This is a genomic window from Stenotrophomonas sp. ATs4 (assembly GCF_051861585.1).
GTDB lineage: Bacteria > Pseudomonadota > Gammaproteobacteria > Xanthomonadales > Xanthomonadaceae > Stenotrophomonas > Stenotrophomonas maltophilia_AS.
Map to the genome: position 1 here is coordinate 1 of NZ_JBLYPK010000007.1, position 115,343 is coordinate 115,343.

Below are 115,343 nucleotides of genomic sequence, written 5' to 3' on the forward strand. Positions count from 1 at the left end.
CCTCCGTCCCCTTTTGAGGGATTCACCACTGTGAATAGGGGTGATTGGCGAGAGCCACGTTGTAGTAGCGGGCGTCATCGGTCACTTCGGTGCCGATCCAGTCCGGCAGGTCGATGTCCTGGTCGGCGCTGTCCAGCTCGACTTCGGCTACCACCAGGCCGGCGTTGTCGCCGAGGAACTCGTCCACTTCCCAGGTCAGGCCAGCGAACTCAACCAGATGGCGGCGCTTGTCGATCAGGCCGCCCACGCACAGCGCCAGCAACGCGCGCGCATCCTCCACCGGAATCGGGTAGTCGAACTCCTGGCGGGTGTGGCCGATGGTGCGCGATTTCAGGTTCAGCGCCGCGTGCTCGCCTTCAATGCGTACGCGAACCGATGCGTTCTGGGTGCCGCGATCCAGCGCACCGAGGTCGTTGATGTACCCCTGCGCCATCGGGATGACCCGATGCGCGGCGGCGCGCCAGCCATCGCGGCTGACGAGGAATTTACGTTCGATTTCGATGCCCATCGCGCCATTATGCGCGATGGGCATGACAGTCGTTCAGCGCTTTTCGAACACCGCGATGCTTTCCACGTGCGCGGTGTGCGGGAACATGTCCATGGCACCGGCGCTGACCAGAGTAAAGCCCTGTTCGTTGACCAGATAGCCGGCATCGCGGGCCAGCGAGCCCGGGTGGCAACTGACGTAGACGATGCGCTTGAACTGCTTCAACGGCAGCTGCTGCAGCACTTCGATCGCACCCGAACGCGGCGGGTCCAGCAGCAGCTTGTCGAAGCCCTGGCGCATCCACGGCGTGCTGCGCTGGTCCTGGGTCAGGTCGGCGCTGAAGAACTGGGCGTTGCCCAGGCCGTTGCGTTCGGCGTTCTCACGGGCACGCGCCACCAGGCCTGCGTCGCCTTCCACACCGACCACTTCGCGCACGCGGCGGGCCAGCGGCAGGGTGAAATTGCCCAGGCCGCAGAACAGGTCCAGCACGCGCTCATCCTCACCCGGCTCCAGCAGATCCAGGGCATGGGCGATCATCTTTTCGTTGAGCTTGGCGTTGACCTGGATGAAGTCCAACGGACGGAACGCCAGCTCCACGTCCCACGGCGCCAGCCGGAACGACAGCGATACGCCCTGCCCGTCCAGAGGCTGCACGGTATCCACGCCGCCGGACTGCAGGTAGATCACGAAGCCATGCTGCTGGCCAAAGGTGGCCCAGGCGGCACGGTCGGCATCGCTGAGCGGCTGCAGGTGGCGCACGGTCAGGACCACGGCCTGGTCACCGGCGATGAATTCGATCTGCGGGATGTCGCGCTTGCCATCCAGCGATTCGACGAAGGTCGACAAGGCCTCGACCTTGGTGCCGATCTCCGGGATCACGGTCAGGCACTGGCTGAGATCGGCGACGAAGCGCGGATCCTGTTCACGGAAGCCGACCAGGGTCTTGTCCTTCTTCTCGACCCGGCGCACCGAGAAGCGGCCCTTGCGGCGGTAGCCCCAGCTCTCGCCGACCAGCGGCGCCAGCACGGTGCCCGGCTTTACGTGGCCGATCCGCTCCAGGTTGTCCATCAGCACGCGCTGCTTGGCGACAATCTGCTGGTCTTCATCCAGATGTTGCAGCACGCAGCCAGCGCAGGTGCCGAAGTGCGGACACTTCGGGGTGACCCGCTGCGGCGAGGCCTGCAGCACTTCCACCGTGCGGGCCTCGTCGAAATGGCGGCTGCGGGCGGTCTGTTCAGCCAGGACCACCTCGCCCGGCAGGGCGCCGCTGACGAAAGTGACCTTGCCGCCTTCACCTTCACGGCGGGCAACGCCGCGACCGTCATGGCTGAGGTCGAGGATTTCGGTCTGGAACGGGGTACGGTCGATGCGGGAACGGGATCGGGCCACGTGGCGACAGGCTGCGGGCAAAAATGGGCACGTATTGTCGCAGATCCTGACCGGCAGGGTCCGGACCCGCTTGCGCCCGCCGCCGCCGTGCTTGATGATTGCAACAGCTGACATGGAGGCAGCCCTGATGCAGATGACCCCGCGGGCCAGCCGGCCCCGCTTCCTGCTTGTCGAGGACGACATCATCAGCCGCGGTTTTTTCAAAGCGGCGTTGGAAACGTTACCGGCAGACGTGGACACCGCAGACTCACTGGCCAGTGCCCTGGCCAGCGCCGAGCCCGGCGCCCATGACCTGTGGCTGATCGACGTCAACCTGCCGGATGGCAACGGCGCGCAGCTGCTGCGCCAACTGCGCCGCTCACACCCCGATACTCCGGCGTTGGCGCATACCGCCGACGGCGATACCTCCATTCATGCCAGCCTGCGCGAGGCCGGGTTCAGCGACACCCTGGTCAAGCCCTTGGGCCGCGACCAGTTGCTGAAGGCCGTGCGCCGCGCCCTGGTCAACAGCCCGGCCGGGATCGTCATGGCCCAGGCGCCGGCAGCGGTCGAGCTGCAGGTACAGGACTGGGACGAGACGGCGGCGCTGGCGGCACTCAATGGCCAGCGCAACCACCTGATTGCCCTGCGCGAGCTGTTCCTGGCCGAGTTGCCGGGCGTGCGAGACGCGGTCGAACAGGCGGTGGACCAGCACGACGAGCGCCAGCTACGCAGCCAGTTGCATCGGTTGCAGGCCAGCTGCGGCTTCGTTGGCGCGGCACGCCTGGCCCGTGCGGTGCGCCAGCTGCATCATGCGCCGGAGTCCGGGCAGGCCCAGGCGGGGTTCCGCGACGCGGTGGCGGCCCTGCTGCATTGAGGTTTGCTCGGCAGGGCTGCGCCCTGCACCTGCAGAGGCTTCAAGCCAAGGCAACGGCAACAGCAAAAGCGGGCATTCCGTGGGTTGGCGGGGCGGTGTCGGAGTGCGGGGACGCCGCAAGTACGTCCGTGTAGGCTTGGCAGCCGCATCCATGCGGCTGACACCCCGCACTCCGACACCACCCCACCTCTGACAGTTTTCCGCGATCGGGTAGATCCACGCCATGCGTGGATGAATTCCTGTCAGATATCGAAATCAATCTGGGGTCGGATCCGTTTTCCTGCGGAAAACGGATCCGACCCCATGCCGTTCCGACAGCTCGCAAGAATCTGTCGAAGGCGGGGTGGGTCCGGTTGCGGGAGTGTCCGCGGCATGGATGCCGCGGCCAAGCCCCCATGGGTGAGGGCCCTTTGCTTGCGAAGCACTGCTTCGCAAGCGCCCGAACGCACAGCCGCCAGCGGCTGGGCCGGCCTGGGGGTTTACGGCGTCTCCCGCAACCGGACCCACCCCGCCATCCCACGGAATGCATGCTGTTGCTGTTGCTGTTGCTGTTGCTGTTGCTGTTGCTGTCGCTTTGGCCTCGGCAGGTGCAGGGCGCAGCCCTGCCGAACACCCCCTACCGTCGGGGGGCCAGCTGCTCCAGCAGTTCCCAGGACTTCAGGCCGCGCGGACCGAGGTGATGGGCCAGCACCCGTCGCATCGGCAGGCGTAGGCTGGCCAGGTCGGCTGCATCAGGTTCCTCGTCAGCGGCCAACGCCAACAGCGCCGAGCCAGTCGCAGCCGCGCGGCGTTCGCCACCGCGCTCGCTGAGCAGACGTTGCGCGCCCTCCTGTGGATCCAGCTCGTAGCGCGCGGCCGGGTCGATCGGCTGACCGTCGCTGGCGCTGTCCAACTCGAAACCCAGCCCCAATGCGGACAACAGTTCACGCTCGAAGCGGCGTAGGGTCCAGGCCAGGCCGGCGCCCACTCCCAGCCGCGCACGCGCTTCGCCGTAGGCCAGGTACAACTCAGGCAACGGGTCCTGGCGCGGGGCCAGGCGCAGGGTCAGCTCGCTCAGGTAGAAGCCGGCCAGCATCGCCTGGCCGACCAGGCGTGGTGCAGCGTCCAGCGCCTCGGCGCCACGCAACTGGGCCAGTTCGCCACGCTGCAATGCACTGAAGCGTATCCACTGCAGCGGCTGCAGGGCAGCGCGCAGCACCTGGCCCTTGGCGGTGGAGACGCCGCGCGCGAGCAGGCCGATCCGACCATGCTGCGCGCTCAGCACTTCGACCAGCAGGCTGGTCTCGCGGTAGGCCCGTGCATGCAGCACGAAGCCAGTGTCGTCCTCGATCAGCATCGAAGCGACCGCGACCGCTTATTCGTAACCGAAGGCCTTCAGTGCGGCCTCGTCGTCGGACCAGCCTTCACGCACGCGCACCCAGGTTTCCAGGAAGACCTTGGCCCCGAACAGCCGCTCCATCTGCAGGCGGGATTTGGCTCCGATCTCCTTCAGGCGAGTGCCTCCCTTGCCGATCACGATCGCCTTCTGGCCCTCGCGCTCGACCCAGATCACCGCACCGATGCGCAGCAGGTTGCCGTCCTCGGTGAAGCGCTCGATCTCCACCGTGGTGGCGTACGGCAGCTCTTCGCCCAACTGGCGCATCAGCTGTTCACGCACCAGCTCGCCGGCCAGGAAGCGCTGGCTGCGGTCGGTGATCTCGTCTTCGCCGAACATCGGCGGCGCTTCCGGCAGCAGTGCCAGCACGTCGCGCACCAGCGCCTCCAGACCGTTGCGCTTCTGCGCCGAGATCGGATGCACGGAGGAGAAGTCGCGGCCCGCAGTGACTTCCTGCAGGAACGGCAGCAGCGCGCCTTTGTCCTTCAGCCGGTCGATCTTGTTGACCACCAGCACCACCGGGATACCGGCGTCGCGCAGCACGTTGAAGGCCAGGCTGTCTTCTTCGTCCCAGCGGCCGGCTTCGATCACCAGCAGGCCGGCGTCGACGCCCTCCAGCGAGCCGCGCGCAGCGCGGTTCATCACCCGGTTCATCGCCCGCTTCTGCACCTTGTGCAGGCCGGGGGTGTCGACCAGCACCAGCTGGCCTTCCGGATAGGTGGCAATGCCCAGCAGGCGATGGCGCGTGGTCTGCGGACGGTTGGAAACGATGCTGACCTTGGCACCGACCAGGGCATTGGTCAGGGTCGATTTGCCCACGTTCGGGCGGCCGATGACGGCCACGCTGCCGCAATGATGGGAAGTTTGTTCGCTCACTTGGAATCCAGTTGTTCTAGGACGGCCGCAGCCGCCTGTTGTTCGGCAAGCCGCCGCGAGGCGCCTTCGCCTTCGGTGCTGGCGGCCGGGTCAGCTACATTGCAGCGTACCCGGAAATGTTTGGCGTGGTCGTCACCGGATTCTGACACCAGTTCGTACTGCGGCAACGCCTTCTGTCGGGCCTGCAGCCATTCCTGCAGGCGGGTCTTGGGGTCCTTCTCGGGCCGGCCGGAGGCCGGCAGTGCCTCGATCGAAGCGCTGAACCAGGGCAGTACCACCGCCCGGCAGGCCTCGAAGCCGGCATCCAGATAGATCGCGGCCACCACGGCTTCCACCGCGTCGGCCAGGATCGAGTCGCGGCGATGACCGCCGGACTTCATTTCACCCGGGCCCAGGGTCAGTCGCTCGCCCAGTTCCAGGGTGCGCCCGATCACCGCCAGCGCGCCTTCACGCACCAGCTCGGCGCGGGCACGGGTCATCGCCCCTTCGTCAGCCTTGGGCCAGCGCTGGTACAGCGCCTCGGCCGCCATCATGTTGACGATGCTGTCGCCGAGGAATTCCAGGCGCTCGTTGTGCGGCGCGCCGGCACTGCGATGCGTCAGCGCCTGCTTGAGCAGGGCCGCGTCGCTGAAGGCATGACCGATCAGGTCGCCACGTTGGATGAATTTACTGGGCACCGCTTCGTATCAGGTCCTGGGAAGAATCGAATTTGCCAACCACATCGAGGTTGCCGACCAGCGGACGGCGCACTTCGTAGTTGACCTTGAGGGTCCAGCCATTGTCACGACGATCGAACTTGACGTTGGCCGGCTTCACATTGTCCGAGTAGTTGATGTACAGGCGCTTGAAGAACAGGTCCTGGATCCGCGCCGGCTCCATGCTGCCCACGCCTGGCTCGTTGGCCAGGCTCTTCATCGCCGAGCGCACCGCGTAGTACTCCTGGTACATCGGGAACAGCTTCATGCCGATGTAGAGGAAGAAACCGACCACGATCAGGACCGCCAGGAACGAGGTCAGGGTCATGCCGCGCTGCGTGTTCATCGCCTTCATTGCGTTCTCCCCAGATACGCGTTGGATGTGAAAATACTCAGTTGATGCCCGATCAGTTGATGCTCGAACCGATCCGCGACGGCTCGAAGCCATCCTTGCAGAACCAGCCCTGGCAGTTGAGCCAGATCAGGAACGCCTTGCCGCGCAGGTTCTCTTCCGGCAGCAGGCCCCAGAAACGGCCATCGTCGCTGTTGTCGCGGTTGTCACCCATCACCAGGTACTTGCCGGCGGGAACGGTCCACTGGCCCTGGCCACGCGGGTAGTCGGTCTCCAGCACCGTGTGGGTGCGGCCCGGCAGGTGCTCGACCAGCAGGTTGGCGCCTTCGCCCTGGCCCTTGTGGCCGGCGTAGATGCCCTTGTTGTCGTACTTCAGCGGCTCGCCGTTGAGGATCACGCCGTCGCCTTCGAAGACCACGGTGTCACCTGGCACGCCGATCACGCGCTTGATGAAGTTCTCGCCCTTGGCCGGATCCTGGTCGCTGTGCCCCGGGAAGTGGAACACCACCACGTCGCCGCGCGACGGCTCGCCAACCGGCACGAACTTGGTGTTGCTGATCGGCAGGCGCAGGCCATAGGAGAACTTGTTGACCAGGATGAAGTCGCCGATCAGCAGGTTCGGCATCATCGAGCTGGACGGGATCTTGTACGGTTCGGCGATGAAGCTGCGCACGATCAGCACGATCGCCAACACCGGGAAAAACGCACGCGAGTAGTCCACCAGCACCGGCTCGGAATCGAGCAGGCCCGCGCGCTGGGCGCGGCGCTTGGCGAGGTACAGCTTGTCCGCGAGCAGGATCAGGCCCGAAGACAGGGTCAGCACGACCAGGAGGATCTCAAACAGTTTCATTCAGGGTCCTTTGCAACGTCACCAGACGACCGGCCCCTCAGGGCCGGTGCGGGTTTACTTGTTGTCCATCTGCAGCACGGCCAGGAACGCTTCCTGCGGGATCTCCACGCGGCCGACCTGCTTCATGCGCTTCTTGCCTTCCTTCTGCTTTTCCAGAAGCTTCTTCTTGCGCGAAACGTCGCCACCATAGCACTTGGCCAGCACGTTCTTGCGCATGGCCTTGACCGTGGTGCGCGAGATGATCTGCGAGCCGACGGCGGCCTGGATGGCCACGTCGAACTGCTGACGGGGGATCAGGTCCTTCATCTTCTCGCACAGCTCGCGGCCGCGACGATCGGCATGGCTGCGGTGCACGATCAACGACAGTGCGTCGACCTTGTCACCGTTGATCAGCACGTCCACTCGCACGAATGGGCCCGCATCGAAGCGCACGAAGTGATAGTCCAGCGACGCATAGCCGCGGCTGACCGACTTCAGCTTGTCGAAGAAATCCAGCACCACTTCGGCCATCGGCAGCTCGTAGCTGATCTGCACCTGGCTGCCCAGGTAGTTGATGCCGATCTGGCTGCCGCGCTTTTCTTCGCACAGCTTGATGATGTTGCCGATGTACTCCTCGGGGGTGAGCACGTTGGCGCGGATGATCGGCTCGCGGATCTCCTCGACATGGTTCACCGGCGGCAGCTTGGCCGGGTTGTCCATGTTGATGATGGTGCCGTCGGTCTTCAGTACCTCATACACCACCGTCGGCGCGGTGCTGATCAGGTCCAGGTTGTATTCGCGTTCCAGGCGCTCCTGCACGATCTCCATGTGCAGCATGCCAAGGAAGCCGCAGCGGAAACCGAAGCCCATGGCTTCGGAGCTTTCCGGCTCGAAGCGCAGCGCGGCATCGTTCAGGCGCAGCTTGTCCAGCGCCTCGCGCAGGTCCGGGTAGTCTTCGGCATCGACCGGGAACAGGCCGGCGAACACGCGCGGCTGCATCTCCTGGAAGCCCGGCAGCGGCTTCGGCGCAGGGTCGGCGGCCAGAGTCAGGGTGTCACCGACCGGCGCACCATGCACGTCCTTGATGCTGGCTGTGACCCAACCCACTTCACCGGCACGCAGCGCCGGCATCACCTTGCGCTTGGGGGTGAACACGCCGACGTTGTCGACCTGGTGGTTGCGGCCGGTGGACATCACCTGCAGCTTGTCACCGGCCTTGATCTCGCCCTGCATCACGCGCACCAGCGAGACCACGCCCAGGTAGTTGTCGAACCAGGAATCGATGATCAGCGCCTGCAGCTTGTCGGTATCACGCGGCTTCGGCGGCGGAATGCGGTGCACGATGGCTTCCAGCACGTCCTGCACGTTCAGGCCGGTTTTGGCACTGACCGGCACGGCGTCGGCGGCATCGATACCAATCACGGCCTCGATCTCGGCCTTGGCGCGCTCGATGTCGGCGGTGGGCAGGTCGATCTTGTTGATCACCGGCACCACTTCCAGGCCCTGCTCCACAGCCGTGTAGCAGTTGGCCACCGACTGCGCCTCCACGCCCTGGGCGGCGTCGACCACCAGCAGCGCGCCTTCGCAGGCGGCCAGCGAGCGGCTGACTTCATAGGAGAAGTCGACGTGGCCCGGGGTGTCGATGAAGTTCAGGTGGTAGGTCTGCCCATCCTTGGCCAGGTACGGCAGCGACACCGACTGCGCCTTGATGGTGATGCCACGCTCACGCTCGATCGGGTTGGAATCGAGCACCTGCGCTTCCATCTCGCGGGCCTGGAGGCCGCCGCAGAGCTGGATGATGCGGTCGGCCAGCGTGGACTTGCCGTGGTCGACGTGGGCGATGATGGAGAAGTTGCGGATGTTCCGCATCGAATCAGAAGACATAGGTGGCGGCGGCGCGCGGCGTCGTCAGGGTAACGGTGGATTATCGCATGCCCGGGGCCCTGCCGCGAAAACCGCCTCATCGGGCCGGGTCCAGAATGGCCGAAGCCCCGCCAGAGCGGGGCTTCGGGGGGGAACAGCAATGACCGCCAGGGCGGCCCCGGCAGGCCTTACTGGCCCGCCTTGACCGCCACGAAGGCGCTGTTGCCGTTGCCGGTACGTACCAGCAGCATCACCACATCGTCCTTCTTGTAGCTGGACAGCGCGCGGTTCAGGGCATCCACGCTGCCGACCGTGGTACGGCCGACCTGCAGGATCACCATGCCTGGGGACAGGCCTGCATCACGTGCTGCCTGGCCCTTGACCCCGGTGATACGCACACCCTCGTTGCCGTCCAGGCCGAACTGCTTGCGCTGCGGCGCGGTCAGATCGCTGACATCCAGACCGAGCAGCGCATTGGCACCGGCCTGCGGCGCCGCATCAGGCTTGGGGCCTGCGGCCGTGCGGGCATTGCCCTGGCCCTCCTCGCTCAACGCGGTGAGCGTGGCACTGAGGTCACGCGGCTTGCCGTCGCGGATCACACCGAGCGTGACCCGGCTGCCCGGCGCCATCGCACCGATCAGCGGCGGCAGGTCCGACCAGCTGTTGACCGGGCTGCCATTGACCGAGCGCACCACATCGCCGATCTGCACGCCGGCCTTTTCCGCAGCACTGCCCGCCACGATCTGGTTGACAAGCGCGCCACGACTGTCCGGCAGGCCCAGCCCCTGTGCCTTCAGCGAATCGATCGGTTCGACCACCGCGCCGAGCTGGCCTCGGGTGACCTTGCCGCTCTTCTTGATCTGTTCGACCGCACTCATCGCCAGGTCGATCGGAATCGCGAAGCTGATGCCCATGTAGCCGCCGGAAGCAGAGAAGATCTGCGAGTTGATGCCGACCACTTCGCCGCGGGTATTCAGCAGCGGACCGCCGGAATTGCCCTGGTTGATCGCCACATCGGTCTGGATGAACGGCACATAGCGCTGATCGGCGCCACCGGTGCTGCGGCCCAGCGCGCTGACGATGCCAGCGGTAACCGAATGGTCCAGGCCGAACGGCGAGCCGATCGCTACAACCCACTGGCCCGGCTTGAGGGTATTGGAATCGCCCACGCGTACGGTCGGCAGGTTCTTGCCGTCGATCTTCAGCAGGGCCACGTCGTACTGCTGGTCACTGCCCACCACCTTTGCGTTGAATTCGCGGCTGTCACCCAGTTTGACCTTCACCTCGCTGGCATCGGCCACCACGTGGTAGTTGGTCAGTACATAGCCGTCGGGCGAAATGATGAAGCCCGAGCCCATGCCACGGCCCTTGATGCTGGGGCCACCGTCCTGACCGCCCGGCCCCTGCCCCGGCATCGGGAAGTCCGGGCCGAAGAAGCGGCGGAAGAACTCCGGCATGTCATCGTCGCCGCCCATCGGGCCACGAGAGGCCTGGCGATTGTTGCGGACGATGGTGGTGTCAACGTTGACCACGCCGGGCCCGACCTGCTCGACCAGGTGGGTGAAATCTGGCAGGCCGCTGACCAGCGGCTGCGCCGGCGCACGCGGGGCTGCCGCAGCAGCAGCCTGGGACTGGGCGGCAGGCGGCGCAGGCTGGGCGCAGGCCACCAGCGGCAGGGTCAGTGCGAACAGGCCCATGGCCTGCGTGCGGAGTCGGGGAGTCATCGGACGGCAACCTCCGGATCGGATGGAAAGAGGAATACGGGCCCCGCCGACGGCGGGGCGTGAAAGCGCCCGGCTCAGTCGCGCGGGCGCGGCGGCACCGGCAGGTCGTCCTGCAGGCGCGGCTCGAACGGGTAGAACGCAGCGCCACCAGCGTGGGCCGGGAAGCTGGCATTGAGCGCGCCACCGGCGGCAGGCGCCATGCTGGAGCGCGGCCACGGTCGTGCCTGCAGGCTGCCGACTTCACCGAATGGCAGGTTGCGGCTGGCATTGGCCGGCACGGTCGGGGTCAACGGCGCCTGCGCGGCAGCCACGGCACGCTGTGGAGCATCGTCGCGCTGGGCGGCACGCGCAGCCTGTTGGCTGCGGGTAGCACTGGCACGGCGGGTGTCCTGGCGGCGGCCGGCAGCAGCCATCGCCACGGCCGGCGCAGCAACCACGGCCATCGCAGCGGCATCCACCGACGCTTCGGTGACCGGAGCCGGGCCGGCCGGTGCCGGCGCCAGTTCAGCCTGGCTGGCGATCACCTGCGGCGCCAGCGACTCGCCCGGAGTGGCCTCCTGCAGCTTCTCACCCCCCATGAACAGGGCCACGGCAGCCACCGAGGCGGCCAGTGCGGCACCACCGCCCCACGCTCGCCATCCGGTACGACGCACCTGGCGGCGCGGCGCGGCCTGTGGCGCGGGTTCGGCGGCGATGGCGGCGGCCACGGCGGCACTGAAGCCAGCGGGCGCCAGCAGCGAGGCCTGGCCACGCATCACGTCGCCGAGCAGTTGCCAGCGTTCCTGGCAGCCTGCCAGCTCCGGATCATGTTCCATGCGGCGCAGCAGGAAGCGCGCCTCATCGGCGCCCAGCTCGCTATCGACCAGGGCCGACAGCTGTTCGCGATGGCGCTGGTCCAGGCGTTGCCCGGCGGGCGATTGATGGTTCTGCGATTCGTTCAACGGGTGACTGGTCATACGCGGCTCTTCTCACGGGTGGCGCTGCCGATGTCCAACAGCGGCCGGAGTTCGGTGTCGATCGCCTCGCGCGCCCGGAAGATCCGTGAACGCACGGTGCCGATCGGGCACCCCATTTTCTGCGCGATTTCGTCGTAGCTCAGGCCTTCCACCTCGCGCAGGGTGATCGCCAACCGGAGTTCTTCCGGCAGCGCGTTGACGGCCTTCATCACCGTCTGTTCCAGCTCCTGGCGCATCAACTCGCGTTCGGGCGTGTCGGTGTCGCGCAGACGCGTACCGCTGTCGAACTGTTCGGCATCGCCGATGTCGATGTCATCGGTCGGCGGGCGGCGATTGTGTGAAGCCAGGTAGTTTTTGGCGGTATTCACGGCGATTCGATGCAACCAGGTTGAGAACTGGGCATCGCCACGGAAACTTCCGATCGCGCGGTAGGCACGGATGAAAGTGTCCTGGGCGACGTCCTGACATTCGCTCCAGTCGGCGATGTAGCGACCGACCAGGGCCACGACCCGATGCTGGTACTTGCGTACCAGGACATCGAAGGCGGCACTCTCGCCGTGCTGCACGCGCCGGACCAGTTCCAGATCCAGCTCCTGAGGTGTATCAACATCGGCCATGAGGGGCCGCACTCCTGTCAGCCCAACCGACGTCGGGCAATGAGACTGCCAATCCCGGGAAAAGTTCAGTCGCCGATCACCTGGCGCCGCACCAGCTTTTAACCACCGTTCCGTTAGCGTCCCTGTCCAAGGCTCTGGATCCGGGGGCATCACCCCCTGCTATTGGGATTTGACGCGGGGGAAACAACCTCTGGATCATAGCCGCTTCTCCATACACAACCGGATGGAACGTCCATGCTCTCAGGCTTCGATGGTCTCCGCTTCAGCCACTGGCACCCCGAGATCCGCGACGACGGCGTGGTGGTCCTCTCCCTGGATCGTCAGGACAGCAGTGTCAACGCGATGTCGCAGGACGTGCTGCTGGAGCTGGGCGACCTGCTGGAACGCATCGCGATGGACCCGCCCAAGGGCGTGGTGATCCAGTCGCTGAAGAAGGCCGGCTTCATCGCCGGTGCCGATCTGAAGGAGTTCCAGGAGTTCGACCGCCGCGGCACCGTGAACGATGCCATCCGCCGCGGCCAGTCCACCTACCAGAAGCTGGCCGAGCTGCCCTGCCCGACCGTGGCGGCGATCCATGGCCACTGCCTGGGCGGCGGCACCGAGCTGGCACTGGCCTGCCGCTACCGCGTGGCCTCCAATGACAGCAGCACCCGCATCGGCCTGCCGGAGACCCAGCTTGGCATCTTCCCGGGCTGGGGCGGCAGCGCGCGACTGCCGCAGCTGGTGGGCGCACCGGCGGCGATGGACATGATGCTGACCGGTCGCACCCTGTCGGCCTCGGCCGCACGCGGCATCGGCCTGGTCGACAAGGTGGTGGCACCGGCAGTGGTGCTCGACACCGCAGTAGCGCTGGCCCTGTCCGGCACCACCCGCCCGTTCAAGCAGCGCGCGACGGCATGGGCCACCAACACGTGGCTGGCACGCACGCTGCTGGCGCCGCAGATGGTCAAGCAGGTCGCACGCAAGGCCAAGAAAGATCAGTACCCGGCACCGTACGCACTGATCAGCACGTGGCAGCGAACCGGCGGCAAGCCGGTCCAGGCGCGCCTGGATGCCGAGCGTCGCGCCGTGGTGAAACTGGCCAGTACGCCCACTGCGCGCAACCTGATCCGCATTTTCTTCCTCACCGAGCGCCTCAAGGGTCTCGGTGGTGGTGACTCCGGCATCCGCCACGTGCACGTGGTCGGCGCCGGCGTGATGGGCGGCGATATTGCGGCCTGGGCCGCCTACAAGGGCTTCGACGTGACCCTGCAGGACCGCGAGCAGCGCTTCATCGACCCGGCCATGGAGCGCGCGCAGGCGCTGTTCGCCAAGAAGGTGCGCGACGAGAGCAAGCGGCCTGCTGTGGCCGCGCGCCTGCGTGCCGACCTGGAAGGCAATGGCGTGGCCGAGGCCGACCTGGTGATCGAAGCGATCATCGAGAACCCGGAAGCCAAGCGTGCGCTGTACCAGACGCTGGAACCGAAGATGAAGCTGGACGCACTGCTGACCACCAATACTTCGTCAATTCCACTGGTGGAACTGCGCGACCACATCCAGCGCCCAGCACAGTTCGCTGGCCTGCATTACTTCAACCCGGTCGCGCAGATGCCGTTGGTGGAAATCATCCACCACGACGGCATGGCGCCGGAGACAGAACGCCGCCTGGCCGCGTTCTGCAAGGCGCTGGGCAAGTTCCCGGTGCCGGTGGCCGGCAGCCCGGGCTTCCTGGTCAACCGCGTGCTGTTCCCGTACATGCTGGAAGCCGCCACCGCGTATGCCGAGGGCATTCCGGGCCCGGTGATCGACAAGGCCGCGGTGAAGTTCGGCATGCCGATGGGCCCGATCGAACTGATCGATACCGTCGGCCTGGACGTGGCCGCAGGCGTCGGCCGCGAACTGGCGCCGTTCCTGGGCCTGCAGATTCCGGCCGCATTGCAGACGGTAGAGCCGGACAAGCGCGGCAAGAAGGATGGCCAGGGCATCTATACGTGGGAAAACGGCAAGCCGAAGAAGCCGGACGTGGCCAGCGATTACCAGGCCCCGGCCGATCTGGAGGACCGCCTGATCCTGCCGCTGTTGAACGAGGCGGTGGCCTGCCTGCACGAAGGCGTGGTGGCTGATGCGGACCTGCTGGATGCCGGCGTGATCTTCGGTACCGGTTTCGCCCCATTCCGCGGTGGTCCGATCCAGCACATCCGTGCGGTGGGTGCCGATGCGATCGTCGAGCGGTTGAAGGCGCTGCAGCAGCGCCACGGCGACCGTTTCGCCCCGCGCCCGGGCTGGGACAACCCCGCCCTGCGCGAACCGGTGATTTGATCGGCCGGGCCTGCGGCCCGGCACCCGCTCAATCAACGGCGACAGCCAGAGCAAGAGCAGAAGCCAGAGCCAAAGCGGCTCTGGCTTTTCTGTTTGTTGGGCAGGGCGGTGTCGGGTTGCGGGGACGCCGTAAACCCGTCCCTGGGGGCTTGGCTGCGGCATCCATGCCGCGGACACCCCGCAACCCGACGCCGCCCCACCCCTGACAGTTTCCCGGTGACGGTGGGTGAACTCCGCTTCCGGTAGGTGTCGACCTTGGTCGACACGTTTGGTCCACGCTTGCGTGGATGCGAGCGCAGCGACCGGCGTTTGATTTTGATTTTCTTTCTTCTTTTCCGTGGCTGGCACGCCCGGAAACTGTCAGGGGCCGGGCGGGTGGGTTGCGCAGGGGCGTGAGCCGCATGGATGCGGCGACCGAGCTTACATGGACGTACTTGCAGCGTCCCCTGCGCAACCCACCCGCCCGGCCAAGTGCGGCTTTTGCTTTACGCGGCCAAGCAACCAGCCACGAGGGGCTGCGCCGTTGGCTGGAACAACCTGTTACCCATACGGGGCATGTGCCCGTCACAGCTGCATGCGATGCTGACCACCTGATCCCTGCCAGCGAGAACGCCCGCATGACCACCATCATCGCCCCGCGCGTGCACGACATCGGCGGCCTCGAAGTCCGTCGCGCCGTCCCTACCCTGCAGGCGCGCAGCATCGGCTCGTTCGTATTCGTCGACCAGATGGGCCCGGCACTCATGCACCCCGGCACCGCCATCGACGTGCGTCCGCATCCGCATATCGGCCTGGCTACCGTCACCTATCTGTGGTCGGGTGCCATCGGCCACCGCGATACGCTGGGCTCGGACCAGGTGATCCGCCCCGGTGACGTGAACTGGATGACCGCCGGCCGGGGCATCGCTCATTCCGAGCGCACGCCGACCCCGGACCGCGACCATGACAACCCGATCCACGGCATGCAGACCTGGGTCGCGCTGCCGAAATCGCATGAGGAAATCGAACCGGCGTTCTACCACCACGCCGCCGCCACCCTGCCCGAGCAGCGTCGCAATGGCGCATGGCTGCGCGTCATCGCCGGCCGTGCGTATGGCGAGGAGTCGCCGGTAAAGGTGTTTGCCGACACCCTCAACGTGGCGATCGACCTCGACCCGGATGCGGAGATCGACATCGACGACGGCCACCGCGAGCGTGCGTTGTACATCCTCGAGGGCGAGGCGCAGCTGGACGGCGTGGACATCCCCGCCCAGCACCTGGTGATCCCCGAAGCCGGTGCGCGTGGCCGCCTGCGCGCGAAGACGCCGGTGAAGGCGATGCTGTTCGGTGGTGAGCCGCTGGATGGCCCGCGCCACCTGTGGTGGAACTTCGTCTCCAGCTCGAAGGAGCGCATCGAGCAGGCCAAGCATGACTGGGAAGCCGGTCGTTTCGGCACCATCCCCGGCGACGACAAGGAATTCATCCCGCTGCCGCAGTACTGAACATCGCGTGTTGCACACATCCAAAGGTGTATCCCTGCACCCGGCGTTGACACTACAGTCACCCGCTGATCACTGAAATGTGACATAAATCACACTTTAGACCGTCAAAGGAGTGCAACACATGAGCATGGGTAAACGCTTGTCCGCCGAATTCCTCGGCACGTTCTGGCTGGTTCTGGGGGGTTGCGGCAGTGCGGTGCTGGCCGCCAAGTTCGGTGGCGACGGCAATCCGCTGGGTATCGGTTTCCTCGGCGTAGCGCTCGCCTTCGGCCTGACCGTGGTGACCGGCGCCTATGCGTTCGGTCACATCTCGGGGGCGCACTTCAATCCGGCGGTGAGCGTCGGCCTGTGGGCCGGCGGTCGGTTCCCGACCAAGGACCTGATCCCGTACATCATCGCCCAGGTGGCTGGCGGCCTGCTGGCCGGCTTCATCCTGCTGCAGATCGCCTCCGGTGCCAGCGGCTTCGCCATTGATGGCAGCCAGGCAGGCGCATTCGCCAGCAACGGCTATGGCGCACTGTCTCCGGGCGGTTACAGCGTGGCCGCAGCCTTCCTGTGCGAGGTCGTGCTGACGGCGGTGTTCCTGATCGTGATCATGGGCGCCACCCACGGCAAGGCACCGGCCGGCTTCGCGCCGCTGGCGATCGGCCTGTCGCTGACATTGATCCACCTGATCAGCATCCCGGTCACCAACACCTCGGTGAACCCGGCCCGCTCCACTGCGGTGGCCTTCTTTGCCGGCAGCGGCGCGGTCAGCCAGCTGTGGCTGTTCTGGGTCGCCCCGCTGCTGGGCGGTGCGATCGGCGGCATCATCTACAAGTGGATCGGCAACGACCGCTGAGGCCTGTGCGGACCATTGCGGCCGACCTTCGGTCGCAATGGTTACGCTTGTAACCGCGATTTGTGCGATCGCTCACGTTCCGTTAAGGTTGATTTGACCGTCCGTGCACATGCCGGACGGGGCGGCATCCGGGGATGGGATGCCACGGCCGCCGCCCCTGTGGCGGAGCCAAACGACACATCACCTTGGGGGATGCATGAAGTTCGCGCCTGTAGTGTTGTCGAGCCTGCTGTTTGCTGTGGTCCACGCCGCCGCTGCACAGACTCCCACCGAATGCCCTTCGCTGCCGGCCAGCAGTGGCCTGCAATGGCAGCAACAAGTGCAGACCGATTTCCTGATCTGCCGCGCCAGCACCGGCGATGGTCGTGAAGTGCTGAGTCTGATGCTCAGCGCGCGTGACCCGTCCATTCCGCTGAACCGTTCGCTGCGCCAGGAAAAGGGCAGCTTCGGCGGTGAATCACTCTACTGGTACCAGCCTGATCTCGGTGGCCAGCAGCCGCCGGGCTATGCCGAGCGACGGATCAGTGTGGTCAAGCTCGACAAAGGGCGTTACGCACAGATTTCGCTGTATCCGGATGGCCCGCAGGAACTGGGTTCGCTGCAGCAGCTGGCGCAGGGCATGAGCCTGACCCCGTCGGCCGTGGCCGCCGGGCGCTGACCGTGACGGGGATGACTGCCTTGCAGCATCCCCGCAATGCGACCCGATCCGACGGTAGTGCCGGCCGCTGGCCGGCAAACGCCTCGATCCCGATCAAAAGAGGTTGCCGGCCAGCGGCCGGCACTACCTCAGAACTTGCCTTCCTGGAAATCGACGAAGGCCTGCATCAGTTCCTGCCGTGTGTTCATCACGAACGGGCCGTGCCGCATCACCGGCTCATGCAGCGGACGACCCGCAACCAGGATCAGACGTGCACCTTCGCTGCCGGCCGAGATATGCAGCTGTTCGCCACCGCCCAGCACCGCCAGTTCCTGGCGCGCAACGTCGCGTGCCGCATCCTGCTCACCCACCGTCATCGCCCCTTCGAACACGTAGGCGAACGCGTTGTGGCCTTCCGGCAGCGTGTAAGTCCAGGCGCGATCCGGCGCCAACGAGATGTCGAGATAGAGCGGATCGGTGGCCGGTTGCACGATCGGGCCATCGGTGCCATCGACACGGCCGGCGATCACCTTTACCTCCACGCCAGCTTCCGGCTGCACCACGGGAATGCGCTCGGGCGCGAATTCCTGGTACTTCGGGTCGGTCATCTTGTCCTTCGCCGGCAGGTTCACCCACAGCTGGAAACCGCGCATCTGCCCGCTTTCCTGCTCGGGCATCTCCGAATGCACCAGGCCGCGGCCGGCGGTCATCCACTGCACACTGCCCGGGGTCAGCAGGCCTTCGTTGCCGTGGTTGTCGCGGTGCCGCATGCGCCCGTCGAGCATGTAGGTAACGGTCTCGAAGCCGCGGTGCGGGTGTTCCGGGAAGCCAGCAATGTAGTCCTCGGCACGGTCGGTGCCGAACTCATCGAGCAGCAGGAACGGATCCAGGTCAGGCAGCGTCGGGCCGCCGATGACGCGGGTCAGGCGCACGCCGGCACCGTCGGAGGTGGGCATGCCACGGATGGTCCGCAGCACGCGGACCGGTTCGGGAAAGCTCATGGCGACTCCTGTTGGATGGATGCCAGTGAAGATGGACGCCACACCGCCGCACGCCAATGGATGGCTCCGCAACCGATTGTTCCATCCTTGATGTTCGCTGCATGTCAGCGACCCTGCCGTACGACCAAAGTACTAACGCTGATTCGTCCTGTGCCAATTGACCCTGTCGAGGGCACGCGGGACTCTTTGTCTGTCTTTCCGGGAGAGAGCACCTCATGAAAGGGTTTTCCAAAATAGGCTGGGCGGCCCTCGCCCTGCTCGGCGCATTCTGTCTGGGCACCGTGGCCCTGCGCCGCGGTGAACACATCAATGCATTGTGGATCGTGGTCGCGGCGGTATCGCTGTATCTGGTGGCTTACCGCTTCTACAGCCTGTTCATCGCCAACAAGGTGATGCAGCTGGATCCGACCCGGGCCACTCCGGCGGTGATCAACAACGATGGTCTGGACTACGTGCCGACCAACAAGCACGTGCTGTTCGGCCACCACTTCGCCGCCATCGCCGGCGCCGGCCCGCTGGTCGGCCCGGTACTTGCCGCACAGATGGGCTACCTGCCCGGCCTGCTGTGGCTGGTGGTCGGCGTGGTGCTGGCCGGCGCGGTGCAGGACTTCGTGGTCCTGTTCCTGTCCAGCCGCCGCAACGGCCGTTCACTGGGTGATCTGGTGCGCGAGGAAATGGGCCAGGTCCCCGGCACCATCGCGCTGTTCGGTGCCTTCCTGATCATGATCATCATCCTGGCGGTGCTGGCGATGGTGGTGGTCAAGGCACTGGCAGAGAGTCCGTGGGGCATGTTCACGGTCATCGCAACGATGCCCATCGCGCTCCTGATGGGCGTGTACATGCGTTACATCCGCCCCGGCAAGATCGGCGAGATCTCGGTGGTCGGCCTGATCCTGCTGCTGGCCGCGATCTGGTACGGCGGCAAGGTTGCCGCTGACCCGGTGTGGGGCCCTGCCTTCACCTTCACCGGCACCCAGATCACCTGGATGCTGATCGGCTACGGCTTCGTCGCCTCGGTGCTGCCGGTGTGGCTGCTGCTGGCGCCGCGTGACTACCTGTCCACCTTCCTCAAGATCGGCACCATCATCGCGCTGGCCATCGGCATCCTGGTGGTCATGCCGGAACTGAAGATGCCGGCACTGACCCAGTTCGCCGCCAGCGGCGACGGCCCGGTGTGGAAGGGCGGCATGTTCCCGTTCCTGTTCATCACCATCGCCTGCGGTGCGGTATCCGGCTTCCACGCGCTGATTTCCTCCGGCACCACCCCGAAGCTGCTGGCCAATGAAGCGCACATGCGCTACATCGGCTACGGCGGCATGCTGATGGAATCGTTCGTGGCGGTGATGGCACTGGTAGCCGCATCGATCATCGATCCGGGCATCTACTTCGCAATGAACAGCCCGGCCGCCGTGATCGGTGCCGATGCAGCCTCGGCGGCGCACTACATCACCAACACCTGGGGCTTCACCATCACGCCCGAGCAGCTGACCGCAACCGCGGCGGCCATCGGTGAACCCACCATCCTGCATCGCGCCGGTGGTGCGCCAACACTGGCAGTCGGCATCGCGCAGATCCTGCACGAAGCCATTCCCAGCAGCAGCGACGCGATGATGGCGTTCTGGTACCACTTTGCGATCCTGTTCGAAGCACTGTTCATCCTGACCGCGGTTGACGCCGGTACCCGTGCCGGTCGCTTCATGCTGCAGGACCTGCTGGGCAACTTCGTGCCGGCGCTGAAGAAGACAGAGTCGTGGACCGCCAACATCATCGGTACCGCCGGCTGCGTCGCGCTATGGGGCTACCTGCTCTACACCGGCGTGGTCGATCCGTTCGGCGGCATCCAGACGTTGTGGCCGCTGTTCGGCATCTCCAACCAGATGCTGGCCGGCATCGCGCTGATGCTGGGCACGGTGGTGCTGTTCAAGATGAAGCGTGACCGCTATGCCTGGGTCACCGCGGTACCGGCGCTGTGGCTGCTGATCTGCACCACCTATGCCGGCTTCATCAAGATCTTCGACAGCAACCCGGCGCAGGGTTTCCTGGCGCAGGCACACAAGTTCCAGGCCGCCATTGCCAGTGACACCATCACCGCCCCGGCCAAGTCGGTGGCACAGATGAAGCAGATCGTGGTCAACGCCTACGTCAACACCAGCCTGACCGCGTTGTTCCTGCTGGTGGTCGGTGCGGTGCTGGTGTATTCGATCAAGACCATCCTGGCGGCGCGCCGCAATCCGCAGCGTAGCGACCGCGAGACCCCGTACGTGGCGCTGAAGCCGCATGAAATGGTGGATCTGTGATGAGCACCCAACTGGTTCCTGCCGGTCAGTACCAGGCGCACCGCCGCATCTGGCGGCGTCTGGTGCAGACCGCCCGCCTGTGCTGCGGCATTCCTGATTACGACAACTACGTCCGGCACATGCTGGAAAAGCATCCGGACCAGCAGCCGATGGACTACAAGACGTTCTTCCGCGAACGTCAGGAAGCGCGTTACGGCGGACGCAACGGTGGTCGCTGCTGCTGAAGTTCGAGGTGGTGCCGGGCTTGCAGCCCGGCGCCCCATCGCGGGCAGCACACTGGTGATGTCCGGTAGAGCCACGCCATGCGTGGAAGAGATCTGTCAGATACCGAATCGAAAAAGGGGGCAGATTCTTACTTGAATCTGCCCCCTTTGTTGTTCATGCGTGCCGATGCATTTCATCCACGCATGGCGTGGATCTACCGTGTCGCCCCAGGTCGACACCTGCCAACGGCAGCGCGAAGACGCCCGGCCCGCAACCCTCAGGCACCGGCCATCCACTTCAGGATCAGGCCGGTGACATAGGCCAGTCCGGTGCCGGTGGCATAACCCACCGTCCCCAGCAGCACGCCCACGGGCGCCAGCGTCGGATGGAACGCCGCTGCCACCACCGGGGCAGATGCCGCCGCACCGATGTTGCCCTGCGAACCAATCGCAAAGAAGAACAACGGCGCGCGCAGCAGCTTGGCCACCACCCACAGCACCAGCACGTGGGTTGCCATCCAGATCGCGCCAAGCAGGAACAGCCACGGCCGATCCAGCAGCGACAGCAGATTCATCTGCATGCCGATGCAGGCGATCAGGAAGTACAGGAACACCGTGCCCAGCCGCGAGGCGCCCGCTGCTTCCAGCCGGCGTGCACGGGTGAAGCTGAGCGTCAGGCCCATCGCGGTGGACAGCAGGATCACCCACACGAACTGGCTGTCCAGGCTGAACTGGCTGGCCCAGCTGACATTGGCCTTGAACCAGCCCGACAACGGCGCAGCGATCGCATGGGCCAGGCCGACACCACCCAGCGCCACGCCGACGATCACCATCAGGTCGGTCATGCTGGGAATGCGTGCGTTCTGTGCCTCGTAGGCACTGATGCGTGCCTTCATCTCGTCGATGGCACGAGTGTCGGCACCGTTGCGGGTATCGATCTGCTGCGCGCGATTGGCCATGAACAGCAGGATGGCCATCCACAGGCTGGCGCAGGCCACATCGACCACGGCGAACTGGCCGAAGGTGGTGGCATCGGTACCGAACACTTCGCGCATGGCGACCATGTTGGCGCCGCCACCGATCCAGCTGCCGGCCAGTGCAGCCATGCCGGCCCAGGTATCACCGGCCACCGTCTCCGGATGGATCAACTTCATCAGCTGGAACGAGACGATGGCACCGAGCATGATGCCGGCGGTACCGGCGCAGAACACGATCAGCAGCTTCGGGCCGAGCTTGGCGATGCCCTTCAGGTCGATCGACAGGGTCAGCAGGACCAGCGCGGCCGGCAGCAGCACGTCGCGCGCGACCGGGTTGTACAGCGACGTGTTGTGGCCATCGATGACACCGGCGGTGTTGTAGATGGCGGGGATGAAGTAGCACAGCAGCAGTGCCGGCACCCAGGCGAAGATCTTCTTCAGCAAGGGCGTCGGTCCACTGGCAGCCCAGAAGATCAGGGCCAGGGTGGCGGCAATCAGGCCCAGGCCAACGATATCGTTGCTGATCAGGGCAGTAGCGGGTTCGGTCGGCATGGGATCCTCTGTCGATCGAAAGAGCGGAGAAAAAAAAGCGCCGCATAAAGCGGCGCAGGTCGAGATTAACATTGTCTTCACGCCGGGTCATGCTGCAGTGCTGACCACACCCTCATTCCCTCAGGGAGCGCTCTCATGCAGCTTGGCGCCTTTTCGGTCAGCCTCTCGGTGAAGGATCTTGCGGTTTCCCGTGCGTTCTACGAGGCGCTCGGGTTTTCGGTCACCGGCGGTGACCCGGCGCAGAACTGGCTGGTGATGCGCAGCAACGGCACCGTGATCGGCCTGTTCCAGGGCATGTTCGAGGGCAATCTGTTGACCTTCAACCCCGGTTGGGACCAGCACAAGCAGGAACTGCCCCGGTTCCAGGACGTGCGTGAGCTGCAGTCCGAGCTGGATGCCAGGGGCATCGAGCTGGCGGTCCGTACCGATCCTGATGGCCAGGGTACCGGCTACCTGCAGCTGGCCGATCCCGATGGCAACGTGATCCTGATCGACCAGCACGTTGAGCGGCCGAACGGGCGGTAATGCGGACGGCCATTGCGTGGGTAGGCGTCGACCTTGGTCGACGGACAGCATGCCAACCAAGGTTGGCATCTACCAGGACGGCCGGTTCAGGCCGGACGCGAGGCACCGAAGTCCAGGGTGACACGCGTTCCGCGCGGCTCGCAGGGCTGCAGCTGCAGGGTCCAGCCCAGGTGCTCGCACAGCCGCGCGATCAGGTCCAGCCCGATGCCGCCGCGATCGGTTCGCTCCCCCCGCGCCATCCGCGCATGGATCGCTGCGATCTCCTCGGGGCTCATGCCATGTCCCGGGTCCTGCAGGGTCAGCACCGCAGAAGAGCTCAGCCGCAGCTCGATATGGCCACGCCCACTGTTCTCGATGGCATTGCGCAGCAGATTGCCGATCGCCGCCTGCACCACCGCCAGCGGCGCAACAATGTCCACCGGTGCCGCTTGGATACCGATGCTCAGGTCCTTGTCGCCCAGCAGGTGTCGATGATCGTCAACGATCTCCGGCAGCAGCTGGTCCAGCGCGATGCGTTCGGCACGCGAGGCCAGGCGAACCGGATCCCGGGCCAGTACCAGCAGCAGCTCGATCAGCTGCTCCACACCCTGTGCCGTACGCAACACGCGCTGCATCTGCTGGCGCGCACGTTCGGGCAGGCCAGGCTGCTCCAGCGCCAGTTCGGCGGCACCGGTCATCACCGCGATCGGCGTGCGCAGTTCATGGCTGGCCGTGCTGATGAACACCCGCTCGCGTTCGACGAACTGCTCGTTGCGGTCCAGATAATCGTTCAGTGCACCGGCAATCGTGTGCAGCTCGGAGCTGCCGCGTGGGTCGACGTCGATGCGTTGACCCTGCGCCCCGGGACGCAAGGCGGCAATGTGCTGTGCCAGCAGGCTCAGCGGGCGCACCATCCGCTCCATGCCGAACGAGGCCATCAGCACAGTTACGAAGATCATGATCACGCCCGCCAGCATCACCCAGCGCGTGGCGAATTGCTCCAGATCGTGGAAGTCGGAGATGTCCAGCGCCAGCGCCACCCGCCCCATCGATTGAGTCTCGCGCACCATCACCGCCATCTCGCGGCCCTTCACCATTACTCCGTCATGCAGCCCGGGATGCAGGATACGCAGGCTGTCGGGCAGGTTGACCGCATCGAAGCGATAGAGGCTGAGCGTGTCCGAATCCTGCCAGCGGTAATGCGGCTCGTGTTCGACATGCTCGACGATGCTGTCCAGTTCGGAATTGAGCAGCGCGCGCCAGGCAGCGTGCTCGGCATGCTCATGCACGTAATTGCCGACGCTGAACACTGCCAGTGACAGCAGGGCCAGATACCCCAGCAACCACCACAGCACGCGCCGGTACAGCGGCCCGGGCTTACGCGCCTTCATCAGGATCCTTGCCGGCGTCGCTGCCGGTGGTCACAGCCAACCGATAGCCGACCCGCGGCAGGGTATGGATCAGCTTTTCGCCGAATGGCCCATCGACGCTGCGGCGCAGTTCGTAGACATGCGAGCGCAACAGATCACCATCCGGCGGCTCGTCGCCCCACAGGGCGAACTCCAACTGCTGTCGGGTAACCGCACCCGGGCTGGCCCGCATCAGCACTTCCAGCAGCTTGCGGCAGGCCGGGTACAGGTGCAGCACCTGGCCGTCACGCTGGGCCTCCAGCGTCGCCAGATCCAGCACCAGGTCGCCAACCTGCAGCCGTTTGCGCGGATTGCGCCCCTGCGCACGCAGCAGCAGGGCCTCCAGCCTCACCTCCAGCTCCGGCAGGGCAAATGGCTTGGTCAGGTAGTCATCGGCACCGGCGCGGAAGCCGGCGATCTTGTCGGGCAGCTCATCGCGCGCGGTCAGCATGATCACAGGCACCTCCGAGGCATGCTCCGCGCGCAGCCGGCGCAGCACCTCCGGCCCCTCCATGCGCGGCAGCATCCAGTCCAGGATCACTGCATCGTAGGGGTGGCTGCCGGCCAGATGCAGGCCGGTGATGCCGTCCGGGGCCACGTCGAGCACGTGCCCGCGCGACTCGAAATAGTCGAACAGGTTGGCCACCAGTTGGCGGTTGTCCTCGATCACCAACAGACGCATGCACGAAACATCCACGGAAGTTCGTAGCATGGTAACGCTGCCCATGTCGGAATGCGGTCGCCCTGCCCCGTTCTGACGCTTTTTCCACCTTTGCCACCCCAGAGTGGCTGTTTTGCTCCCGGAGCCTGCCGTGCCCGTAGCCCTTCCCCGCCAATGGCGCCTGCCCCTGTTGTGGCTGCTGATCATCGCTGCACTGGCAGCGGGCATCGGCCTCAGGCAGCCACAGCCACCGGACGAGCCACGTTTCGTGCTGGCGGCCAGGACCATGGTCGAAAGCGGGCAATGGCTGTTGCCGCACCGGGGCGGCGAGCTCTATGCGGAGAAGCCGCCGGTGTTCATGTGGCTGCAGGCGGTCGCCTACGAGGTGGTCGGCAGCTGGCAGTGGTCGTTCCTGTTGCCATCACTGCTGGGCGCCCTGCTCAGCCTGTGGCTGGTGTCAGATCTGGCACGGCGATTGTGGTCACCGCGGCATTCCGTCTATGCCTTGGCCGCGCTGTTCTGCACCCTGCAATTCGGGTTGATGGCCAAGCGCGCGCAGATCGACATGGCGCTGGTGGGCATGACCACCGTGGCCCTGTGGGGGCTGATGCGCCATCTGTGCGAACGCCGCAATCTGCCTGCGCTTTGGCTGGCCGGCTTTGCTGCCGGGCTGGGTACGGTGACCAAGGGTGTGGGCTTCCTGCCGCTGCTGATGGTGCTGCCCTGGTTCGGCTGGTGGCTGTACCAGCGCCGTCGCGGGCACCGTGTGGAGGGTTCACATCCTGCCACCCTGCTGTGGCTGATTCCCGCGTTCCTGCTGGGCGTGGGCGTTTGGCTGGCGCCGCTTGGCTGGGCCCTGCTGCATTCACCCAGTGCCGAGCTGCAGGCCTATGCACATGAACTGTTGTTCAAGCAGACCGGCACCCGCTACGCCAATGCGTGGCACCACCGGCAGCCGGTCTGGTACTACCTGCAGGTGATCCTCACGCTGTGGCTGCCCGGTAGCCTGCTGCTGCCGATACTGTTCAACCCCTGGTGGCGCCGCCTGCGCCGTGGCGACCTCCGGCAGTGGCTGCTGCTGGGCTGGGCCCTGCTGGTACTGGTGTTCTTCAGCGCCAGCCCGGGCAAGCGCGAGGTCTATCTGCTGCCGATGCTGCCGGCAATGGCATTGGCCGTAGCACCACTGCTGCCGGGCCTGCTGCGTCGGTTGTGCGTGCGCCGCTACCTGTTCGGCTACAGCCTGATGCTGATGCTGGCCACCGGCGTGCTCGGCGTGATGTTGATGACCGAACATCCTTGGGCGGTGGCACAGCTGGAACGCCGGGCCATGCCCGACACCCTGCTGCCGGTGCTGGGCGACGGTCTGCTGACCTTTGCCATTGCCTTGGCCACGCTGATCGTGTGGCTGCGGGTGCGTCGTGCCGCAACGCTGGTGCTGCTTACCCACGGCATGCTGTGGATGCTCTACGGCCTGGTGCTGATCCCGGCGCTGGATCCGTATGCCTCGGCCTCCGCACTGATGCGCCGGGTCGGTGCACGGATCGGCCCCGACGCCGAACTGGCCCTGGTCGCCTGGCGCGAACAGAACCTGTTGCAGGCCGACCGGCCAGTGCGCGAGTTCGGTTTCAAGCGGCCCTGGGCCGAGCAATGGCATGACGCCGGCCCGTGGCTGGCCGAGGCGCCGGACAAGCGCTGGCTGCTGGTGCTGGATGATGCGATGAGCCCGTGCGTGGACCTAGGCAAGGTGATCGATATCGGTGTTGCCAACAGGAATCGTTGGCAACTGCTTCCAGGTACGGCGTGGGACCCTCAGTGCCATGCCGAACGAACCGGGTCGACCGCCGAAGAAGACTGAACGTTGGCACGCGCCGGGCAGACATTAACCCGGCACGAACGAGCGTCCGACCCTTCTCCGACATCCAGGTGACGAGCATGACCGCGGATTCCCGAACCGCACTTTCCCAGCATGCCCGTCCGTCCCCTTGATTCGGTAGCGCCGCTTGCGACATCGCCACTGGCGTCACGATTTGCCGTAACCCACTTCTGGCTGCCTGTCGCAATTGGTCTGCCCCTGTTTACGCTGCTGATGGGATTCGGCGGCGATCAATGGGTGGCCGATCACCTGTTCCGCCTTGAGGGTGGCCATTGGGCACTGCAGGACGCGTGGATCACCCGCTCACTTGTGCACAAGGCTGGCAAATGGCTGAGCACGGCAGCAGCGCTTGTGGCGATTCTGCTGTGCTTCCACCACTGGCGTAAGGGTCGCGATCGCACCCTGCGGTGGGCGCTGCTTTATGTCGTAATTGCCATGGCGCTGGGGACCGGCGTGATCTCTCTGCTGAAATCACTGGTGCCGATGGAATGCCCCTGGGACCTGCTGCGCTATGGCGGCAACCAGCCCTTCATCGGGCTTTTGACCGTGCGCCCGACCGGCATGTCGCCCCAGGCCTGCTTCCCGGCGGGCCACGCCAGCGCCGGTTACGCCTGGCTCTGCCTGTACTTCTTCGCGCTGCTGTGGCGTCCTGCCTGGCGCTGGGCCGGGTTGTGGATCGGCCTCGGCGCCGGCCTGGTGTTCGGCATCAGCCAGCAGCTGCGCGGCGCCCACTTCCTCTCCCATGACATGGCCACTGCAATGATCTGCTGGCTGCTTTCGCTGGGCCTGTACCTGATCGTCAAACGCGTCCTGATCCGCCGTCAGCTGGACCGTCCCAACCGCCAGGAGGCAAACGCATGAGTGCATCGGTCCAACGCCCCGCGCGCCTTCCTGCGTTGGCAAGTCTTCGTCGCTGGCGTCCGCAGCTTTCCACCGAAGCATTGATCACGCTGACCAGCCTGTTCTTCGCGGTAGCCGGCAACGGCCTGTTCTGGCACAGCGCGATGGCCAGCCATCCGGGCAGCCTGCGCTACGCGCTTTCGCTGCTGCTGCTGCTGCTGGGCGCACACGGCCTGCTGCTGGGCATCCTGGTCTGGCGCTGGAACGCGAAGGTGGTGATCAGCGTGCTGCTGCTGGTGACCGCGTTCGCCGCGCATTACATGAGCCGCTACCACATCTATCTGGATGCGGACATGCTGCGCAACGTGCTGGCGACCGACCCGAAGGAAAGCCGCGAGCTGATGACCGTGTCGCTGCTGTGGCCGGTGCTGCTGCTGGCGGTGCTGCCGATGATCGTACTGTGGCGCGTGCAGCTGCGTCGCCGCAGCTGGGGCCGCAGCCTGCTCTGGCGCATCGCCTTCCTTGTGGTAGCGGCAGTGACCGCCGTGGGCGGCGCGCTGATCTCGTTCCAGGATGTTTCGGCGCTGATGCGCAACCAGCGTGAAGTGCGCTACCTGGCCACCCCGGCCAATGTGCTGCTGGGCATGCCGCGTGCACTGCGCGGAGACAATCCGGTGCAGCGCGCACCCAAGTTGCCGATCGGTGCCGACGCCAAGGCGACGCCACGCGCCCCGGCCAGCAAGCCGCGCCTGCTGGTGATCGTCATGGGCGAGACCGTGCGCGCGCAGAACTGGGGCCTCAACGGCGGCCGCAACACCACCCCGGAACTGGCCCAGGCCAGCGTGGTCAACTTCCCTGACATGCATTCGTGCGGCACCAGCACCGAGGTTTCGTTGCCGTGCCTGTTCTCGCCGTGGGGCCGCCATGACTACGACGAAAAGAAGATCCGCGCGCACCAGTCGCTGCTGCACGTATTGAACCGCGCCGGCATCGCGCCGTTGTGGCGTGACAACCAGTCCGGCTGCAAGGGCGTGTGCGAGGGGCTGGACTTCCAGTCGCTGTCCGATGCCACCACGCCGGGCCTGTGCGCCGATGGCCGCTGCATGGATGAAATCCTGCTGCAGGACCTGGCCACCCAGGTACGTGCGAAACCTGGCGACCGCGTGGTGGTGCTGCACCAGCTGGGCAACCACGGCCCGGCTTACTTCGAGCGCTACCCACCTGCATTCCGTCGTTTCACCCCGACCTGCGACACCCGTGACATCGGCCGCTGCTCGCGCGAAGAGATCACCAACAGTTACGACAATGCCGTGCTGTACACCGATCACTTCCTGACCAAGACCATCGGCACGCTGCAGGGCATGCAGGACTACGACACGGCGATGATCTACCTGTCCGACCACGGTGAGTCGCTGGGCGAGAAGGGCCTGTTCCTGCACGGCGTGCCCTACGCGATTGCCCCGGCCGAGCAGACCCGGGTGCCGATGACGATGTGGTTCTCGCAGGGCTTCGCCAGCAGCCGCGGGCTGGACCTGCAGTGCGTGCGCAAGCGTTCGGCGGCGTATACCGACCACGACAACCTGTTCCCGTCGGTGCTGGGCCTGATGCAGGTGAAGACCTCGCTGTACGAGCGTGATCGCGACGTGTTCGCCAACTGCGAAGGCTGAGGGTTGTTCGGCAGGGCTGCGCCCTGCACCCGCCGAGGCCACTGCACAAGCAACGGCAACAGCAGAAGCAGGCATTCCGTGGTTTGGCGGGGCGGTGTCGGAATGCGGGGACGCCGCAAGTACGTCCATGTAGGCTTGGCAGCCGCATCCATGCGGCTGACACCCCGCACTCCGACACCGCCCCACCTCTGACAGTTTTCCGGTGTCTGGTAGATCCACGCCATGCGTGGATGCTCTTCGAATTCAATCCGAGATATTCGATTTCGATGAAGATTGATCCACGCATGGCGTGGATTTCCAACAGGTCGCGGTCAATTGTCGAAGGCGGGGTGGGTCCGGTTGCGGGGGCGTGAGCGCCATGGATGGCGCGACCGAGCCTCCATGGACGGATTTACGGCGTCCCCCGCAACCGGACACGCCCCGCCAAACCACGGATAGTCCGCTGTTGCTGTTGCTTCGGCTTTGCCGTTGCTTGAAGGCCTCTGCGGGTGCCGGGCGCCGCCCGGCCGACTTCCGCCACTTGCGGTGGCAGCGACGGCCCACTAGCCTTCGGCCGTCGTTCACCACCCAAGGACCGCCCGTGAAACACCGTCATCTCCTGCTGGCCTCGGCAATCGCCGCCGCCACGCTGGCCCTGGCCGCCTGCAAGAAGGAAGCTGCCCCAGGCACCGACACCGCCAGCAGCAGCGCGCCGGCCGGCGAAACCGCCGACCAGTTCGTCGCCCGCATCAATGCCGAATTCAAGGCGGCCTACCCGGAGATGACCTCGGCGCAGTGGCTGTCCTCCACCTACATCAATAGCGATTCAGAACGCATCGCAGCCAAGGCCAACGAGCGCTCGCTGACCCAGCTCAACAGCTGGATCGAACAGGCCGCCAAGTTCGACGGCAAGCCGATGAGCGAAGACAGCAAGCGCGCGATCCACCTGCTGAAGCTGATGTCGTCGATGCCGGCACCGCGCGATCCAGCCAAGCTGGCCGAACTGACCCAGATCGCCACCCGCATGGAAGGCAGCTACGGTGCTGGCAAGTACTGCACCGACGCCAACGATCCGAACTCCTGCCGCCAGCTGGGCGAACTGGAGCAGGTGCTGGCGCGCAGCCGCGATTACGACAAGCAGCTCGACGCCTGGCAGGGCTGGCACAGCACCACCAAGAGCATGCGCGGCGACTACCAGAAGTTCGTCGGCCTGGTGAACGAAGGTGCCAAGGGCATGGGCTTCACCGATGCCGGCCAGATGTGGCGCAGCGGCTACGACATGCCGCCGGAGCAGATCGGCCCGGAAACCGACCGTCTGTGGGAACAGGTCAAGCCGATGTACGAGCAGCTGCACTGCTACGCACGCGGCAAGCTGGACAAGACCTACGGCAAGGACAAGGCCGAAGTGGGCAACGGCCTGATCGCCGCGCACCTGCTGGGCAACATGTGGCAGCAGGACTGGTCCAACCTGTGGGACCAGCTGGAACCGTATCCGGGTGCCGGCAGCCTGGACATCACCGCTGCGCTTGAGAAGCAGTACCAGACCAACCTGAGCGCAGCGCTGGCCAAGGCCGGCAAGGACGCCAACGTGGCCGCGCAGTACAAGGCCCAGCGTGAGGCCGAGCTGCGTACCGCCAAGCAGATGACCGAGCGCGCGCAGGACTTCTACGTGTCGCTGGGCATGCCGTCCCTGCCGCAGTCCTATTGGGAAAAAACCCAGTTCATCAAGCCTGACGACCGCGACGTGGTCTGCCACGCCAGCGCCTGGGACATGAACATGGAAGGCGATGTGCGCACCAAGATGTGCATCAAGCCGAACGAAGAGAACTTCACCACCATCTACCACGAGCTGGGCCACATCTATTACGACCTGGCCTACAACCCGCTGCCGCCGCTGTTCCAGGGCGGTGCCAACGATGGCTTCCATGAAGCGATCGGCGACACCATCGTGCTGGCGATGACGCCCAAGTACCTCAGCTCGATCGGCCTGGTCGACGCACCGACCGAAAGCCGCGAGGCGGTCATCAACAACCAGATGCGCATGGCCCTGTCGGGCGTGTCGTTCCTGCCGTTCGGGCTGATGATCGACCGTTGGCGCTGGGGCGTGTTCGATGGTTCCATCACCGCCGACAACTACAACAAGGCGTGGTGGGACCTGAAGGCCAAGTACCAGGGCGTGGCTCCGGCCAGCACCCGCGGTGAAGAGTTCTTCGATCCGGGTGCGAAGTACCACGTGCCAGGCAACACCCCGTACACCCGCTACTTCCTGGCGCGCATCCTGCAGTTCCAATTCTACAAGGGCCTGTGCGATGCCTCCGGCTACAAGGGGCCGCTGCATGAGTGCACCTTCTACGGCAACAAGGAAGCCGGCCAGAAGTACTGGGCGATGCTGAGCAAGGGTGCCAGCCAGCCGTGGCAGGCTACGCTGAAGGAACTGACCGGTACCGACAAGCTCGATGCCGGCCCGATGATCGAGTATTTCAGCCCGGTCAACGCGTGGCTGAAGCAGCAGAACGAAGGCCAGATGTGCGGTTGGCAGGCCAACGCGGCTCCCGCGGCGAAATGAGAAAAGGGGCGGATCCGCGAGGATCCGCCCCTTTCTGGTAGTGCCGGCCGCTGGCCGGCAACTGCACGGTGGAAATCCAACGGGCAGCCGGCCAGCGGCCGGCTCTATCGCAACAGCGATCAGCTGTTCTTCTTCGCGGCCATCGCCGCAGCCAGTGCGGCCTTGAATTCCTCGAAGGTCTGGCCCTTTTCCTTCGCTTCGGCCTGAGCCGCATCGCGCAATGCATCGGAGTACACAAGACGTACTGGCGTACCCTTGCGTTCGTGCAGTTCGCCGGCCTGCATGATCAGGGCAAGCACCTGGGCAGCGCTCTCGCTCTGGCCCGCGATGCGGCCATCCATGCCCAGCACCCATTCGCCATCTCTACGCACGACACCGGCCAGCAGGGTGCGCTGCGCGTCGCGCAGTTCGGCATGCGGCTCCACCGGCGAGGCCTGCGCGGCAGCCTTGTTGGCGGCCTGCTTTTCCTGGCGACGGCGCTGGTCGCGGCGGATCTTGGAGCTGGTGGACATGGTGCGGTACCGCTGCGAGGGGGGCGCAAGGATAACGCACCCCGCCCGCAGCGCCGCTTCACGCTCCCACTCAGTCCAGCACCTTGCCGTGCCGCCAGTAGCCCATGAAGGTGATGGCGCGACGGTCCAGCCCGCAGTCACGCACCAGGTGACGGCGGATCGCCATCACCGCTCCTGCTTCGCCCGCCACCCACGCATACAGCGGCCCGGCCACGCTGGCGTCGGCCTGCTCCCACAGGATCTGCGCATCGACGTCGATTTCCTCCAGCGCATCGCCATCGACCACGCTTGAGGCCGCTGCCAGCCGCGCCTGTACTGCCCGCAGCAATGGCTGGCCGTAGGCCGCCTGCCCACGCGGCAGCCACACCAGCTCGGCGGTGGCAGGTGCCTTCAGTGGCACCGCGTCGCCGCCCTGGGCAACTTCCAGCAGGGCCAGCGTGCGCGGCGGCTCAATCATGTCAGCCAGCTCCTCAAGGATGCCTGCCACCGCAGGCAATGCTGTTTCATCAGCCACCAGCAGCACCTGGCCGACACCGGCCGGCGGCTTCCATTCCCAGCCTTCGCTGCTCTCGGCGCAGTCGGCGTCCGGGGCCAGCAGCACGACGCGGTCACCCGGGCGGGCGTGGATGGCCCAGCGCGAGGCGGGGCCGGTTTCGCCATGGATGACGAAATCGACATCGACCTCGCCCTGCTCGGCGCGCAGCTGGCGGATGGTGTAGGTGCGCATCGGCGGCCGTTGATCGTCAGGCAACGCCCGGTATCGCCGATACCAATCTTCGCCGCTGGGTACCTGCGGCAGGTCCTGGCGGGGCAAGGGGAAGAACACCTTGATCCGCTGGTCCGGGCCTTCGGTCTTCATCCGCGCCACGTCGGCGCCGGTGAACACCATGCGGTCCAGGGAAGGGGAAAGAACACGGCGCTCTTTCAGCGCCACCTCGAACAGGCGGTAGGTCTGCTGCGCAGCCATGGGGGTACCTCGTGCAACGACATCGGAATGGCTGGCTGTCGTGCATCCACGCACCGGCTGGCTGGAGTGCCCAGCCTAGTCCGGCCGTTCCCTGTCGCAAGGGTTGCGGGCCTCACGGCCCGCCCTACCCCTGCGCGCTGCTCAATGGCCCGTGCAGGCCGCCTGTGCCGCGCGTTCACGCTGGTGTTCCCAGTACCAGAACACGAAGCCGGCGCCGAAGAAGGCCGCCTGGCCCAGTGCCAGGTGCAGCGGGCTGGCGCTCAGCAGCGGCGACACCACGCCAGCCACCACGGTGCTGATCATCAGCTGCACGAAGGCCTGCAACGACGACGCCAGGCCACGCTGGTGCGGATACATGTCCAGCACCGCCAGCGCCAGGATCGGGAAAATCAGCGCCATGCCCATGCCGCCCAGGAAGATCGGCAGCACCGCCCACGGCAGCACGAACTGTGGAGACAGCGCCACGTAGCCGACGTTCAACAGCGCCGAAAGCGCACACAAGCTGAAGCCGATTGCCACCTGGCGGGTGGGCGTGGTGTGCCCGGCCATGCGTCCGGACAGGAACGAACCGGTGGTCATGCCGCCAATGGTGGGAATGAACAGCCAGGCGAAACCGCCTTCGCCCAGATGCAGGTGCTGCATCACGAACACCGGCGCCGAAGAGATGTACAGGAAGATGCCGCCGAAGCCGATGCTGCCGGCCAGGGCCAGGCGCAGGAAGCGCGGGTTGAAGCCGATGCGCACGTAATCACGCATCAACGTGCGCGGCGACAGCCCCACCCGTGCCTCGACCGGATGGGTCTCCGGCAGGTAGCGTGCGGTAGCGGCCAGCAGGACCAGCGCGAACACCACCAGGAACCAGAAGATCAGCGGCCAGCCGGCGCCACTGAGCAGGATCCAGCCACCGATGATCGGTGCGATCGCCGGGGCGATGCCGAACAGCATCGACACCTGGCTCATCAGGCGCTGCGCGTCGTGGCCGTGGTACAGGTCGCGGATCACCGCGCGGCCGACGATCATGCCCACGCCCGCCGACAGGCCCTGCAGCGCGCGGAACGCCAGCAGCGTGGTCAGATCGGTGGACAGCGCGCAGCCCACCGAGGCGCCGACAAAGATCACCAGGCCACCGAGGATGACCCGCTTGCGGCCCCAGGCATCGGACAGCGGGCCATGCGCCAGGCTCATCAGGCCATAGAACAACAGGTACACGCTGACCGTCTGCTGCACCGCCACCTCATCCACCGCCAGGCGCTGGGCCAGCTGCGGGAACGCCGGGAAGATGGTGTCGATCGAGAACGGACCGAACATGGCCAGGCCAGCGAGCAGCAGGGCCATGCGGCGGGTGGAAGGAGCAACAGCGGCGGTCATGGGAAAGGCGTCCGGCAGGGCCATGCGCGGCACGCACGGCGGGCGCCGGTCCCCTTCTGCAGGGACAGCGCCAGATGAATTCGGGTATCCGCCCATCATAGGTGTGGATTGCGCCGGGCGCCATGCAGGGATGCACAAAACGCACGACCGGGCCATCGGCCATTCAGCCGCGGCAGGCGCCCGGGGAAGCGGTCCGCGGGCCCGCAACGGGCTATAATCGGCCGGCAACACGGTGGGAGAAGCGGAACACCGCTGCCGAAGGCGCAACGCCCGTAATCGCTCAGGCCCGATACCACCCGTAACAGAACTCTGGAGAGACCGGTTCGATCCGGCGCCGAAGGGGCACGAAGCTGCGGTCCGCCGCGCTTTTAAACTCTCAGGCAAAAGGACAGAGGGGCGCCCCGCAGACCGCCGACCGGCGGCTTGTGCCCGTGCGTGTGCCCTTTCCTGACGGATCCTTCGCCATGTCCCAGAACACCCCTTCCCTGCGTGAGCTCGAGCACCATTCCGCGTTCGTCGAGCGTCATATCGGCCCCAACGATGCCGAGATCGCGCAGATGCTCGGCGTCATCGGCCACGCATCGCTGGATGCGATGACCGATGCCATCGTCCCGGCCAAGATCAAGTCGCCGGCACCGCTGGCACTGCCGGAGTCGATCACCGAAGTGCAGGCGCTGGCGAAGATCCGTGCGATCGCCGACAAGAACACCGTGCTGCGCAGTTTCATCGGCCAGGGTTACTACGGCACCCACACGCCGAACGTGATCCTGCGCAACATCCTGGAAAACCCGGCCTGGTACACCGCCTACACCCCGTACCAGGCGGAAATCTCGCAGGGCCGCATGGAAGCGCTGATCAACTTCCAGACCCTGTGCGCCGACCTCACCGGCATGGAAATCGCCAACGCCTCGCTGCTGGACGAAGCCACCGCCGCCGCTGAAGCGATGACCCTGGCCAAGCGTTCGGCCAAGTCGAAGTCGGACACCTTCTTCGTGCATGACGCGGTGCACCCGCAGACGCTGGAACTGCTGCGCACCCGCGCCGAGCCCATGGGCATCGTGCTGCGCGTGGGCACCCCGGCCGAAGCGCTGGAAGCGGACAGCTTCGGTCTGCTGCTGCAGTACCCGGACACCTTCGGCCAGGTGGGCGACTACAAGGCGCTGGTCGATGCCGTGCACGCACGCGGCGGTCTGGTGGCCGTGGCCACCGACCTGCTGGCCCTGACCCTGCTGGCGGCACCCGGTGAATGGGGCGCGGACATCGTGGTCGGCAACAGCCAGCGTTTCGGCGTGCCGTTCGGCTTCGGTGGCCCGCACGCCGCGTTCATGGCCTGCCGTGACGCCTACAAGCGCTCGATGCCGGGCCGCCTGATCGGCGTCTCGATCGACGCGCAGGGTAACCCGGCCTACCGCCTGACCCTGCAGACCCGCGAGCAGCACATCCGTCGCGAGAAGGCCACCTCCAACATCTGTACCGCACAGGTGCTGCTGGCGGTGATGGCGTCCATGTACGCCGTCTACCACGGCCCGGAAGGCCTGACCCGTATCGCCCGCCGCACCCATCGCCTGGCCTCGATCCTGGCCAGCGCGCTGCGCGGTGCCGGCGTACAGGTCGGTGGCGACTTCTTCGACACCCTGCATGTCACCGGCGTACACGCCGATGAGATCCACGCCAAGGCACGCGCTGCCGGCTACAACCTGCGGGCGATCGACAGCGACTCGGTCGGCATCAGCCTGGACGAAACCACCACCCGCGCCGACATCGTTGCCGTGGCGGCGGTGTTCGGTGCAGCGCTGGATGTGGACGCACTGGATGCCAGCACCGCCGACGCACTGCCGGCCGGCCTGCTGCGCCAGTCCGCGTTCCTCACCCATCCGGTGTTCAACACGCACCACAGCGAGCACGAACTGCTGCGCTACCTGCGTTCGCTGGCCGACAAGGACCTGGCGATGGACCGCACGATGATCCCGCTGGGCTCGTGCACCATGAAGCTCAACGCCACCGCCGAGATGATCCCGGTGACCTGGCCGGAGTTCTCGCAGATCCATCCGTTGGTCCCGGCTGACCAGGCGCTGGGCTACAAGGAACTGATCGACTCGCTGGAAGCGATGCTGGTGGAATGCACCGGCTATGATGCGGTGAGCCTGCAGCCGAACTCCGGTGCGCAGGGCGAATACGCCGGCCTGCTGGCGATCCGCGCCTATCACCGTTCGCGCGGCGAAGATCATCGCGACATCTGCCTGATTCCGGATTCGGCGCACGGCACCAACCCGGCCTCGGCGCAGATGTGCGGCATGAAGGTGGTGGTGACCAAGACCGACGCCAACGGCAATGTCGATGTGGAAGACATCCGCCTCAACGCCGAGAAGTACAGCGACCGCCTGGCCGCGATCATGATGACCTACCCGTCCACGCACGGCGTGTTCGAGGAGGAAGTGGTGGAGATCTGCGAGATCATCCACAAGCAGGGCGGCCAGGTGTACACCGACGGCGCCAACATGAACGCCCTGGTCGGCGTGGCCAAGCCGGGCAAGTGGGGTTCGGATGTTTCGCACCTGAACCTGCACAAGACCTTCTGCATCCCGCACGGCGGCGGTGGCCCGGGCGTTGGCCCGTGCGCGGTCAAGGAACACCTGGCTCCGTTCCTGCCGGGCAAGCTGGGTGACAACGGTCCGGTCGGCATGGTCAGCGCGGCCAGCTTCGGCAGCGCCTCGATCCTGCCGATCAGCTGGATGTACATCGCGATGATGGGCACCGAAGGCCTGCGCAAGGCCACCCAGGTGGCCCAGCTCAACGCCAACTACATCGCCAAGCGCCTGGCCCCGCACTTCAAGACCCTGTACACCGGCCGCAACGGGCTGGTGGCACACGAGTGCATCCTGGACGTGCGTCCGCTGGAAAAGACCAGTGGCATCGGCGCCGAGGACGTGGCCAAGCGCCTGATCGACTTCGGCTTCCATGCGCCGACGCTGAGCTTCCCGGTCGCCGGCACGCTGATGGTCGAACCGACCGAGAGCGAATCGCTGCATGAACTGGACCGCTTCATCGATGCGATGATCCAGATCCGCGAAGAGATCACCGCGATCGAAGACGGCCGTCTGGACCGCGAGGACAACCCGCTGAAGAACGCGCCGCACACCGCCACCGCTGTGACCGCCAGCGAGTGGACCCACGCCTATCCGCGTGAACTGGCTGCGTTCCCGCTGCCGAGCCTGAAGCTGCAGAAGTACTGGCCGCCGGTGGCCCGCGTGGACAACGTGTACGGCGACAAGAACGTGATGTGTGCCTGCATCCCGGTCGACGCCTACAGGGACGACGAAGTCGAGGCGTAATCCCTCGATCCATCGAAAACGAGAACGGCCCGCGCAAGCGGGCCGTTCTCGTTTCAATCCACGCATGGCGTGGATCTACTACCTGCCACGGCGAAACCGGGCCGTTTGGGTTTCCATCCACGCGTGGCGCATTCTCCGGTAGATCCACGCCATGCGTGGATGCCCTGCCATCACGGATCCGGCATCTGCCCCAGGCTCAACTGCCACGACACGCCGAAGCGATCCTGCACCCAGCCATAGCGGTTGCTGAAATCGTAGTCGCCCACCGGCATCAGCCAGTGCCCGCCCTCGCCCAGCACGCGCGCCGCGCGCTCGAACTGCTCGGCGCCGGAACACTCGACGAACAGGGAGATCGATGGGGTGAAGGTAAAGTCGTGCACGTCCAGGCTGTCAAAGCACAGGTAGTGGGTGCCACCGAGCAGGAAGATGGCCTGGCGCACCTGCCCAGGCACCCCCGCTCCCGGGCCTTCCGGGTGGCGCTGCAGGGCCAGCAGGCGGAAATCGGCGAAGGCTTCGGCGTACACGGCCAGGGCGGCCTCGGCCTGGCCGGTGAACATCAGGAAGGGACGGCTGCGCAGCATGCGGTACTCCCGGTCGACGGGCCGCTGGCGGCCCACACGATCAGGATGGCACGCATCATGTGCGCAGGGTGTATCGGTAGCGCCGGGCCATGCCCGGCGGGATCAATCACGCCTCGCGCATGCGCCGCGCGATGGCGCTGCTGGCGGCGATGGTGGCCGTCAGCGCCACCATCGACAGGAACTGCAGGCGGGTATGCGATTCGCTCAGCAGCAGGCCGAAGATCAGTGCCAGGATCGCCAACGCACAGACCGTCAGCCATGGGAAGCCGGCCATGCGGAACGGCAGGCGGGTGCCCAGGCGATCGGCGCGGCGGCGCAGCACCAGCTGCGAGACCAGCGACAACGTCCACACCAGCAGGCAGGTGGAACCGACGATGTTCAGCAGCACCGGCAGCACCTTGTCCGGGAACAGCAGCTCCATCACCGTGGCCGCGAAACCGAACAGCACACTGGCCAGCACCGCGATCACCGGCACCTGGCGCGGATCGGTCCAGCCAAGCACGGCCGGGGCTTCGCGACGCTGTGCCAGCGAGTACATCATGCGCGAAGCGCCGTAGAGATTGGCATTGAGTGCCGACAGCAGCGCGATCACCGCGATCAGGGTGATGGCGGTACCGGCGCCGGGAATGCGGGCGATATCCAGCACGGCGGCAAACGGGGACTTCAGCGCTTCGCTGGTCCAAGGCACCACGGCGATGATCACGCTCAGCGAGCCGATATAGAACACCAGGATGCGCCAGGCCACGGTGCGGATGGCGCGGGCGATGCTGCGTTCCGGGTCTTCCGTTTCAGCTGCGGCCACGGCCACGATCTCGGTGCCGCCAAAGGCGAACACGACAACCAGCAGCGCCGCGCCGATGCCGGCCAGACCCTTCGGGGCGAAGCCGCCATGCTCGGTGAAGTTGCTCAGGCCTGGCGAGGTCACCTGCGGCAGCCAGCCCATCAGCAGCGCCACGCCGATAGCGATGAAGGCCAGGATCGCCACCACCTTGAGGATGGCGAACCAGAATTCGAACTCGCCGAAGTTCTTCACTCCGAGCAGGTTGATCGCGGTGAAGAACAGCATGAACGCCAGCGCTGCCATCGGCACCGGTATCGCCGGCCACACCGAGGCCAGCAGGCCGGCCGCCCCGACCGCCTCGGCAGCGATCACGATCACCAGCTGCACCCACCACAGCCACCCTACGGTGGCGCCGGCGGTCGCGCCCATGGCGTCGGCCGCATACACCGAAAACGCGCCGCTGGTCGGTTTGGCCGCCGCCATCTCGCCCAGCGCGTTCATCACGATGATCACCAGCGCGCCAGCCACCAGGTACGACACCAGCACTGCCGGACCGGCCGCCTGCACACCCACACCCGAGCCGAGGAACAGGCCGGCGCCGATGGCGCTGCCCAGGCCCATCATGATCAGCTGGCGGGGCTTGAGCGAGTGCCCGAGGCGGGACGGCGAAGCAGTCGGAATCGAGTTGGGCATCGGCAGGGCTGGCGGCGGGCTACAGGGGCGACACCTTACCCTGTCCCATGCCCACGGGGATAGGCACAGCGCAGCAGGCGGCTCAGGCCAGCGCGGGCTCGCCGACATTCCCTCCAATACGGGCCCGGTAGGCACGCGGCGAGAAACCGGTTTCAGCCTTGAACTTGCGGGTAAAGGCGCTCTGGTCGCTGAAACCGCAGGCCTGGCCGATGCAGGCGATGCTGTCGTCGCCATGCAGCAGGTGCATGGCCATCTGGATGCGCAACCGGGTCAGCACCTGCTGCGGGGTCATCTGGAACACCTTGCGGAAGCTGCGCTCCAGCTTGGACAGCGAAAAGCCGGTGATGTCCAGCAGAGTCTGCATGCGCACGTTCTCGGCGTAGTGCGCATTGAGATGGGCCAGGGCCAGACGCAGCTGCTCGTACTGGGTACCCAGGCTGTCCTTCTGGCCTAGATCGCGGGAAATGCCGATCAGGCCCTCGATGTTCCCATCGACCACCAACGGGCGCTTGCAGGTCAGGCACCAGCCCGGTTCGCGGTTGGCGAACAGGTGCAGCTCCATCAGGTTCTCGATCACCTCGCCGGACAGCACGCGGGCGTCCTGGTCGACGTAGTCGGCACTGAGGCCGGTCGGGTAGATCTCGGCAGCGGTACGTCCGATCACGTCCTTGCGCGCGCGCAGGCCCAGCCGTCGCAGCATGGTCTGGTTGACGTGGGTGTAACGCCCCTGGAGGTCCTTGATGAAGAACAGCACATCCGGGATGGCGTCGAACAGGGCTTCGATGTCGGCGGGCTCGACTCGCATGCGGCAAGCATAGCCGAGGCCCCTTGCCGGTGCGATCACCCTTGCGGGACTTGCGCTTAACGCCGCCAGGACCACCGTGGGGGCCAGCCCCCACCGGAGAACCGGCCATGCCCCGAGGTGACAAGTCCGCCTATACCGAAAAGCAGAAGCGCCAGGCCGAGCATATCGAGGAGAGCGAGCGCGAGCGCGGTGCCAGCGAAGGCACCGCAGAGCGCATTGCCTGGGCCACGGTGAACAAGCAGGACGGCGGCGGCAAGCGCAGTGGTAGTGGGCGCAAGGTGGCGAAGAAGGCAGCGGCGAAGAAGGCGCCTGCCCGCACGACGACCACGAAGAAGGCGGCAAAGAAAGCTGTCGTCAAGAAAGCCGGCACCGCCGCCTCACGCGGTGCTGCGGCGAAGAAGGCAGCGAAGACCCGTGCGGCGAAGAAGACCGTGCGCAAGGTGACGGCGAAGAAAGCCGCGAGCACCCGCGCGCGCGGCTGAGAGCATCTCAGTGCGACAACGTCCTCATCCACGCGGCAACTTCGGCTGCAGCTGCGTCAGCGCGCGCCTGCAGCAGCAGATGCGGCCCCTCCAGCGACACATGCCGGGCATTGGGCAACAACGCCTGCAGCTCGGCCACGCTGGGCGGCCACAGCAGGCGGTCCTGCCGGGCATGCAGGCATAGCGTCGGCAACACGAGTTCCGGCAGCAGTGCACGAACGTCCACCTGCAGCGTCGTCGCAGCACGTTGGCGCAGGGTTGCGGCCGGCACCTGCGTGATTGCCAGGCCCAGCTCACGCAGGTTCGCGCGCGTCCGCCACTGCCCCAGCAGCAACCGGGCCATCAACGCGAGTGGCGGCAACGGCCACGCCGGAGCCAGTATCCGTGCACTCGCCGCAGGCAGCGGCACCGGCCTGCGCGCGAAGGTCGTACTCAATGCCAACCCACGCAATCCGGGCAGCCCGGCCACCGCTAGTTCGATAGCCAGTGGCCCGGCGAACGATTCGGCAAGCAGCACGAAGGGAGATGCCGGTGATGCTGCAGACCGTTGCACTCGACGCCATCGGCATGGGTGCGTGGCTTTCCGGAAAGAGCTGGACGACCGTCTACCTTCTGGTGATGCCCCCTACCCTGGCCGTGCTGTATGCACTGGGGGCCATGCTCGGCAGCGTTCTGGAACAATGATGGCCATGCTTCCGACTGTCTGAGCCGGCTCATTGAAATACGGCCGCTCAAGGCGGCCGTATTCCTGTCGCTGCGCTGGCAGCAGCTCAGGCCGCGCGACGCGGCATAACCGAAGCAGCTTCGCCTTCCACCTTGAACACCGACACCGACGTGGTCAGTGCATGCGCCTGTTCTTCCAGCGCGCGGCTGGCAGCGGTGGCTTCTTCCACCAGGGCAGCGTTCTGCTGGGTCACCTGGTCCATCTGCACCACCACTTGGTTGACCTGCTCGATACCGGCGGCCTGTTCCTTGCTGGCCGCTGCGATATCGCTCATCAGCTGGGTGGTGCGCGAGCTGGCCTGGGCCACGCGCGCGATCGCGGCTTCCGATTCAACAGTCACCGCCAGGCCACTCTTCACCTTGGCAGCGGCGTCTTCGATCAGCTCCTTGATCTCCTTGGCGGCGACACCGGCACGCTGTGCGAGCGTGCGCACTTCGCTGGCAACCACGGCAAAACCGCGACCCTGCTCACCTGCACGCGCGGCTTCCACTGCAGCATTCAGCGCCAGGATGTTGGTCTGGAACGCGATGCCGTCGATCACCGTGGAGATTTCCGAGATGCGTGCCGAGGACTGATCGATCTCACCCATGACCGACGCCATCTGTGTCATCGCCTGCTCGGTCTCGCGCACTGCGGCACCGGCGGCATGCGCTTCACTGTCAGCCTGACGCGCCAACTCGGCGTTCTGGCGCACGGTGGAAGTCAGTTCCTCCATCGATGCGGCGGCTTCTTCCAGATTGGCCGCCTGCTGCTCGGTGCGGCGCGACAGGTCGTTGTTGCCGGCGGCCAGTTCCTGCGCCGCGTTGTTGATGCTGTCGGCGGCCACCTGGATGCCACGCACGATGCCGGTCAGCTGTGCGGTGGTGGTGTTTGCGTCATCGCGCATAAGCGCGAACACACCGTCGTACTCACCATCCATGCGTGCGGTCAGGTCACCGTGCGAGATCGCGCGCAGCACGTCGGAAACATCGGCGATGCTGGCCTGCGAACTGGCCATCATGCCGTTGAGGTGCTCGACCATCGCCTTGAACTGGTACTGGAACGCAGCCGCATCGCCACGCATGCTGAAGTCACCGGCGCGCGCGGCGCGGGCCAGTTCATCGATCTGCGCGTTGATCGCCATCAGGCTCTGCTTCACCGCCGCCAGGGTGCGGGTCAGCGCGCCCTTCTCGCCGGGGTAATCCGGCAGGTCACGACTGAGGTCGCCAATGGCGTAGCGCTGCATCACCTCGGCCATCAACAGTTCCACCTGCACGTGCGATTCCACCAGATGGTTGGTGGCCTGCACCATGCGGCCGAAATCACCGGGGAATGCACTGGCATCCATGCGATAGCGGATCGCACCAGCCTCATGCTGCTCAGCCATCTGCAGCTGCGCGCCGATCGTCGCCTGCACGCTCTGGCGCACACTGGCCATGGCTTCGCCCAACTGGGTCAGTTCATCGCGGCCGCCGAGGCGGAACTCCTGGTCCAGCTGGCCCTTTGACAGGCGTTCGGCCAGGTTCACCGCGCGGGCCAGCGGACCGGTCAGGCTGCGGCCGATCATCACCGAGGCACCGATGCCGACCAGCAACGCAATGCCGCCCAGCACCAGCAACTGCAACAGGCTGCGCTCGCCCAGGCGGATCGCCTCGGCGGCTGCATCGCGGCTTTCCTTCTCTTCGAAGTCCACGCCATCGGACAGCGCCTTGTTCCAGCCGTTGGCAGCCTCCTGCACTGGACCCAGGGTCAGCGCCACGGCGCCGGGGTAATCGCCCTGCTCCATCAGTTCGCTGGTCTGCTTGTTGAGCGGGCGCGCAGTGGCACGCTTGGCGGCGATGGTTTCGGCAATGGCCTTGCCCTCGGCATCACCCGGCAGCGCCTGGTAGGCGCTCCAGCTGGCCTCGTAGCGCTTGACCAGATCGGCAATGCGCTTCTCGTCGCTGGCGCGGTCTTCGCCCTGGCGGATCAGCATCTCGCGGCGCACCACCATCATCTGGTTGTTGGCATCGAGCATCTGCGACAACAGGCGCACCTTGGCCACGCTGACGTCGACCACCTGCTGCATCGCGCGCTTCTGCACGACCGTTGCCGTGGCGCCGGTAGCGACCACGGCAGCAACCAGCAGCAGCAACAGGCCAAAGCCAAGGCCAAGACGCCAGGCAACCCTGACGTTCCTCAAGTAGTTCATGGGGGTATCCAAAACGGGGGGATGTGGCCCTATCGGCACATGTACTACTGCACTTGATATGGACCGCCGCTTCCCTCCCAGATTCATTCATGAAAGTGAAGGGCAGATGGTTCCCGGGACGCTGACGACCAAGCCGGCATCGTCGGACAAGCTACTTCTCACAACCATCTTCACTTTGGCTAAAGTCGACATTTCGGAGAAAGGTCAGGATAAAAAGAACCATGTGAGTCATTCCCAGCAATGACTCAAGCATTACCACCCATCTCCCCTGATCGTTCGCCGGCACGATGTCGCCATAGCCAAGCGTCGTGAACGTTGCTGTAGAAAAGTAAATCGCAGAAGTCAGATCTCCAGAGATAGGCACATCATTCCGAGTCGAAATCGAGATCGGAAAAGAGATGTAGTAACCGGAGAATACAAGAATCAAAAGAATGGCAGCCGACACAAAAACTAGAGGAGCGGCGACAAGCTGCTCCCGGGTATACCGAACGTATCTGTGACTGATGAAACCAAAGCTGGCATAGCTGACCGCAATGAGCGGCATCCCAATCCAAAGGACTACATTCAAGGGGATCCACGCCCTCAACAGTGGCAGCAGTGCCGCCGTAATGACCAGCCCCATGCTCAGAATGAATCGAGAGCGACCACTGGGGTCTTGGCGCTCCATCCACTCCACGAACTTCACCATCATCGTCCGCACGTCAACATCTCCTATCTCCTCCGGTTGGCCAATGAGGAGGTAGCGGCGCTGCGCAGCCATAGCTTTAGCAGAACTCACTTCCACGCGCTCTTCCATCCAAGCGCTTCGCAGCAACGATACGGATTTCCCAGAACCTCCAAGCTCCCCCAAGCACCCACTACCTTTATCAGGACTAGAAGCCAATCGCTCGCCTCCCCCTACATTGGCGTTTAGCGATCCCCCCATTCCCACTCGAAAGGAGAATTTTCGCAACTGGAACACCATGCTGCAGATACATGACACTCGAACTGCCAGTCAGTGCAACTTCACGCTGGGAACCTGCAGAAATCACTCCCTCTTCTCGGGGGTTTTATATTAGAGTCCGAGGATCCCAAATCCAGCGCCCCCAATGACACTCAGAGCTTTCATCAGCAGCACCATGGATGATCTTGTGAACGAAAGACGGCTCGTTGCCAAGAGGCTCAAAGAGCTTGGCATTGAACCTGTAAATGCTGAAGCCATGCCCCCCTCTGGCCTCAACAGCTGGGATAGGATCAAAGGCGAAATAGATAGCTGCCAGATTGTGATTCTCATCTTGGGCGACAGATATGGCTGGGTGCCGAATAGCGGCCATGGCGCCAACCTGGGAAAATCAGTTACGCACCTTGAGTACGATCATGCGAAAGAACTTGGAAAGATCATTCTTCCGTTCCAGAAGCGACTGAGGTACGGCCTCCCTGCAGACACTTTCCGGGACGACTTCCGTCGCGAAGTTTCCGAATGGTCCGATGGTGCATTTCGACAGGAATTCGACTTCGCGGACGAGCTATCAGAGCTTGCTGGCGCCGCCATCATCGATCTTCTCCGAAATACGTTCCTCAAGAACCCGCCGTACCCCCGTCGTCAGCCGAGGTCAATCCCGCGCCCGGCGCTCTCCACCTCAAACCGTTCCACCAACAAGGATGTCCTAATTGCTGGAGCAGGGATGTCCATTGCCGCAGGAATGCCCACTGCATCGCTTCTGATCGGCCTACTTTCTCACGAAATCTGGGATCAACCAAGCCAATCGGAGCGGTTCAACTTCAGTGATGTTGCCGAGTTCTACACCCATAAATTTGGCAAAGAACAGCTAATTAGTCGGTTGGTGGAAGCAATGGAAGGGCTAGGAAACCCTCAGCCTACATCCGCTCACAAGCACTCGGTGACGTATTTCAGCGCGATCATTACCACCAACTTCGATAGCCTGTTCGAGCAGGCTTGCGAGCAGCAGGGCATTCCATACATCGTCATGCTTCCTGGCGAGCCGCTCCCCGAAGTTGGAAATCACCTGCCAATCTACAAACTTATAGGAAGCTTGGACACATCAAAATCGCTGCGCCTGACTCAACAAGAAACAGCCATGGATGTGAATTCAGAGCTTGTCATGATGGCAAAGCAGCTCACACAGAAGAACCCAGTAACGGTGATAGGTCACAGACTTCGCGATGGACTCATCCCTGAAATCCTCTCCCAGAGACCAGAGAGCCTTGAAGGAAGAATGGTTTCTCCAATCGCAGATCCCATGGAAGAAATATTACTCAATCGATTCCATTTGAATAAAGTCGAAATGTCCGCCAATGATTTCATGGAAGATCTGATAGGTCGGCTGTGACTTCGTAGTGAATTCAGCAAAAGGACAGCGGGGCAAGGCAGGCCCCTTCCAATGCGATCAAGTGTAGAAGCCGCAGCACGGTGTTGCGGTTCATGTGCCGCTGCAAGGCACTACTGAAACAAGTTCCTGTGCCTGCGCCGCAAGGCCAGCGTGAAGACAGCCAAGGCAACCCCGGGAATCAGCAGGAACAGCGCCGCGACCTTCCAGAAGAAGAACGGCCACAGCCAGACGTAGTCCAGGTCGGTCAGCTTGAGCACATCCAGTGGCGGCAGCAGTTCCACCGAAGCGACGCGCCCTGCCAGCGCAGGCTCGACCTCCAGCACGGTTACCCGCAGCCACGAACGCCCGCGCGGTAGCGCATCGCCCCGGCCATACCCGAAGTACGAGGCTGCAAATCCAGCAGGCTCAACCGATTCCAGCGCGCGGGTGATGCCGGAGCCCGGCACGCCCGAACGCGTGTCGGCGCGGAAGTCAGTCTGATCTGTCGGAGTTTGCGCGCGCAGGCGCACCTCAGGATCGATCGCCGTGGCAGTAGCGTCATCCGCATAACGCAGGCGCAGCCGCAGTTGGTCATCGATGAAGCGGTAAACCGTCACCTCGGCCGTCGCGCCCGGGCTCAGCAGCAGCGGCAGGGTCTGGGTACGCGACGCCAGATGGTTGGCGATGGCGCCCAGCGCCAGCACCACGCAGGCGATGCCCCACAGGCTCCACAACACCCACAGGGTGATCCGCACTACTGTCTCGCCCTTCACGCTGACATCCTGGTCATCGCGTCGCTTCCCCGCTGGCCTTGGCGACACAGTAACGAAAAAGCCCCGCGTTTGCGGGGCTTCTTCTTTCAGCGACGCCGGGCATGGCCCGGCGCTACCCGTGCGGCAGCGTTGCCAGGCAGAGCCTGGCAACGCCGCATCGCTCAGGCGAACGGATCCTGCAGGACCATGGTGTGGTCGCGGTCCGGGCCGGTGGAGACGATGCTGATCGGGCAACCGGCCAGCTCTTCAAGAGAACGCAGGTAGGCGCGTGCGGCCGGCGGCAGGTCATCCCAGTTGGTGATGCCGTGGGTATTCTCGCTCCAGCCCGGGAACTCCAGGTACACCGGGGTGCAGTCTTCCCAGCCCTGCGCGTCCAGCGGCGCGTACTCGGTGCGCTTGCCGTTGTATTCGTAGGCGATGCAGACCTTCAGCTTCTCCATGCCATCCAGCACGTCCAGCTTGGTGATGCACAGGCCGCTGATGCCGTTGATGGCCACGGCGCGCTTCAGCGCGACGATGTCCATCCAGCCGCAGCGACGCGGACGGCCGGTCGAGGCGCCGTATTCGGCACCGCGGTCACGGATACCCTGGCCGATTTCGTCGTCCAGTTCGGTCGGGAACGGGCCGCCGCCGACGCGGGTCGCGTAGGCCTTGGCGATACCCAGCACGTAGTCGATCGCATCGGCGCCGACGCCGGCGCCAGCCAATGCACCACCGACCGTGGTGTTGGAGCTGGTGACATACGGGTAGGTGCCGTGGTCGATGTCGAGCAGAGCGCCCTGCGCGCCTTCGAACAGCACGCGCTTACCCTGCTTGCGCAGGTCGTGCAGGATGCCGGCCACGTCGGACTTCATCGGCTGCACGTACTCGCCGAAGGCCAGTGCTTCATCGAAGGTCTTCTGGAAATCGACGGCGTCGGTCTTCAGGTAGTTGGTCAGCACGAAGTTGTGGTAGTCCAGCGCAGTGCGCAGGAGCTCTTCCAGCTGCTTCGGGTAGTGCAGGTCGGCGATGCGGATACCGCGGCGCGCCACCTTGTCTTCGTAAGCGGGGCCGATACCACGGCCGGTGGTGCCGATCGCCTTGCCGCCGGCAGCGCGTTCGCGCGCTTGGTCCAGGGCGATGTGGTACGGCATGATCAGCGGTGCGGCCGGGGATATCTTCAGGCGCGAACGCACTTCCACGCCGGAGGTTTCCAGCTCGGCGATTTCCTTCTGCAGCGCGGCCGGCGAGATCACCACGCCGTTGCCGATCAGGCACAGCGCATCGTCACGCAGGATGCCCGACGGGATCAGGTGCAGGACGGTCTTCTTACCGTTGATGACCAAGGTGTGGCCGGCATTGTGGCCGCCCTGGAAGCGCACGACGGCGCCGATTTCCTCAGTGAGCAGATCGACGATCTTGCCCTTGCCTTCATCGCCCCACTGGGCACCAAGCACTACGACAGACTGACCCATGACGGGCTCCTCATATGTTGCGGCCATCGGGGCCGCGGACGGGTAAACCGTGGCGGGGCTGGCCAGCACCTGGATGGCGGCTCCAAACGGGGAGCGGCCGGCGATGGAAGGCCCAGACACAGAAAAAGCCGAACGGGGAGGCCCGTCCGGCTTTTGTGCATTATCCGGGTTTCAGGGGTCCGCTGCCACCTTTCCGACGGACGGCTTCACCGGCCGGTCAGCCGCCCCACCCGGTGGTGCGGGCCGCTGGCCGGCAATGCCAACCAAGGTTGGCATCTACCAGAGCCGGGCCACACATGTGCCGGCCGGTCCGCCGCCCCGCCCGGTAGTGCCGGCCGCTGGCCGGCAATGCCAACCAAGGTTGGCATCTACCAGAGCCGGGCCACACATGTGCCGGCCGGTCCGCCGCCCCGCCCGGTAGTGCCGGCCGCTGGCCGGCAACGCCAACCAAGGTTGGCATCTACCAGAGCCGGGCCATGCATGTGAACGCAGGCGGCCGGCCGGACCTTCAATGTCGCACCCACCACAGCAGGCTCAGGCCGGCCAGCAGCACCAGCCCGCCGAAGCTGCGCAGGGCCGGGCTGGGCAGATCCAGCAGACGTTCTGCCATGCGCTTCCAGGCGAACGGCGCGACGAACAGGAACAGGCCTTCCAGCACCGCGACCAGGCAAACGGCGGCGAACAGATCTTTCATGGGGGAACTCCGGAAAAAGCACGGGGCCCGGCATGTGGCCGGGCCCCGCAGGGTCTTGCTGGGCGACCTCAGCGGTCGCTCTTGAGGTACTGCAGGAACGGGTCGTTCTTGTCGAGCACGATCACGCTGTTGCCGTCGGTCATGGAGCCGCGGTAGGCCTCCAGGCTGCGGTAGAACGCATAGAACGACGGATCGGCGGAGCCGGCCTTGCCGTAGATGCGGGCGGCGTCGGCATCACCTTCACCGCGCAGGCGCTGAGCATCACGCTCGGCCTCGGCGATCAGCACGGTGCTGTCACGGTCGGCCTGGGCGCGGATGGTCAGCGACTGCTCCTCGCCCTCTGCACGCAGCTTGGCGGCTTCCTGCTTGCGCTGCGCGCGCATGCGCTCGTACACGTCGTTGATCACCTGGCTGTCGGTCGGCAGATCCACCTGCTTGATGCGCAGGTCGATCATCTGCATGCCCAGGCCAGCCACGGCCTCGTTGATCCCCTTCAGCTGCTCGGCGATCAGCTCGCTGCGGTCGCCGGAGACCAGCTGCTGCAGGGTGCGCGAGTTGATCTGGTTGCGCAGCGAGTCGGTGATGATCGGTGCCAGGCGGGCATTGGCGATGCGCGGATCGCCGCCGGTGGCACGGAAGTAGTCACCCACGTTGGAGATGTAGCCGATGGCGAAGAAGTCGACGCTGACGTCTTTCTGTTCAGCAGTGAAGTAGCGCGCCGGCGCGGTGTCGAGCACCTGGAAGCGGCGGTCGAAGACCTTCACCGTTTCCACCACCGGCACCTTGAAGTGCAGACCCGGCTTGATGTCCGAACGCACCACCTTGCCCAGGTTCAGGACCATGGCGGTCTGGTCCTCACGGACCACGTACACCGAGCCGAGCAGGCCCAGCACCACCGCCACGATCACGGCGATCCAGATAGGACTTTTCATCGGCTGCCCTCCTCACGGCCGCTCGGTCGCCCGGTCGGGCGGCCCACCGGCCGGCCCGGATCTCGGGAAGCTTCCACCGCTGCACCCGGCAGCGACGGCATCACCACGTCCGGGTTCGCCACTGCGGCCGGAGCCGAGGTGCTGGGACGGGTATCGCCGGTCATCGGCACGTAGATCAGCTGGCGGCCATCGCCACCGATCACCTTGCGGTTCTCGCTCAGCACCTGCTGCACGGTCTCCAGCCACAGGCGCTTGCGGGTCACCTCCGGGGCGTCCTTGTACTGGGCCTGCAACAGGCTGAAGCGCTGTGCGTCACCCTCGGCCTTGGACACCACGGCCTGCTTGTAGCCTTCGGCGGTGGTACGGGCGCGCGAGGACTGGCCCCGGGCTTCCGGCACGACCTTGGCGGCGTAGGCCTGGGCTTCGTTGATCAGGCGTTCCTTGACCTGCTGGGCACCGTTGACCTCGTCGAAGGCCGGCTTCACTTCCTCCGGCGGACGGGCATCCTGCAGGGTCAGGCCGGTCACGGTCAGGCCGGTCTTGAACGCCTTCAGCAGCGCCTGCAGGCGCTCTTCGGCGGCCACGGCCAGCGGGCCACGGTTGTTCAGCACGGTGTTGAGGTCGGCACGGCCGACTTCCTCACGTACCGCGCTCTGTGCCGACTGCTCCAGCACCTGGTTGGCATCGACTGTACCGAACAGATACTGCTGCGGGTCATCGATGCGGTACTGGACGTTCAACGAGACGTTGACGATGTTCTCGTCGCGGGTCAGCACAGGCACCTGGATCGAGAAGGTCTTGATCTCGGTGGCGTTGACCTTGGTGACCGATTCGATCGGCCACGGCAGCTTGAAGTTCGGGCCGGGCTGCAGGATCCGCGAGAACTGGCCGAAGCGCAGCACCACGCCACGCTGCTGTTCGCCGATCAGCTGGAAGCTGGAGAACAGCACCAGCAATACCACCGCTGCTGCCACCCAGCGCAGGATGCCACCGTCGAACAGGTCCTTCAGCGGCCCGGGCAGTCCGCCCCAGCCACCACCATTGCCACCGCCCCGCGACCCGAAAGGCCCGCGTCGCTTGTCCTCGGGGCCTTGTCCGCCCTTGTTGCCGCCGGGTGTATTCCAGGCCATGCACGCTCCATCAAGATTTGGGCTGCGGCGCGGGCCCTTCCCGCAACGCCAGCCGTGAAACCATCACCGATCATACAAGATGGGGCGGTTCCGCAGGATCGAAAGGGGGGCGAGGGGGTAAGGTGGCGTTTTCCTCGAAGTCAGGCAACGCCGATGGCCCCCACCACCCCGTTCACCGCCTTCCGCATCGAAAATGACGATGCCGGCTACCGCACCGGCCTGGCCGAGCTCAGCGTCGACGACCTCAGCCCCGGCCAGGTCTTGATCCGCGCCCACTGGTCCTCGGTCAACTTCAAGGATGCTCTGGCCGGCACCGGCAAGGGGAAGATCCTGCGCCGGTTTCCGTTGGTGGGCGGCATTGACGTGGCCGGCACCGTGGTCGCCTCCACGGACCCGATGTGGCGCGAAGGCGATGCGGTGCTGGCCACCGGCTGCGGGCTGAGCGAAACCCGCGATGGCGGCTACAGCCAGTATGTGCGTCTGGAGTCGCGAGCCGTCATCGCACAGCCGGCAGGGCTGAGCCCGCGCGAGGCGATGGTGCTGGGCACCGCCGGTTTCACCGCCGCGCTGGCCCTGCTGCGCCTTCAGGACAACCGGCAGACACCCGAACTCGGCCCGCTGGCGGTCACCGGTGCCAGTGGCGGCGTCGGCGCGCTGGCGCTGTCGATCTTCAGCCGCGCCGGTTACTCGGTGCATGCAATCAGCGGCAAGCCGGAGCAATCCGACTTCCTGCGCGGCATCGGCGCCGCGGAGGTGCTGCCACGCTCGGCGCTGGCCGAGACCGGCCCGCTGCAGTCGGCCCGCTTCGGCGGAGGCCTCGACAATGCCGGAGGCGACATGCTGGCCAGCCTGCTGGCGCAGACCGTACCGTACGGCAGTGTGGTCAGTGCCGGCCTCGCGGCCAGCCCGACGCTGGACATGACGGTGATGCCGTTCATTCTTCGGGGCGTGTCGCTGCTCGGCGTCTCTTCGGCCAATGCACCGCGCGGGCTGCGCGAAGAAGTGTGGTCGCGCCTGGGCGGCGAATGGAAGCCGCAGCACCTGGACCGCATCTGCACCGCCGAAGTCGGTCTGGACGGCCTGCCGGTGGTGTTCGAGCGGATGCTGGCCGGCGGCTCGCTGGGCCGCACCGTGGTGCGGATCGACTGAACGTTGCAGGCAGGCGACGGACGGCAGATGCGGCCCTCCCGCCGGTAATGGGCCCGCACTACACTGCGGGCATTACATGGGGAACAACATGGCACGCATTCTGATCGTCGACGACTCACCGTCGCAGCTGTTGGGGATACAGCGCATCGTCGAGAAGCTCGGGCACCAGATCCTGACCGCCACCGATGGCGCCGCCGGGGTCGAAACCGCCAAGGCCGAGCTGCCCGACCTGGTCCTGATGGACGTGGTGATGCCCAACCTCAACGGCTTCCAGGCCACCCGCACGCTCGCCCGTGATGAGGCGACCCGGCATATCCCGGTAATCCTGGTGACCACCAAGGACCAGGACACCGATCGCATGTGGGGCATGCGCCAGGGCGCCAAGGCCTACATCACCAAGCCGTTCTCGGAAGACGAACTGTCAGAGGTGCTGGAGCGGGTGTTCGCCGGACAGGGCTGACACACAGCTCCGGTAGGTGCCGACCTTGGTCGGCACGCCTTGAACGGCCGAAAGGCGTGCGGACCAAGGTCCGCACCCACCAGAATCCATCTCAGATTGTCTCGCCGAACGCCTTGGCCAGGTTGCGGTAAGCCTTCTTCTGCGCTTCGTCGGTCGCGGCCGGGGCCACGATCTCGATTTCGACGATCTGGTCGCCGTCCGGGTTGCCCGGCAGGCCACGGCCGCGCAGGCGCAGCTTGCGGCCGGCATCGGAATCGGCCGGAATCTTCAGCTCCACCGCACCGCCCAGGGTCGGCACGCTGATGCTGGTCCCCAGCGCGGCCTGCCACGGGGTGACCGGCAGCGTGTAGAGGATGTTGCGGCCGTCGACCTCGAACTGCGGGTGCGCGGCGAACTCCACTTCCAGCAGCAGATTGCCGCCGTGGTTGCCCTGCCCCGCCAGACGGATCACCTGGCCCGGGCGGATACCCTTGGGCACGCGTACATCCAGCTGCTTGCCGTTGACCGTGATGCGCAAGCTGTCACCGCTGTAGGCGGCTTCCAGCGGCACCGACAGCTTGGCGCGGGTATCGCGGTTGGGTGCATGGCCCTGGCTGCTGAAGCCCGGCCCCGGACCCGCGCCGCCACCGCCCCGCTGGCGCGCGAACAGGCTCTCGAAGAAATCGCTGAAGCCACCGTTGGGGCCACCGCCGCCGAACACTTCCTCGAAGTTGAAGCCACCGGCACCGCCGTAATTCGGCGGTACGTTGAATTCCTCGCCCGGGCGGTAGCCCTGCGCGCGCAGCTGGTCGTAGGCCGCGCGCTTCTCCGGGTCACGCAGCGCCTCGTAGGCCTCGTTGACCGCCTTGAACTTGTCCTCGGCCCCGGCCTCCTTGCTGACGTCCGGGTGGTACTTGCGTGCCAGCCGGCGGTAGGCAGTCTTGATTTCCGCCTCGCCCGCGCTCGGTTCCACCCCCAGGGTGGCGTAGTAATCCTTGAATTCCATCCAGCTACCTCGATCTGCTTCGGCCGCGCCGGTGGCGCCGCCCCGAGTTCATTCTACGCGCCGGCGATGCTACGCCGCCCCCCGTGCGGCCCCGGTGAGGCCGACTGATCCTGCGCAATGCGGCTGCCATCCCCATCCGCCACGCTGTGGCTGGAAGCTCCCGCCGCGAAGCCTGAAGATGGGGCCTGCACACGGGTTTTCCAATGTCTTGACGTCCCTGTCCCATCCGGCCCACTAGCCTGCCCCAGCAAGGAGTTTCCCCATGACCATCCATGTCGGCGACCGCATTCCGGAAGTGACCCTCAAACGCATCCGCGAGGGCATCGAAACGCTCGATACGCATTCGCTGTTCGACGGACGCAACGTGGTGTTGTTTGCCGTGCCCGGCGCGTTCACGCCCACCTGCTCGGCGCGCCACCTGCCCGGCTACGTCGAGTCGTTTGACGCGTTCCGCAAGCGCGGCATCGAGGTCTATTGCCTGGCCGTCAACGATCCGTTCGTGATGAAGGCCTGGGCGGCCGACCAGGGCGTGCCCGATGGCCTGCTGATGCTGTCCGACGGCAATGCCGAACTGACCCGTGCGCTCGGTCTGGAACTCGACGCCAGCGCCTCGGGCATGGGCATCCGCTCGCGTCGCTTCGCCCTGTATGTGGTCGATGGCGTGGTTCGAGCCGCCTGGGTCGAGCAGCCCGGCCAGTTCGAGGTGTCTTCGGCCGAGTACGTGCTGGAGCACCTTCCCACCTGACATCCACCGCAAGAGGAAACGGCCAGCCATGTCCACCAAGCCAGCCAAAGCCAGCAAGCCCGCCGTCAAGGTTCCCGGCATCAGCGACCGCAAGACCCTGCGCGAACGCGCCCGGCGCAACATCGAAGACGGGGCGATCACCGACAGCTACAGCGCCGACCGCAAGGTGGTGATCAAGCTGCTCAATGACGCACTGGCCACCGAGTACGTGTGCGTGCTGCGCTACTACCGGCACCACTTCATGGCCAAGGGCATGCTGGCCGATGCGGTCAAGGCCGAGTTCCTCGAACACGCACAACAGGAGCAGGCGCATGCCAGCAAGCTGGCCGAGCGCATTGTCCAACTTGGCGGCGAGCCGGACCTCAACCCCGATACGCTGACCGCGCGCTCGCATGCCGAGTACAAGGAAGGCAGTGACCTGCGCGACATGGTGCGCGAGAACCTGGTGGCCGAACGCATCGCCATCGACAGCTACCGCGAGATGATCAACTTCATCGGCGACCGCGATACCACCACCAAGCGCATCCTTGAAGAGATCCTCGCGCAGGAAGAGGAACACGCCGACGAGTTCGCCGACCTGCTGGATGGGTGGATCGGGGAATAGCGGCCCCGCATACGCCCGGGTAGATGCCCACCTTGGTGGGCGCATTTATCGCGTGCCAACCAAGGTTGGCACCTACCAGAGCATGGATGCGTCGGGTCGCCGGGCCATTCCCAGCAGCTACCGCAGGACGTTGAACCGCACCTGCGTCCATGCGCCGTCAGCCGCCAGCGCAGTCAGGGTGTGAGCGCCGGGGTCAGCGAACTCGCGCTGCATCAACTGTGCGCCATGGGTCCGTGCAATCCAGCGACCATCCAGCAACCAGTCCACCGCCTGCTCGCTGCCCAGCGCGCGCAGCTGCAGCCGCACGCCGTGCTGGGCATTGGGCGCCCGGGCCAGGGTGGCACCGTTGTTGAGACCATCGATATGCAGGGCCACACTGGCATCTCGTCCGTCATCGCGGCAGTCCGGCGACAGTGCTGGCAACTGCGAGGCCTCGCGCGTGGCCTTGGGCAACCACGGCGACAGCAGCGCCGGCCAGCGCGCGATTTCGCGTGGTACTTCCTCATGTGGCGCGCGGCAGTCGGCCGATACACGCAGGCCGGTCAGCGCATCGGCCAGATAGCGCTGCCGCCCCGGCTGCCAGCGGCGCGCCTCGCGCTCGGGGAAGGTCGGCGGCGCCGCGCCGTCCAGCAGATAGGCCGACATCCGCCGCTGGCAGAGTGCTGCGGGCAATCCCTCGGCACGTTCGCCGGTCGGCCAGCAGATGTCTTCCTGGCTGACACTGGACGGCATCGGTGCAGCTGCGGAATCGCCACGCTGGCGCGGCAGGCTGTCCACCACTTCAAACATCAGCGGCAGTGCAGTGACTGCGCCGTACTGGCCGGGCAATGGCGTGCCGTCCGGCCGGCCCACCCACACGCCCACGGTGTAGTGACGGGTACTACCGATGGCCCACGCATCGCGATACCCGTAGCTGGTGCCAGTCTTCCACGCCACACGCGGGCGGCCACCGACATCGAAGGTGCCGACGCTGTATCCCGGACGCGGATTCGATTCCAGCATCTCGCGCACGATCCAGCTTGCGCCCGGCGAGGCGAGGCGCCGCTCGATCATCGGTTCGTCGTCGGTGTAGCGCACACGGCCGGCGATGCCGTTGCGGTTGAGCGCGGCGAACGCGCCGACCAGGTCTTCCAACCGCGCACCGGTACCGCCCAGGATCAGCGACAGATTGGGCGTACTGCCCGGCGGGAAGCGCAGCTGGATGCCGGAGTGCGAAAGCCGCGCAGCAAAGCGCGCCGCGCCCACCCGCTGCAGCAGATCCACCGAGGGCACGTTGAGCGACAGTCGCAATGAGCTGGAGGCACCGATGGGCCCATTGAAGGCCATGTCGAAGTTGCCGGGGCGATAGCTGCCGAAACTCTGCGGCGCATCGACCAGCAGGCTTTCCGAATGAATCAGGCCATCATCGAGCGCCATCGCATACAGGAACGGCTTGAGCGTGGACCCCGGCGAGCGCCAGGCCTGCACCATGTCCACGTGCCCCAGGCGCTGGCGGTCACCGAAGGACAACGTGCCAACATAGGCACGCGCCTGCAGGGTCTGGTTGTCGACCACCAGCAAGGCAGCCGAGGTGCGCTCGGGCAGCATCGAGAAGTAGCTGGCCACGCGTTCTTCCAGCGTGCGCTGCAGGCCGATATCGATGCTGCTCTGGATGCGCGCTTTGCCCGGCTGCGCTGAATGCAGCCGCTGTGCAAGCAGCGCCGCATGCAGCGGCGGCCGCAGCGAGCGTGCGACCACGTTCTCGATGCGTGCGTCTTCCACTTCTTCCGCTGTCCACACGCCCAACTCGTTCATGCGCGCCAGCACCTTGTTGCGGGCCTTCTGCGCGGCTTCGGGGTGACGGTCCGGGCGCAACCGGCTCGGCGCCTGCGGCAGCACCGCCAGCAGCGCGGCTTCGGCATGTGACAGCTGTGCCGCCGGCTTGCCCAGATAGGCCCAACTGGCCGCCTCCACGCCCTCGATGGTACCGCCGTAAGGCGCGCGTTCCAGGTACAGGGCCAGGATCTGCTGTTTGCTCAGGTGCACTTCCAGCTGCACCGCGCGCAGCATCTGCTTGAGCTTTCCCCAGGGCGTGCGCGTATGTGGATCGAGGATGCGTGCGACCTGCATGGTCAGGGTCGAGCCACCGGACACGATGCGGCCGCCGCGCAGCAACTGGCCGCTGGCACGCAGGATCGCCAGCGGGTTGATACCTGGATGGGTCCAGAACCAGCGGTCTTCATAGGTCAGCAATGCCTGCAGGTACAGCGGCGAGACGCTGTCGATCGAGGCCGGATAACGCCACACGCCCTCGGCATCGGCGAACGCACGCAGCGGCGTGCCATCGGCAGCCACCACCAGGGTGCTGGTATCGCGTTGCTTCGGCAGCGGCGGCGGGAAAGCGAAATCCAGCACCAGCAGCAGCGCCAGCAGAGCCGCCGTGCCCCAGCGCAACCACGGCCACAGCGGCCGCAGCCGGCGGCGCAGGGCCGCCAGCCGGGTCGACATCGTCTTCTTCATTGCAGCGTGCCGGATTGGAGCTTGCCAGCGGGACGGGCCGCGCCCTCGCGGCCCGTCCGCGCGGTCACGGCTGTACCACCGTGATCGTGGTCGGGGTGCTGCGACCGACGCCGCGCAGCTGCGGCCGGTACATGTCCTCCACCAGCGGCGGCGGCACCGAGTAGGTACCCGGGGTCACCGCGCGCACCAGATAGAACACGTTGGCCTTGCTGCCACGCGAGAGCTTCAGCGCGGCCACGTAGCGGTCGTCGCGGAACTCCTCGTGCTTGGTATCGGCCGCTTCACCACGGTCGCTGATGGTGATGCCATCGACCACCACGTCGGCCCACTGCTTGGCATCGCCCAGGTTGAAGTTCTCGATCTCCAGGCCCGCCGGCAGCAAGTCGGTCAGCAGTGCATCCGGCATCGTGGTGTCGGCGGTGACGGTGACACGCACGATCAGGGCTTCACCTTCCTTCAGCGGGCGCGGCGCCCACGGCTTGCCATCGGTGCCGTAGTAGCTGCGCTCGACGCCCAGCACGCTGTTGTCCGGTGCCGGCGCGCTGCGCGGGATGCCGGCCACGTCGATGCTGGCGAACATCGGCGGCTGGCCCTGCGGGGTGAAGCGCACGCCACTGGCCAGCTCACTGGCGCTGAAGTTGCGGCCGAACAGCTTGCGTTCGCCGATGGCTTCGGTGTTGCCACCAATCACCAACTCACCGGCCACCAGTGCCTTCTGATTGGCAGCAAGCGCTTTGCCAAGACGGGCAATCGCCACCTGTTCCTGCGTGCTCAGCCACATCCAGCCGGCGTTACGGCGCGCATCCAGGCCACGGCCCAGATCGACCGCACGCGCATCCCAGGCCGGCTTGGCCAGCTTGTTTTCGTGGGTCAGCGCAATCATCAGCGCGTCATCGCGGATGGCACTGCCGTAGTCGCCGAAGTACGACGGGCGTTCGCTGCTGGACTTTGCGAAGGCCGCAGCCAGTGCGGCCTGGCCGCGCTTGGCATCGCCCTGCAGCGACAGCGCCACACCCAGATGGACCAGCGACAGGCCACCGACCGCCTTGCTGCGCTCGTTGTCGTACAGCGTGCGCAGGGTACCCAGCGGCGCACGGTTGACCCGGGCCAGCACGTAGCCCGAATACGCCTGGTTGGCGAACTTCAGCTTCTCGCGGTCATCCTGGCCGTAGAACTGGTTGCCGCCGGACAGCAGATCCTCGCTGAGGCGGTTGAGCGCCTTCTGCAGCACGTTATCGGGCACGGCGAAGCCGGCGTCCTTGGCATCGAGCAGGAACTCGGTGATGTACGGAGTCAGCCACGGGTTCACGTAGCCGTCGTCACCCCACATCGAGAAGTTGCCGTTGGCCACCTGCATCGACGCCAGGCGACCGAACGCGCCTTCCATGCGTTCGCGGCGGGTCTTGGCATCCAGCCCGTCGGCACCGAGCATCGACGATGTCGCCTGGTCGAGGATCAGCGCGGCATAGCCCTTGCTGGTGGTCTGCTCGGCACAGCCATACGGGTAGTTCAGCGCGCCCTGCAGCGCACTGGCGAACGGAATCGGCGGCAGCGGGCTGACCAGCAGGCGGGCATTCACCGACTCGGACATCAGGCCATCGGTCAGGCTGTTGTCGAGGCTGACCGCCGCCAGCGGATCAAGCGTACGTACCTGCGAACGCAGCACCTGCGGCCACGCCGCACGCACCGGCAGCTCGTAGCGGCGATCGGCCTTGAAGCCGTTGCCGTCCACCCGTACCCGCACCTTGGCCACGCTGTGGCCTTCGCGTGCCGACAATGGGAAGCTCAGGGTGGTCTTGGCATCGGCATTCAACTGCACGCTGCGGCTGCCCTCGCCCAGGGTCAACGGGCCTTCGCTTTCCACCTTAACGTTGAACTGGCCCGGCTTGCCGGTGAAATTCTGCACGTCCAGGGTCACGGTGCTGCGGTCACCCGGGGCCAGCACGCGCGGCATGCTGGCTTCGGCCAGGATCGGCGCGCGCACCACGGTTTCCACATCGCGCTTGCCGTACTGGTCATCGCTGTAGACCAGTGCCGATACGCGCAGGGTGCCGTTGAAGTCCGGCACCTTCAGGCGGATGCGGGCGATGCCCTTGGCATCGAGCTGCACCGGGCCGGAGAACAGGTCCACGGTCTGCACGCGCGCGGTCGGACGCTTGGCCTGCGGCAACGCCTGCAGCGCCATGTCGCCACCAAACTTCAGCTTGCCGCTGCTGCCGTCGAAGCTCTCGATCACCCGGCTGTAGATGTCGTAGGCATCGATGCCGAGGCGACGCTGGGCGAAGAAGTGCGCACCCGCGTCGGGCACCGGGAAACGAGTGATGTTGAGGATGCCCACGTCCACCGCCGAGACGGTGACGTGCGCCATCTTGCCGGCCAGCTGCGGTGCGCTGACCGTCACCGGCAGGTCCTGTTCCGGTCGCATCTGCTTGGGCGCCGCCAGGCCGACGGCTACGGTGCGGCCCTTGCGGTCCATCGGCACGTGCACCACGCCCACCGCACGGGCCGGGGTGATCTTGCTCGGCGCACTGCCGCCACGGAACACCAGCGCGGTGATGTAGACGTCGTGGCGCTCCCAGTCGGCGGTGACCGGGATCTTGAAGGTCGAGCCCGGCTTGGCCTCGATGTCCTGCACGTACAGCATGCGGTCGGTCTCGACCATCAGGATGCCCTTGCCGGCATGCGGCGGGGTCACCGTCACTTCCAGGGTGTCACCGGCCTTGTAGCCGGTCTTGTCCAGGCCCAGCTTGACCTTGTCCGGGCGCGCGTCCAGGCCGCGGTTGTCATCGCCCCAGCTCCAGCCGGCGCGGAACGGGTAACGGCTGGTCAGGCCGGTGGACGGATCGAACACGTCCACCCGGTACTCGCCCCACTCCACCGGGAAATCGAAGGCGACCGCACTGCTGCCGGCATCGACGGTGCGGGTTTCCTTGTTCTCGAAGCGGCGGGTGTAGTCGTAGTCCCAACGGTTGTCGTTGAAGGTCCAGTGGTAGTCGCGCAGTTCGCGCACCAGGGTGATCTTCAAACCCTTGGCCGGCTGCGGAGCACCGGCGGCATCCACGCGCATCAGCTCGAAGCGCGCATTGCCGTTGGAATCGGCGCCGTCCTCGGGGTTGAACAGCGGCCGCACACCGACCAGCGCATTGGCCGGCCACATCACCCGCTTCAGGGTACGGGTGACCGTACGGCCACCGGTTTCATACAGGCTGCCGGACAGCACCACGGCGATCGGCGCCTTGGCCTTGGCCGCCTCTTCCGGCAACGCCACATCCTCACGCAGCTGGCCATTGGCCGGCAGCGTGGTGTCGATCACGTCCTTGGCCTCGCGCGGCAGCTGCAGGGTCGGGTCACCGAAGAAATAGCCCGGCAGGCCTTCCACCGGCTTCTGTTCAGCGGCCACCGCCATGCGTGCGGTGAAGCGGTTGCCATCGGCAGGTGCCCCATACAGATAGGCACCATTGGCCTGCAGGCGCAGGTCCTCGCCCGGCTTCAGCGTCTTCTGCGCGCTGTCCAGGTCCAGCTTCATGCGCTCGGGCAGGAACTCCTCGATGCGCAGGGTCATGCCCTGGATCGCTTCCTTGCTGGCCGGGTCGGTGCGGAACTCGACCTGCCAGCGCCCGGTGGGCGCCTCGGCAGGAATGACCTGCTCGAAATTGATGTAGCCCTGGTCACCCGGCTGCAGGCGGGTCTCGCGGAAGGTCTTGCCGTCAGGCTGCTTCAGGCGCAGGAACACCGGCTGGGCCTTGACCGGCTTGCCGTCGTTGTCGCGCAGCAGGGCGGACAGGCGCACGGTCTCGCCCGGGCGGTACAGGTCACGGCCGGACCAGGCATAGACGTCGAACCACGCGTTGTCACGACCGGCCACAGCGAATTCGCTCAGGTCCAGCGCCGGCTGGTTGAACGGCAGGAAGCTGGTGTCCTTGCCAGTGCTGGCCACCAGCACGTGAGTCGCATCCAGGGTGTAGTTCAGCAGCGCATTGCCGTTGCCGTCGGTGCTGCCCTTCAGCACCACCTCGCCCTTCGCGTCGAGCACCCGCAGGTCGATGCTCTTCAGCGGTGCACCGTCCTTGAGGCCGGCAGTGTGCACGAACAGCTTGTCCTTGTAGGCACGGGTATGCAGGCCGATGTCGCTGACCGAGAAGAACGCGGTATCGAATTCGCCTTCGTAGTCGCCGGTGCGCTTGAGCAGGGCGAAGTACAGGCCCGGCTCCTGCAGTTCCTTGATGTCCTGGGTCGGCAGATAGGTCAGCACCCGCTCGTTCTTCTTGCCACCAAGAATGAAGCGGTTGACGTAGACCGGCTCCGCCAGCTTGTTGATCGGGCTGCGCTCGTAGTCGCTGCTCAGCTCCCAGCTGCCGCGGCGGCCGCCGCGCTGGTACTGGCTGAAGAAGGTCGGCAGGTCCTTCTCACGCACGCGCAGGAACTCGACGTCGACCTCGGGCACGTTCACCGACACCACCGGCAGGCCGCGGCTGTCCTTGGCCGGCAGCACGCTGCCCTGCGAGGCGAAACCGACCACCGGCTTCAGCTCGCCGCTGAACACCTTCTGCTTCAGTTCCTTGCCCAGGCGGCTGCCGTCGGCGGCCAGCAGGTCGGGCGAGACCACCAGACTGAACTCCTTGCCGGCCTCGACGAACGGATAGCGCAGGGTCAGGCCGTCATCAGACAGCGTCCAACTGCTGTCGTCGGTGCCGACCTTCTCCTCGAAGCGCACCAGCTTGTCGAAATCCTGGGTGCCGACCAGCGGGCGCGAGAACTCCAGCGCCAGCGACAGGCCCTCGTTCTTCTGGTCCGGGTAGGCACGCAGCAGGGTGAACTCCTTCACCTGCTCGGCCTGGGTGGTGATGGCCTCACCGCTGCTCTTGGGCAGCTGCCCGCTGTCGTTGCGGCAGCCGGCCAGACCCAGCAACAGGCCTCCTGCCAGTACAGCCGCCGCCCATCCCCACCGCTTCCGCCGTGCCGGACCGCTCATGTCGTCACTCCTTGATCGAGGCGGCCATTATAGGCAGGCCGCGTCAAGGTGTTGACGCGAATTCGGCAATTGCCCCTGGCGCGGGTAGCGCCGGCCACTGGCCGGCAGTCCGGTAGCCGCCAACCTTGGTTGGCATTGGGCCCATGCCAACCAAGGTTGGCATCCACCAGGGGCCCCTACCCCGCTGCGCTAGGCATAGGTCCGTGTCGGCAATCCGCCTGCCTTGGGATCGGGTGCTCCCACAATCGTGGCGCGCAACGCCCCGGCAGAGAGATTGTTGAAACCGCCCTCAAGTGACGGATTGGACCCTTAATTGACCAACTCTCCAACCCGCACTTGATCACCGCTGTAGCATCGGCATCAGGCCTTCCTGACCGCAGTGATCATTGCAATGACAAGAGTTCGACTAGTTCAGGACCCATCAACGGGAAAGGTATGGGGTACACGATGTGACGGAAGCACCGTCGAAATCACATCCGGAAGCTCTGGAAAGCTGAAGTCACAGTTGAAAAACTTTTCGAGTCCCGACGAAGCACTGAAATGGGCGATCAAGCAGGAATGGTCACGGCTGAAGAAGGGCTTCGTACTAGTAAATCCTCTCGCTGATGCAGGGCAACCCAGCATGCACCGGTATATTTGCGGAGGGTACACGGGAGCCCTGATGATTGCCGGCTGCAATGGGAAGGTGGCGACCAATCAGCATCAGGATGAAGACACGCATGGTGCAGCAACCGATGTGCTTCTACTGGTCAGCGAAAGCGCTGATGTCACCCAAAGATGGCGGCCAAGCAAGACCGACCTCGCCTGGTCGGCAGCATCTACCACCAGCGACCAGTTCCTGATCCAATTCGACTCTGGAATCCATCTCTGGTCTGCGGACGGCACACCACCTCAGCGGATCAGTGAACCAACGATCATGTCGTCCCCCTTCCTTGCCGCATCCAACGGGCATGCATCGTGGCATTCCGGTGAGCAGATCACGGTAATGAGGCTCGCGGACGGAGAGAGCATCCTTCAATTCGCTCGCAAGCCAACGTTGGTAGGAGGCCACTCCCGGCAGATGGTGTGCGCGCTCTCTCCGGACGCAGCGACGCTTTCCTGCTGTTCCAGCCCGGGCGAAATCGAGTTCATCAATGTTGCACAGGCGGAGACCGTGCGCCGACATCAGGGTGATTTTGAAATGATCACCAAGATGGCGTGGAGCGCGGATGGGGGCTGGCTATTGGCCTTGGAACAGTACGGACGATGGCGCCTGATGTGTCTGGACACGGCAACAGGCGAATCCCGCCACGGGTGGCCGGAGTTCATTGACATGACGCGGACTGACTTTGCACTGGACAGCAATAGCAGGCGATTGGCCGTCATACACCGCGGTCATATTGCCCTTTATGACTTTGCGGACATGAGGGAAATTCAACGCTTCCCCGTGGATCATCTAGTCCGTACTGCACACATTGCATGGACAGGAGAAAACAACATTTCGGTACGGACCGACTATGGATGCCTTTCCACGTATGTAGTTTGATCAGGCTCGCTATTTAGTTGCGCTGTTCTTGAGGAGCCTCCGCCAACAGCGGTGTGGACCAAAGCCGCCTCGGCAGCCGCCAACCTTGATTTGGAGTTGGCCCGTGCCAACCAATATTGGACCCCATCAAAGCGGATCGAGCCACGTGCCCGGCAAGCAGGCGTGGCGTCAGATCCACCAGAGTGTTGCTACCCCGGCAGGTACAGATCCACGTAGTCGGTCACCGGCATCGCCGCCAGCGCTACCGGGTCCAGCGATGCAGCCAGGATGCGCTGCTGCTGGGCGGTCGGGAAGCGATGGGCCAGGTGCCGGCGGAACTTGTCCATCAGCAGCGGAATCCCCTCCTCGCGACGGCGGGCATGACCGAGCGGGTACTCCACCAGCACCTCCGGCAACTCAGTGCCATCACTGAAACGCACGCTCAGGCCGTTGGCGATGCTGCGCTTGTCCGGGTCCAGGTAATCGGCGCTGAGCTGCGGATCCTCATGGCAGGCCATCTTCGCGCGCAGGGCATCGATACGCGGATCGGCGGCAACGTCGTCCTCGTAATCCTCGGCCACCAGCCGCCCGTGCAGCAACGCGATGGCGACCATGTACTGCACACAGTGGTCGCGGTCGGCCGGGTTATGCAGCGGGCCCCGCTTGTCGATGATGCGGATGCAGGCTTCCTGGGTCCGGATCGCGATGTGCGCGATGTCCTCTACCCGCCGTCCCATCGCTCGCAGCTGCTGGTGCAACGTGATCGCCGCCTCCACCGCGGTCTGGCCATGGAACTCGGCTGGGTAGCTGATCTTGAACAGCACGTTCTCCATTACATAGCTGCCCAGCGGTCGCTCCAGCGTCAGTGCCTTGCCATGCATCGACACCGCTTCAAACCCCCAGGTGGGTGCGCTGAGCACGCTGGGGTAGCCCATCTCGCCGCTGGCTGCCATCAGCGCCAGGCGCACGCCACGGCTGGTCGCGTCGCCGGCCGCCCAGCTCTTGCGCGAGCCGGTGTTGGGCGCGTGCCGGTAGGTCCGCAGGGCCTGGCCATCGACCCAGGCCAGCGACAGCGCATTGAGCATGCGTTCGCGATCCAGCCCGAGCAGCTGCGAAACCACGGCCGTGGTGGCCACCTTGACCAGCACCACGTGGTCCAGCCCGACCCGGTTGAAGGAATTCTGCAGCGCCAGCACGCCCTGGATCTCATGCGCCTTGATCATCGCCAGCAGCACATCGTGCACGGTCGGTGGCGGGCGGCGCAGAGCCTGCGCGTTTCGCCCCAGCCAATCGCAGACGGCGAGGATGCCGCCCAGATTGTCTGAGGGATGGCCCCATTCGGCAGCCAGCCAGGTGTCGTTGAAATCGAGCCAGCGCACCATCGCGCCAAGGTTGAAGGCGGCCTGCACCGGGTCCAGCACGTAGTGCGTACCCGGTACGCGCGCGCCGTTGACCACGCTGATGCCCGGCACCAGGGGACCAAGCAGCTTGCTGCAGGCCGGGAAAGACAGTGCTTCCAGGCCGCAGCCCAGGGTATCGAGCAGGCAGTGGTGCGCGGTCTGGAAGGCCAGCGGTGAATCGATGCGTGCCTCGCGCACGTAATCGACGATGTCCACCAGCAGCGCATCCCACGCTGCACGTTCGTTGGATGGGGTGTGGTTGTCAGACATCGCAGGTCTCCTCGTCGGGGTGCACGGTTGCCCGTGCACCATGCCAACCAAGGTTGGCATCTACCAAAGCAATCGGTCTACGCGGCCGGTAGTCGCCAACCTTGGTTGGCGCTGGAAAATGCCCAGGCGGTGCCAACGTCATGCCAACCAAGGTTGGCATCCACCAGAGCATGTAATGCCGGCGCCGACCGGCTGGTTACTCGGCCGGCACGCGCACCTTGCCTTCCATCAATACGCGGGCGCTGCGGCTCATGATGGCCTTGGTCACTGTCCACTGGCCGTCAACGAAACCGGCCTGCGCACCCACGCGCAAGGTGCCGGAAGGATGACCGAAGGTCACTGCCTCGCGTTCACCACCACCGGCCGCACGATTGACCAGGGTGCCCGGGATCGCCGCCGCGGTACCGATCGCCACGGCCGCGGTACCCATCATCGCGTGGTGCAGCTTGCCCATCGACAGCGCACGCGCATGCAGGTCGATCGCCGAGGCCGGGATGGCCTTTCCGCTGGAAGACACGTAGTCCTGTGCCGGTGCCACCAAAGCCACCTTCGGCGTGTGCTGGCGGGTCGCTGCATCTTCCAGGTTCTTGATCAGACCCATGCGCAAGGCGCCGTAGGCGCGGATGGTCTCGAACTTCTGCAGCGCGGCCTTGTCTTCATTGATCGCCGGTTGCAGTTCGGTGCCGGTATAGCCCAGATCCGAGGCATTGAGGAAGATGGTCGGGATGCCGGCGGTGATCATGGTCACCTCGAAACTGCCCACGCCGGGCACCTCCAGGGTGTCCACCAGATTGCCGGTCGGGAACATTGCACCCGCATCGCCGTCATCGGACGGATCGATGAATTCCAGCTGGATCTCGGCGGCCGGGAAGGTCACACCGTCCAGTTCGAAATCGCCGATCTCCTGCACTTCGCCATCGCGCATCGGCACGTGGGCGATGATGGTCTTGCCGATGTTGGCCTGCCAGATGCGTACGGTGCACAGGCCATCGCGCGGCACGCGGGCCGGATCGATCAGCCCATTGGCAATCGCGAACGGACCCACCGCAGTGCTGAGGTTGCCGCAGTTGCCACTCCAGTCGACGAAGGCAGTGTCGATCGAGACCTGTCCGTACAGATAGTCCACATCGTGGTCAGGCACCGAGGCGCCGGAGATGATCACGCACTTGCTGGTGCTGGAGGTCGCCCCGCCCATGCCGTCGGTCTGCTTGCCATACGGATCGGGCGAACCGATCACGCGCATCAGCAACGCATCGCGTGCGGGGCCGGGCACCTGCGCCGCGGCGGGAAGATCGTGCAGGCGGAAGAACACGCCCTTGCTGGTGCCACCGCGCATGTAGGTGGCCGGAATACGGAGTTGCGGGAGGAAGGTCATGGATCAGTATCCTGGGTGCGACGAACCAATATCGGGGTTGAGCTCCTCGTCTTCGAACAGTGCTTCCATACCGCGCGAAGCATTCCAGATGCGCACGATGGAAACGTGCGCAGGTAGCTCCACGTAGTAAACCAGGTAGCCGTCGAAGCGACGAACCGGATGAAAACGCAACGGCGCTGGCAGCGAGGGCAACAGACCCGCATGCAGTGCGGAACCAGCACCTGGGTGGGCCTCGATCAGCTTGATGACGGATTCCACCGCATCGATGAAGCCGATTTCCAGCACTTCTCCGCCCTGATCTGCATACCAAGCTGCTGCCTGGTCAAGATCTCGAACCGCTGCAGGGGACCAGTGCGAAGGTTTCACTTACGGTTCCGTGCACGCTCACGCAGCTTGTCAAAGTGATCCGGCGCCAAAGGCGCGGAAGCCCCGGAAGCCAGCCCTTCGGCAATCAGCTGCTTGAGCAGTTCTTCAGCCTTGCTGCGCTGACGCTGGCGGATCAGATCACGCACATAATCCGACGTACTGGAGTAGCCGCCTTCGCGCACTTCCTCATCCACGAACTGCTTGAGCGGGTCGGTCAGCGAAATGTTCATGGTGGCCATGAGACTCTCCATTGGCAGTTTTTGCCAAGTCAGTGTGCGCCCCACCCTCGAGTCGGACAAGCCCGCCCCCGGCCTTCGGGGGCAGGCATTCAGCCGGCTATCACGCCACCTTGGCGCCTTCCAGGAAGTCCTGCGCAAAGCGCTGCAGCACACCGCCGGCTTCGTAGATCGCCACTTCCTCGTCGCTGTCCAGGCGGCAGGTGACCGGCACGATCACGTCCTGGCCATCGCGACGGTGGATCACCACGCTCAGCTCGGCGCGCGGGGTGCGCTCACCGACCACATCGAAGGTCTCGGTGCCATCGATGCCCAGGGTCAGGCGGGTAGTACCCGGCTTGAACTCCAGCGGCAGCACGCCCATGCCGATCAGATTGGTGCGGTGGATACGCTCGAAGCCCTCGGCCACGATCGCTTCAACACCTGCCAGACGCACACCCTTGGCGGCCCAGTCACGCGAGCTGCCCTGGCCGTAGTCGGCACCGGCAATGATGATCAGCGGCTGCTTGCGCTCCATGTAGGTCTCGATCGCTTCCCACATGCGCATCACCTTGCCTTCCGGCTCCACGCGCGCCAGCGAACCCTGCTTCACGCTGCCGTCTTCATTGCGCACCATCTCGTTGAACAGCTTCGGGTTGGCGAAGGTGGCGCGCTGCGCGGTCAGATGGTCGCCGCGATGGGTGGCGTAGGAGTTGAAGTCCTCTTCCGGCAGGCCCATCTTCGCCAGGTATTCGCCGGCGGCGCTGGAGGCCATGATCGCGTTGGACGGCGACAGGTGGTCGGTGGTGATGTTGTCCGGCAGCACCGCCAGCGCGCGCATGCCGGCCAGGGTGCGCTCACCGGCCAGTGCACCCTCCCAGTACGGCGGGCGGCGGATGTAGGTGCTCTGCGGGCGCCAGTCGTACAACGGGCTGACCGCCGCACCGTGCTCCACGCGCACGTTGAACATCGGGTTGTAGACACGGCGGAACTGCTCGGGCTTCACCGCAGCCTTCACCACCGCATCGATCTCGGCGTCGGTTGGCCAGATGTCCTTCAGGCGCACTTCGTTGCCGTCGGCGTCCACGCCCAGCACGTCCTTCTCGATATCAAAGCGCACGGTACCCGCGATGGCGTAGGCGATCACCAGCGGCGGCGAAGCGAGGAAGGCCTGCTTGGCGTACGGATGGATGCGGCCATCGAAGTTGCGGTTGCCCGACAGCACAGCCGTGGCGTACAGATCACGGTCGATGATTTCCTGCTGGATAACCGGATCGAGCGCGCCACTCATGCCATTGCAGGTGGTGCAAGCGAACGCCACGATGCCGAAGCCAAGCTGCTCCAGGTCCGGCAGCAGGCCCGATTCCTCCAGGTACAGCTGTACGGCCTTGGAGCCCGGCGCCAACGAAGACTTCACCCACGGCTTGCGCTGCAGGCCGCGCGCGTTGGCGTTGCGCGCGAGCAGTGCGGCGGCAATGACGTTGCGCGGGTTGGAGGTGTTGGTGCAGCTGGTGATGGCGGCGATGATCACCGCACCATCGGGCATCAGGCCCTGCGCCTGCTCGGCCTTGCCTGCCTCCAGCTTGGCCGCGTCGGCGATGCCGCGCTCGACCAGCTCAGACACCGGCAGACGGCGATGCGGGTTGGACGGACCCGCCATGTTGCGCACTACGCTGGACAAGTCGAAGTGCAGCACGCGCTCGTACTGCGCGGTCGCCAGGTCATCAGCCCACAGGCCGGTGCTGCGCGCATAGTTTTCCACCAGCGCCACCTGCGATTCCTCGCGCCCGGTCAGGCGCAGGTACTCGGTGGTCTGCGCATCGATGTAGAACATCGCCGCAGTTGCACCGTACTCCGGGCACATGTTGGAAATGGTGGCACGGTCACCGATGGTCAGTGCCGCGGCACCTTCGCCAAAGAATTCAAGCCAGGCGCCGACCACACGTTCCTTGCGCAGGAACTCGGTCAGGGCCAGCACCACGTCGGTGGCGGTGATGCCCGGCTGCGGTTTGCCAGTCAGCTCGACACCGATGATGTCCGGCAGGCGCATCCACGACGCGCGGCCCAACATCACGTTCTCCGCTTCCAGGCCGCCCACGCCGATGGCGATCACGCCCAGCGCGTCCACGTGCGGGGTGTGGCTGTCGGTGCCCACACAGGTATCGGGGAAGGCGACGCCATCCTGCACGTAGATCACCGGCGACATCTTCTCCAGGTTGATCTGATGCATGATGCCGTTGCCCGGCGGAATCACGTCCACGTTCTCGAAGGCCAGCTTGGTCCAGTCGATGAAGTGGAATCGATCCTCATTGCGGCGATCCTCGATCGCGCGGTTCTTTTCGAACGCCTGCGGATCGTAACCACCGCATTCCACCGCCAGCGAGTGATCGACGATCAGCTGCACCGGCACCACCGGATTGACCTTGGCCGGGTCGCCGCCCTTGTCAGCGATTGCATCGCGCAGGCCAGCCAGGTCGACCAGTGCGGTCTGGCCAAGGATGTCGTGGCAGACCACACGTGCCGGGAACCACGGGAAATCCAGGTCGCGACGGCGCTCGATCAGCTGCGTCAGCGAGTCGGTCAGCGTGGCCGGATCGCAGCGACGCACCAGGTTCTCGGCCAGCACGCGCGACACGTACGGCAGGGTGGCATAGGCGCCCGGCTGGATCGCATCGACAGCGGAACGCGCGTCGAAATAGTCCAGCGAAGTGCCGGGAAGGGTCTTGCGGTAATCGGTATTCATGGGCTGGCGGAATGCTCGTGGCGGGCCGGGTGCCGGCGGTACGGCGGTGAAGGCATCCGGCCGGCACAAGGCCGGCCGGATGCATGCAGCAGGTGCAGCGATGTGATCAGGAGCGCTTGTCGATCGCCACGAACTCACGATCTTCCGGGCCGATGTAGTTGGCGCTCGGGCGGATGATCTTGCCGTCGATGCGCTGCTCGACGATGTGCGCGCTCCAGCCTGCGGTGCGGGCGATCACGAACAACGGGGTGAACATCGCGGTCGGCACGCCCATCATGTGGTAGCTGACGGCGCTGAACCAGTCCAGGTTCGGGAACATTTTCTTGATGTCCCACATCACCGTTTCCAGGCGCTCGGCGATGTCGTACATCTTCAGGCTCGACTGCTCTTCAGACAGCTCGCGGGCCACGTCCTTGATCACCTTGTTGCGCGGATCGGACACGGTGTAAACCGGGTGGCCGAAACCGATCACCACTTCCTTGCGCTCGACGCGGGCCTTGATGTCTTCCTCGGCCTCATCGGGGTTGTCGTAGCGCTTCTGCACTTCGAACGCCACTTCGTTGGCGCCGCCGTGCTTCGGGCCGCGCAACGCACCGATGCCACCGCAGATCGCGCTGTACATGTCGCTGCCGGTGCCCGCAATAACGCGGCAGGCGAAGGTGGAGGCGTTGAACTCGTGCTCGGCGTACAGGATCAGCGAGGTGTGCATCGCCTTCACCCACGAATCCTGCGGCTTCTCGCCATGCAGCAGGTGCAGGAAGTGGCCGCCGATGGAGTCATCGTCGGTTTCCACGTCGATCGCGCGACCGTTGTGGCTCCAGTGGTACCAGTACAGCAGCATCGAACCGAGGCAGGCCATCAGCTTGTCGGCGATGTCACGTGCGCCCGGATGGTTGTGGTCATCCTTTTCCGGCGACACGCAGCCGAGCACGGACACGCCGGTGCGCATCACGTCCATCGGGTGTGCCGACGGCGGCAGCTCTTCCAGCGCGGCCTTCACCGCAGCCGGGATGCCACGCAGCGACTTCAGCTTGGCCTTGTACGAGACCAGCTCGGCGCGGGTCGGCAGCTTGCCGTGCACCAGCAGGTAGGCGATTTCCTCGAACTCGCTGGTGTTGGCCAGATCCAGGATGTCGTAGCCACGGTAGTGCAGGTCGTTACCACTGCGGCCCACGCTGCACAGCGCGGTGTTGCCGGCAGCGGTACCGGACAGGGCGACGGACTTCTTCGGCTTGAAGGTCGGGGTTGCGGTCGTATCGTTCATGTTTCCCTCCGAAACTTGATGGTGCAGGGTACTGCTTATTTCTTGGCGGCGAACAGCGCGTCGAGCTGCTGCTCGAAGGCGTGGTAGCCGATACGGTCGTACAGCTCTTCACGCGTCTGCATCGCGTCCACCACAGTGCGCTGGTGGCCATCGCGGCGCACCGCCTGGTAGACATTCTCGGCGGCCTTGTTGGCCGCACGGAACGCCGACAGCGGGAACAACTGGATGGCTACGCCAGCCGAAGCAAGTTCGTCGCGGCTGAACAGCGGGGTCGCACCGAATTCAGTGATGTTGGCCAGCACCGGCACCTTCACCGCGTCGACGAAGCGGCGGTAGGTGTCGAGGTCGTAGGCGGCCTCGGCGAAGATGCCATCGGCGCCGGCCTCGACACAGGCGATGGCGCGCTCGATGGCCTTGTCCACGCCGTCCACCTGGATGGCATCGGTGCGCGCGATCAGGAAGAAGTCCGGATCGGTCTTGGCATCGGCAGCGGCCTTCACACGGTCGACCATTTCACCCTGCGAGACGATTTCCTTGCCGGGGCGGTGACCGCAGCGCTTGGCGCCGACCTGGTCTTCGATATGGCAGGCGGCGGCACCCGCCTTGATCAGCGACTTCACGGTACGCGCGATGTTGAACGCGCTGGGGCCGAAGCCGGTGTCGATGTCGACCATCAGCGGCAGGTCGCAGACATCGGTGATGCGACGCACGTCGATCAGCACGTCTTCCAGGGTGTTGATGCCCAGGTCCGGCAGGCCCAGCGAGCCCGCGGCAACACCACCACCGGACAGGTAGATGGCACGGAAGCCGGCGCGCTTGGCCAGCAGGGCATGGTTGGCGTTGATCGCGCCGATCACCTGCAGCGGCGATTCGGCAACCAGCGCCTCACGGAAGCGGGCACCGGCGGAGAAAGGGGCGGAAGCGGTCATGCGGCAATCCAGGTTGAAGAACAGGAGATGAAGCGCAAGCACCATGCCAAGCTGCAAGCCGTTGATTTCACGAGGATGACCGCCGCGCAACAGTGAAACAGATGAAACACTGAAACAGATGTATCATGAAACATTCCGCCCAGGCCAAGCCGCCATGTACCTGCCCCGTTCGCCCGTGCACCACGTCGATGCCGACCCCGGCCGCCCGGTGATCTGGACGGTCAGCGTCTCGCGGCTGACCGGACTGCTTGGCGACGTCATTCCCGAATTCGACCGCCGCGCACGCATCGAGCAGATCAACCTCGGCTTCGAAGAGGCGGTTGAAGTGATCGGCCAGCGACTGCGCCGCGAGCACTGTGACGTGGTGATTGCCGGCGGCTCCAACGCGGCCTGGCTGCGCGGCCGGCTGGAACTACCGCTGGTACCGATCCAGGCCAACGGCTTCGACCTGATGGAAGCACTTGCGCGTGCACGCCGCATCGCCAGCCGCATCGGACTGGTTACCCACGCCAGCGATGTACCGGTGTTCAGCAACTTCCAGCAGAGTTTCGGCCTGGATATCGAGCATCGCCGCTTCGTCACCCGCGAAGACGCGCGCGACTGCATCGCCGACCTGCGCGCCAATGGCATCGAGGTGATCGTCGGCACCGGCATGGCCATCGACCACGCCGAACAGGCCGGTCTGCCTGGCGTGCTGCTGTACTCGGCCGACTCGGTACGCCAGGCCTTCGAGCATGCGCTGGAACTGACCCAGACGCTTGCCCGCTCCAGTGGCAACCGATCCACCCCACGCCGGCGCCCGGCAGCGCGTGCCGACGCGCATGAACTGCTCGGCGACAGCGATGCGATGGCGCAGGTGCGCGCACAGATCGCGCTCTATGCACCGCACGACAGCACCGTGCTGGTCAGCGGCGAAACCGGCACCGGCAAGGAACTGGTGGCACGCCAGCTACACGCCGCCAGCGGCCGTCGTGGGCGCTTCGTCGCGCTGAACTGTGGCGCCATCAGCGAATCGCTGCTGGAAGCGGAGCTGTTCGGCTACAGCGATGGCGCCTTCACTGGCGCACGTCGTGGCGGACGCGTCGGCCTGGTTGAGGCCGCAGACGGCGGCACCCTGTTCCTGGATGAAATCGGCGAACTGCCGCTGCCACTGCAGACCCGCCTGCTGCGCGTACTGGAAGAGCGCGAAGTGCTGCGTGTCGGCGCCACCGAACCGACCCCGGTCGACCTGCGCGTGGTGGCCGCGACGCTGCAGTCGCTGGAGCAGCGTGCGGCGGCTGGCAGCTTCCGTCGTGACCTCTACTACCGCCTGGCCGCGCTGCGCATCGCGCTGCCCTCGCTGCGCGCCCGGCGTGGTGACATCCCATTGCTGACGCAGCATTTCTTCCGCCAGCTGCGCGGCATCGACGCGCCACTGGATGAGGGTGCACTGGCGGTGCTGACCGCCGCCGAGTGGCCCGGCAACGTACGCGAACTGCGCAATCTGGTGGATCGTCTGCGCATCCACTGGCGGCCGACTGAAGGGCTGATTGATGCCGCGCGACTGCTGCAGCTGGCACCGGAGCTGGTGCATGAGGGCGCTGCAGCTTTGCCGGCGGAAAGCAACGGCAAGCGCCCGCCGCGAGCGCAGCTGGAAGCACTGCTGCTGGAACATCGCAATGACCGCGAGGGCATGGCGCAGGCGCTGGGGGTATCACGCACCACGCTGTGGCGCTGGCTGCGCGCAGAAGGGTTGTAGAAGTCGAGCTTGCTCGACTGCTTCACCTAAGCCGCCCAATCATCATCGTTGATGTACCAAACAATGAAATCTGCGAAGTTCTTCCAACGGGCAGGGGTTTCACCTGAAAGAAACTGATCATGCCGAGCCAGGTAATAGTCATGCACATCTTCCGTTCGCACATCGTACAAATACATCCCCTCACCTTCGTCAGATGACAACGGAAGAAAATCCGCTGGGAGCTCGTAACGATCCCAAACGTACTCAGCCTGGTCTGGAATCTTCGGAATTCCAGGGCCAACGATACGCAACAACTCAAGCCTACCGCTCACAGCAGGCAGCGCGCCATTGACCGCCATGTAGAACATCCACATATCGCAGTGAGGAGCAACGCCCAAGCGACGCATGACGTCGGCCGCCGAAGCGCAATCAGGATTCCGACGATCCGGGTACGCGCGAACCACGCGCTGGATCAGATCATTCATCCGCATTCAATTGCCTCCGCATCACTCAATGTTCAACGCGCCCAGCGCACTTCTATCGCGAACCGTCCACTCCCCACTGCCGCAATCCACAACAGCAGCACGCCCAGCGGCACTTCACTCAGGTAGAAGAACCAGCTCAGCCAATCCGGCACGCTCAGCCCCGCGGGAATGCGCGCGATGCCATCGGTCAATGCGGCCACCGCACAAATACCCGCCAGCAGCAGGGCCGAGGGCCGGCTGAGCAGGCCCAGCACCAGCAGGCCGCCGGCAATCCACTCAATGCCGCCGAGCACCGGCGCACTGAACACCGGGAACGGAATACCCGCATCGACCAACGTGTGCACCATGCGCTCGCGACCCGCGCCGGTGAACACCTTGTTCCACCCGGAGACGCAGAACATCACACCGGCGACGATGCGGGCAAGCAGCAGCAGGCATGCTTCCACGCCGCGACGCGCTGGGGGCACGGCAAACAGACAACGCCAGGACGGCATGGCAACTCCGGAAGTCGAGGGCATTCGTCGGAGTGTGCCGGTAGCTGGCCTGCTCGCAGATGAAGCTGACCGGGTCGTTCGCGACAATCTGCTCTCGTAGCGGATGCCCTGGCACCTCCATCCACGCATGGCGTGGATCTACTGCGCCCCATCGGCCGCCAGCAGCTCGTTCTCTTCCACCTGCACCATCGCCACCTGCCACGAGTGATCCAGCGCGGGCGCCGGCACGAATACCGTCACGCCATACGGCGCCACGCGCCTCATCACTGCGTCTTACGGGTACAGCAGGCGCTTGCTCCAGCGCCCTTCGGCGCCGGCTTCATAGCACCAGCGTTCGTGCAGGCGGAACTGCGCGCCGTACCAGAACTCGATGCGGTCGGGCACCACGCGCAGGCCGCTCCAGCCGTCCGGGCGCGGCACGTCCTTGCCCTCGAAGCGGGCTTCGATCTCGGCCACGCGCGCGTCGAACTCTTCGCGCGTTGCCAGCGTCTTCGACTGCTGCGAAGCCCAGGCACCGACCTGGCTCATGCGCGGGCGGCTGGCGAAATAGGCGTCAGCCTCGGCGTCAGCCACCTGCTCCACGCGCCCTTCAATGCGCACCTGGATGCCGGCCTCGCGCAGGCTGCGCCACAGGAACAGCAGCGCGGCCTGCGGATTGGCCTGCAGTTCCTGGCCCTTGTGGCTGTCCAGGTGGGTGTAAAAGACGAAACCACGTTCGTCGAAGGCCTTCAGCAGCACGGTGCGTGCCGAGGGACGGCCCTGCGTATCGGCGGTGGCCACGGTCATTGCGTTCGGCTCGACCTCGCGGCTCTGTTTGGCCTCGTCGAACAGGCCGGCAAACGTGGACAGGGCTTCGGCGTACAGGTCGCTCATGATTGCGTTCTTCTCACACGGATTGGGCTATTGTGGCTGTATGGTCGCTGCTGCGTATATGCCCCAGGTGAAAGGATTCCCCGAAACATTGGCCGAACAGGTGCTGGACGATGCACTGGGCAGCGGCGCAGCAGTTCCAGTATTGGTGATCAGCGGCCTGCAGGGGAGCGGCAAATCGACGCTGGCCGCCCAGGTGGTGGCCCGCGCCCAGGCACGCGGTCTGAACGCGGCCACGCTGTCGATCGACGATGTCTACCTCACCCGCGTGCAGCGCCAACGACTGGCCCGCCAGGTGCACCCGCTGCTGATCACCCGCGGCCCGCCGGGAACCCATGACCTGCCGCTGGCCCACGCGGTGCTGGACGCCGTGTCCGCACGCCAATCCTTCGCGATGCCGCGCTTCGACAAGCTGGCCGACGAACGCCTGCCCGAAGCGCAATGGCCGCAGCTGCAGCAACCGCTGGACCTGCTGGTGTTCGAAGGTTGGTTCCTCGGCACGCCAGCGCAGGATGACGACGCGCTGGACAGCCCGCTGAACGCGCTGGAACGCGAGGCCGACGGCGATGGCCACTGGCGCCGCTGGTGCAACCAGGCACTGGCCCGCGATTATCCGGCGTTGTGGCAGCGCTGCGATCGCCTATGGTTCCTGCAGCCACCGGATTTTTCGGTGGTGCCGCGCTGGCGCTGGCAGCAGGAGCAGAACCTGCAAGCGGCACAGCCGGGCCGGCACGGCATGAGCCGGCCGCAGCTGGAGCGCTTCGTGCAGTACTACGAACGGGTCAGCCGGCAGGCGCTGCGCACCCTGCCCGACCGCGCCGACCATGTGGTGGTGCTGGACGGTCAGCGGCAGGTACAGGACGTGCGCTGAGGGCGCCTATTCCACCAGGAAGGTCACACGCAGATTGACCCGCCACTCGGTGATCTCACCGTTGCCATCGGTGACCACCTTGGTTTCGTTGATCCAGGCGCCCTGGATGCCCTTGACCGTCCCGGACACCTTCTTCAAGCCACTGCGTACGGCGTCCTCCACGCTCTTGGGCGAGGACGCGTTGATTTCGATGACCTTGGCGACCGTCATTGCCTGTACTCCGGCTGGCGCGGGAGATCCCGCAGGAGCGTCCACCCTGACGTGAAGAACGTAAAGGCCAGGGCATGGAGGTGTTAGGATCAGAGGGCATGAATCCTGCTCCGAACCTGATCCTGATCGGCCCGATGGGCGCCGGTAAAACCTGCATCGGCCGCCGCTTGGCCGAGCGCTTCACGCTGGACTTCGTCGATGTCGACCAGGTCATCGTCGATGCTGCAGGCACCAGCATCCCGACCATTTTCGAGCACTCGGGCGAAACCGGCTTCCGCACCCATGAGCGCGAAGCCCTGGCGAGCGTGCTGGAAGGCCGCGGCCAGCTGGTCTCCACCGGGGGTGGCGCCGTACTGGATCCGGATAACCGTGCACTGATCGCCCGACGCGGCTTCGTGGTCTACCTGCGGGTCGGCGTGGCCGAACAGCTGGAGCGCCTGGCCCGTGACAAGGGCCGGCCACTGCTGCAGCGCCCGGACCGCGAACAGGTACTGCACGATCTGGCCGCACACCGCGACCCGCTGTACCGCGAGCTGGCCGACCTCACCCTCGATACCGACCCGTACACCGCTGCCGATGCGACCGCCCACCTGGTGGTCAAGCTGGCCACGCAATGGCAGCGCCAGGACCTGACCGAATGACTTCCCCCGCCCTGTTGCAGGTTGCCGTTGGCGGCGACCGCCCCTACTCCATCACCATCGGCGCCGGTGCGCAGGCCGACGGCACCGCGCTGGCCTCGCATGTGCGTGGCCGCCACGTGCTTTTGCTCAGCGACAGCGAAGTGGCTCCGCGCTATCTGGCTGCCGTGAAGCAGACCCTGCTGGCCGCGCGCCCCGATCTGATCGTCGGCGAGCACGTACTGGCCGCGGGCGAAGCCTCCAAGACCCTGGCCGAATTCGGCCGCGCGATCGAAGCACTGGCCGCGCTGGGCGCCACCCGCGATGCCTGCGTGTTCGCCCTGGGCGGCGGCGTGGTCGGTGATCTCGCCGGTTTTGCTGCGGCCTGCTGGATGCGCGGTGTGGACTGCGTGCAGCTGCCGACCACCCTGTTGGCGATGGTGGATTCGTCGGTGGGTGGCAAGACCGCGGTCGACATCCCAGCCGGCAAGAACCTGGTCGGCGCGTTCCATCCGCCGCGTGCGGTCATTGCCGATACCCGCGTGCTGGCCACCCTGCCGCCGCGCGAACTGCGTGCCGGCCTGGCCGAAGTGGTGAAGTACGGCGCGCTGGGTGATGCCGTGTTCTTCGAATGGCTGCAGCAGCATGCCGATGCGCTGCTGGCCGGTGAGGATGTGGTACTGGCCGAAGCCATCGCGCGCAGTTGCCGGCATAAGGCCGCCATCGTCGAGCGCGATCCGTTCGAGAAGGGTGAGCGTGCCCTGCTCAACTTGGGGCACACCTTCGGCCATGCCATCGAGACCGAACAGGGCTATTCGGCCCCGGGCCGCGATGCGCTGAACCATGGCGAGGCCGTGGCGGTGGGCATGGTGCTGGCCGCGAAGCTGTCCACCGACCTCGGCCTGGCCGATGATGCCGACCGTGCTCACCTGCAGGCGCTGCTGGAACGCCTCGGCCTGCCGGTGGCGATCCCGGTCGGGCTGGACCCGCAGGCCCTGCTTTGCCGGATGCGGTTGGACAAGAAGAACGTGGCCGGCCGCCTGCGCCTGGTGCTATGGCGCGGCATGGGCCGTGCCGAGGTGGTGCCGGACGTGGATGAAGCGGCGGTGCTGAAGGTGCTGGGCGCGGGCTGATCGCTTCCGCGTTCACCGGGCATGGCCCGGCGCTACCGGGGAGGTTTCATGAGGCTGCCGGCCAGCGGCCGGCACCATCGCGTTGCGGCCGGGGTCACCCTGGCCCCGCTACAATCGGCACCATGTACGTCTACCTGCAACATCCCGACGCCGGTGCGCAGGCACCGCGCTTCCTGCGCCTGAGCCTGCAGCCGGATCTGTTCGGCGGCTGGGAACTGCTGCGCGAGAGCGGCCGCGTCGGTGCGCGCTCGCAGCTGCGGCGCGAACTGTTCCTGCAGGCCGACGAAGCCCGCCACGCCTTCGAGAAGGTCCGCGATGCCGAACTGCATCGCGGCTTCCAGATCCTTTCGCACGGCGACTGACGCCGCTGCCCTCTTGTCCAAGGAATGCCCATCGTGACCAGCCCTCTCCGCAACGATCGCCTGCTGCGCGCCCTGCGCCGCGAACCGGCGGACTGCACCCCTGTCTGGCTGATGCGCCAGGCCGGCCGCTATCTGCCGGAATACCGCGCGACCCGGGCCAAGGCCGGCAGCTTCCTGGCCATGGCCAAGAATCCGGAAATCGCCTGCGAGGTCACCCTGCAGCCGCTGCGCCGCTTCCCGCTGGACGCGGCCATCCTGTTCTCGGACATCCTCACCATTCCCGACGCGATGGGCCTGGAGCTGTACTTCGTCGAAGGCGAAGGCCCGAAGTTCCGCCACCCGGTGCGTGATGAAGCAGCCATCGCCAAGCTGGCGGTGCCGGACATGGAACAGGACCTGGGCTATGTGATGGACGCGGTGCGCCTGATCCGCCGCGAGCTGGACGGCCAGGTGCCGCTGATCGGCTTCTCCGGCAGCCCGTGGACGCTGGCCTGCTACATGGTGGAAGGCGGCGGCAGCAAGGATTTCGCGCGCATCAAGGCGATGGCGCTGAACCACCCGCAGGCCCTGCATCGTCTGCTGGAGGTCACCACCGAAGCGGTGATCGCCTACCTCGGCGCGCAGCGCGCGGCCGGTGCGCAGGCGCTGCAGGTGTTCGATACCTGGGGCGGCGTGCTGTCGCCATCGATGTACCGAGAGTTCTCGCTGCGTTATCTGCAACGCATTGCCGAGGGCCTGGAGCGCGGCGAAGGCAGCGAGCGCACGCCGCTGATCCTGTTCGGCAAGGGCACCGGCCTGCATCTGGAAGCGCTGTCGCAGACCGGCGCCGATGCGCTGGGCCTGGACTGGACCCTGGACCTGGACGAAGCGCTGCGCCGCACCGGTGGCCGCGTCGCCCTGCAGGGCAACCTCGACCCGACCACGCTGTACGCATCGCCGGATGCGATCGCGGCTGCCGCAGCACGCGTGCTCGACACCTATGCCGCCGGCAACGGCGGCTCGCGCGAGGGCCATGTGTTCAACCTCGGCCACGGCATGTCGCCGGACATGGACCCGGCACACGTGCAGGTGTTGGTTGACGCGGTGCACGCCCACAGCCAGCGCTGAGCATTCCGCATGCAGTCACGGCGCGACCTTGATCGCGTCGTGATCCGCAGTGCGCGATCATGGTCTCCCCCACGCTGCACCGGCCGCACCCCATGTCCACATCGCCATCGACCTACACCCGCCAGCGCCCCCTGCTGTGGCTGGTTTCGTTGGCGATCTTCATGCAGATGCTGGACTCGACCATCGTCAACACGGCCTTGCCGGCGATGGCAGCCAGCCTGGGCGAGAGCCCGCTGCAGATGCAGTCGGTGGTGTTCAGCTACGCGCTGGCGGTGGCTACCTTCATTCCCGCCTCCGGCTGGATCGCTGACCGCTACGGCACCCGCCGCACCTTCCTGGTGGCGATCATCCTGTTCACCCTCGGCTCGCTGGCCTGCGCGCTGGCCCAGCACCTTCACCAGCTGGTCGGTGCGCGCGTGCTGCAGGGCATCGGCGGTGCGATGCTGCTGCCGGTCGGTCGCCTGGCGGTGATGCGTTCGGTACCGCGCGAGGATTTCCTGCGCGCGATGAGCTTCATCGCCATCCCGGCCCTGGTCGGCCCGCTGATCGGCCCCACGCTGGGCGGCTGGCTGGTCGAGATCGCGTCGTGGCACTGGGTGTTCCTGATCAATCTGCCGATCGGCGTGATCGGTTTCATCGCCGCAATGAAGATCATGCCCGACCACTACGCCAGCCATCGCACCCGTTTCGACCTGCGTGGCTACATCATGCTGGCCTTCGCGATGGTGGTGCTGTCGCTGGCGCTGGACGGCATCTCCGGGCTCGGCACGCCACATGCGCTGGTGATGCTGATGACCGTGGCCGGCCTGGCGGCGCTGGTGGGTTACTGGCTGCACGCCGCCAACTCCACCGCGCCGTTGTTCTCGCTGGCCCTTTTCCGCGTGCCCAGCTACCGCATCGGCATCCTCGGCAACCTGTTCTCGCGCATCGGCAGCAGCGCCATGCCGATGCTGATCCCGCTGCTGCTGCAGGTCGGCCTGGGCCTGGGCCCGATGAACGCCGGCCTGATGATGGTGCCGGTGGCGGCCGCAGGCATGGTGTCGAAGAAGCTGGCCGTGAAACTGGTCGAGCGCTACGGCTACCGCCGCGTGCTGATGGTCAACACCGTGCTGGTGGGCCTGGCGATGGCCAGCTTCATCCTGATGACACCCGGCCAGCACCTGGCCTGGCGCCTGCTGCAGCTGGCCTTCTTTGGTGCGGTCAATTCGCTGCAGTTCACCGTGATGAACACCGTGACCCTGCGTGATCTGGACCGCGAGTTCGCCAGTTCCGGCAACAGCCTGCTGTCGATGGTGATGATGCTCGCCGCCGGTTTCGGTGCCGCGGCCGCCGGCAGCCTGCTGGCCGCGTTCGGCAATCACCTGGACAGCAACAGCGCGACTGCGGCGCTGCATGCAACGTTCCTGTGCGTGGGCGCGATCACCCTGACCTCGACGATGATCTTCTGGCAGCTGCCAGATACCAAGCCGGAGCCACGGCAGGTCGAGCACGTAGCGGAGTGAGGGGGTTCGGCAGGGCTGCGCCCTGCACCCGCGGTAGTGCCGGCCGCTGGCCGGCAACAGCAACAGCAGCGGGCATTCCGTGGGATGGCGGGGCGGTGTCTGGTAGTAGATCCACGCCATGCGTGGATGAATCTCCATCGAAATCGAATATTTCGACAATTGAACGAACAGCATCCACGCACGGCGTGGATCTACGTGTCGACCAAGGTCGACACCTACCAACAGCAACCGGACCCACCCCGCCATCCCACGGAATGCAGGCTTTTGACGCTGACGTTGATTCTGCAGGTGCAGGGCTGCAAGCCCTGCAATAAACCCTACCTTCCCATCACCCTGGCAATCGCTTCCACCAGCAACTCGCCGGTCACCGGCTTGCGCAGGAAGCCGCCGATGCCGGCCGCTTCCACCTGCTGCTGCAGATCCGGATCGGTCCGCGCGGTCACTGCCAGCAGCGGCAGCATGTAGCCCTGGTTGCGCAGGTGCTGGGCCAGCTCGAAACCACTCAGACCCGGCAGATCCAGGTCCAGCAGGCCGACGTCGAAGTCACCGGCGCTGATCTCGCGCAGCGCCGCCAGCGCATGACCGGCATGCACCACCTCGTGGCCGCGCGCGCTCAACAGCCCACGCACCACATCGGCCACGGTGGCATCGTCCTCGACCAGCAGCACGCGCAGCGGGGGCATGTTCGCCGCTTCTTCGCGGTGCGCTTCACCAGCGGCCTCGGCATCGGCGTCGACCACCAGCGCCAACGGCAGGGTCACGCTGAAACAGGTGCCCCGCCCCAGCTGGCTCTCGACCTGGATCCGGCCCTGCATGGCCTGCGCCAGCTCGCGGCAGATCGCCAGGCCCAGGCCGCTGCCGCCGTACTGCGCGGCGGTACGCGCACCATCGGCCTGTTCGAAGCGGCGGAACAGGCGTTGCTGTTGCTCCTGGCTGATGCCCGGGCCGGTATCGCGCACCTCGAAGTGCAGCGCGCGTAGTTCGCCATCACTGCGCGCGTGCAGGGTGATGGTGCCGCGGCTGGTGAACTTCACCGCGTTGGACAGCAGATTGAGCAGGATCTGGCGTACCCGCATCGCATCACCGGTAGCCTGCAGGCCCGGCGGCAACTGGTTGTCGAGGGTGAAACGAAGGCCCTTCTGCGCGGCCAACGGCCCCATCAATGCGGCCAGGTCCTGCAGCAGACGACTCAACGCGAACGGCTTGGACTGCAGCTCCAACCTGCCCGATTCGATCCGCGCCAGGTCCAATGCATCGTTGACCAGGTGCAGCAGATGCTCGCCGGCGTGGCGGATCGATTGCGTGTAGCCGCGCTGCTGCGGATCCAGTGGCGAGGACAGCAGCAGCTCGCTCATGCCCATCACACCGGTCATCGGCGTGCGTATCTCATGACCGAGGTTGGCCAGGAAACGGGTCTTGGCCGCCGACGCCTGTTCGGCCAACTCCTGCTTGTGCAGCGCCAACTGGTAGGCGTGGCGACGCTGCAGACGGCGGCGGTACAACCAGGCGAACCAGCTTGTCAGCAGCAGCGCGATCGACGCCAGCACCAGCAGGCCGGACAGGCTGCGCCACCACGGCGGCTGCACACGGAATTCCAGGCTCTGTACCCGCGACCAGACGTGGTCGGCCGAGCGCGCCTGCACTTCCAGGCGATAGCTGCCGGGCGGCAGCCGCGAGAACAGGCGTTCACCGGCTGGCCCCACCTCAACCCAGTCCGGATCGTAGCCCGCCAACCGGTAGCGGTAAGTGTTGGAGGCCGAATCGGCAAACGACAGCAGGCGCGCGACAATGCGCAGGTCACGGTCGCCATCGGCAATCTGCAGTGGCGTGTCGTGGGTCAGGTCCAGCACCTGCTCGTTGCGACGCACCTCGACACGCTCGATCACCAGCGGCGCACGCCGCACCGATGGCCGCACCTGTTCCGGGTCGAACACCACCACGCCGGCCGGTGTGCCCGCCACCAGATGTCCATCGCCCGAGGTCGTCAGCGTGTGCTCGCGGAACTCCTGGCTCGGCAGGCCGTCATGCACGCCATACAGCCGCACGCTCTGACCATCGGCACCAACCCGCACCAGCCCGCGTGCACTGGTCGCCCAGGCCACGCCCTGCGCGTCAACCACCAGGCCAGAGGCGGAGATCGCCGGATAGCCCTGTTCGGCACCGACCACGGCCTGTCGTTCCAGCCGCCCCTGGCTCCAGCGATAACGCGACAGGCGCCCGTCTTCGGACAGCCAGACCTGGCCATCGCGGCCCACGTGCAGCGCATGGATTGCCGTCGCCGGCGCACCCGGCACCGGCTGGAAGCGTTCGCTCTCCGGCAGCCACTGCAGCAGGCCACGGCTGCTGGCCAGCCAGATGTGGTCCTGTGGACCGCATTCCACGTCGAGGTTGAGCTGGCCCTGCTGCAATCCACGCTGGCCGTTGTCCAGTTGCCGGCGCAGGCCCCCATCCAGGTCGCGTTGCTGCAGGCCGGCCGGCAGCATCAACCAGAGGCTGTCGCCATCGCAGGTCATCATCGATTCGATGACGCCTTCCATGGTCGCGTCGGCACCGGCATCACGGCCCCAGCGGCGCAGGTCACCACGCTTGGGGTCGTAACGCATCAATGCGTCGGTCGAGCCGATCCAGACCTGCCCACGCCGGTCCTCGCGCACCGAGGTCAGCCAGTACATGCCATTGACCCAGGTACGGTGCTGCTCGATCTTGCCGGTCTTCGGGTCGAAGCGGTCCAGTGCGCCGTGGCTGCCCACCGTCCAGATACCGCCATTGCTGGAGGGGCTGGTGCCCAGCACGAAGGCATTGCGCAGCGAGCTGGGATCGTCCTCCAGCCGCGACAGCACCGAGAACTGCCACCAGCGCGGCAGCAGGTGCCACAGGCCGGCATTGGTGCTGGCCAGCCAGATGCCGCCTTCGCGGTCCTCGTAGGCGCCGGTCCAGTTCGGCCGTACCGGGCCGCGCGCAACCGCGCTGTACAAGGGAACGGTCTGGTACTGGCCGTCCACCGCCCGGCCCAGGCCACTGCGGGTATCCAGCCAATGCCCGCCCTGCTCGTCGCGCAGCATCATACCGAGCACCTGCTCGCCCTGCGGCAGCTTCCACGGCAACGCTTCGAAACGACCATCGGGACGACGCACGGTGGCACCGGCCATGGTGCTGATCCACAGGCTGCCGTCGGGTTCGCTGGTCAGGCCATTGATCAGCAGACTGGGAATCACGTCCGCGCCGATGCGCTCGAAATCGGTGCCGGTCCAGCGCGCCACGCCATGCTTGGTGCCCACCCACAGGCTGCCGTCGGCCAGGGTGACCAGGTAGGGCACCGACGCGGCAGGCAGGCTGCGCGGATTGTTCGCCTCCGGCAGGAAGCGCTGCAGGCGGTCCTGGCTGTCCAGGCGGTACAGGCCACCCTCGTGGGTGCCGAACCAGACCGAGCCGTCCGGCGTGGTTGCCAGGCTCCAGATGGTGTTGGTGCCCATCAGCGGCTGGCTGCTGCGATCGTAGAAATGCAGTTGCCGACGGTCGGCCGACATCCGCACCAGGCCAGCGTTCTCGGTGCCGATCCAGAGTTGGTTGCGCGCATCCACCAACACCGTCCAGATGCGGTTGTCGCGCAGTCCGTCTTCCGAGCGCCAGATCCGGTAGTTGCGGCCATCGTAGCGGGCCAACCCGTCGTTGGTGGCGATCCACAGGTAGCCGTAGCGGTCTTCGGCCATGCGATTGACCGTATTGGATGGCAGGCCATCGAACACTGTCACCTGGCGCGGGCTCGGCGGCACCGGCTGCGCCGCAGCAGGCGACAGGCAGCACAGGAGGACCAGCAGCAGCATCGCCGCCCGCAGATACACCACCGATTGCCTCCTCACGCTGCGTCTGATTGATTCCCGCGCTGCGGGCGTCGGCATGGTAAACCGAAAGTCACGCTGTTCACGTCCGGCACCGACGCTTTCAATGTGCGACCTGTCGTTTTGTGCGAGCCTGGGCAATCGCGGTCACCAGCAGATCGCCAGTCACCGGCTTGCGCAGGAATCCATCGAAGCCGGCTGCCAGCACCTGGCTTTCGGCATAGGCATCGGAACGTGCGGTGACCGCCACCAGCGGCAGTTCATAGCCCATGGTACGCAGCTGGCGGGCGATGGCGGTGCCATCCAAGGCAGGCAGGTCGAGGTCGAGCAGGCCGACATCGAAACCATCCGTGGCGATCTCCGACAATGCTCCCAGCCCGTGCAGCACATGCACCACCTGGTGGCCGCGGCCACGCAGCAGTCCGGCGATGACCTCGGCCACGGTGGCATCGTCTTCGACCAGCAGGATGCGCAAGGGCGGCAGCACCGGCAACGCCGCAGAGTCGCCCTGTGCGTTGGCCGCCTGCCGGGTCCATGGCAACGGCAGGCGCACCTGGAAGCGCGCGCCCTTGCCCGGCTGGCTGTCCACTTCGATGCACCCGCCCATCGCCACCGCCAGTTCCTGGCAGATCGCCAGGCCCAAGCCGCTGCCACCATAGCGTGACGCGGTGCGTGGGCCGTCGGCCTGCTCGAAGCGATGGAACAACCGCTCCTGCTGCTCGGCATTGATGCCGGGCCCACTGTCGTGCACCTCGAAGCAGAGGCCAGCGCCGTTGTCATCCAGGCGCACGGCCAGGCCGACGTGGCCTCGTTCGGTGAACTTGATTGCATTGCCCAGCAGGTTGAGCAGGATCTGGCGCACGCGCATCTCATCCCCACTGACACTGATCGGCCCGGGGGGATCGTCACCTCGCTGGAAGGCCAGTTGACGCTGCTGCGCCATCGGCTGCATCAGCGCCTGCACCTGGTCGAGCAGGCCGGCCAGGTCGAACGGACGCAGGTCCAGCTCAAGCCGTCCAGCCTCGATGCGGGCCAGGTCCAGTGCATCGTTGACCAGCCGCAGCAGGTGGCTGCCCGCCTGCTGGATCGAGCCGGCATAACTGCGCTGCACCGGGTCGAGCGGCGTGGCCAGCAGCAGTTCGCTCATGCCCAGCACGCCGGTCATCGGCGTGCGCACTTCGTGGCCCAGCGTGGCCAGGAAACGGCTCTTGGCCTGCGACGCCTGCTCGGCCAACTGCTGCTTGTGCACGGTCAACTGCCATTGCTGGCGGCGACGCAGGCGCGCCCGGATCGACCAGACCAGGGTCACCACCAGCAACGATCCCAGCAGGATGTAGCCGAAGATCGCCATGCCGCTGCGCCACCATGGCGGCAGCACTTTCACCTGCAGCCGTTGCGACGGGGTCCATGTGCCGCTGGCCGTCGCCGCCTGCACTTCGATGACATAGCTGCCGGTGGGCAACCGCGAGAGCGTGCGCTGGCCATCGCCGCCCTGCTCGACCCAGTTCTGGTCGTAGCCGCGCACCCGGAAGCGATAGCGATTGCCCTGCGGATTGGCGTAGGACAGCAACCGCGCATCGATCTGCAGATCGCGGTCATCCGGCCCCAGCAGCAGGGTGCCTGTATTCGGCAGAGGCTGCCAGCCACGGGCATCGTCACGACGTACGCGCACTCCGGCAATGACCAATGACGAGGGCGGTAGCACCGCGTCAGCCGCGTTCACGTCGAACGCGACCAGCCCGGTCTGGCTCACGGCCAGCACACGACCATCGGCGTTCACTGCCGGCGGCCGGCTGGTGAACTCGGCATCGGACAGGCCATCGCGTTCGTTGAACTGCTGCAGGCGCCGTGCCTTGGGATCCCAGCGCAGCAGACCGCGTGGCGTGGTCGCCCACAGGCGGCCGTCATCGGCCAGCGCCAGGCCGCCCATGCTGACCGCAGGCACTCCGGCGCTGCCATCAACACGCTGGATCAGGCGCAGACTCATGCCATCCCACTGGTAGCGCTCGAGCGCGCCCTGCCGGGCCAGCCACAGCTGTTGCGGATCAATCCACACCAGATCGTAGATGAGTCCACGCGAGACACCCGGCACCGCTTCGAATCGCCCCGCGTGCTCGCGCCAGATGCCCAGGTCGCCCATCACCCAGGCCTGGCCGTGACCATCGAAACGGATCTGCTCGATCGGCGAATCTGCGGTACCGCGGATGTCGTCCAGCGGGAAACTGCGCAGCAGCCGGCCCTCGGCGCTGCGCTGCTGCAAGCCCAGGTTCATCACCGACAGCCAGACTGTGCCATCCGGCGCCTGTCGCATCAGATCGATGCGCTGGCGCAGGTCGGCGCCGCCCTCGATGCGCCAGTCATGCAGCGCACGGGTGGCCGGATCGTACACGCTGATGCGGCCTGCGCGCCCCAGCCACAGGCGCCCATCCGGCCGCGGCAGCACCGACCACACCGCACCACCACCAATCTCACGATCGCTGGCCAGCAGGCGAAGCGTGCCCTGCGCATCCAACTGGTACACGCCATGCGCCGAGCCGACGTAGTAGTTCGTGCCATCGCTGGCGGCACTCAGCAGATATTGGCTGTCCAGCGGTTTGCCATCGAGTTGATTCCAGATCGAGAAGCGGCGCCAGTCCGGCGGCAGGTAGGCCAGGCCCTGGGTCAACAACGCGACCCACAACCCACCTTCATGGTCCTGCAGCAGATCAAGCACTCCGCTTTGCGCGGTCAGGAAGCCGCTGCCACGGTCTGCCTCGAGCCGGCGCAGCGCACTGGCGTCACCACGCAGCAGCCCATCGGAGGTGCCCGCCCAGTAGCCGCCCTGGCGATCGGCCAGCACCAGTGCCGAACGCAGGCTGGCGCTGTCGGCCCAGCGCGGACGGCTGACCCGGTCCTGCGCATCGATGCGGTACAGGCCCTCGTTCTGGCTGCCAACCCAGATCGAGCCGTCAGGATCCTGGCTCAACCGCAGTACGCTCAGCGTGCCCAGCTCGCGTGGTGCCACGGTTTCAAAGCCACTGCCATTCCAGCGCGCCAGGCCGGCTTCGGTGCCGATCCACAGACGGCCCCGTGCATCGACCAGGCTGCTGAAGATGGTGTTGCTGGGCAGTCCACCAGAATGTGCCGGATCATGCTGGAAGAAGCGCAGGCTGCCGTCCTCGCCGAAACGGCAGACACCATGGCCGCTGGTGCCGATCCACAGCGCGTCCTCGGCATAGGCCAGGGTCCAGAACTGGCTCATGCACGGGCCGTTGACCGTGTCGAAGGTCTTGAAGCGCTCGCGATCAGCATCCAGGCGGGCCACGCCCTTGCCGTTGATGCCCACCCAGACACGGTCCAGCGGATCGACCAGCAGGGTCTCGATCTCGTTGCCGGGCAGCGAACCCGGCTGTTCCGGATCGTGCTCCCAGACCCTCAGGCCACCCCCGTCGTAGCGCACCAGGCCTCCGTCGGTGGCCGCCCAGACATGCCCCTGGCGATCCTCGGCCAATGCCAGCACCATGCGTGATGGCAACCCTTCGGCGGCACCGAAGCGCCGCAGGCGTGGTGTTTCTGCCGTGTCCACGGTCGCAGCCGCCACGGCAAACGCCATCAGCAGCAGTCCCGTACCCGCGATGCCTTGGCACCACAGGCGCCAGCCGCTCGTCATCCTGAACCCCCTGTCCTGTCCCGATTGTCACACAGGGGCGGGTTCATGGCTGCAACAGGCTGTTTCCACACAAGTTCCCACCACGAACTGTTGCAACCATGCACGCAACGTTGGCAGGGGCCTATGCGTATGATCGCAGCGTCCCCTTCCGGAGCCCGCCATCGATGCGTCCCTGCCTGGCCCTGCTGCCGATGCTGCTCGCCACCGCCCCCGCCTGGGCGGATGCAGACACCTATCGCCTCGACCCAGTGCATACGCGGGTGTTGTTCACCATCGACCATGCCGGCTATTCGCAGGCGATGGGTACGGTCTCCGGTAGTGAGGGCCGCCTGCAGTTCGATCCCGACAACTGGCGCGAGGCTACGCTGGACGTCACCGTCCCCGTATCGCGATTGGATCTTGGCGATGCCAAGTGGAACCAGGCCACGCTGGCTCGCAGCCTGCTTGATGGCGAGCGTTTCCCGAGCGCGCGCTTCGTCTCCACCCGGGTTGAACCGATCGACGCCAAGCGTGCCCACGTAATCGGTACGCTGACCCTGCGCGGGGTCAGCCAGGAGGTCACGCTGGACGTGAGCCTCAATGCCGTCAAGCGCTATCCGTTGCCCCCGTTCCGACGCACCGCCGGTTTTTCCGCCAGCACCACGCTGAGCCGGCGCGCCTTCGGCATCACCGCCTGGCCGGGCGTCATCGGTGATGCAGTACAGCTGAGGATCGAGGCTGAAGCCACCCTCGACCGCAGTGACGCCCCGGGAACTCCCGCTCCCGTTTCACACTCCGACCACAAGACGGCCCCCTAGAGGACCCTTCATGACCGCCAAGAACACCCCCGCCGCCTGGGGGAGTGTCAGCCAGATCCTGCATTGGTTGATCGCATTGCTGATCCTCGCCCTGGGCGTGGTCGGCCTGACCATGGGCGAACTGCCCAAGACCCCCAAGTACTTCTGGGTCTATACCGCGCACAAGTCGATCGGCATCACCGTGCTGGCGCTGGTGCTGTTCCGCTTCGGCTGGCGCCTGTACGCCGGTGCGCCCAAGCCGGTACCGGGTGTACCCAGCTGGCAGGAACGCGTCGCCAGCGCCACCCACGTGCTGCTCTACGTGCTGATGTTCGCCATCCCCCTGTCGGGCTGGCTGTACGACTCGGCCAGCGGCCTGCGTCCGTTCCGATGGTTCGGCCTGGTCGACGTACCCAAGCTCAGCGGCCCCGACCCGCAGGTCGTGGCGGTGTCCCATGCCATCCACGAATACGGCTTCTGGCTGTTGATCGCAGTGGTGCTGGCCCATGCCGGCGCTGCCCTCTACCACCACCTGTTCCAGCGCGATGCGACGTTGTCCCGCATGTTGCCGCGCGGCTGGCTCGCCTCCCCCCAGAAGGACTGACCGATGAACCTGAAACTGACCACCCCGGCCGCCGTGGCCGCCGCCCTGGCCGGCATGCTGGCCACCGCCCCGGTGCTCGCCGCCGACTATGCGCAGGCGCCCGGCGCTGGCTCGATCCTGGTGTTCGCCACCAAGTACGACGGCGAAGTGTTCACCGGCAGCTTCCCGGGCTTTGCCACCAAGCTCAGCTTCGACCCGGCCAACCCGGCCGCCGGCTCGCTGGACGTGGTGATTCCGCTTGCCGGCGCCAAGAGTGGCAACAGTGATCGCGACTCGACGCTGCAGACCGCTGATTTCTTCAACGTCGGCAAGTTCGCGACCGCGCGTTACACGGCCAAGGGTTTCCGTGCGGTGGGCAACGACCAGTTCGCCGCCGATGGCACGCTGGAACTGCGCGGCGTCAGCAAGCCGGTCACCCTGACCTTCACCTGGAAGCCGGGCACCCAGCCGGTGCTGACCGGCAAGGCCACGGTCAAGCGCCTGGACTTTGGCGTCGGCGGTGGTGACTGGGCCGATACCAAGACCATTCCGGACGACACCGCGATCAGCACGATCGTGAAGTTCGACGCGAAATAAACCGCGTCTGGTAGTGCCGGCCGCTGGCCGGCATCACCGGGCATGGCGGGGCTGCCGGCCAGCGGCCGGCATTACCGATCGACGGCCAACCAAGCCTGAACCGTGGCCGCATCGAACGGCCAGTCCAGCTCACGGCCGCCAGCCTCGTCACGCAGCACCGGCACCCGGGCGCCATAGCGCGCTTCCAGCGCCGGCTGGTCGTCCAGGAACACCGATTCGAACTCCGGCGCCCTGGCCTTGGCCAGCTCGGCCAGCGCCATGTCGCACAGGTGGCAGTCGTCACGCTGGAACAGAGTCAACACCGGATGGTCCCCTTGGGCGAAATGCTGCGCCGCAGCCATGGAAGTGCGGCATGAACCGCTAGAATAGCGGTCTCTTCCGGTACCCGCAGTACGGCAACCATGGCTGTCAGCACGTTCGACGTTTTCAAGATCGGCATTGGCCCGAGCTCCTCGCATACCGTCGGGCCGATGAAGGCCGCCGAGCGATTCATCCACCGTTGGCTGCTGGACCCGGGCCGCCTGCACGAGGTCGCGCGTATCCGTGCAGATGTCTACGGCTCGCTGGCACTGACCGGCCGCGGCCACGGCACCGACAAGGCGATACTGCTTGGCCTGGAAGGCCAGCGGCCGAACCTGATCGACCCGGACATCATCCCGGCCACCCTGGAGCGCATCCGCAGCAGCAAGCGCATCCAGCTGATGGGCCAGCACGAGATCGCCTTCGACGAGAAGCGCGACCTCGGCATGAACAAGCGCCAGAAGCTGCCCTACCACACCAACGGTATGCGCTTCACCGCGTACAACGCCGAAGACGAAGTGATCGCCACCCGCGATTACTACTCGGTGGGTGGTGGCTTCGTGGTCAACCAGGACGATGCGGCCGATGACCGCATCGTGCCCGATGAAACCCCGCTGCCCTACCCGTTCAAGAGCGGCGATGAGCTGCTGGCACAGACCGCCCGCAGCGGCCTGAGCATCGCCCAGCTGATGTTCGAGAACGAGAAGTGCTGGCGCAGCGAGGACGAGATCCGCGCCAACCTGCGCGAGATCTGGAGCGCGATGCAGTCGTGCGTGAACCGCGGGATCCGTGAGGAAGGCGTTCTGCCGGGCGGCCTGAAGGTGGGCCGTCGTGCACCGGCGCTGTACCGCGAGCTGTCGTCGAAGCCGGAAGCAGCGATGCGCGATCCGCTGACCACGCTGGACTGGGTCAACCTGTACGCGCTGGCGGTGAACGAAGAGAACGCCGCCGGTGGCCGTGTGGTAACCGCGCCCACCAACGGCGCTGCCGGTGTGTTGCCGGCGGTACTGCATTACTTCGACCGTTTCTGTCCCGGTGCCAATGAGCAGCGCGTATTCGACTTCCTGCTGACCTCGGCGGCGATCGGCATCCTGTACAAGGAAAACGCCTCGATCTCTGGCGCCGAAGTCGGCTGCCAGGGCGAAGTGGGCGTGGCCTGTTCGATGGCAGCCGGTGGCCTGGTGGCGGCGCTGGGTGGCAACCCGAGCCAGATCGAGAATGCCGCGGAAATCGGTATGGAACACAACCTCGGCCTGACCTGCGACCCGATCGGCGGCCTGGTGCAGATCCCCTGCATCGAGCGCAACGCAATGGGCGCGGTAAAGGCGATCAATGCCTCGCGCATGGCGATGCGTGGCGACGGCAAGCACAAGGTGTCGCTGGACAAGGTGATCAAGACCATGCGCGATACCGGCCGCGACATGCAGGACAAGTACAAGGAAACCAGCCGCGGTGGCCTGGCGGTGAACGTCATCGAGTGCTGAGTTGTAGAGCCGAGCCCATGCTCGGCTGATGGGGTAGTTGGTAGAGTCGACTGCTAGTCGACTTTCGCGCGCGGCGCGGGATCTTCGCGGTCTGATCGAAGAGCAGTCGACTAGCAGTCGACTCTACCCGTTTGTCCCTGGCCGGTCGGACGACGCCGTCACCGCGTTCCGGTTAGGCTCGGGGCTCCCTCGCCCCGGACTGCCCCATGCGCGTGATCGCTGCCGCCCTGCTTGCCTGCCTTCCGCTGCCTGCCCTGGCCGCGCCCACTTACGGGCCGCGGCTGGAGGGTTTCGACTACGGCTATCCGGTGAAGGCCTTTGCACTGGAATCGCAGCGGCAGCCGCTGGAAATGGCCTACCTGGACATCGCGCCGAAGAAGGCGCCCATCGGCGTGGTGGTGCTGCTGCACGGCAAGAACTTCTGTGCGGCCACCTGGAAGGAATCGATCAAGCCACTGGTCGCTGCCGGTTACCGGGTAATCGCTCCGGACCAGGTGGGTTTCTGCAAATCCAGCAAGCCCGAGCGCTACCAGTACAGCTTCGCGCAGCTGGCGGCCAACACCCATGCTCTGCTGCAGCAACTGCAACCAGGCAATGTGCCGGTGCACCTTGTCGGTCATTCGATGGGCGGCATGCTGGCGGTGCGCTACGCGCTGATGTTCCCGCAGGACCTGCGCAGCCTGTCGCTGGTCAACCCGATCGGACTGGAAGACTGGAAGGCGCTGGGCGTGCCGTGGCGCAGCGTGGACACGTGGTACGCCGGCGAAATGAACATCAGCTATGACAGCATCCGCCGCTACCAGCTGGACGTGTACTACGACGGCAAATGGAAGCCGGCGTATGAACCGTGGGCGCGGATGCAGTCGGGCATGTACGAAGGCCCGGGCAAGCAGGCCGTTGCATGGAGCCAGGCGTTGGCTTCGGACATGGTGTTCAACCAGCCGGTGGTCTACGAACTGAAGAACCTGCAGGTGCCGACCACGCTGTTCATCGGCCAGAAGGACCGCACCGCGATCGGCCGTGACCTCGCGCCGCCTGCAGTAAAGGCGACGCTGGGCAATTATCCGGCGCTGGGCAAGGCCGCAGCTGCAGCCATTCCCGGTGCGACGCTGGTCGAGTTCGCCGAGCTGGGACACTCGCCGCAGGTGCAGGACCCGAAGCAGTTCAACGCGGCGTTGTTGAAGGCGTTGAAGGCGCGTTGAAATGCCGATCCGCCGGGCATCGTCCGGCGGACATGGACCGTAGCGCCGGGCCATGCCCGGCGAGCCCAGCGGCAGGCCGTCAACCCACGATCCGCAACACATCATCCAGCAATGCGGCAGCGGTGACTTCCGCGCCCGCGCCCGGCCCCTGTATCAACAACGGCTGGCGCTGATAGCGGTCGCTGTGAATGGCCACGCGGTTGTCGGTGCCCGCGCCCTGTGCCAACGGATGATCGGCTGGCAGTTCACGCAGGCCCACCTGGGCACCTTCACCATCAACGCGGCCGACAAACCGCAGCACACGTCCGTTGTCGCGCGCCTGTTGCCAGCGCGCCTGCAACGGCGCATCCAGCTGTTCCAGCGCAGCGACCGCATCCTCCAGCGGCAGAGCCGCAAGCGTCTCGGGCACCAGCGAATCCACCTGCACCTGCGAGGCATCCAGTGGCAGCCCGCTGCTGCGGGCCAGGATCAGCAGTTTGCGGCGCACGTCTTCACCGGACAGATCCAGGCGCGGATCCGGTTCGGTGTAGCCAGCCGCCAGCGCCTCGCGCACTGCCGCCGAGAACGGCGACTGGCCGTCATAGCGATGGAACAACCAGGCCAGCGAGCCGGACAGCACGCCCTCGATGGCATGGATATGGTCACCACCGGCCACCAGCGCACGCAGGCTGCTCAACAGCGGCAGGCCGGCACCCACGGTGGCGCTGTCGCCATAGCGCGCGCCGCTGTCGGCGCAGCTGTCAGCAATGGCCTGCGCACGCGTCAGGTGCGCGCCACGGCCCAGTTTGTTGGCGGTCACCACGTGCACGCCGCGCGCCAACCACTGCACGTGACGCGCAGCCACGTCTTCACTGGCGGTGGCATCGACCACCACATCGCCACGCTCCAGCCCTTCGGCGTTGGCCCACGGCGGCGGAGTGTGCCCATCGCGCGGCGCGCGCCGGGCAAGCTCCAATGGCAGCGCGAGGTCGCGATCAATGGCCAGTGCGGTGCGCGAGTTGGCCAGCCACTGCACGCTGGGCAGTTCCAGCCCACGTGCCTGCAAGGTCTGGTAGCGCTGCACGAAGGCAGAGCCGACGGTGCCCGTGCCCAGCAGCGCCAGGCGTCCCACGCCCAGTGCGGGAATTTCGGCAGCAAGCGCGCTCATGCATCCACCACCTGTTTGCGGCGCGCGGCCGAATTGATCACCGCTTCGGCGCGCTGCAACGCGGCGCCGAGATCGGCCAGCAGGTCACGCTCGGCCTCGATGCCCACCGACAGGCGCAGCAGGCCTTCGCTGATACCGGCGGCAGCGCGCGCCTCTGCAGTCATCGCCGCATGGGTCATGGTGGCCGGATGCGCGATCAGGCTTTCGACGCCGCCCAGCGATTCGGCCAGGGTGAAACAGCGCAGGCCATCGACGAACGCACGCACCGCTGCGTGCGGATCGTCACCGGCACAGTTCGCCAGTTCGAACGACAGCATGGCGCCGAAGCCACTCTGCTGACGTGCAGCGATGGCATGGCCTGGATGATCGGCCAGGCCCGGGTAGTACACCGCGCCGACCGCCGGATGCTGGTCCAGCAGGGCAACGATCGACGCGGTGTTCTCCTGGTGCACGCGCAGGCGCGCATCCAGCGTTCGCAGGCCACGCAGGGTCAGGAAGGCATCGAACGGCGAGCCGGTCAGGCCCAGCGCGTTGCCCCACCACACCAGCTGCTCATGCAGAGCCGGATCACGGGCGACCACCGCACCGCCAACCACATCGCTGTGGCCGTTGATGTACTTGGTGGTGGAATGCAGTACCAGGTCCGCACCGAACGACAGCGGCTGCTGCAGGGCCGGCGACAGGAAGGTATTGTCGACCACCACGAGTGCACCGGCCTTGTGCGCGGCATCGATCACGAAGCGCAGGTCGGTGATGCGCAGCAGCGGGTTGGACGGCGTTTCCACCAGCACCAGCTTCGGCTGCGTGGCCAGCGCCTGTGCCAGTGCACGCGGATCGGTCAGGTCGGCGGTGACCAGCTCGAAGTGGCCCTTCTTCGCCAGCGCATTGAACAGGCGCCAGCTGCCACCGTACGCATCGTGCGGCACCACCAGGGTGTCGCCCGGCTGCAGCAGTGCGTTCAGCACCAGGTTGATCGCCCCCATGCCGGTGGCAGTGATGACACCACCGGCGCCGCCCTCCAGTTCCGCAAGCGCTTCACCCAGCAGGTCACGCGTGGGGTTGCCGCTGCGCGTGTAGTCGTACTGGCGCTTGTTGCCGAAGCCTTCGAAGCTGAAATTCGACGACAGCACGATCGGCGGCGTGACCGCCCCATGCGCGGTGTCACGATCGATGCCGGCGCGGACGGCGGCGGTGGTGCGACTACAGGACGGCTCGTTGGCGTGCAGGCTCATGCGGACTCTCCAGAAGTGCGGAAGGCGGTGGCGAGGATCGCGTCGATGCGATCGGTTTCTTTGAGGAAGGCGTCGTGGCCGTAGGGCGAGCGCAGTACGCGCAGGCTGCCGCGCGGGCCCAGCCCTTCGACCAGGCCGACCAGGTCGGCCAGCGGCACCAGGCGGTCACCCTCCACGGCCACCACCACGGTCGGCGGCAGGATCGCGGCGGGGTCGACGCGGTGCAGGTCGATCGATTCGGACAGACGCAGGTAGGCGGTCACCGGCGTACGCGCGACGTACTGCGCGCCGGCCGCGTCGAGATAATCTTCGGCCGCCACGCGCACGCGGCCATTGATGACTTCCGGCGCGGCGTCAAAGCGCTCGCCGAATTCTTCCGGGGTACGGTAGCTGAGCATGGCGAACTGCCGCGCCAGGGCCAGGCCGTGGTCCTCGCCGCACTGCAACTGGCCGAGCGCGACGGCACGACGCTGCAGCGCACGCCAGGCGGCGGCATATGGATGCGGACGATGTGCGCCACTGACCAGCACCAGCTGGCGCACGCGGGCGCGGTGGCGGATCGCGAACTGCTGGCCAACCAGTGCGCCGTAGGAATAGCCGACGAACGCTTTCAGCGCGCGGATGCCGAGATGGTCCAGCAGCAGCGCCAGTGCATCGGCTTGGTCGGCGGTATCGATCGGCACGTCCAATGCGCCGTCAGCACCGATGAAATCGAAGGCCAGCACGCGCAGCTGCTGCGGATCCAGCGCGCGCCCACTGCCGACCAGGTCTTCGGCCCAGCCCTTCTCGCTGAACTGTGCGTTGGACGCCACATGGCGATGGGCGGAGATGCCACCCGCCAGTACCACCACCGGCGCATTGGCCGGGCCGACCCACTCATAACGCAGGCGCACCGGGCTGGGGCCGGCGTGACGCATCGGCAGTACCGCGGCGAACTCGCCGCGCTCGGCGTGCACGCGGTCTTCGACCGGCACGCTGACGGGGACAAAGGGTTCGGGGCGAACGGCGGTACTGGTGGCGAAGCTCATGGCGGGTTCCGTTAGGGAAATCGGCCATCGAGCCTTCGCGGGGCTCGCGTTCGAACTGCACGTCGGTGCAAGGTTCGAACCATCTTTCGGTGGACGCCACGGTCCCCGCAGGATTTGGCACCTGACAGGCGCTTTCGCGTCTGCTGGCTGCCCCGGCTTCAAAGGGCCTGTCCCTCTGCCGGTCTCGATGGTGGAGCTACGATGCCAGCCGGCCCAGGCACTGTCAATCCCTTCATGCGGATAAAGCGATGAATATTTTCAGAGCAGCCATGCGAAGGCGGTCCCGGTCGTCCCGTTCAGGATCGGGTACAGTCGCGGCGGTCCTTTTCGCTCGAGCTGTCGATGCCACGCCTGCCCCTGTCCTGCCTGCTGTTGGCCCTGTTGGCGAGCGCGCCTGCCGCCGCCGGCAGCTGGCGCCAAGGCTGGGGACTGGTGCCCAAGCCCGCCCCCGCCGCCAGTGCGCCCTCACACCCGGAGGCCGCGCCGATGGCCCAGCTGCGCCTGCAGCCGATCGGTGAACAGTGGCAGGCCCGGATCGACAATGCCTTGGCAGGGCCACTACAGGTCGAGCTGCGCGCCGTGCCCGGACACCCTGTCGAGGGCCTGCCGCTACAGTCGTTGATCCAGGGCAGCAGCAGTCTGGTGGTCGGTCATCTGCCCGCCCCGATCAACGGCCGCACGCTGGACCTGCGCCTGCAGTCAGTGCCGGGCAACCCGGCCGCACAGGCCGAGGACGTGGCCTACCGCTTGCCCTTCGATAACGCCCGCCTGCGCGTGGACCAGGCACCACAAGGCCGTTTCAGCCACGACGACGAAGAAAACCGCGACGCCGTCGACTTCGCCCTGCCCGAGGCAACGGTGGTACTGGCCGCACGCGAGGGCACGGTGATGCAGATCCAGGATGGCTTCCGTGGCAACGGCCAGGACCGCGAACGCGATGGTGGCCGCGCCAACTTCATCCGCGTGCTGCACAGTGACGGCAGCATGGCCCTGTACGGCCACCTGCAGGCCGGCGGCATGCGCGTGCGTCGTGGCCAGGCGGTGGGCGCCGGGCAGCCGATCGGCCTGTCCGGCAACAGTGGCTTCAGCAGCGCGCCGCATCTGCACTTCGTGGTGCAGGTCAACCGCGGCATGGGCCTGCGCTCGGTGCCGGCACGCATCTTCACCGAGCAGGGCCAGCTGCAGTTCGCCCGCCAGGGCGAGGCCGACGGCGGTACCGGGCGCTGACCGGCCCCGGCCGGTATAATTGGGCGCTTATCTCTTTGAAAAGCGCCCCGGGCGGGCGCCACTGCCATGTCCGAAGTCGCCAACGAAGCGTCGCGTCGCCGCACCTTCGCCATCATTTCCCACCCTGACGCCGGCAAGACCACGCTGACCGAAAAGCTGCTGCTGTTCGGCGGGGCGATCCAGATGGCCGGTTCGGTGAAGGGCCGCAAGGCCGCCCGCCACGCCACTTCCGACTGGATGGCGCTGGAAAAGGAGCGCGGCATCTCCGTCACCTCCTCGGTGATGCAGTTCCCGTACGAAGGCAAGATCGTCAACCTGCTCGACACCCCCGGCCACGCCGACTTCGGCGAGGACACCTACCGCGTGCTGACCGCGGTGGATTCGGCGCTGATGGTGATCGACGTGGCCAAGGGCGTGGAAGAGCGCACCATCAAACTGATGGAAGTGTGCCGCCTGCGCGACACCCCCATCATGACCTTCATCAACAAGCTCGACCGCGAGGGCAAGGACCCGATCGAACTGCTGGATGAAGTGGAAACCGTGCTGGGCATCCAGTGCGCTCCGGTCACCTGGCCGATCGGCATGGGCCAGCGCCTGAAGGGCGTGGTGCACCTGCTGACCGGCGAAGTGCACCTGTACGAACCGGGCCGCAACTTCACCCGCCAGGATTCGACCATCTTCCCGTCCATCGATGCCCCCGGCCTTGCCGAGAAGATCGGTGCGCAGATGCTGGCCGACCTGCGCGACGAACTGGAACTGGTGCAGGGTGCCAGCCACCCGTTCGACCTGGACGCCTACCGCGCCGGCAAGCAGACCCCGGTGTTCTTCGGCTCGGGCGTGAACAACTTCGGCGTGCAGCCGCTGCTGGATTTCTTCGTCGAGCACGCACCGCCGCCGCAGGCGCGTACCACCACCGGACGCGTGATCGCTCCGGAAGAGAACAAGCTGACCGGCTTCGTGTTCAAGATCCAGGCCAACATGGATCCGCAGCACCGTGACCGCGTGGCGTTCATGCGCATCTGCTCGGGCCGCTTCAGCGCCGGCATGAAGACCTTCCACGTGCGCACCGGCAAGGACATGAAGCTGGCCAACGCGCTGACCTTCATGGCCAGTGACCGCGAGATCGCCGCCGAAGCCTGGCCGGGCGATGTGATCGGCATCCACAACCACGGCACCATTTCGATCGGCGATACCTTCACCGAAGGCGAAGCGGTCACCTTCACCGGCATCCCCAACTTCGCCCCGGAACTGTTCCGCCGTGCCCGCCTGCGCGATCCGCTCAAGCTCAAGCAGCTGCAGAAGGGCCTGGCCCAGCTGTCCGAGGAAGGCGCGACCCAGTTCTTCCGTCCGTTGACCAGCAACGACCTGATTCTGGGTGCGGTCGGCGTGCTGCAGTTCGACGTGGCCGCCTACCGCCTGAAGGACGAGTACGGCGTGGAAGCCACCTTCGAGCAGGTCAGCGTCAGCACCGCGCGTTGGGTCCACTGCAGCAACGAGAAGAAGCTGGAAGAGTTCCGCGAGAAGAACGCGCTGAACCTGGCGCTGGATGCGGCCGGCCATCTGGTCTATCTGGCACCGACCCGCGTCAACCTGCAGCTGGCACAGGAGCGTTCGCCGGATGTGCGCTTCTCGGCCACACGCGAAGCGGCGCATACCGTTTCGGTGGGCTGATGCCACGGGGTCGGGTCCCTTTCCGCCAGGAAAGGGCTCTGACCCCAGCAGTCGCGGGCGGTTCACCCACACATGGCGTGGATCTACCGATCACGGGTTCATCGGCGCAACGCAGGGATTCACCCACCATACGGTGACGGGCGTGCACGCGACGGCCATCGCGGCGATGATAGGGGGACGCGGGTCCCCCTCCCCGTGAACGATGCCCATGCCCATGTCCACGACGTCCATTGCTTCGATCCGTGAAGAAATCGCCAGCGCCCTGACCCATGGGTTGGGCGCGGTATTCGCCCTGGCCGCCAGTGCGGTGTTGATCACCCTGGCCGCGATCTACGGTGACGGCTGGCAGCTGGCCAGCGCGATCGTGTTCGGTATTGCGCTTTTGCTGCTGTACACCGCCTCCACGCTGTACCACGCCATCCAGCATCCGGTCGCCAAGGGGCGATTGAAGGTATTCGATCACTGCGCGATCTACGTGCTGATTGCCGGCACCTATACGCCATTCACCCTGATCGGCCTGCGCGGCCCCTGGGGCTGGGGCCTGTTCACCGCAATCTGGGCGCTCGCACTGGGCGGCGTGGTGTTCAAGCTGTTCTACACCGGCCGTTTCAAGGTGCTCTCGACCGTGATCTACATCGCCATGGGTTGGTTGGTGGTGGTGGCGATCAAGCCGATGTGGGCGTCGATCGACGGCGGCACCCTGGCCTGGCTGTTCGGCGGCGGCCTGTCGTACACGCTGGGCACGTATTTCTATCACCGTGAATCGATCCCCTATTCGCATGCGATCTGGCACCTGTTCGTGATCGGCGGCAGCGTCTGCCACTTCGTCGCAGTCACCATGCAGGTGCTGTAAACCGCCATCCGCGCCGGGCTTGTGCACACCGTGCACATGGACGCTTCGCGCCCCCTCCACGATGAGGGGGCAACCATGGCAGCGTGAATGCTGCCGCCTCCCCTGCCGCACCGCGCGCATCCCGCTGTCGCTTCCGCCGCCCAGGCCGGCGTGGCCAACGCTGGCTGGCGGTACTGGTCTTCCTGGTGGCCGCGATCCTGCTGCTGATCGCATTGTGGGACTGGAACTGGTTCAAGGGCCCGGTCGAACGCGCGGTGCAGGCGCGTACCGGCCGCGCACTGCACATCGGCCATCTGGATGTCGACCTGGGAAGCACCAGTACGATCCGCGCCGATGCGATCACCTTCGCCAATGCCGGTTGGGCCAAACAGCCAGACATGGCCAGCGCTGACCGCGTTGAGATCGATGTCCGGGTCTGGCCCCTGCTGCGCGGTAGCGTGCAACTGCCTGAGGTGCGCCTGACCCGGCCGGATGTACTGCTGGAAACCGCACCCCGCAAGGACGAACCTAGCAACTGGGATTTCCTCGGCAAGCGTTCCGGCGGAACCACGCCGCAACTCAAGCGCCTGCGCATCGATGACGGCCGCCTGCAGTTCCTCGACGCACGGGGCCGCACCGACATCCGCGTGGATGTCCGCAGCGGCTCGCCGAAGCAGGCCGACGCCGCACCGCCGCTGCTGGTGCAGGGCAAGGGCCACTGGCGGGGCAACCCGTTCACCCTGCGCGGCGGTACCGAATCGCCATTGCAGCTGACCGACAGCGATCATCCGTTCCGCATCCACCTTGATGGCCGCGCCGGCGCCACCCATGCGGTGGCCACCGGTACGCTGACCAATCCATTCCAGCTGCGTGTATTCGACCTGCAGTTCGCACTCAGCGGGCAGGACCTGGCCGATCTCTATCCGCTGCTGGGCATCGCCATTCCCCCGTCCCCGCCCTATGCGCTGGACGGCCGTCTCAAGCGTGACCACGACGTCTGGCGCTATGAGCAGTTCACCGGCAAGGTCGGCGACAGTGATCTTGGCGGCAACCTGCAGTTCGAAGTAGGCGGCACGCGCCCGAAGCTGACGGCCACGCTGGAATCCAAACGCCTGGATTTCGACGACCTGGCCGGTTTCGTCGGTGCGCCACCGAAGACCGGCAACGGTGAAACTGCGAACGCACAGCAGAAGGCCGAGGCCGCACGCGTTGCGGCCAGCACGCGGGTGCTGCCGGATACGCCGTACAACCTGGGCAAACTGCGCGCGATGGATGCCGACGTGCGCTGGAAGGCCCACCGCATCAATGCGCCTTCATTGCCACTGGACGACATGGATGCACACCTGCTGCTGGACGATGGCGTGCTGCGGCTGGACCCGCTGAACTTCGGCGTGGCCGGCGGCGATATCCGCAGCACCATCCGCATGGACGCACGCCAGCCGCAGATCGCCACCGCGCTGAAGGCCAGCGTGCGCGGCGTACAGTTGGGCCAGCTGTTCCCGGATGCCAAGCTGGCCGAGCAGGCCAAGGGCGGCATCGGCGGTAGCGTGGACCTGAGCGGGCGCGGCAACTCGATCGCCGCAATGCTCGGCAGCAGCAGCGGCAAGGTCGGGCTGGCGATGGGCCGTGGCCATGTCGGCAACCTGGTGATGGAGCTGGCCGGCCTGGATATCACCGAGTCGCTGAAGTTCCTGGTGACCGGCGACAAGCAGATCCCGCTGCGCTGCGCCTTCGCCGACTTCGGCGTACGCGACGGCCTGATGACCAGCCAGGCATTGGCGGTGGACACCACCGATACCATCCTCATCGGCGAAGGCACGGTCAGCCTGCGCGAGGAGAGCCTGGACCTGCTGTTGAAGCCGCGCCCGAAGGACAAGAGCATCCTGGTGCTGCGCTCGCCGCTGCACATCACCGGCACGTTCAAGGATCCGTCATTCCGCCCGGACTTCAAGGCGTTGGGCATCCGTGGTGCCGTGGCCCTGGCGCTGGGCAGCATCGCGCCACCTGCGGCGCTGCTGGCGACCATCGAACTGGGGCCGGGGAAGGACGCCGACTGCGGCGGGCAGTATGCGAAGTAGGCTAACAGCGTTGTTCGCGGCGCCTGCATTGATGGTGGCTTGAGGGGGACGGGTGACGCAGGCAGGACACGCCGCAAGTCCGTCCCTGTAGACTCGATGACGCCTTGCTCGTGTGCGCTGTCCTGCGTACACGGCAAGACCGGGGTTGGGCGTCCTGCCCAACCCGCCCGAGGCATGCCTCGGGCCCATGGCGCCAACGGTTCTGCCTGCGTCACCCGTCCCCCTCCCGACAGTTTCCTGCGCGCGCGGAACGAAAGCGGAAATTCAAAGTCAAAAGAAAAAAGCAAAGTCAAAAGCTGTTGCCAACCAAGGTTGGCAGCTACCAAAGGCGAGGCACCGCGCATGTACGCACCGCGCTCGCAGAAATGTGTCCAGAGGCAGAGGGTGCGGCTGGGCAGGACCGTGAGGCGCATGGATGCGCCGATCGAGCCCCCATGGATGGGTTTACGGCGTGTCCTGCCCAGCTGCACCCTCCGCCTCCCGACGTATCAGAGAGGCGCTGCTTTGGCTTTGGCTTTGAGCTTCGAAAAGCGGGCTGGCGGGCCGCAGGCCCGCCAGCGAACGCCTCATCCCGCCACGATGTACTGCTGCAGCTGATCCAGCTCCCGCCGCTGCGCGTCGATCACCGACTTCACCAGGTCACCGATGGAAATCACTCCCAGCACCTGCGCGCCTTCCACCACCGGCAGATGGCGGATGCGGTAATCGGTCACCAGCTGCAGGCAGTGCTCCACCTGCTCGCCGGGCGACACCGTCACCACCTTGGCCGTCATGATCTCGGCCACCGCCGTATCGCGCGACGAACGATCACGCAGCACGATCTTGCGTGCGTAGTCGCGCTCGGAAAGGATGCCGACCAGTCGCGGCCCATCCATCACCAGCACCGCGCCAATGCCCTTTTCCGCCATCAACCGGATCGCATCGATCACCGCCGCATCCGGCGTGACCGCATGTACTTCAGGAGACTTGCCGTCCAACAGTTGCCGTACCGTCGTCATCCGCCTGCCCTCCGAGGGTGGGTTGCAGGACCGAGTCTGCCACGGCGGATGCTAGCCAGGCGTCAACCAGATACAGCGGGCGCTGTTTGGATTCCTCGTACAGCCGCCCCAGGTACTCGCCGATCAGGCCGAGTGCGATCAGCTGTACCCCGCCCAGGAACAGGATCACGGCCATCATCGTCGGCCAGCCGGCAACCCGATCGCCGTACAGCGCCGCCTTGGCAATCACCCAGACCCCGAATACGAAGGCCACCGCCGCCGTCGCCAGGCCCATATAGGTCGCTGCCCGCAGCGGTACGGTCGAGAATCCGGTGATGCCTTCCAGAGCAAAATTCCACAGCCGCCACAGGCTGAACTTGCTGGACCCGGCCACGCGCGCATGGCGATGATAGGGCACGGCGATCCGCTTGAATCCGACCCAGCTGAAAAGGCCCTTCATGAAGCGGTGGCGCTCACGCATTTCACGCAGTGCACTCAGCGCGCGCGCCGAGAGCAGGCGGAAATCGCCGGTATCGGCAGGGATCGGTGTGCGCGAGAGGCGGCCGATCACCCGGTAGAACATCGCGGCCGTAGCGCGCTTGATCCAGTTCTCGCCATCACGCACCAAGCGTGTGCCATAGATGTTGTCGTAGCCTTCGCGCCAGCGCTCGACAAACTGCGGCACCAGTTCCGGCGGATCCTGTCCATCAGCATCGAGAATCATCGCCGCACCTTCGCGCACCAGGTCCAGGCCCGCGGTCAGTGCCGCTTCCTTGCCGAAGTTGCGCGACAGCTTCAACGCCGAAACGCGCCCATCGGCCTGCGCCAACCCCGCGATCACCTCCCAGCTGCCGTCGTGGCTGCCATCGTCCACGTACAGTATGTGGCCGTCGATGTCCGGCATTGCGTCCAGCACCGCACACAAGCGCGGATGCAGGCAGGGCAATGCCTGGGCCTCGTTGTAGGCGGCGATGACGAAAGTAAGGCGTTCGCGAGTCATGCCGGGATTGTACGTTGGCGGCAGGCGCGCAGCCTGCCGACCCACCCGCCGGGGCCTCAATCCTCCGACAGGTACGCCGCTCCGCCCAGTTGCCGCGCCTGGCGCTGGATCCATGCCGCACGTCGCTGTACGTACGGTCCCGGTGCCGCCGCGTTGTAGCGCCGCGGCGCCGGCAACACCGCCGCAAGCCGCGCACTCTCGGCCGGGCTCAGCCGCGCCGCGTCCTTGCCCCAGAATTTCTTCGCTGCCGCCTGCGCGCCGTACACGCCATCACCGAACTCGGCGATGTTGGCGTACACCTCCAGGATGCGTTCCTTGGGCCACAGCGCTTCGATCAGCACCGTGTACCAGACTTCCAGGCCCTTTCGGATCCAGCTGCGGCCCTGCCAGAGGAACAGGTTCTTGGCGACCTGCTGGCTGATCGTGCTGGCACCACGCAGGCGTCCGCCCTTGGCATTGTGGTCACGGGCCTTCTCGATGGCCTGCAGGTCGAAGCCGCTGTGCTCCGGGAAGCGCTGGTCCTCGGCCGCCACCAGCGAAATCGGCAGGCTCGGCGCCATCTGGTCCAGGTCGCGCCACTGGTAATGCAGGCGATAGGACCAGTCCGCTTCGCCCAGTGCCTCGCCATAGCGCCACAGCATGACGGTGGACAACGGCGGGTCGACGAAGCGCAGCACCAGCACCTGCAGACAGCTGAAGGCGGCCAGCAGCACCGGCAGCCACAGCAGGCGCTTCCAGTGCCAGCGACGACGGCGTGGCGGAACTGCAACCGCCTCTACCTTGTGCTGCTCTCCCGCTGCCCCCATTACTGGTGCATCCTTCTTCTGTCTGGTTGTCGGCACATTATCCGGCAACCACCCCCGTTTACGCGCGATGTGAGCCGATGACCGCCAACCCCGATTCCCTGATCCGCTTCCTGCTCCCCGACGCTGGCGTCCGCGGCGTCCATGTGCGCCTGCAGGCGACCTGGCAGGAGATCCTGTCCCACGCCCAGTACCCGGATACCGCCGCCGAGCTGCTCGGCGAGGCCTGCGTGGCCTCGGCACTGTTCACCGGCCATACCAAGATCGATGGCCGCCTGTCGATCCAGCTGCGCAGCAGCACTGCACTGCGTACCCTGTTTGCCGAATGCACCGCAGCCGGCACCCTGCGCGGCATCGCCCAGCTCAGTGATGGCGCCGACGCGCCGCGCGACCTGTCCGACCTCGGCGACGATGCCCTGCTCGCCATCACCATTGAAAACCCGGGGCTGGACCCGCGTGAACCGCAGCGCTACCAGAGCCTGGTCGGGCTGACCGCGCCGGAACTGGACGAGGCCTTCGAGGACTACTTCCGCCAGTCCGAGCAACTGCCGACCCGCCTGCTGCTGACCGCCGACCGTAACGGCGCGGCCGGCCTGCTGCTGCAGAAGCTGCCCGGTGACGAAGGCGACGAGGATGGCTGGGCACGCGCCAGCGCGCTGTTCGAGACGCTGGGCAAGGCCGAACTGCTGGCGACCCCGGCCGAACAGCTGCTGCATCGGTTGTTCCACGAAGAGCGCCCGGCGCTGCTGGGTGACAAGCCGCTCTCCTTCGCCTGCTCCTGCTCCCGTGATCGGGTGGCCTCGATGCTGCAGTCGCTGGGCGAAGACGAGGCGCGTGCTGCCGCCGAAGCCAGTGGCGCAGTCGAGGTCCGTTGCGAGTTCTGCGGGCGGGAGTATCACTTTCCGTTGACGGAGTTCGGCATACTGTTCCACGGTGCCGAGGGGACTGTACCGGCGCCTGAACGGCTTCAGTAATCGGCTTGTCTTGCATCTGGGGGGATCAAGGCTTGTTAAGAATTCATAAACACCCTAGGATCAAGTTCCCGTATTCGCGGGAACTTCCGTTGTCCGTCCCTGTCTGAACTGGTCCGATGCGTACCTTCCTGCGTCTACCGCTGGCCCTGCTGATCGCCCTTGGCGCGATCACGGGCGTGCACGCGCAGAGCAAGGACACCCGCACGGTGCTGCCGGTGTGGAACAAGGGCAGCGGCAAGGTCGAGGCCCTGCTGTACCTGGAGCCGACCGGCGAACAGGCCGCCGGCGCACGCTGGCACTTCGGCCGCAATTCGCTGGACGCGGCCTTCGGCCTGTCTTCTGGCGACTCGCTGGGCCTGCTCTGCAACAGCAGCAGCGGAACCAGCATGAGCGGCCTGGCCAGTCACTGCATGCTGGCCAGCCTCGGCGACGAGGATGACCTCAACAGCCGCCGCTTCACCGGCACCGCTGCGCTGAACCGTGGCAACAGCCGCTTGGGCATCACTGCCGGCACCGGCCGTGAAACCCTGCCCGCCTGGCTGTCCGGACCGAACAAGACGCCTTCGCTGCGCGCCGAGCAGAACGATCTGACTGTCTTCGCGCAGAAGAACATCGGCCGCGAAGGCTTCGTGTCCATTGCTGGCACCTACGCCAAGGCCCGCCTGGTGCCGCTGGCCGACGCCGCACCGGCCATCGTCGACCGCTGGGACAGCAAGAGCCTGAGCATCGGCGCTGGCTATGGCAATTTCACCGGCAGCATCATCGGCCGCGTGATCGACGTGCCGGGCAAGCCCGGCAAGTGGGAAGGCCTGGGTATCGGCCTGACTTGGCGCACCCCGTGGTCCGGCCAGCTCACCGTCGGCGCCGAAAATGTGATCAGCCGCGGCAAGAACCCCTTCTCGCCCCGCAACGAGAGCAACGACGACGGCACCGTGCCGTACGTGCGTTACGAACAGGATCTCTGATTCCACTACGCGGATACCGCAGTGACTTTCTCCCGGGCGCCGAATGGCGCCCGTTGTACGTGTGTGTCTGGAATCCTCCGGAGCAAACACGAAGCACGGCAAAGATACTGCGGAAAACATATTGATACGTATCGACATACATCAAAAGAGACTTTTTTCGTCATTCTGCGTTAACAAACGAGGCAGCCCGTCACTCCATACAACGCAAGCGTTTGATTTTTCTGAAAACAGTGCATTTTTACCAAAATCACAGGTTTGATTAACACAGCTTTAATTCTTGGCGAACGCCCGCTACTATCGGCTCAGCCTCGCGATTTGGGAGCGCTTTTCGCTCCCCCGCCGGGCATTAACCCAGCCAAGATTTCTTGGAGAGAGAGAGCCAATGAAACTCAAGTCCAGCCAGCTGCGTGACGCAGTTGTGATCGCGCTTGTCGCCGGTGCCACCACCGCGACGGCACATGCCCAGGAAGCCACCAACCTCGACCGTATCGAGGTCACCGGTTCGCGCATCCGTCAGGTCGATACCGAAACCGCCCAGCCCGTTCTGAGCATCAGCCGTGCTTCGATCGAGAAGAGCGGTTTCAAGACCGTTGCCGATGTCCTGCAGAACATCGCTGCCGCCGGCAGCCCGGCCATCAGCCGTTCCGAACCGCTGTCCTCCGGTGAAGCCGTCGGCGGCTTCTACATCGACCTGCGCAACCTCGGTGCCGAGCGCACCCTGGTGCTGGTCGACGGCAAGCGCCTCGGCGCCAGCGTCAGCGGCCTGCAGGACGTCTCGCAGATCCCGTCGGCCATCGTCGAGCGCATCGACGTGCTGAAGGATGGTGCTTCGTCGATCTACGGCTCCGACGCGATCGCCGGCGTAATCAACATCATCACCCGCAAGAACTTCGAAGGCCTGGAAGCCAATGCCTACGTCGGCCAGTACGGCGAAGGCGACGGCCAGAAGACCAGCTACGACTTCGTGGCTGGCTTCACCGGCGACCGTGGCTCGATCACCATCGGTGCCGAGTACTCCGAAGAAAAGGAAGTCTGGGCCAGGGATCGCTGGTTCAGCCGTTACTCGCGCACCACCTACCACCCGGAACAGAACTGGAGCCCGGTCAGCCAGTGGGGCACGATCATCGATCCGGACACCGATGACTGGCTCACCCTGAACCGCGGCGGCGACTACCGCGACGTCAACCAGTATCACGACCAGGACTTCGCCGGCATCACCGGTGATACCAGCAACTCGAACGAGCAGATGCACCTGCTGACGCCGACCAAGCGGCGTTCGGTGTTTGCCAATGTCCAGTACGACCTCACCGACAACGTCCGTTTCGTCTCCGACCTGCTGTACACGCGTCGTGAAGCGCAGGCCCAGGTCGCCGGCTATCCGCTGCAGTCTTCTGCCTATTCGCGGCAGGGCGCAAAGTGGGACGCTGACAGCTACTACAACCCGTTCGGCAAGGACATGGGCTTCATGCGCCGTGGCTGGGAAGTGCCGCGCCTGTCGACCAACAAGCTGACCACCTTCCGCTTCACCGGCGCCCTGCAGGGCAGCTTCCAGTTCAACGACAAGTACTTCGACTGGGAAGCTGGCTACATCTACCAGAACTCGGAGAACCTGCAGACCCAGACCGGTAACTACAACGTGCTGGCCGTCAACGCAGCTACCGGTCCGTCGTTCTTCAACCCGGCCACCGGTCGCGTCGAGTGCGGCAGTGCGGCCGGGCTGGTGGATGGTTCGAACCCGATCTACGGTTCCGGTGCCGGTGGCTGTATCCCGTGGAATCCGGCCATTCCGGCGGGCCGTACCGGCGACGGTGGCCTGAGCGGCAACCCGGACCTGCAGCAGTTCCTGTTCCCGACCACCAAGAACACTGGTGAAGTCACCACCAAGACCTACTACGCGAACATCGCCGGCAGCCTGTTCACCCTGCCCGCTGGCGACCTGGGCTTCGCGCTGGGCTACGAGTACCGTGAAGACAAGGGCTCCTACAATCCCGACGCCCTGTCGCAGACCGGTTACTCCACCGATCTGGCCGCAGGTCCGACCGGTGGCGGCTACAACGTCAACGAAGTGTATCTGGAGCTGAATGTTCCGATCCTGGCTGACCTGCCGGGTGCCAAGGAACTGAGCTTCAACGCGGCCACGCGTTATTCCAAGTACAACACCTTCGGCAACACCACCAACAACAAGTTCGGCCTGAAGTGGAAGCCGATCGACCAGCTGCTGGTGCGTGCAACCTACGCTGAAGGCTTCCGCGCGCCGACCATCGACAATCTGTACGGTGGCAGTTCGCAGACCTTTGCGTACTTCACCGATCCGTGCGACACGTCGTTCGGCTCGACCGGCGATCCGGCCGTCGCCGCTCGCTGCGCCGCCGCCATCGGCCCGACCGCCAGCACCTTCCGTCAGCTGCGCCAGGGTTATGTGCCGGCCAGCGGACCGGATGAGCAGACGCCGGACCCGTTCAATGCGATCTCCAATCCGGACCTGACCCCGGAGAAGTCCAAGTCCAAGACCGTCGGCCTGGTGTGGAGCCCGACCTTCGCCCAGGGCCTGAACCTGAGCCTGGACTGGTGGAACATCAAGATCACCAACACCATCGTCACCGACAGCCCGGATGACCAGCTGAACGACTGCTACGTGCTCGGCATTGCTGAGCGCTGCAACTCGTTCTCCCGCGATCCGAACCGCCACAACGTGGTCAACTTGACCTATGCACCGCGCAACGCTGGTTACCAGGAAACCGAAGGCTTCGACTTCGACGTGGCCTACCGCTTCGAGACCAGCAGCTGGGGTACCTTCAACGCCAACCTGCAGAACAGCTACGTCAGCAAGAACGTGCTGAAGACCACCAATGCGCAGGAAGTGCCGGTGTCGATCCTCAACGGCTTCGGCAGCAACTTCCGCCTGCGTTCGAACCTGGTGCTGGGCTGGGAGCGTGGTGACTGGGGCGTCACCTGGGGCACCCGCTACTTCTCGGGTGTCAAGGAGCGCTGCTACTACAGCACTGAGTGCACCCTGCCGGACTTCGGCTCGCCGGATCCGGTGCGCGACCGCGCAATGAACGAGCGTGGCTCGACCATGTTCCACGACGTCCAGGTCTCCTGGAACGCACCGTGGAATGCGACCATCGCGGTTGGTGCACGCAACGTGTTCGACCATTACGGCCCGCAGATGTACTCGGCGCCGAACTCGCAGTACTCGTACTACGGCGGCTACGACATCGGTCGCTTCATGTACATGCAGTACAAGCAGAAGTTCTGATCGATCCACTGATCAGCTGATGCAGCAACGGCCCCGCAAGGGGCCGTTGTTCTTTGTGCCGCCGGGCAGGTGGCTGACCGGCGCCCAACAAAAAAAGGCCGCAGCAGGGCTGCGGCCTTCCAGCAATCTCATCGCAGGGCGCTTATCCGTTCGGAATCAACGTGTCGATCAGGTGTTCGACATACGCCTCGAAATCCTCACGGGCCTGCTTGGGCTGCTGCAGTTGCAGCGACAGCTGCAGGAAGCCGACGTAGGCTGCATAGGCCAGGCGCGCACGATGGCGTGCATCGGTAGAACTGAGCCCTGCCTGACGGAAGGAAGCAATCAGGTAGTCCAGGCGACGCTGCGAAACGCGGTCGATCACCGGGCGCACCATCGGGTGGTCCAGCGCCTTCAGCAGTTCGCTGTAGATGATGTGCGGCTGCACTTCATGGGCGACCATCTGGAACAACTGGCGCAGGCGCACGCGCGGATCCGGTACGTCCTCGAGGCTGCCGAACACTTGTTCCTGTTCGAACAGTTCCCAGCGTTCCAGCGCAGCCTGCAACAATGCATCGCGCGAAGGGAAATGCCAGTAGAAACTGCCCTTGGTCACGCCAAGTCGCCGCGCCAGCGGTTCCACCGCCACGGCGCCCACGCCTTGTTCAGCAATCAGATCGAGGGCCGCCTGGGCCCAGTCTTCGGCACTCAGGCGGCTGTTGCGGCCGGCGCGCGGTTCGCCGGCGGAAGCGTCAGGTTGATTCATGGGCTGATTTAACCATACGCCGGGGTTCGTTGCAGTACGCGGTTGCGGGCAATGCCGTCAAAAGGCCCCGCTGACGGCCTGCCGCACCGCACCATACGACACAGTATTGACTTCCCCTCCAAGCGCTCCATACTAGTAAGTATGGTTACGTCCCCTACTCCCGCTGTGTTCCATGACCTGCGCCTGGACGCGGCCCATGGCGCCCGCCTGGCGGCCACCGCCAGCGACCATGGCCGCCAGGGCCGAGTGCTGTTCGCGCACGGCTTCGGCCAGACCCGCCATGCCTGGAATGCCACGGCTCGCGCCCTGTCTGCAGCGGGCCTGCAGACCCTGGCCTACGATGCCCGCGGCCATGGCGATTCGGACTGGAATGCCGCCGACCTGCCCTACCACGGCGAGCAGTTCGCCGATGACCTCATCGTGCTGGCCGGCGAACAGCCGCGCCCGCCGGTGCTGGTGGCCGCCTCCATGGGTGGCCTGTTCGGCCTGCTGGCCGAATCGCGCTGGCCGGGTCTGTTCTCGGCAATGGTGCTGGTCGACATCACCCCGCGCTGGGATACCGCCGGGGTCGAACGCATCCTGGCCTTCATGACCGCTCATCCCGATGGCTTCGCCTCGCTGGCCCAGGCCGCCGACGTGATCTCGGCCTACATGCCGCACCGTCCGCGCAAATCCGAGCAGTCGCTGCGTGCGCTGCTGCGCGAAGACGGCCAGGGCCGCTGGCGCTGGCACTGGGACCCGCGCCTGGTGGCCGAACTGGCCCGCGACAGCGAACAGCACCAGGACGCGTTGGCCGAGGCCGCGCGCCAGGTGAAGTGCCCGCTGCTGCTGGTCAGCGGCGGCCGCAGCGACCTCGTCACGCCACAGACCGTCGCCGAATTCCTGGCGTTGGCGCCGCACGCGCGCCATGTACAGCTGCCGCAGGCCACGCATATGGTCGCCGGCGATGACAACGACGCCTTTACCGCTACTGTGTTGAACTATCTGGACGTGTTGCCCGCAGCGGATGCTGCAGCTTCGTCCGCCATAAACGAGCACGTCACCGGAGCACGCTCATGAGCCTCGTCATTCCCTTCCTCGCCCTGCTGCTGGCAGGCGCGTTCGTCGCCTACCACCGCATGCGCCTGCTGACCTGGACGCTGATCAGCGTGGCCCTGCTGGTCGCCTGCTGGTTCATTCCCTACGTCAACCAGACCGCCACCATCGTCGCTGCCGCCGTACTGGCCGTGATCGTCGTGCCGCTGCTGCTGCCGTTCATCCGCAAGCCGCTGCTGACCGCGCCGATGATGAAGGTGTTCCGCAAGGTGCTGCCGCCGCTGTCGCAGACCGAGCGCATCGCCCTGGAAACCGGCTCGGTCGGCTTCGAAGGCGAACTGTTCACCGGCGACCCGGACTGGAACATCCTGCTGAATTACCCCAAGCCGCAGCTGAGTGCGGAAGAACAGGCCTTCCTCGATGGCCCGGTCGAAGAGCTGTGCAAAATGGTCAACGACTGGGAGATCACCCACGTCCATGCCGACCTGCCGCCGGAGCTGTGGAGCTTCATCAAGAAGAACAAGTTCTTCGGCATGATCATTCCGAAGGAATACGGCGGTCTGGGCTTCAGCGCGCTGGCCCACCACAAGGTGATCCAGAAGCTGGCATCGGTGTCGAGCGTGGTCAGCTCCACCGTTGGCGTACCGAACTCGCTGGGTCCGGGTGAGCTGCTCAACCATTACGGCACCCAGGAACAGAAGGACCAGTACCTGCCGCGCCTGGCCGATGGCCGCGAAGTGCCCTGCTTCGGCCTGACCGGTCCGTTCGCCGGCTCCGACGCCACCTCGATTCCCGATTACGGCATCGTCTGCAAGGGCGAGTGGAACGGCGAGCAGGTACTCGGCGTCAAGCTCACCTTCGACAAGCGCTACATCACGCTGGCCCCGGTGGCCACGCTGATCGGCCTGGCCTTCCGCATGTACGACCCGGATGGCCTGATCGGTACCACCCGCGATATCGGCATCACCCTGGCCCTGTTGCCGCGTGACACCGCCGGTGTGGAAATCGGCCGTCGCCATTTCCCGCTCAACTCGACCTTCCAGAACGGCCCGATCCGTGGCAAGGATGTCTTCATCCCGCTGACCCAGCTGATCGGCGGCGCCGAGAAGGCCGGCAAGGGCTGGAACATGCTCAACGAGTGCCTGGCCGTCGGCCGCTCGATCACCCTGCCCTCCACCGCCAGTGGCGGTGCCAAGGCCGGCGCGGTGGTGACCGGTGCCTACGCGCGCATCCGCAAGCAGTTCGGCCTCTCGGTCGGCCGATTCGAAGGCGTGGAAGAAGCGCTGGCCCGCATCGGTGGCAAGGCCTACAAGATCAGCGCGCTGTCGCAGGCCACCGCTGCCGCTGTGGACCGTGGTGACGTGCCGTCGGTGCCGTCGGCGATCGCCAAGTACCACTGCACCAACATGAGCCGTGAAGTGATCTCGGACGTGATGGACGTGATCGGCGGCAAGGGCATCATCCTGGGGCCGCGCAACTTCGCCGGCCGCAGCTGGCAGGCCGCGCCGATCGCGATCACAGTGGAAGGCGCCAACATCATGACCCGCAGCCTGCTGATCTTCGGCCAGGGTGCGATCCTC

The 115,343-nt window shown here is 65.7% G+C and carries 95 protein-coding genes, 1 pseudogene and 2 riboswitches (1 of these 98 running past the window's edge); of the genes and pseudogenes, 42 read left to right on the forward strand and 54 right to left on the reverse strand.

All coding sequences use genetic code 11. From position 1 onward, the window contains the following. Window positions 1-22: 22 nt before the first annotated feature. Together ABR323_RS13400 and rlmD are read right to left on the reverse strand one after the other, a co-directional pair. A complete protein-coding gene (locus tag ABR323_RS13400) occupies window positions 23-508 on the reverse strand; it encodes a CYTH domain-containing protein (RefSeq protein WP_439449869.1) in 486 nt (161 codons plus the stop codon). Between the two features lie 33 nt (window positions 509-541). Beyond that, window positions 542-1,876 carry a 23S rRNA (uracil(1939)-C(5))-methyltransferase RlmD gene (rlmD, locus tag ABR323_RS13405; protein WP_135274711.1) on the reverse strand — a complete coding sequence of 445 codons (1,335 nt, stop codon included), beginning with the start codon at window positions 1,874-1,876 and terminating at the stop codon, window positions 542-544. Between the two features lie 127 nt (window positions 1,877-2,003). Here rlmD and ABR323_RS13410 point away from each other — a divergent pair, with 127 nt between their 5' ends. Next, window positions 2,004-2,732 (forward strand): response regulator, encoded by a 729-nt coding sequence (locus tag ABR323_RS13410; protein ID WP_135274712.1) that lies wholly within the window; start codon window positions 2,004-2,006, stop codon window positions 2,730-2,732. Between the two features lie 616 nt (window positions 2,733-3,348). Here ABR323_RS13410 and recO read toward each other — a convergent pair. From recO to rpoE, 9 genes are all read right to left on the reverse strand, one after another. Then, window positions 3,349-4,068 (reverse strand): DNA repair protein RecO, encoded by a 720-nt coding sequence (gene recO / locus ABR323_RS13415; RefSeq protein ID WP_439449668.1) that lies wholly within the window; start codon window positions 4,066-4,068, stop codon window positions 3,349-3,351. A gap of 18 nt (window positions 4,069-4,086) precedes the next feature. Further along, on the reverse strand, window positions 4,087-4,983 hold the full coding sequence (gene era / locus ABR323_RS13420; RefSeq protein WP_010482823.1) for a GTPase Era: 897 nt from the start codon (window positions 4,981-4,983) through the stop codon (window positions 4,087-4,089). Continuing rightward, window positions 4,980-5,660, reverse strand: coding sequence for a ribonuclease III (gene rnc / locus ABR323_RS13425; protein WP_135274719.1), 681 nt, complete (start codon window positions 5,658-5,660; stop codon window positions 4,980-4,982). Before rnc ends, era begins: the two co-directional genes overlap by 4 nt. Continuing rightward, window positions 5,650-6,033: a DUF4845 domain-containing protein gene (locus ABR323_RS13430; RefSeq protein WP_439449669.1), complete on the reverse strand. Its 384-nt coding sequence runs from the start codon at window positions 6,031-6,033 to the stop codon at window positions 5,650-5,652. The genes rnc and ABR323_RS13430 overlap by 11 nt, the downstream gene beginning before the upstream one ends. Before the next feature lie 52 nt (window positions 6,034-6,085). Then, on the reverse strand, window positions 6,086-6,880 hold the full coding sequence (lepB, locus tag ABR323_RS13435) for a signal peptidase I (protein ID WP_006382890.1): 795 nt from the start codon (window positions 6,878-6,880) through the stop codon (window positions 6,086-6,088). Between the two features lie 54 nt (window positions 6,881-6,934). Beyond that, the gene (gene lepA / locus ABR323_RS13440; RefSeq protein WP_439449870.1) at window positions 6,935-8,728 is read right to left on the reverse strand and encodes a translation elongation factor 4; all 1,794 of its coding nucleotides are present in this window, start codon (window positions 8,726-8,728) and stop codon (window positions 6,935-6,937) included. A 182-nt stretch (window positions 8,729-8,910) separates the two neighbouring features. Next, window positions 8,911-10,446: a DegQ family serine endoprotease gene (locus tag ABR323_RS13445; protein WP_439449670.1), complete on the reverse strand. Its 1,536-nt coding sequence runs from the start codon at window positions 10,444-10,446 to the stop codon at window positions 8,911-8,913. 74 nt (window positions 10,447-10,520) lie between these two features. Further along, window positions 10,521-11,402 (reverse strand): sigma-E factor negative regulatory protein, encoded by an 882-nt coding sequence (locus ABR323_RS13450; protein ID WP_439449671.1) that lies wholly within the window; start codon window positions 11,400-11,402, stop codon window positions 10,521-10,523. Further along, the gene (gene rpoE, locus ABR323_RS13455) at window positions 11,399-12,019 is read right to left on the reverse strand and encodes an RNA polymerase sigma factor RpoE (RefSeq protein ID WP_006383094.1); all 621 of its coding nucleotides are present in this window, start codon (window positions 12,017-12,019) and stop codon (window positions 11,399-11,401) included. Before rpoE ends, ABR323_RS13450 begins: the two co-directional genes overlap by 4 nt. 234 nt (window positions 12,020-12,253) lie before the next feature. Between rpoE and ABR323_RS13460 the strand changes: the two genes are divergently transcribed. The 4 genes from ABR323_RS13460 to ABR323_RS13475 all read left to right on the forward strand — a co-directional run bounded on the left by ABR323_RS13460 (window position 12,254) and on the right by ABR323_RS13475 (window position 17,297). Beyond that, window positions 12,254-14,317: a 3-hydroxyacyl-CoA dehydrogenase NAD-binding domain-containing protein gene (locus ABR323_RS13460; RefSeq protein ID WP_439449672.1), complete on the forward strand. Its 2,064-nt coding sequence runs from the start codon at window positions 12,254-12,256 to the stop codon at window positions 14,315-14,317. Window positions 14,318-14,934: 617 nt separating this feature from the next. Continuing rightward, a complete protein-coding gene (locus ABR323_RS13465) occupies window positions 14,935-15,798 on the forward strand; it encodes a pirin family protein (RefSeq protein WP_135274725.1) in 864 nt (287 codons plus the stop codon). A 121-nt stretch (window positions 15,799-15,919) separates the two neighbouring features. Beyond that, entirely contained in the window at window positions 15,920-16,639 is a 720-nt protein-coding gene (aqpZ, locus tag ABR323_RS13470; RefSeq protein WP_032129854.1) for an aquaporin Z, read from the forward strand. A 196-nt stretch (window positions 16,640-16,835) separates the two neighbouring features. Next, window positions 16,836-17,297, forward strand: a complete 462-nt coding sequence (locus tag ABR323_RS13475) for a hypothetical protein (protein ID WP_439449673.1) — start codon at window positions 16,836-16,838, stop codon at window positions 17,295-17,297. A gap of 128 nt (window positions 17,298-17,425) precedes the next feature. Here ABR323_RS13475 and ABR323_RS13480 read toward each other — a convergent pair whose 3' ends face one another. Further along, entirely contained in the window at window positions 17,426-18,277 is an 852-nt protein-coding gene (locus tag ABR323_RS13480) for a pirin family protein (RefSeq protein ID WP_439449674.1), read from the reverse strand. A gap of 215 nt (window positions 18,278-18,492) precedes the next feature. On the opposite strand from ABR323_RS13480, the gene ABR323_RS13485 reads away from it, so the two are divergent. Both ABR323_RS13485 and ABR323_RS13490 read left to right on the forward strand, forming a co-directional pair. Then, window positions 18,493-20,574: a carbon starvation CstA family protein gene (locus ABR323_RS13485; RefSeq protein WP_135274730.1), complete on the forward strand. Its 2,082-nt coding sequence runs from the start codon at window positions 18,493-18,495 to the stop codon at window positions 20,572-20,574. Then, on the forward strand, window positions 20,574-20,798 hold the full coding sequence (locus ABR323_RS13490; RefSeq protein WP_135274731.1) for a YbdD/YjiX family protein: 225 nt from the start codon (window positions 20,574-20,576) through the stop codon (window positions 20,796-20,798). Before ABR323_RS13485 ends, ABR323_RS13490 begins: the two co-directional genes overlap by 1 nt. A gap of 257 nt (window positions 20,799-21,055) precedes the next feature. Here ABR323_RS13490 and ABR323_RS13495 read toward each other — a convergent pair whose 3' ends face one another. After that, on the reverse strand, window positions 21,056-22,306 hold the full coding sequence (locus ABR323_RS13495; protein WP_439449675.1) for a DUF819 family protein: 1,251 nt from the start codon (window positions 22,304-22,306) through the stop codon (window positions 21,056-21,058). 135 nt (window positions 22,307-22,441) lie between these two features. Between ABR323_RS13495 and ABR323_RS13500 the strand changes: the two genes are divergently transcribed. Then, window positions 22,442-22,831: a VOC family protein gene (locus ABR323_RS13500; protein ID WP_135274733.1), complete on the forward strand. Its 390-nt coding sequence runs from the start codon at window positions 22,442-22,444 to the stop codon at window positions 22,829-22,831. Window positions 22,832-22,917: 86 nt separating this feature from the next. Here ABR323_RS13500 and ABR323_RS13505 read toward each other — a convergent pair whose 3' ends face one another. Together ABR323_RS13505 and ABR323_RS13510 are read right to left on the reverse strand one after the other, a co-directional pair. Then, entirely contained in the window at window positions 22,918-24,201 is a 1,284-nt protein-coding gene (locus ABR323_RS13505) for a sensor histidine kinase (protein WP_135274734.1), read from the reverse strand. Continuing rightward, the gene (locus ABR323_RS13510) at window positions 24,188-24,901 is read right to left on the reverse strand and encodes a response regulator transcription factor (RefSeq protein ID WP_439449676.1); all 714 of its coding nucleotides are present in this window, start codon (window positions 24,899-24,901) and stop codon (window positions 24,188-24,190) included. Before ABR323_RS13510 ends, ABR323_RS13505 begins: the two co-directional genes overlap by 14 nt. 112 nt (window positions 24,902-25,013) lie before the next feature. On the opposite strand from ABR323_RS13510, the gene ABR323_RS13515 reads away from it, so the two are divergent. From ABR323_RS13515 to ABR323_RS13530, 4 genes are all read left to right on the forward strand, one after another. Next, window positions 25,014-26,735 (forward strand): ArnT family glycosyltransferase, encoded by a 1,722-nt coding sequence (locus ABR323_RS13515; protein ID WP_439449871.1) that lies wholly within the window; start codon window positions 25,014-25,016, stop codon window positions 26,733-26,735. A gap of 111 nt (window positions 26,736-26,846) precedes the next feature. Further along, on the forward strand, window positions 26,847-27,614 hold the full coding sequence (locus ABR323_RS13520; RefSeq protein WP_135274737.1) for a phosphatase PAP2 family protein: 768 nt from the start codon (window positions 26,847-26,849) through the stop codon (window positions 27,612-27,614). Continuing rightward, window positions 27,611-29,260, forward strand: coding sequence for a phosphoethanolamine transferase (locus ABR323_RS13525; protein WP_439449677.1), 1,650 nt, complete (start codon window positions 27,611-27,613; stop codon window positions 29,258-29,260). The genes ABR323_RS13520 and ABR323_RS13525 overlap by 4 nt, the downstream gene beginning before the upstream one ends. 580 nt (window positions 29,261-29,840) lie before the next feature. Continuing rightward, window positions 29,841-31,805 (forward strand): M2 family metallopeptidase, encoded by a 1,965-nt coding sequence (locus ABR323_RS13530; RefSeq protein ID WP_135274739.1) that lies wholly within the window; start codon window positions 29,841-29,843, stop codon window positions 31,803-31,805. Window positions 31,806-31,924: 119 nt separating this feature from the next. Here the strand turns inward: ABR323_RS13530 and ABR323_RS13535 are convergent, their stop codons facing one another. The 3 genes from ABR323_RS13535 to ABR323_RS13545 all read right to left on the reverse strand — a co-directional run bounded on the left by ABR323_RS13535 (window position 31,925) and on the right by ABR323_RS13545 (window position 34,652). Next, window positions 31,925-32,317, reverse strand: a complete 393-nt coding sequence (locus ABR323_RS13535; RefSeq protein WP_439449678.1) for a hypothetical protein — start codon at window positions 32,315-32,317, stop codon at window positions 31,925-31,927. 70 nt (window positions 32,318-32,387) lie between these two features. Continuing rightward, the gene (locus ABR323_RS13540; protein ID WP_439449679.1) at window positions 32,388-33,284 is read right to left on the reverse strand and encodes a siderophore-interacting protein; all 897 of its coding nucleotides are present in this window, start codon (window positions 33,282-33,284) and stop codon (window positions 32,388-32,390) included. Between the two features lie 141 nt (window positions 33,285-33,425). Beyond that, window positions 33,426-34,652 (reverse strand): multidrug effflux MFS transporter, encoded by a 1,227-nt coding sequence (locus ABR323_RS13545; RefSeq protein WP_439449680.1) that lies wholly within the window; start codon window positions 34,650-34,652, stop codon window positions 33,426-33,428. A 299-nt stretch (window positions 34,653-34,951) separates the two neighbouring features. After that, window positions 34,952-35,054, forward strand: a riboswitch (glycine riboswitch). A 62-nt stretch (window positions 35,055-35,116) separates the two neighbouring features. On the opposite strand from ABR323_RS13545, the gene gcvP reads away from it, so the two are divergent. After that, window positions 35,117-37,984, forward strand: coding sequence for an aminomethyl-transferring glycine dehydrogenase (gene gcvP, locus ABR323_RS13550; RefSeq protein ID WP_439449681.1), 2,868 nt, complete (start codon window positions 35,117-35,119; stop codon window positions 37,982-37,984). Between the two features lie 170 nt (window positions 37,985-38,154). Here the strand turns inward: gcvP and ABR323_RS13555 are convergent, their stop codons facing one another. From ABR323_RS13555 to ABR323_RS13565, 3 genes are all read right to left on the reverse strand, one after another. Continuing rightward, the gene (locus ABR323_RS13555) at window positions 38,155-38,565 is read right to left on the reverse strand and encodes a VOC family protein (RefSeq protein WP_439449682.1); all 411 of its coding nucleotides are present in this window, start codon (window positions 38,563-38,565) and stop codon (window positions 38,155-38,157) included. 106 nt (window positions 38,566-38,671) lie between these two features. After that, window positions 38,672-40,039 carry an amino acid permease gene (locus ABR323_RS13560; protein ID WP_135274745.1) on the reverse strand — a complete coding sequence of 456 codons (1,368 nt, stop codon included), beginning with the start codon at window positions 40,037-40,039 and terminating at the stop codon, window positions 38,672-38,674. Between the two features lie 82 nt (window positions 40,040-40,121). Next, entirely contained in the window at window positions 40,122-40,844 is a 723-nt protein-coding gene (locus ABR323_RS13565; RefSeq protein ID WP_135274746.1) for an AraC family transcriptional regulator, read from the reverse strand. Between the two features lie 107 nt (window positions 40,845-40,951). On the opposite strand from ABR323_RS13565, the gene ABR323_RS13570 reads away from it, so the two are divergent. Further along, window positions 40,952-41,326 carry a hypothetical protein gene (locus ABR323_RS13570; protein ID WP_439449683.1) on the forward strand — a complete coding sequence of 125 codons (375 nt, stop codon included), beginning with the start codon at window positions 40,952-40,954 and terminating at the stop codon, window positions 41,324-41,326. Window positions 41,327-41,333: 7 nt separating this feature from the next. Here ABR323_RS13570 and ABR323_RS13575 read toward each other — a convergent pair. Continuing rightward, a pseudogene (locus ABR323_RS13575) lies at window positions 41,334-41,858 on the reverse strand (alpha/beta fold hydrolase); the annotation flags it as partial. Between the two features lie 2 nt (window positions 41,859-41,860). Here ABR323_RS13575 and ABR323_RS13580 point away from each other — a divergent pair. Beyond that, window positions 41,861-42,010: a hypothetical protein gene (locus tag ABR323_RS13580; RefSeq protein ID WP_439449684.1), complete on the forward strand. Its 150-nt coding sequence runs from the start codon at window positions 41,861-41,863 to the stop codon at window positions 42,008-42,010. Window positions 42,011-42,096: 86 nt separating this feature from the next. Here ABR323_RS13580 and ABR323_RS13585 read toward each other — a convergent pair whose 3' ends face one another. Both ABR323_RS13585 and ABR323_RS13590 read right to left on the reverse strand, forming a co-directional pair. Continuing rightward, window positions 42,097-44,220 carry a methyl-accepting chemotaxis protein gene (locus ABR323_RS13585; RefSeq protein WP_439449685.1) on the reverse strand — a complete coding sequence of 708 codons (2,124 nt, stop codon included), beginning with the start codon at window positions 44,218-44,220 and terminating at the stop codon, window positions 42,097-42,099. 151 nt (window positions 44,221-44,371) lie between these two features. Continuing rightward, on the reverse strand, window positions 44,372-45,016 hold the full coding sequence (locus ABR323_RS13590) for a potassium channel family protein (RefSeq protein ID WP_439449686.1): 645 nt from the start codon (window positions 45,014-45,016) through the stop codon (window positions 44,372-44,374). A 292-nt stretch (window positions 45,017-45,308) separates the two neighbouring features. Between ABR323_RS13590 and ABR323_RS13595 the strand changes: the two genes are divergently transcribed. Further along, window positions 45,309-46,550, forward strand: coding sequence for a DUF4062 domain-containing protein (locus tag ABR323_RS13595; RefSeq protein WP_439449687.1), 1,242 nt, complete (start codon window positions 45,309-45,311; stop codon window positions 46,548-46,550). 110 nt (window positions 46,551-46,660) lie between these two features. Here ABR323_RS13595 and ABR323_RS13600 read toward each other — a convergent pair whose 3' ends face one another. From ABR323_RS13600 to hflK, 5 genes are all read right to left on the reverse strand, one after another. Further along, the gene (locus ABR323_RS13600; protein WP_439449688.1) at window positions 46,661-47,302 is read right to left on the reverse strand and encodes a hypothetical protein; all 642 of its coding nucleotides are present in this window, start codon (window positions 47,300-47,302) and stop codon (window positions 46,661-46,663) included. A 161-nt stretch (window positions 47,303-47,463) separates the two neighbouring features. Next, entirely contained in the window at window positions 47,464-48,756 is a 1,293-nt protein-coding gene (locus ABR323_RS13605; RefSeq protein WP_439449689.1) for an adenylosuccinate synthase, read from the reverse strand. 508 nt (window positions 48,757-49,264) lie between these two features. Further along, window positions 49,265-49,450, reverse strand: coding sequence for a DUF2065 domain-containing protein (locus ABR323_RS13610; protein WP_005414170.1), 186 nt, complete (start codon window positions 49,448-49,450; stop codon window positions 49,265-49,267). A gap of 68 nt (window positions 49,451-49,518) precedes the next feature. Beyond that, window positions 49,519-50,382 (reverse strand): protease modulator HflC, encoded by an 864-nt coding sequence (gene hflC / locus ABR323_RS13615; RefSeq protein WP_135274756.1) that lies wholly within the window; start codon window positions 50,380-50,382, stop codon window positions 49,519-49,521. Further along, window positions 50,379-51,512, reverse strand: coding sequence for an FtsH protease activity modulator HflK (hflK, locus tag ABR323_RS13620; protein ID WP_439449690.1), 1,134 nt, complete (start codon window positions 51,510-51,512; stop codon window positions 50,379-50,381). The genes hflC and hflK overlap by 4 nt, the downstream gene beginning before the upstream one ends. Before the next feature lie 153 nt (window positions 51,513-51,665). On the opposite strand from hflK, the gene ABR323_RS13625 reads away from it, so the two are divergent. Further along, a complete protein-coding gene (locus tag ABR323_RS13625) occupies window positions 51,666-52,661 on the forward strand; it encodes a YhdH/YhfP family quinone oxidoreductase (RefSeq protein WP_439449691.1) in 996 nt (331 codons plus the stop codon). Window positions 52,662-52,749: 88 nt separating this feature from the next. Then, complete coding sequence (gene pilH, locus ABR323_RS13630) at window positions 52,750-53,121, forward strand: twitching motility response regulator PilH (RefSeq protein ID WP_005410644.1); 372 nt, start codon at window positions 52,750-52,752, stop codon at window positions 53,119-53,121. 91 nt (window positions 53,122-53,212) lie between these two features. Here the strand turns inward: pilH and ABR323_RS13635 are convergent, their stop codons facing one another. Beyond that, window positions 53,213-54,106, reverse strand: a complete 894-nt coding sequence (locus ABR323_RS13635; RefSeq protein ID WP_439449692.1) for a DnaJ C-terminal domain-containing protein — start codon at window positions 54,104-54,106, stop codon at window positions 53,213-53,215. Window positions 54,107-54,368: 262 nt separating this feature from the next. Between ABR323_RS13635 and ABR323_RS13640 the strand changes: the two genes are divergently transcribed. Together ABR323_RS13640 and ABR323_RS13645 are read left to right on the forward strand one after the other, a co-directional pair. Beyond that, window positions 54,369-54,851, forward strand: coding sequence for a peroxiredoxin (locus ABR323_RS13640; protein ID WP_135274760.1), 483 nt, complete (start codon window positions 54,369-54,371; stop codon window positions 54,849-54,851). A 28-nt stretch (window positions 54,852-54,879) separates the two neighbouring features. Continuing rightward, window positions 54,880-55,455 (forward strand): ferritin-like domain-containing protein, encoded by a 576-nt coding sequence (locus ABR323_RS13645; protein ID WP_439449693.1) that lies wholly within the window; start codon window positions 54,880-54,882, stop codon window positions 55,453-55,455. A gap of 117 nt (window positions 55,456-55,572) precedes the next feature. On the opposite strand, the gene pbpC is transcribed toward ABR323_RS13645, so the two are convergent. Further along, entirely contained in the window at window positions 55,573-57,954 is a 2,382-nt protein-coding gene (gene pbpC, locus ABR323_RS13650) for a penicillin-binding protein 1C (RefSeq protein ID WP_439449694.1), read from the reverse strand. 64 nt (window positions 57,955-58,018) lie between these two features. Continuing rightward, window positions 58,019-62,926, reverse strand: a complete 4,908-nt coding sequence (locus tag ABR323_RS13655) for an alpha-2-macroglobulin family protein (protein ID WP_439449695.1) — start codon at window positions 62,924-62,926, stop codon at window positions 58,019-58,021. 505 nt (window positions 62,927-63,431) lie between these two features. On the opposite strand from ABR323_RS13655, the gene ABR323_RS13660 reads away from it, so the two are divergent. Then, window positions 63,432-64,451 carry a hypothetical protein gene (locus ABR323_RS13660; RefSeq protein WP_439449696.1) on the forward strand — a complete coding sequence of 340 codons (1,020 nt, stop codon included), beginning with the start codon at window positions 63,432-63,434 and terminating at the stop codon, window positions 64,449-64,451. A gap of 188 nt (window positions 64,452-64,639) precedes the next feature. On the opposite strand, the gene ABR323_RS13665 is transcribed toward ABR323_RS13660, so the two are convergent. From ABR323_RS13665 to prpB, 7 genes are all read right to left on the reverse strand, one after another. Beyond that, window positions 64,640-66,100: a bifunctional 2-methylcitrate dehydratase/aconitate hydratase gene (locus ABR323_RS13665; protein WP_439449697.1), complete on the reverse strand. Its 1,461-nt coding sequence runs from the start codon at window positions 66,098-66,100 to the stop codon at window positions 64,640-64,642. 196 nt (window positions 66,101-66,296) lie between these two features. After that, complete coding sequence (prpF, locus tag ABR323_RS13670; protein WP_439449698.1) at window positions 66,297-67,475, reverse strand: 2-methylaconitate cis-trans isomerase PrpF; 1,179 nt, start codon at window positions 67,473-67,475, stop codon at window positions 66,297-66,299. 3 nt (window positions 67,476-67,478) lie between these two features. Next, on the reverse strand, window positions 67,479-67,841 hold the full coding sequence (locus tag ABR323_RS13675) for a type II toxin-antitoxin system RelE/ParE family toxin (RefSeq protein WP_439449699.1): 363 nt from the start codon (window positions 67,839-67,841) through the stop codon (window positions 67,479-67,481). Further along, the gene (locus ABR323_RS13680; RefSeq protein ID WP_439449700.1) at window positions 67,838-68,080 is read right to left on the reverse strand and encodes a type II toxin-antitoxin system ParD family antitoxin; all 243 of its coding nucleotides are present in this window, start codon (window positions 68,078-68,080) and stop codon (window positions 67,838-67,840) included. The genes ABR323_RS13675 and ABR323_RS13680 overlap by 4 nt, the downstream gene beginning before the upstream one ends. Before the next feature lie 100 nt (window positions 68,081-68,180). After that, window positions 68,181-70,799, reverse strand: a complete 2,619-nt coding sequence (gene acnD / locus ABR323_RS13685) for a Fe/S-dependent 2-methylisocitrate dehydratase AcnD (RefSeq protein ID WP_439449701.1) — start codon at window positions 70,797-70,799, stop codon at window positions 68,181-68,183. 106 nt (window positions 70,800-70,905) lie between these two features. After that, a complete protein-coding gene (gene prpC, locus ABR323_RS13690; RefSeq protein WP_089236472.1) occupies window positions 70,906-72,063 on the reverse strand; it encodes a bifunctional 2-methylcitrate synthase/citrate synthase in 1,158 nt (385 codons plus the stop codon). Window positions 72,064-72,098: 35 nt separating this feature from the next. Then, window positions 72,099-72,992, reverse strand: coding sequence for a methylisocitrate lyase (gene prpB / locus ABR323_RS13695; protein ID WP_439449702.1), 894 nt, complete (start codon window positions 72,990-72,992; stop codon window positions 72,099-72,101). A gap of 154 nt (window positions 72,993-73,146) precedes the next feature. Here prpB and prpR point away from each other — a divergent pair, with 154 nt between their 5' ends. Next, window positions 73,147-74,730, forward strand: coding sequence for a propionate catabolism operon regulatory protein PrpR (prpR, locus tag ABR323_RS13700; protein WP_439449703.1), 1,584 nt, complete (start codon window positions 73,147-73,149; stop codon window positions 74,728-74,730). Between the two features lie 26 nt (window positions 74,731-74,756). Here prpR and ABR323_RS13705 read toward each other — a convergent pair whose 3' ends face one another. The 4 genes from ABR323_RS13705 to pdxH form a co-directional block, all read right to left on the reverse strand. Then, on the reverse strand, window positions 74,757-75,194 hold the full coding sequence (locus ABR323_RS13705; RefSeq protein ID WP_439449704.1) for an SMI1/KNR4 family protein: 438 nt from the start codon (window positions 75,192-75,194) through the stop codon (window positions 74,757-74,759). A gap of 32 nt (window positions 75,195-75,226) precedes the next feature. Beyond that, window positions 75,227-75,688, reverse strand: coding sequence for a DoxX family protein (locus tag ABR323_RS13710; RefSeq protein ID WP_439449705.1), 462 nt, complete (start codon window positions 75,686-75,688; stop codon window positions 75,227-75,229). Between the two features lie 138 nt (window positions 75,689-75,826). Then, a complete protein-coding gene (locus ABR323_RS13715; RefSeq protein WP_439449706.1) occupies window positions 75,827-75,952 on the reverse strand; it encodes a hypothetical protein in 126 nt (41 codons plus the stop codon). A 9-nt stretch (window positions 75,953-75,961) separates the two neighbouring features. Continuing rightward, window positions 75,962-76,561 (reverse strand): pyridoxamine 5'-phosphate oxidase, encoded by a 600-nt coding sequence (pdxH, locus tag ABR323_RS13720; RefSeq protein WP_439449707.1) that lies wholly within the window; start codon window positions 76,559-76,561, stop codon window positions 75,962-75,964. A gap of 40 nt (window positions 76,562-76,601) precedes the next feature. On the opposite strand from pdxH, the gene ABR323_RS13725 reads away from it, so the two are divergent. After that, complete coding sequence (locus ABR323_RS13725; protein ID WP_439449708.1) at window positions 76,602-77,429, forward strand: kinase; 828 nt, start codon at window positions 76,602-76,604, stop codon at window positions 77,427-77,429. 6 nt (window positions 77,430-77,435) lie between these two features. On the opposite strand, the gene ABR323_RS13730 is transcribed toward ABR323_RS13725, so the two are convergent. Continuing rightward, complete coding sequence (locus ABR323_RS13730; protein WP_012511846.1) at window positions 77,436-77,639, reverse strand: dodecin family protein; 204 nt, start codon at window positions 77,637-77,639, stop codon at window positions 77,436-77,438. Between the two features lie 98 nt (window positions 77,640-77,737). On the opposite strand from ABR323_RS13730, the gene ABR323_RS13735 reads away from it, so the two are divergent. The 5 genes from ABR323_RS13735 (at window position 77,738) to mdtD (ending at window position 82,360) form a co-directional block, all read left to right on the forward strand. Next, window positions 77,738-78,280, forward strand: coding sequence for a shikimate kinase (locus tag ABR323_RS13735; protein ID WP_439449709.1), 543 nt, complete (start codon window positions 77,738-77,740; stop codon window positions 78,278-78,280). Further along, window positions 78,277-79,389: a 3-dehydroquinate synthase gene (gene aroB, locus ABR323_RS13740; protein ID WP_439449710.1), complete on the forward strand. Its 1,113-nt coding sequence runs from the start codon at window positions 78,277-78,279 to the stop codon at window positions 79,387-79,389. Before ABR323_RS13735 ends, aroB begins: the two co-directional genes overlap by 4 nt. A gap of 122 nt (window positions 79,390-79,511) precedes the next feature. Further along, on the forward strand, window positions 79,512-79,751 hold the full coding sequence (locus tag ABR323_RS13745) for a WGR domain-containing protein (protein WP_135274776.1): 240 nt from the start codon (window positions 79,512-79,514) through the stop codon (window positions 79,749-79,751). 24 nt (window positions 79,752-79,775) lie between these two features. Further along, window positions 79,776-80,858 (forward strand): uroporphyrinogen decarboxylase, encoded by a 1,083-nt coding sequence (hemE, locus tag ABR323_RS13750; RefSeq protein ID WP_439449711.1) that lies wholly within the window; start codon window positions 79,776-79,778, stop codon window positions 80,856-80,858. A gap of 92 nt (window positions 80,859-80,950) precedes the next feature. Next, the gene (gene mdtD / locus ABR323_RS13755; RefSeq protein WP_132810625.1) at window positions 80,951-82,360 is read left to right on the forward strand and encodes a multidrug transporter subunit MdtD; all 1,410 of its coding nucleotides are present in this window, start codon (window positions 80,951-80,953) and stop codon (window positions 82,358-82,360) included. Window positions 82,361-82,677: 317 nt separating this feature from the next. On the opposite strand, the gene ABR323_RS13760 is transcribed toward mdtD, so the two are convergent. Both ABR323_RS13760 and ABR323_RS13765 read right to left on the reverse strand, forming a co-directional pair. After that, complete coding sequence (locus ABR323_RS13760) at window positions 82,678-86,205, reverse strand: ATP-binding protein (protein WP_439449712.1); 3,528 nt, start codon at window positions 86,203-86,205, stop codon at window positions 82,678-82,680. A gap of 97 nt (window positions 86,206-86,302) precedes the next feature. Then, the gene (locus tag ABR323_RS13765; protein WP_439449713.1) at window positions 86,303-89,848 is read right to left on the reverse strand and encodes an ATP-binding protein; all 3,546 of its coding nucleotides are present in this window, start codon (window positions 89,846-89,848) and stop codon (window positions 86,303-86,305) included. A gap of 164 nt (window positions 89,849-90,012) precedes the next feature. Here ABR323_RS13765 and ABR323_RS13770 point away from each other — a divergent pair, with 164 nt between their 5' ends. From ABR323_RS13770 to ABR323_RS13780, 3 genes are read left to right on the forward strand one after another with little or no spacing between them, the layout of a single operon-like run. Further along, window positions 90,013-90,645 (forward strand): YceI family protein, encoded by a 633-nt coding sequence (locus ABR323_RS13770; protein ID WP_439449714.1) that lies wholly within the window; start codon window positions 90,013-90,015, stop codon window positions 90,643-90,645. A gap of 10 nt (window positions 90,646-90,655) precedes the next feature. Further along, complete coding sequence (locus ABR323_RS13775) at window positions 90,656-91,228, forward strand: cytochrome b (protein WP_135274781.1); 573 nt, start codon at window positions 90,656-90,658, stop codon at window positions 91,226-91,228. A 3-nt stretch (window positions 91,229-91,231) separates the two neighbouring features. Further along, window positions 91,232-91,804 carry a YceI family protein gene (locus tag ABR323_RS13780; protein WP_439449715.1) on the forward strand — a complete coding sequence of 191 codons (573 nt, stop codon included), beginning with the start codon at window positions 91,232-91,234 and terminating at the stop codon, window positions 91,802-91,804. 71 nt (window positions 91,805-91,875) lie between these two features. On the opposite strand, the gene ABR323_RS13785 is transcribed toward ABR323_RS13780, so the two are convergent. Beyond that, window positions 91,876-92,106: a glutaredoxin family protein gene (locus ABR323_RS13785; protein ID WP_439449716.1), complete on the reverse strand. Its 231-nt coding sequence runs from the start codon at window positions 92,104-92,106 to the stop codon at window positions 91,876-91,878. 99 nt (window positions 92,107-92,205) lie between these two features. On the opposite strand from ABR323_RS13785, the gene ABR323_RS13790 reads away from it, so the two are divergent. Together ABR323_RS13790 and ABR323_RS13795 are read left to right on the forward strand one after the other, a co-directional pair. Then, complete coding sequence (locus tag ABR323_RS13790) at window positions 92,206-93,588, forward strand: L-serine ammonia-lyase (protein WP_135274784.1); 1,383 nt, start codon at window positions 92,206-92,208, stop codon at window positions 93,586-93,588. Between the two features lie 206 nt (window positions 93,589-93,794). After that, window positions 93,795-94,790, forward strand: coding sequence for an alpha/beta fold hydrolase (locus ABR323_RS13795; protein ID WP_439449717.1), 996 nt, complete (start codon window positions 93,795-93,797; stop codon window positions 94,788-94,790). A 79-nt stretch (window positions 94,791-94,869) separates the two neighbouring features. Here the strand turns inward: ABR323_RS13795 and ABR323_RS13800 are convergent, their stop codons facing one another. Genes ABR323_RS13800 through metX form a run of 3 tightly spaced genes read right to left on the reverse strand, consistent with a single transcriptional unit; the run spans window position 94,870 to window position 98,197 of the window. Then, on the reverse strand, window positions 94,870-95,937 hold the full coding sequence (locus tag ABR323_RS13800; protein WP_439449718.1) for a homoserine dehydrogenase: 1,068 nt from the start codon (window positions 95,935-95,937) through the stop codon (window positions 94,870-94,872). Further along, complete coding sequence (locus ABR323_RS13805) at window positions 95,934-97,169, reverse strand: O-succinylhomoserine (thiol)-lyase (RefSeq protein ID WP_439449719.1); 1,236 nt, start codon at window positions 97,167-97,169, stop codon at window positions 95,934-95,936. The genes ABR323_RS13800 and ABR323_RS13805 overlap by 4 nt, the downstream gene beginning before the upstream one ends. Further along, on the reverse strand, window positions 97,166-98,197 hold the full coding sequence (metX, locus tag ABR323_RS13810) for a homoserine O-succinyltransferase MetX (RefSeq protein WP_135274788.1): 1,032 nt from the start codon (window positions 98,195-98,197) through the stop codon (window positions 97,166-97,168). Before metX ends, ABR323_RS13805 begins: the two co-directional genes overlap by 4 nt. Window positions 98,198-98,273: 76 nt before the next feature. Next, window positions 98,274-98,391: riboswitch (SAM riboswitch) on the reverse strand. Between the two features lie 148 nt (window positions 98,392-98,539). Between metX and ABR323_RS13815 the strand changes: the two genes are divergently transcribed. The 4 genes from ABR323_RS13815 (at window position 98,540) to ABR323_RS13830 (ending at window position 104,005) form a co-directional block, all read left to right on the forward strand. After that, complete coding sequence (locus ABR323_RS13815; protein ID WP_439449720.1) at window positions 98,540-99,424, forward strand: M23 family metallopeptidase; 885 nt, start codon at window positions 98,540-98,542, stop codon at window positions 99,422-99,424. Window positions 99,425-99,490: 66 nt separating this feature from the next. Then, a complete protein-coding gene (locus ABR323_RS13820; RefSeq protein ID WP_135274790.1) occupies window positions 99,491-101,095 on the forward strand; it encodes a peptide chain release factor 3 in 1,605 nt (534 codons plus the stop codon). A 214-nt stretch (window positions 101,096-101,309) separates the two neighbouring features. Beyond that, window positions 101,310-101,948, forward strand: coding sequence for a PAQR family membrane homeostasis protein TrhA (trhA, locus tag ABR323_RS13825; protein ID WP_032972214.1), 639 nt, complete (start codon window positions 101,310-101,312; stop codon window positions 101,946-101,948). Window positions 101,949-102,031: 83 nt separating this feature from the next. Continuing rightward, window positions 102,032-104,005: an AsmA family protein gene (locus ABR323_RS13830; protein ID WP_439449721.1), complete on the forward strand. Its 1,974-nt coding sequence runs from the start codon at window positions 102,032-102,034 to the stop codon at window positions 104,003-104,005. 566 nt (window positions 104,006-104,571) lie between these two features. Here ABR323_RS13830 and ABR323_RS13835 read toward each other — a convergent pair. Genes ABR323_RS13835 through mtgA form a run of 3 tightly spaced genes read right to left on the reverse strand, consistent with a single transcriptional unit; the run spans window position 104,572 to window position 106,788 of the window. Continuing rightward, window positions 104,572-105,003, reverse strand: a complete 432-nt coding sequence (locus ABR323_RS13835) for a CBS domain-containing protein (protein ID WP_046985058.1) — start codon at window positions 105,001-105,003, stop codon at window positions 104,572-104,574. Continuing rightward, on the reverse strand, window positions 104,963-105,982 hold the full coding sequence (locus tag ABR323_RS13840) for a glycosyltransferase family 2 protein (RefSeq protein ID WP_439449722.1): 1,020 nt from the start codon (window positions 105,980-105,982) through the stop codon (window positions 104,963-104,965). The genes ABR323_RS13835 and ABR323_RS13840 overlap by 41 nt, the downstream gene beginning before the upstream one ends. 56 nt (window positions 105,983-106,038) lie before the next feature. Further along, entirely contained in the window at window positions 106,039-106,788 is a 750-nt protein-coding gene (gene mtgA, locus ABR323_RS13845) for a monofunctional biosynthetic peptidoglycan transglycosylase (protein ID WP_135274793.1), read from the reverse strand. 77 nt (window positions 106,789-106,865) lie between these two features. Between mtgA and ABR323_RS13850 the strand changes: the two genes are divergently transcribed. The 3 genes from ABR323_RS13850 to ABR323_RS13860 all read left to right on the forward strand — a co-directional run bounded on the left by ABR323_RS13850 (window position 106,866) and on the right by ABR323_RS13860 (window position 111,983). Next, window positions 106,866-107,759 (forward strand): Hsp33 family molecular chaperone HslO, encoded by an 894-nt coding sequence (locus ABR323_RS13850; protein WP_439449723.1) that lies wholly within the window; start codon window positions 106,866-106,868, stop codon window positions 107,757-107,759. A gap of 116 nt (window positions 107,760-107,875) precedes the next feature. Then, window positions 107,876-108,724 (forward strand): hypothetical protein, encoded by an 849-nt coding sequence (locus ABR323_RS13855; protein ID WP_135274795.1) that lies wholly within the window; start codon window positions 107,876-107,878, stop codon window positions 108,722-108,724. A 382-nt stretch (window positions 108,725-109,106) separates the two neighbouring features. Next, a complete protein-coding gene (locus tag ABR323_RS13860) occupies window positions 109,107-111,983 on the forward strand; it encodes a TonB-dependent receptor plug domain-containing protein (protein ID WP_135274796.1) in 2,877 nt (958 codons plus the stop codon). A 142-nt stretch (window positions 111,984-112,125) separates the two neighbouring features. Here the strand turns inward: ABR323_RS13860 and ABR323_RS13865 are convergent, their stop codons facing one another. Further along, window positions 112,126-112,728, reverse strand: coding sequence for a TetR/AcrR family transcriptional regulator (locus ABR323_RS13865; RefSeq protein ID WP_046987072.1), 603 nt, complete (start codon window positions 112,726-112,728; stop codon window positions 112,126-112,128). A 141-nt stretch (window positions 112,729-112,869) separates the two neighbouring features. Between ABR323_RS13865 and ABR323_RS13870 the strand changes: the two genes are divergently transcribed. Together ABR323_RS13870 and ABR323_RS13875 are read left to right on the forward strand one after the other, a co-directional pair. Then, window positions 112,870-113,787 carry an alpha/beta fold hydrolase gene (locus ABR323_RS13870; RefSeq protein ID WP_439449724.1) on the forward strand — a complete coding sequence of 306 codons (918 nt, stop codon included), beginning with the start codon at window positions 112,870-112,872 and terminating at the stop codon, window positions 113,785-113,787. Beyond that, window positions 113,784-115,343, forward strand: partial view of an acyl-CoA dehydrogenase gene (locus ABR323_RS13875; protein WP_439449725.1) — the 5' portion only. It continues 918 nt past the right edge of the window; only the first 1,560 of its 2,478 coding nucleotides appear in the window; it begins with the start codon at window positions 113,784-113,786; the stop codon falls past the right edge of the window. Before ABR323_RS13870 ends, ABR323_RS13875 begins: the two co-directional genes overlap by 4 nt.

Coding starts and splice junctions, on each gene's coding strand:
- ABR323_RS13400 (WP_439449869.1), bottom strand. CDS start 508: ATGGGCATCGAAATCGAACGTAAATTCCTCGTCAGCCGCGATGGCTGG.
- ABR323_RS13410 (WP_135274712.1), top strand. CDS start 2,004: ATGCAGATGACCCCGCGGGCCAGCCGGCCCCGCTTCCTGCTTGTCGAG.
- recO (WP_439449668.1), bottom strand. CDS start 4,068: ATGCTGATCGAGGACGACACTGGCTTCGTGCTGCATGCACGGGCCTAC.
- ABR323_RS13430 (WP_439449669.1), bottom strand. CDS start 6,033: ATGAAGGCGATGAACACGCAGCGCGGCATGACCCTGACCTCGTTCCTG.
- lepB (WP_006382890.1), bottom strand. CDS start 6,880: ATGAAACTGTTTGAGATCCTCCTGGTCGTGCTGACCCTGTCTTCGGGC.
- lepA (WP_439449870.1), bottom strand. CDS start 8,728: ATGCGGAACATCCGCAACTTCTCCATCATCGCCCACGTCGACCACGGC.
- ABR323_RS13445 (WP_439449670.1), bottom strand. CDS start 10,446: ATGACTCCCCGACTCCGCACGCAGGCCATGGGCCTGTTCGCACTGACC.
- ABR323_RS13450 (WP_439449671.1), bottom strand. CDS start 11,402: ATGACCAGTCACCCGTTGAACGAATCGCAGAACCATCAATCGCCCGCC.
- rpoE (WP_006383094.1), bottom strand. CDS start 12,019: ATGGCCGATGTTGATACACCTCAGGAGCTGGATCTGGAACTGGTCCGG.
- ABR323_RS13460 (WP_439449672.1), top strand. CDS start 12,254: ATGCTCTCAGGCTTCGATGGTCTCCGCTTCAGCCACTGGCACCCCGAG.
- ABR323_RS13465 (WP_135274725.1), top strand. CDS start 14,935: ATGACCACCATCATCGCCCCGCGCGTGCACGACATCGGCGGCCTCGAA.
- aqpZ (WP_032129854.1), top strand. CDS start 15,920: ATGAGCATGGGTAAACGCTTGTCCGCCGAATTCCTCGGCACGTTCTGG.
- ABR323_RS13475 (WP_439449673.1), top strand. CDS start 16,836: ATGAAGTTCGCGCCTGTAGTGTTGTCGAGCCTGCTGTTTGCTGTGGTC.
- ABR323_RS13480 (WP_439449674.1), bottom strand. CDS start 18,277: ATGAGCTTTCCCGAACCGGTCCGCGTGCTGCGGACCATCCGTGGCATG.
- ABR323_RS13485 (WP_135274730.1), top strand. CDS start 18,493: ATGAAAGGGTTTTCCAAAATAGGCTGGGCGGCCCTCGCCCTGCTCGGC.
- ABR323_RS13490 (WP_135274731.1), top strand. CDS start 20,574: ATGAGCACCCAACTGGTTCCTGCCGGTCAGTACCAGGCGCACCGCCGC.
- ABR323_RS13495 (WP_439449675.1), bottom strand. CDS start 22,306: ATGCCGACCGAACCCGCTACTGCCCTGATCAGCAACGATATCGTTGGC.
- ABR323_RS13500 (WP_135274733.1), top strand. CDS start 22,442: ATGCAGCTTGGCGCCTTTTCGGTCAGCCTCTCGGTGAAGGATCTTGCG.
- ABR323_RS13505 (WP_135274734.1), bottom strand. CDS start 24,201: ATGAAGGCGCGTAAGCCCGGGCCGCTGTACCGGCGCGTGCTGTGGTGG.
- ABR323_RS13510 (WP_439449676.1), bottom strand. CDS start 24,901: ATGCGTCTGTTGGTGATCGAGGACAACCGCCAACTGGTGGCCAACCTG.
- ABR323_RS13520 (WP_135274737.1), top strand. CDS start 26,847: ATGCCCGTCCGTCCCCTTGATTCGGTAGCGCCGCTTGCGACATCGCCA.
- ABR323_RS13525 (WP_439449677.1), top strand. CDS start 27,611: ATGAGTGCATCGGTCCAACGCCCCGCGCGCCTTCCTGCGTTGGCAAGT.
- ABR323_RS13535 (WP_439449678.1), bottom strand. CDS start 32,317: ATGTCCACCAGCTCCAAGATCCGCCGCGACCAGCGCCGTCGCCAGGAA.
- ABR323_RS13540 (WP_439449679.1), bottom strand. CDS start 33,284: ATGGCTGCGCAGCAGACCTACCGCCTGTTCGAGGTGGCGCTGAAAGAG.
- ABR323_RS13545 (WP_439449680.1), bottom strand. CDS start 34,652: ATGACCGCCGCTGTTGCTCCTTCCACCCGCCGCATGGCCCTGCTGCTC.
- gcvP (WP_439449681.1), top strand. CDS start 35,117: ATGTCCCAGAACACCCCTTCCCTGCGTGAGCTCGAGCACCATTCCGCG.
- ABR323_RS13555 (WP_439449682.1), bottom strand. CDS start 38,565: ATGCTGCGCAGCCGTCCCTTCCTGATGTTCACCGGCCAGGCCGAGGCC.
- ABR323_RS13560 (WP_135274745.1), bottom strand. CDS start 40,039: ATGCCCAACTCGATTCCGACTGCTTCGCCGTCCCGCCTCGGGCACTCG.
- ABR323_RS13565 (WP_135274746.1), bottom strand. CDS start 40,844: ATGCGAGTCGAGCCCGCCGACATCGAAGCCCTGTTCGACGCCATCCCG.
- ABR323_RS13570 (WP_439449683.1), top strand. CDS start 40,952: ATGCCCCGAGGTGACAAGTCCGCCTATACCGAAAAGCAGAAGCGCCAG.
- ABR323_RS13580 (WP_439449684.1), top strand. CDS start 41,861: ATGCTGCAGACCGTTGCACTCGACGCCATCGGCATGGGTGCGTGGCTT.
- ABR323_RS13585 (WP_439449685.1), bottom strand. CDS start 44,220: ATGAACTACTTGAGGAACGTCAGGGTTGCCTGGCGTCTTGGCCTTGGC.
- ABR323_RS13590 (WP_439449686.1), bottom strand. CDS start 45,016: ATGGAAGAGCGCGTGGAAGTGAGTTCTGCTAAAGCTATGGCTGCGCAG.
- ABR323_RS13595 (WP_439449687.1), top strand. CDS start 45,309: ATGACACTCAGAGCTTTCATCAGCAGCACCATGGATGATCTTGTGAAC.
- ABR323_RS13605 (WP_439449689.1), bottom strand. CDS start 48,756: ATGGGTCAGTCTGTCGTAGTGCTTGGTGCCCAGTGGGGCGATGAAGGC.
- ABR323_RS13610 (WP_005414170.1), bottom strand. CDS start 49,450: ATGAAAGATCTGTTCGCCGCCGTTTGCCTGGTCGCGGTGCTGGAAGGC.
- hflC (WP_135274756.1), bottom strand. CDS start 50,382: ATGAAAAGTCCTATCTGGATCGCCGTGATCGTGGCGGTGGTGCTGGGC.
- hflK (WP_439449690.1), bottom strand. CDS start 51,512: ATGGCCTGGAATACACCCGGCGGCAACAAGGGCGGACAAGGCCCCGAG.
- ABR323_RS13625 (WP_439449691.1), top strand. CDS start 51,666: ATGGCCCCCACCACCCCGTTCACCGCCTTCCGCATCGAAAATGACGAT.
- pilH (WP_005410644.1), top strand. CDS start 52,750: ATGGCACGCATTCTGATCGTCGACGACTCACCGTCGCAGCTGTTGGGG.
- ABR323_RS13635 (WP_439449692.1), bottom strand. CDS start 54,106: ATGGAATTCAAGGATTACTACGCCACCCTGGGGGTGGAACCGAGCGCG.
- ABR323_RS13640 (WP_135274760.1), top strand. CDS start 54,369: ATGACCATCCATGTCGGCGACCGCATTCCGGAAGTGACCCTCAAACGC.
- ABR323_RS13645 (WP_439449693.1), top strand. CDS start 54,880: ATGTCCACCAAGCCAGCCAAAGCCAGCAAGCCCGCCGTCAAGGTTCCC.
- pbpC (WP_439449694.1), bottom strand. CDS start 57,954: ATGAAGAAGACGATGTCGACCCGGCTGGCGGCCCTGCGCCGCCGGCTG.
- ABR323_RS13655 (WP_439449695.1), bottom strand. CDS start 62,926: ATGAGCGGTCCGGCACGGCGGAAGCGGTGGGGATGGGCGGCGGCTGTA.
- ABR323_RS13665 (WP_439449697.1), bottom strand. CDS start 66,100: ATGTCTGACAACCACACCCCATCCAACGAACGTGCAGCGTGGGATGCG.
- prpF (WP_439449698.1), bottom strand. CDS start 67,475: ATGACCTTCCTCCCGCAACTCCGTATTCCGGCCACCTACATGCGCGGT.
- ABR323_RS13680 (WP_439449700.1), bottom strand. CDS start 68,080: ATGGCCACCATGAACATTTCGCTGACCGACCCGCTCAAGCAGTTCGTG.
- acnD (WP_439449701.1), bottom strand. CDS start 70,799: ATGAATACCGATTACCGCAAGACCCTTCCCGGCACTTCGCTGGACTAT.
- prpC (WP_089236472.1), bottom strand. CDS start 72,063: ATGAACGATACGACCGCAACCCCGACCTTCAAGCCGAAGAAGTCCGTC.
- prpB (WP_439449702.1), bottom strand. CDS start 72,992: ATGACCGCTTCCGCCCCTTTCTCCGCCGGTGCCCGCTTCCGTGAGGCG.
- prpR (WP_439449703.1), top strand. CDS start 73,147: ATGTACCTGCCCCGTTCGCCCGTGCACCACGTCGATGCCGACCCCGGC.
- ABR323_RS13705 (WP_439449704.1), bottom strand. CDS start 75,194: ATGAATGATCTGATCCAGCGCGTGGTTCGCGCGTACCCGGATCGTCGG.
- ABR323_RS13710 (WP_439449705.1), bottom strand. CDS start 75,688: ATGCCGTCCTGGCGTTGTCTGTTTGCCGTGCCCCCAGCGCGTCGCGGC.
- ABR323_RS13715 (WP_439449706.1), bottom strand. CDS start 75,952: ATGAGGCGCGTGGCGCCGTATGGCGTGACGGTATTCGTGCCGGCGCCC.
- pdxH (WP_439449707.1), bottom strand. CDS start 76,561: ATGAGCGACCTGTACGCCGAAGCCCTGTCCACGTTTGCCGGCCTGTTC.
- ABR323_RS13725 (WP_439449708.1), top strand. CDS start 76,602: ATGGTCGCTGCTGCGTATATGCCCCAGGTGAAAGGATTCCCCGAAACA.
- ABR323_RS13730 (WP_012511846.1), bottom strand. CDS start 77,639: ATGACGGTCGCCAAGGTCATCGAAATCAACGCGTCCTCGCCCAAGAGC.
- ABR323_RS13735 (WP_439449709.1), top strand. CDS start 77,738: ATGAATCCTGCTCCGAACCTGATCCTGATCGGCCCGATGGGCGCCGGT.
- aroB (WP_439449710.1), top strand. CDS start 78,277: ATGACTTCCCCCGCCCTGTTGCAGGTTGCCGTTGGCGGCGACCGCCCC.
- ABR323_RS13745 (WP_135274776.1), top strand. CDS start 79,512: ATGTACGTCTACCTGCAACATCCCGACGCCGGTGCGCAGGCACCGCGC.
- hemE (WP_439449711.1), top strand. CDS start 79,776: ATGCCCATCGTGACCAGCCCTCTCCGCAACGATCGCCTGCTGCGCGCC.
- mdtD (WP_132810625.1), top strand. CDS start 80,951: ATGTCCACATCGCCATCGACCTACACCCGCCAGCGCCCCCTGCTGTGG.
- ABR323_RS13765 (WP_439449713.1), bottom strand. CDS start 89,848: ATGACGAGCGGCTGGCGCCTGTGGTGCCAAGGCATCGCGGGTACGGGA.
- ABR323_RS13770 (WP_439449714.1), top strand. CDS start 90,013: ATGCGTCCCTGCCTGGCCCTGCTGCCGATGCTGCTCGCCACCGCCCCC.
- ABR323_RS13775 (WP_135274781.1), top strand. CDS start 90,656: ATGACCGCCAAGAACACCCCCGCCGCCTGGGGGAGTGTCAGCCAGATC.
- ABR323_RS13780 (WP_439449715.1), top strand. CDS start 91,232: ATGAACCTGAAACTGACCACCCCGGCCGCCGTGGCCGCCGCCCTGGCC.
- ABR323_RS13790 (WP_135274784.1), top strand. CDS start 92,206: ATGGCTGTCAGCACGTTCGACGTTTTCAAGATCGGCATTGGCCCGAGC.
- ABR323_RS13795 (WP_439449717.1), top strand. CDS start 93,795: ATGCGCGTGATCGCTGCCGCCCTGCTTGCCTGCCTTCCGCTGCCTGCC.
- ABR323_RS13800 (WP_439449718.1), bottom strand. CDS start 95,937: ATGAGCGCGCTTGCTGCCGAAATTCCCGCACTGGGCGTGGGACGCCTG.
- ABR323_RS13805 (WP_439449719.1), bottom strand. CDS start 97,169: ATGAGCCTGCACGCCAACGAGCCGTCCTGTAGTCGCACCACCGCCGCC.
- metX (WP_135274788.1), bottom strand. CDS start 98,197: ATGAGCTTCGCCACCAGTACCGCCGTTCGCCCCGAACCCTTTGTCCCC.
- ABR323_RS13815 (WP_439449720.1), top strand. CDS start 98,540: ATGCCACGCCTGCCCCTGTCCTGCCTGCTGTTGGCCCTGTTGGCGAGC.
- ABR323_RS13820 (WP_135274790.1), top strand. CDS start 99,491: ATGTCCGAAGTCGCCAACGAAGCGTCGCGTCGCCGCACCTTCGCCATC.
- trhA (WP_032972214.1), top strand. CDS start 101,310: ATGTCCACGACGTCCATTGCTTCGATCCGTGAAGAAATCGCCAGCGCC.
- ABR323_RS13835 (WP_046985058.1), bottom strand. CDS start 105,003: ATGACGACGGTACGGCAACTGTTGGACGGCAAGTCTCCTGAAGTACAT.
- ABR323_RS13840 (WP_439449722.1), bottom strand. CDS start 105,982: ATGACTCGCGAACGCCTTACTTTCGTCATCGCCGCCTACAACGAGGCC.
- mtgA (WP_135274793.1), bottom strand. CDS start 106,788: ATGGGGGCAGCGGGAGAGCAGCACAAGGTAGAGGCGGTTGCAGTTCCG.
- ABR323_RS13850 (WP_439449723.1), top strand. CDS start 106,866: ATGACCGCCAACCCCGATTCCCTGATCCGCTTCCTGCTCCCCGACGCT.
- ABR323_RS13855 (WP_135274795.1), top strand. CDS start 107,876: ATGCGTACCTTCCTGCGTCTACCGCTGGCCCTGCTGATCGCCCTTGGC.
- ABR323_RS13860 (WP_135274796.1), top strand. CDS start 109,107: ATGAAACTCAAGTCCAGCCAGCTGCGTGACGCAGTTGTGATCGCGCTT.
- ABR323_RS13865 (WP_046987072.1), bottom strand. CDS start 112,728: ATGAATCAACCTGACGCTTCCGCCGGCGAACCGCGCGCCGGCCGCAAC.
- ABR323_RS13870 (WP_439449724.1), top strand. CDS start 112,870: ATGGTTACGTCCCCTACTCCCGCTGTGTTCCATGACCTGCGCCTGGAC.